The sequence below is a fragment of the Undibacterium sp. TC9W genome (genome assembly GCF_049339865.1).
Taxonomy (GTDB): Bacteria; Pseudomonadota; Gammaproteobacteria; order Burkholderiales; family Burkholderiaceae_D; genus Undibacterium.
On record NZ_JBMPPJ010000003.1, the window covers coordinates 230117 to 345459 of the forward strand.

Below are 115343 nucleotides of genomic sequence, written 5' to 3' on the forward strand. Positions count from 1 at the left end.
TAGTACAGAATTAAGCAGCATTTATTTGACCATCCCCTGAACTCAGGGACAAAACCAGGAGAATTCACATGCAAGACGTGGTAATCGTAGCTGCAGGCCGTACTGCAGTAGGCAAATTTGGTGGCTCTTTGGCAAAAACCGCTGCTTCCGACCTGGGTGCCCATGTCATCAAGGCCTTGCTGGCAAAAACCGGCCTGAGCGGCGATCTGATCAGTGAAGTCATCCTGGGTCAGGTACTGACCGCCGGCGTAGGCCAGAATGCCGCCCGCCAGGCTGTCATCCGTGCTGGTTTGCCAGACATGGTACCGGCTTTCACCATCAACAAGGTATGCGGCAGCGGCCTCAAAGCGACCCACCTGGCAGCACAAGCCATCAAGGCTGGCGATGCTGACATCATTATCGCCGGTGGCCAGGAAAACATGAGCGCTTCGCCACATGTATTGAATGGCTCACGTGATGGCTTCCGCATGGGCGACGCCAAACTGGTCGATACCATGATCGTCGATGGCCTGTGGGATGTGTATAACCAATACCACATGGGCATCACGGCAGAAAACGTCGCCAAGAAATACGGCGTGACCCGTGAAGAGCAAGACCTGTTTGCCCTGGCATCTCAAAACAAGGCAGAAGCCGCGCAAAAAGCCGGCAAGTTCAAGGATGAAATCATACCATTTGAACTGGTCAGCAAAAAAGGTACAACTGTGTTTGATACGGATGAATTCATCAAGCATGGCACCACGCTGGAATCGCTGGCATCCTTGCGTCCGGCATTTGACAAGAATGGTACCGTCACTGCCGGTAATGCATCTGGCCTCAATGATGGTGCTGCTGCAGTCATCATGATGACTGCACAAAGAGCCGAGCAACTGGGTTTGCCAGTGCTGGCCCGTATCAAGGCCTACTCTTCTGCCGGTGTCGATCCTACCATTATGGGAATGGGCCCGGTACCCGCCGCCCAGCTCTGCCTCAAAAAAGCAGGCTGGACACATCAGGACCTGGATTTGATGGAAATCAATGAAGCCTTTGCCGCACAGGCGATCGGCGTCAATAAAGAAATGGGCTGGGACACCAGCAAGATCAATGTCAATGGCGGTGCGATTGCGATTGGCCACCCTATCGGCGCATCAGGTGCCCGCATCCTGGTCAGCCTGATCCATGAAATGATACGCCGCGATGCCAAAAAAGGTCTTGCGAGTTTGTGTATAGGTGGTGGTATGGGTGTGGCGCTGGCGATAGAGCGTTAAGCCTTACTCGCATTTGCAAAAATTGATTTGCAAGATTGGGATAGAAAAAAACCGCCAGAATAATCTGGCGGTTTTTTATTGTCATCAGTGCTTACTTATTTTTTCAGGCATTTCTCCAGGAACTGATCCTGTTCCCACAGCAAATGCATGATGTTTTCCCTGGCTGCATAGCTATGGCTTTCTTTCGGTAGTATCACCATGCGTACCGGTGCGCCCAGGCCTTTCAGGGCCTGGAAATAACGCTCGGTTTGCAGGGTAAATGTACCGGGATTATTATCCGCCTCGCCATGCACCAGCAATAGCGGGGTCTTCATTTTGTCGGCACTCATGAAAGGAGACATCTTGTTATACACGTCGGAGCTTTCCCAGTAGTTGCGCTGCTCACTCTGGAAACCAAATGGCGTCAGCGTACGGTTATACGCACCACTGCGTGCAATACCGCAGGCAAACAGTTTTGAATGCGTCAGCAGGTTTGCTGTCATGAACGCACCATAAGAATGGCCGCCAACTGCAACACGCTTGCGGTCTATATAACCCAGAGCATCCACAGCATCAATCGCCGCTTCGGCATTATCGACCAGTTGCGGGATGAAGTTATCGTTCGGCTCGGTCTTGCCCTCGCCGATGATGGGGAAGGCCGCGTCATCGAGTACTGCATAGCCGCGTGCTGTCCAATAAATGAATGAGGCAGTGCTGGGGAAGGTGAACAGGTTTTCATTATGCTTGCTTTGTCCTGCAGAATTCTTGTCCTTGAATTCTGCCGGGTAAGCCCAGATCAGCAAAGGCAGTTTGTCTTTCTTGCTCTTGTCGTAATTGGCAGGCAGGTACAGGGTGCCAGACAATTCCACGCCGTCCTTGCGCTTGTATTTGATGACTTCTTTCGAGACATCCTTCAAGCCCATGAATGGGTTCTTGAATTGGGTTACGGGTGTGAGTTGATTGCCGCCCTTGATATTACGGAAGTAATAATTCGGGTATTCAGTCTTCGACTGTATTTGCACCAGCACATCGCCTTTTTTGACATCTTCTATCGAGACGATGTTTTCTACCTTGTCGGTATAAGTCGATTGATACAGGCGGTTCTTTTTCAGGCTGGCCAGATCGAGTTCATCGATGAAAGGGAACTGACCTTTTTTGGTATGACCAGCGCCCAGCAGATAGGCCTTGTTATCTTCTATCGCCAGCACACGGCGGTGATACTGGTTGTATTTGGTTTCAAAGCGGCCAGGATCAGAATAGATATCCTGCATGTTACGGTCAGAGATCAGGCGTGGTGCTTCTGCCGGATTGGACGGGTTGAACAGATAGGCCTTGGTATTGCGTGTGTCATACCAGCCGTCACTGACAACCGCCAGATTGTCATTGCCCCAGACGATGCCGTTATAACGCTGTGCGACTTTTACCAGCGAGATAGCCGGCTTGTCGAAAGGCGCATCCCAGGAAAATACTTCATCACGGAACTCTGCCTTATTGGCCGGGTCACCACCGTCAAGTGCCTGTACATAAGTCAGGCTGGCTGCCTTGTCTGCGCGCCAGTCCAGCTGCCGTTTGCCAACTGCAACAGCACTAAAACCCTTGGGGATGATTTCATGCAAAGGTGATTCATCAACGACCTTGATCTGCTTGCCAGCCAAATCGCTGACGATGGTTTTTGTAGGGAAACGATCAAGCGGAACCACGTAAGAGAAAGGTTTTTGTATGGTACTGATCTGCAGGTATTTGCCGTCAGGAGAAAAGCTGACTTCAGCGAACATATCAGCCTTCTTGAATAAACTGCTCTTGCCATTAAGGCTGACTTTATGCAGCTCAGAAGTTGTCAGGTTGACGAAATTGCTTTCGTCATTCTGGTTCTTCAACAGATCAGCATAAGTGCGGTTCTGCGATGCCGCACCGCTGGATGTGGAGATGATAGGGCCGCTTGGCAAATCCTTGCTGGCATCCAGCAAGGCTGGGCGGTTCTTGGGCAAAACCTTGATGAGCAGACTTTCACTATCCCTGTACCAGTCAAACGGCGCTCCCAGATTGGCATTCAGGTTGGCCTCTGTCAGTTTTTTTGCCGTTGCTGTTTCCACATCGATGACCCACAGCTCTACACCTTTGGCTGCTGTATTGGTGAAGGCAATCTTCTTTTCATTCGGGGACCATTTGACATGGCTGATCAGCGGGTTTTCTGGCAAGCCCTTGACCTGTATTTCTTCTGTCGCATCGACTTTACGCAATTTCAGATTATTGACATACGTTAGAGTACTGGAGATGTTGGTAACCGGGTTGATGCGCAAACCGGCCAGACGCATTTCAGTCTGGCTCAGATCATTCAGTGATTTATAAGTATTGCGATAACTGAGCAGCAGCATCTTTCTGTGACTATCCATGCTCACGACAGGGGCACGCTGGAAGTCAGCGAGCTCCAGTATCGCTTGCGGCGGTTTTTGATAGTTCAGATTTTCCTGCGCACCCGCATTGGCGCCCAGCGCAGCCAGCAAGAGCAGACTCAGTTTGCTTTTCATTAATATCCCCGGTTGAATTTATATGCACCAGCCCTGGCAATCAACCAGAGTCAGAAGCTTTATTCTAGCACCGCAATATATTTGAAATATGCTGTTTTCTTCTACACTCATAACCATATTGGTATAAATAGAAAACAGCCGGGGACAGGTCTGTCGCTAAGATGAAATCAGACGCATGTTGAAGGCGCGTTCGATGAACCACAGCAGCGCAATCAGGATGATCAGCACTGAACCCACCTGCACGATGGCACGCTGATACAGCCAGTGGCGGCGCAGCAAATAAGCCAGGGGTAAAAAGCCTGCAACGATGGTCAACTGCCCTATTTCCACACCTAGATTAAAACCGACCAGTGCCAGCACCAATGCCGATTGCGGCAAGCCCAGGTCGGCCAACACGCTGGCAAAACCAAAACCATGAATAAGCCCAAAAGTGAATGCTACCAGCCAGCGCTTTCCCTGGAATAGCGGGAACAGATTATTCAACGCCGCCAAAATCACGGATGCCGCAATCGCCGATTCCACCAGCCGTGATGGCAACGCCAGTACATTCAGCGTAGCCAGTGTCAGGGTAATTGAATGGGCAACCGTAAATGCCGTGACTATTTTCAAGACATCGATGGCGGCTGCTTTAAAGCTGCTGGCTGCTTGCCACTTACCTGCTTTCAGCACCAGTACGGCAGGCAGTAACAAGGACAATAAAAACAGGATGTGATCAAAACCTATCCAGATATGCCAGATGCCATGAAAGATGTAATCGCTGAACTGCTGCCACTTGTTGACCTCTGCCGCGACAAATTCCTGGCTGGCCTGCTCGGGGCTGAAGATGGCGGTAGTCGTCGCATTCTTCCCGTTGACCAAACGAAGCAAGCCCTTGTGCTGGGTATCCAGATCAAAAAATAACTGGTACTGCACTTTGATTTTTTCAGCAATGCAGGTGCTGTCAAACATCAATACGGTATAAGCACCATCGCTATGCTGGTCTATCAATTGTTGGCCTGCTGTCAACGGGCATTGCTGGTCACCCGCACTGATCTTCAGTCTGGCCAGCGCATAAGCAGCGATGTCGGCATGTTTGTTGCGCACTTCATCCCAGGTCAGTTCACCATTGCCATCTTCATCCAGGCCTATGGCAAAGTCCAGGTCGCGCAATGCAATATCCCATTGACCATGGATACCGGTCTGGTCTGCCCTCAGAGTCAGGTAACTGTCACTGGGTTTGTGGGCATGGGCGGATAGACTGATCAAACTAAACAAACTGAATACCAGTGCCACAATAAAACTGCGTGCCTGTAAATTTTTGGTAATGAGTATCATGATTTGGCTCCCAGTTTGGCGAGCACTGGTCTTAGCGCCAGGTCTTGCAGTTTGTTTTGATTCAGCCATGCCAGCGCTGGCGCGGCAGCTTGTGGCTCATGTGCGGCGGCCGCTTCCAGCAAGATGCGCAAGTCTGCGGTTTCTTTTTGTATGGCCCAATTCAGTTGCGCCAGTTTCAGGGCGATGGCCGGGTGGTTTTTTAAATGTAATTCATAGCGCGCCTGCTCGCGCTGGTGCACAGTGTCGCCGCGCAGCATGGCGGCTTCAAAACGCTGATCGAGCAAGCTGATTTGCCCGGCTGCAAGCGGCGATTTTTGTACTTTCAAGGCCAGCGCATAGCGCAGCAATAATGCATCGACCCTGGTTTTTTCTTTCAACAGCTTGACGACTTCAGCAGGTCTTTGTTGATCCAGTAAAAAGTCGGCATAAGAACCCAGCAGATAGCTGTCTGGTGATGCCAGTGTCAGGGCTGTCTTATACCAGGCTTCGGCTGCATTGACATCGCCCAGTCTGGCAGCCATTTCTGCCAGCAGTGTCGTGACCCAGATTTTTGTCCCTGCATCGCTATCTGCATTTTTTTCATATTTTTTGTAGGCTGTAGCAAGCGTTGCATAACTGTTGGTAGCGTCGCCATTCAGGCTGCCGACATTATGCAGGCAGGTCAGTGTGACCAGTTCAGGTGCCAGAGGATAAAGGTGCATGCAACTGGCTTTGGCCTGGGCAAACTGGCCCTGTACTTGCAAGACCGTGGCACGCGTTAGCCAGGCCTGGGCATTGTCCCTATCCTGCTTCAAGACACTGTTCAGGTCTAGCAAGGCTTCAGGAAATTGGTGTGTACTTTGCAGTATGGTGGCACGCAACACCAACACGCTGATGGGCGGATTTGGCAAACTCCACCAAGGTTTCAATACTGCCTGTGCATAGCCTAGATAACGCGGGTCACCGTCATTGCGGGCAGCATTGATATAAGTTTGTGCCAGTTCGCTTGCAACGGCGGGGTTGCTTGGGTTTGCTGCCAGACGTTTGCGCAATTCGGCAAAGGCACGTTGCGCATGGTCTGTGCGGGATGGCAATTGTTCCAGCACCTGTTTGCCATTGCTGGGAATAAATGGCGTTGCCTGCGCTTCAAAGGCAAGGCTGACAAGGCTGAACATGATCAACAGCGCAGAAAAAAATCGAGGCAGGTGCATATTTTTTTGCATCTCAAAATTCATGGGCGGGCTCAGGACATGCAGAAAATAACATGTCCTGAGCCCGCAACTTCAGTTGGCTACCACGGTCTGTCTAGTTGACACTGACAGGTTCAGTTGCTTCCGGCGCTGTGACTACCGCTGCATCGATGGATTGCGGTTCTGCCGTATCTGCTGCTCCGAACAGGTTCAGCACATATTGCGTGAAGGTATCGATGACCGTAGGTGTGGTCGTCCCTGTTCCGGTGCCAGTACCGGGCGTCGTGGTACTGGTTGCGGGGCTGGAACTGCCGCCACAGCCTGCCAGCATGAGCGTCAGTAATGTGCCGGCGATCAGATAGGTATGTCTTGCTTTCATGATTACTCCTTGAGTATGGTGTGCAAAATGAACCGAAACGTTTAGCGTTTCAGTGCGCCAGCCACAGGGGTTTTCAGGTAAGGGAAGGCATTGTCAATGAAGCTGCTATCCAGATAGGCGCCATCAGTGAAATCGATGCTGCCGGCTGGTGCATCAGCTGGTACGCAACCTATGCTGAGTGTGCACAAGCGCCCCATGACTACACGCAAGGCGATATCTACCACGTCATCGCCTGGACGGCGGCCATTAGGGAAACCAGCACTGTCACCAGCGATGACACCCAGGCGATTTTGCGTTGCACTGACAGGCGTTGTGGTATTCAGACGCAGCATTTCAGATGGTGTGACTGTTGCAGGCTGATTGACACCCTTGATACCTGTCAGGAAAGCGGCGACCAGATCATTACGCGGGAAGTTGGTTGGTGCCTTGACACCAGCGCTGCCAAACAATACTTCTACCAATGCAGGCAGGGTAGGGTTGGTCACATAGTTGATGAACTGTGCATCGCCACTAGGTTTGCTATGGTTGAATTGATCCTTGTCCTTGAGACCAATCACGACTTCATTCACCAGTGGCATGCCCAGACGTGATACCTGCGTCCATGCGCCACCTTCCTTCGATGCCGCACCTGTGCTGCTTGGGGTCGGGTTAATCGCACGGCCCTGGCGCAAGCTGGCTGTCGTCCAGCCGCCGATCACGGCTTCCTTGCCATTGGTCAGGCAACTGGTCGGCACTTCCATTTCTATCGCAGTGACGTTCTTCATGGCGAGGTCATCATGGCCAGCTTTTTCTGCATTTGGATCAAATGCAGTGGCAGGAGCCTTGATGTTGATCAAGTCAAAAGTTTCACCCAGGTTGACCACGAAGGGGTCTTTACGCTGGCCGACAAACACTTTACCCGGTGTCGTACAACCAGGAATATTGACGGCAAACACATGCTTGGCAGCATAGCTGGCGTAGTCAGGAATCGATTTATTACCGATGTAATCAACTGGTTTGTCAAAGGTGCTGGAGCCAGTGGTGGCATTGGTCACCGCCTGGCGGGTGCCAGTGCGGCGGTCGCCTGTCACCATGGTGACGGTATAGGTTTCGCGTACATTCAAACCAGCAGGGTTCACACCGTCAATGGCACCGCCATTGATGACCAGCGGGATAGAAACTTTCTTACCGCCAACAGTAAACTGCGCATCGCTATTGGTATTGGTGAAGCGGAATTGGAAAGTCAAATGTTCTTTGCCATCACCGACATTGTCGATGTGGATTTCATACAGCGCGTCCGGGTCCATGGAGAAATAGTTCGGGCCGCCATAAGAATCTTGCAAGGGGGAGTAATTGGCAATCAGGGTAGTAAAGGCTGCGCGGTTGGCCTCATAGCTGCGGAACATATAGAAGTCGGCAGCATCGACTTTGGGGTGGCGGGTAATAAACGGTGCTTCGCGGTGGCTGGAAGCCTGCGCCGGCAGCGAGGCTATGCCACCCAGGCTACCTGCCGTGACCAGGGCGAGCAGGATTTTTTGATTGAACTTCGATGTTACTTGTCTCATGACCAACTCCTGAAGTGTAGGAAAAATGACCGTCGAAATTTAAAAAACTTTACGGGCACTGTTCTTACGCAGGAGATTTGGTTTTGGATGCAATTATTTAAAAATAATGTTTATTCCAGTTTGTCACCCGGCAAAGGGCTTAGCGCTGCCTGGCTTTGCAGCCAGTGACAAAACAGGTCCAGTTTTTTATCTTGCTTACGGCTGCGCCGGGCGACATAGCGATAAGTGCTGGCACTGAAACCCAGTGGCGCGATCAGTCTGCCGCTGCGTATATCGTCTATTACCAGATGCCAGGGAGCAATGCAGACACCCAGACCGGCAATGGCGGCCTCCAGGGTAAAGTAATAGTGCTCGAATTCCCTGCCCTCTGCCGCAGGTGCCGCGCAACCAGCCGCCAGCCCCCACATTTGCCAGGCATTTGCCCTGGTGCGTGTATGCAATAGGGCTTTTCCGTTCAGGTCATTTGCTGTCGCTATCCTGATGCTGGCAGCCAGCGTGGGTGCAAGTACTGGCCCAAGCCATTCCTGAAACAGTGGCAAGATCCTGTCACTATCATCTGATTCTTCACCCGTTTCATCGACACTGATCACCAGGTCATAGCGCTCATGTTCAGTGTCTGTTGTGGCGTAGGGGCGACGGTCAGTGGAACTGAGCCTGACATCAATATCCGGATACCTGGAATTGAAATCATACAAACGTGGTATCAGCCATTTCACCGTGAAAGTGTTGAAACAGCAAACATCCAGCGTACCGCTATTGTCACTGCGCACCGCATTCACGGCAACATCGATCTGGTCAAAAGCAGCAGTCAGCGCGGGCAGCAATTGCCTGCCCATGGCACTCAGTTGCGGGCGGTTCTTGGAGCCTTCAAACAAGACCGTACCCAGGCTTTGTTCCAGTTGCTGGACCTGGCGGCTGATGGCACCGGGTGTCACCGCCAGCTCATCGGCAGCGGCAGTCATGCGCCCAAGCCTGGCGGCGGCTTCAAAGGCGCGGAGTGCATTCAAGGGTGGCAGGCGACGTTTCATTATGTGAGTTTATCGCACATATGAGCGAGTGAATATCGATTTTCTTTCAAATTGCTTTGTCTGAAAATGCTCTTTGTTGCCTTAACTTTCCATTCTATTAATTACAGGAAATATCACATGCCATTCATCCGCACCCATGTCAGCAAAAGTACCAGCCAGGAACAACGCCAGGCTATCGTCGAAGGCATACACCAGGCACTGGTCAGCAGCATAGGCATGCCGCAAGACGAATTATTCAATCTTGTCAGTAGCTATGAAGCCGAAGATTTTTTTTATAGCCGCAGCTTCAACGGCGTTACGCGTTCAGACAGATTGGTGGTCATCGACATCAGCCTCAGGCGTGGTCGTAGCGATGCCATGAAGCGTGATCTGTATGCCCACATTGCAGAAAACCTCGTTGCCAATGCGGGTGTGGCAAAGAGTGATGTTTTCATCTTCATGCATGAAAACGATTATTCCGATTGGTCCACAGGCAATGGCAAATTCGCCATGGTGCTGGTGCAGCAGGTGGCCGCTGGCTGAAAAGTTGGGAATGCTGGCAAGAGACATGCCCCTGACAAATTGTTTGCAGGTGCAGCAATTTTAGTTATACTAAAAATCTTCCTCTTGGCGCTGCTGCTAGAGGTACAAATGCCCCCGAAATGCCGGAGGCGCACCTGTACTTCAAATTTTGGTAGCAGCTATGACTTCTATTTCTCGCTTAAAAATTGCCCTGCAAAGACAGGGCATACGCGTTGACCATGCCAATGGCATTTTTCAACTTCATCATGAACATGCGCAGGCCACTGTCTTATTGCCTGATAGTCTTCCTCTGGAAGAAAAGGCAGTAAAACAGTTAATGGCGTTTGCCGCAGTCAAATCAGCGGACGGGCATCATGCGGTGTGCAAGGCCTGTGCTACGCCAGACTTCCATCCCGGCAGTATTGCGCCGGTAGGTTCCATCGTTGCCACCGATGCTGGCTTTGTGATTCCCGCAGCGATAGGCACTGACATCAATTGCGGCATGCGCTTGTTGACTACAGGCTTTAATTTGTCCCAGGCAAGCCAGCACAAACCTGCACTGATACGTCAGTTGCAACGCGTCTTGCTGGAAAATGGCCGGGATGTGCCTGCCCATGCCAAGGCCTTTGCCGCACTCAGCGATGCGGGTCCATCGGCTTTTCTCGACAGCTTGCCGGACAGCGGCATCTGGGCCACGGCAGACCGCGACCGCCTGCAACAAGAACTTGCTGCCAGCATAGGCTTGCAGGAATTTGGTGGAGCCAGCCGTTATGCACCTGAGGCCTGGTTCAATCGTGATGGCATCGTGCGCGACCCCAGCCTGGGTACGCCAGGCGGTGGTAATCACTTTGTCGAGTTGCAGATCGTCGATGCCGTCTTTGACCGCCACCTCGCTTATCGTGCAGGTCTGGCCAAGGACGATATCGTCGTCATGATACATAGTGGCTCACGCGATGTTGGTTTCTATGTAGGCCAGCGCTGGATGGACAGGGCCAGGGCAGAATGGCCTGCTGGCCTTAAGCATCCTGAGTCGGCTTTGTATGGTCTCAGTGGTGCGCTGGCTGAAGAGTACCTGCAAGCCATGGGCGTGGCAGCCCGCTATGCCTGGGCCAACCGCATGGTATTGGCAGAACTGGTCAGGCAGCAATTGCAAGCCGTGCTGGGGGATGCCAAATCGTCCCTGATTGTCGATGTGCCGCACAATGTCATCTTGCGTGAGCACGGCATGAACATCCACAGGAAAGGCGCAACTCCGGCGCGCGAGGGTGACCTCGCCCTGATCCCCGGCTCCATGGGCGATGCCAGTTACCTGGTAGAAGGGCTTGGCAATCCCGACTGGTTATGGTCATGCAGCCACGGTGCAGGTCGCCGCGTACGCAGGCAGGAAGTCCGACGCCTGCGTCATGACAATGCCGACGCCAGTTGGCAATGTGTGACCCTGCGTGAAGAACGCAAGGTAGAAGAGGCGCCGCAAGCCTATAAACCCATAGGCCCGGTCATAGAAGCGCAAGAAACCGCAGGCCTGATTAAGGCAGCAGTCAGGCTCAAGCCCTGGATTACATTCAAGGCGTAAATCTCATGTGCCATAAAAAATCCCCGCGCAATATGAATTGGGCGGGGATTTTTTTATGCAGCGAACAGCTTAGTGGATGCCGTGCATTTTCTTTTTCATCCAATTATTCAGCAACATCAGGACAATACCTGCACCTATCGGTATCAGAGTGAAGATCAGGAAGAAGACTGACAATGAATATTGTTTCGAGATTGCTCCGATATAACTGCCGCTGTAACCAGCCAGTTTATTTGCAATCGCCGTATTGAGGAACCATACACCAAACATCAGGCCCAGCAAGCGTGGCGGTGCCAGTTTACTAATGTAAGACAGGCCAACCGGGGAAATGCACAGCTCGCCCATGGTATGGAAAAAGTAAGCAGCGATCAGGAAAATCATGCTGACGCCTGCAGTTTTTGCGCCTGCGGGGATGCTGGCAGCACCATATGACAGCGCAGCAAAACCCAGGCCCAGCAAGATCAGGCCAACGCCGAATTTGATAGGGCCGCTAGGGTTCCAGTGTTTTTCCCACATTTTGGAAAACATCGGTGCCAGTATCACCAGGAAGAAAGAGTTCAATACACCGAACCAACTTGCGGGAACATCAGATTGCTCAAGCGCAAATTCACGTTGCAACATCCAGACTACCAGCACCCAGATTGCGCCTATGCAGGTGACCAACAGCGCATTTGACAGCAGATAACGCTTGGCCGTGCCAGCGAATAATTTGATTAACAGCCATGACAGAATGACGGTAGGTATGATAGTCATCAGGCTATTGATGACCTTGAACACCATGCCGCTGGTGCCGACCAGGGTGCGGTCAGTAAATTTATCCGCAAAAATGGTCATGGAACCACCAGCCTGTTCAAATGCGAACCAGAAAAAGATGGTGAAGAAAGAAAATACGCAAATCGCCAACAGACGGTCGGCTACGATATGTGGTTCTGCTTCTTCAACTGCGACGACTTCGGTCGTTTGCTGGGACTTTGCCAGGCCGATATCACCAAAGATACCCTGGCCAAAATAGAACTGGATTGCACCCAATAACATGAAGGCACCGGCCAGACCAAAGCCCATGGGCCAGGAGATTTTCTCGCCTATGTAACCGCACAGCAAAATACCGAAGAATGCACCAGAGTTCACGCCCATGTAGAACAGGGTATAGCCGCCGTCACGGCCGGCTTCATTTTCCTTGGTATACAACTGGCCTACGATGGCAGAGATATTTGGTTTGAACAAACCCGTACCTGCAACTACCAGGCCGAGACCTATGTAAAAGGTGGTTGGCGTATCAAACAGCAGACATGCATGACCAGCTGCGATGATGAAACCTCCAAGTACTACAGAACGCCTGCTGCCCAGTATCTTGTCGGCAATATAACCACCCAGGATAGGGGTCAGATAGACCAGACCGGTATACCAGCCATACAAGGACAGAGCTTCTTCGTCGCTCCATCCCCAACCGCCATCTATGAGTTTGCTGGTCAGGAACAGCACGATCAAGGCGCGCATGCCGTAATAAGAAAACCGTTCCCACATCTCTGTAAAGAACAGGACGAACAAGCTATCCGGGTGTCCCAGAATAGTGTGTGCACCTGGCGTTTGAATTTGGTTCAAAGTGCTCTCCAATAATTATTTTGTATAAAAGTTGCAGCTGGTCGCAAAATTTTTTTCAACGCGTACCTGGAAATGATATGAATTGAGTCAATTCGGCGCGTAGCTTACCACGACAAAAATATCATATAAAAAGACATATGCTGCATTGCAGCAAAAACTGCTACGCCTATTTCCCATGGGTGCTTAACAAGTACTTTAGTGGAGTTGCAGACATTTCACCTATGAAGTAGGCGCTTTTTGCAACAAAATAAGTAATAAAAAAGCAAATTTTCTGTGCAGGTGCAATAGTTAAATACTGTTAATACAAATATATTTGATGGTATTATTTTGTCGAATTAGTAATTTACAAAAAAGCATGAGCCAGCTAGGGAAGACAAAATCTGTGAACTTGCTGGCAGACGGGAATTATTCAGGTTTTGTTCAGGTTTAAAAAACCGGCATTTGATCTGGGGGCGAATGTTACGGGGTTGTTCTGTTTCCCCATCACTCAATAAATCAGGAGAATTCGATGTTCAAATCAACAACGAAAAAATTAATTGCACTTGCATTGGCAATTGGCTGCAGCGCTGCGTTTGCCTACCCTCCTCCATTCTATTTCTGCAATAAAGAATGCATCAAGCAAGGCCCACGTGGCTCTGAGGCTTGGGCTGCCTGTATGGAAGAATGCCTGAACGGGTATCCGGAATAAGGATTTTTCAGGGATAAAGCCCTGGCCACTGTGCTTATGAGCCGCTGGCCTGGCATATCTGTCCCACAGCAGTGACCAGTAACAGCCTGGTCACTGTTGTGGGAAAATCTAGTTCATCACATCTTGTTGAATGAAAGCCAGTATGAAAACAGCCAGGACGATCCTGACCTATGTCGCCATCATCGCCGTGGGCCTGCTGATAGGCTATGTCTTGCCACGCCTGAGTGTATGGATGAAACCCGCTTACCAGGAAGCCGATTATTCTGCTCATTTGAGCGAGGCAAAAACCCAGGTAGTGATGTATGGCACAGCCAGCTGTAGTTTTTGCAATATGACTCGTGCTTATTTTAAAGAAAACAAGATCAGCTACGCTGACCTGGATGTAGAAAAATCCCCAGCCGCTGCCAGCAGGCATGCAGAACTGGGTAGTGGTGGCGTCCCCGTCATCATCATAGGCAAGCGCATGATACGGGGCTATCAGCCTGAGGTATTCAATGACGCCTTGCAGGTGTTGGCAAAGACGCAGACTGCGGCGAAATAGCGACAAGTTGAAGAATGAAAAGTGGACATCAGACACGGGTCTTGATGTCCATTTGTTTTTTACCCGACGGTAGCTTGTGATTTAATGCACCTTGAACACCAGCAGTGCCTGCCACAATTTTTGCGCTTCCTCTTTCAGTGAAGCCGCCGCCGCCGCTGACTCTTCCACCAGTGCTGCATTTTGCTGGGTAGTCTGGTCCATCAAACCTATCTCATTCGTGATCTGGGCGATGCCATGACTCTGTTCGGCAGAGGCACTGGAGATTTCATTGAGTATCGTCGAGAGGCCTTCAACTGACGCCAGTATCTCGGTCATGGTCTTGCCTGCATGACCCACCACCTCGGAACCCAGATCGACTTTGGCAATCGAGGTTTCTATCAGTGATTTGATTTCTTTCGAAGCGATGGCGCTGCGCTGGGCCAGGTTGCGCACTTCTGAAGCCACCACTGCAAAGCCCCTGCCCTGTTCACCGGCCCTGGCCGCCTCGACTGCCGCATTCAGCGCAAGGATATTGGTCTGGAAGGCGATGCCTTCAATGGCGGCGATGATGTCAAACATCTTCTTCGACTCAGCCGAGATGCCCGCCATGGTATTGACCACTTTATCTACCTGGGTGCTGCCGCGTTGCGCCGTCTGCGCTGCCGAGACGGCGAGCTGGCGCGCCTGCTCGGCATTGCCGGCATTTTGCCTGACTGTCTGGTTCAGGCTTTCCACGCTATTGGCAGTTTGTGCGAGTGATGATGCCTGGTTCTCTGTCCTTTGCGACAGATCGATATTGCCCATGGCGATTTCGCCTGATGCATTCGAGACAAACTCGCTGCTGTCGCGGATATGCGTGACCATGGACGTCAGTTGTTGTTGCATGCCCTGCAGGGCGTACAGCATGCTGCTGTTGTCGCCGGTTTTTAATGTTACCACCGTGGTCAGGTCTCCTTCAGCCACACTCCTGGCTATCTTGACGGCAACATCCGGCTCGCCACCCAGCGGCGCAATGACCAGCCTGTTAATCACGAATGTCAGGATGGCCGATACGACCAGTACGCTGAATATACCGATCAGGATGGCGGTATTGCGCAGGTAATGCACGTCCGCCAGGATTTTGTTTTCTGGCACGCTGATGACGAAAGACCATGGCGTCGTGGTTGCCCCTATCTGCACGGGTACGTAAATACGTTTTACAGTGGTTTGCATGCCGCTGTGCTCCAGCGTATCGCTATAAGTCTGGCCGGCCTTGATGGCTGCCTTGGCGGCTTTTGCAGCAGCACCATCACCGATATTCTGTCCCACGTTTTTTGCATCGGCATCGCCGATATAGATACCGTTATTGGATATCAGGCTGGCATAGCCGGTTTCATAAGGGTGGATTTTGCTGACATCTTCCTGGAAACCCGCTACCGGCAAATCCACCGTCACCGCGCCTATAACCTGGCCCTTGGCCTTGACCGGAACGGTGACCGTGGTCATGAATACATCCTTGCCAGCGATCTTGTACATATAGGGTTCGAGCAAGACTTCATTACCGCTTTTTTTGGCCAGCAAATAATAGTCGCCTGCGCCTTCTTTTTCATAATCAGTCAGCGCTTCGACCTGGGTCTTGCCGCTGCCGCGGTTCCAGTAAGGCAGGTAGCGTCCAGTCGCGTCATGGCCCTCTTTGCCTGCGTATTCACTGTCTTTGCCATCGAAAGAATTGGCTTCCCATATCGTGCCTACGCCAGTAAATTCAGGGTGGCCTTCCAGCACGCTTTTCAATAACAGATCAGCATTGGCGCGGTCTGCCTTGCCGCTGGTCTGCATCGCAGCCAGTTCCAGCGCCAGGCTGCGTGCCGCATGCAGCGCGAGGTTGATGCGTTCGGCTACCTTGCCAGCGTTGTTGATGGCGAGCTGTTTCGCATATTGCTGGGCCGATTCCTGCTGCATGCTGCCAGCCTGTCTGGTCAGCAGGCTGATGGTGACGGCAAAACCAGCCAGCACCATGGCCAGCACGGCAAACAGCATTTTTGCCCGCAAACCAAAGCGGGCCGGAGAAGGAGTGGATATCATCGTTTCGAACCTTGCATTTTTCTGCGCAGGAATGCCTGCAATGTTATGAATGATATGACGGATTAAGACAATCTTGCCGCAGTGAATAACGCAGTGAATAAGTTGCATAGTGCAATCGTGATTATTTGCAACGATTTGTGCAACGATTTTGCTTGCCCTCAAGACAAGTTAAGGTATAGATTCATCTGTCTTTATATATCCATAATATTTTTGACCAGAACTAGCGACGGTATTCTCTGTCATAACTGCTGGATCAATATCTGCAATCATTAAATAGACAAATAAGCATACAAGGGAGAAAATGCAATGAAGTGGAAAACCATGGCTGCCGTCGGTGGTCTTTATCTGGGCATGATGGCGGGTACGGCCCAGGCTGTCACGGCTGAGCAGGTGAAAACCTTTACCCTGCCAAATGGCATGAAGTTCCTGGTACTGGAAAACAGCACGATACCCAATGCGAACATGTACACCTACTGGAAAGTCGGTTCGCGTAATGAAGTACCGGGTATCACCGGCCTCTCACATTTCTTTGAACACATGATGTTCAATGGCTCGAAAAAATTCGGCCCCAAGCAATTTGACCGCACCATGGAAGCCAATGGCGGCGCCAATAATGCCTATACCAGTAATGATTTGACGGTGTACCAGGACTGGTTCCCGGCCACCGCCCTGCCGACCATTTTTGATCTCGAAAGCGATCGTATCGCCAATCTCAGCATAGACCCAAAGATGGTTGAGAGCGAGCGCGGCGTGGTTTTGTCCGAACGCAGCACTGGCCTGGAGAACTCGAACCTGCGTGCCCTGTGGGGGGAAGTCTATGCTTCGGCCTTCCGCGCCCATCCTTATTCCATTCCTACTATCGGTCATGAGTCCGACATCAAGGCCTGGACGCAAGATGATTTGCAGCGTTATTTCAATGTCTATTATTCCCCGAATAATGCGGTGGCCGTCATCGTTGGTGATGTCAAGGCAGCAGAAGTAAAACGCCTGGCCGAACAGTATTTTGCCAATGTGCCACAGCGCGCCCTGCCACCTGTCGTGCGTACGGTAGAGCCTGAACAAAAAGGCGAACGCCGGGTCTTCGTGCGCAAGGAGTCTGCGACTGCGGCCAATCTCATGGTCTCTTACAAGATGCCAGCGACCAGCAACCCTGACTACTATGCCCTGAGTGTCATCGCCAGCATACTCACCGATGGCAAGACTTCACGCATGTATCAGGCCCTGGTGGATCAGCGTCTGGCAACCCAGGTTGGTGCCGATCATGGCAAGAATTTTGACCCCGGCCTGTTCAATTTCTTTGCCGTTGCTGCCAACAAGGTACCTGCCGCCAAGATTGAGGCTGCCTTGCTGGCCGAAATAGACAAGCTGGTCAAGGATGGTGTCACGGCAGATGAATTGCAAAAAGTAAAAAACCAGAAACTCCTGAATTTCTATCGCACCCAGGAAACCATCAATGGCAAGGCTGCCCAGTTGGGTGAATATGAAATGTTCTTCGGCGATTACAAAAAATTGTTTGACGCACCGGATGCCTATCGCAAATTGACTCCTGCCGATATCCAGAACGTTGCTGCCAAATACTTTAAAAAATCACAAAGAACAGTAGGCGTACTCGCCGCTGTGGAGGAATAAGAAGATGACTCAGAAAATGATCAGTAAGAAAACTCTGGCCTGCAGTTTGGTCGGGCTGGCCAGCCTGAGCTTGCTGGCTGCAAATAGCCAGGCTGCCGAATTCCGCCTGCCCGCTTTTGAGACCACCAAACTGCCTAATGGCCTGACCGTATATCTGATGGAGCGCCACGATGTGCCCCTGATTGCCGTGCGTGCCGTCCTCAAGGCTGGTGCCGTCAGTGATGCTGACAAAGCAGGTCTGGCCAACCTGACTGGCGATGCCTTGCTGTTAGGCAGCAGTAAGTTTGATAAAAAGACCCTGGACCAGACCTTTGATTTTCGCGGTGGACGCATAGCCAGCAGCACCTCGACAGAAGCCACTTCCCTGAACGCGGATTTTGCCAGCGCCGATATGGATGTACTTTTGCCCATCTTTGCTGACGCGGTATTGCACCCCTCATTTGAAGCAGAAGAATTTGGCAAGCTGCGTTCACGCACTGTAGATGGTCTGAAGCAAGCCAAAGAAAGCCCGCGCAATGTCGTGCAAACCTATTACCGCAGCATGTTGTTCGGTAATGGCGCCTATGCCAATCCAGTCACCGGCACGGTCAACAGCGTGACAGCGCTGCAGGTTCAGGATGCCAAAAAATTCCATGCAAGTTATTACAGGCCAGAAAATGCCGCTCTGGTCATCGTCGGTGATTTCAAGCCCAGCGTCATGCGCGCCCAGTTGGCCAGCTTGTTCGGTGCATGGAAATCCACCGCTGCCATGCCTGCAACTGTCGCCAACGGCAAGGTCGAGGCAGACAAGGCCCGCGTCTGGCTGGTCAACAAATCAGACGCGGTTGAAACCACCTTCCTGTTCGGTGGCAAGGGCATAGCACGCAATGACCCTGACTATGTACCGCTGCAAGTCATCAATACCATTTTGGGTGGGCGTTTTACATCCTGGCTCAATGATGAATTGCGTGTCAATTCTGGCCTGACCTATGGCGCGGGCAGTAGTTTCAGCCCGCTGGCTGAAACAGGTAGCTTTGCTGTTTCCAGCTTTACTGCCACTCCCAAGACAGAGGCCGCACTGGCACTGGCAGCCAAGACTTACCAGCGCCTGTGGGACAAGGGCATCGATGCAGCGACCCTGGAATCAGCCAAGGCCTATGTCAAAGGGCAGTTCCCGCCACGTTTTGAAACCAACCAGCAACTCTCTGGCTTGTTGGCTGACATGTTTGTTGCCAAGGTAGGGCGTGAACAAATTGATCACTTCATGCGTGATGTGGATGGCCTTAATGTTGAGAAAGCCAAACAACTGGTCGATAAACACTTCCCGCGTGACAAGCTGCAAATGGTCTTGATAGGCAAGGCAGAGAGCATACGCAGCATAGCTGCCAATTATGGCGAAGTGACCGAACTCGACATTACTGGCAACGGCTTTGCACCCGGCGCAAAATAAGTGATATGCCATCATGAGACCTTAACTAAGCTGTAAAAAGCCTGTAAAGCGCTTACAATGCAATAAAAAACTCCGCCCCTTAGTTGCAAATAAGGGGCGTTAGTTTTTTATGGGGCACAAAAAATTATCAAATTAGCCCTGAAATTATTGTCAAGTTGTACATCGGGATGCTCTGTTAATGATACGTATCAAACCCTTGTTCGCCGCCGCTGCACTCGCTCTGTCAGCGTCGGCAAGTTACCAGATCCAGGCTGGCAATGTAGCAGAATCCGGCTACCAGCTGCCACCGGCAGAATTACAGGCTGTCGTCGATGCACCGAGGGGGCCATTGTTCCGCCTGGGGCCGCAACGCAAGACAGCATTGCTGCTGACCCTGCCTGGCCTGCCCAGTATTGCCGATGTCTCGCAGCCAGAGCTGCGCCTCGCAGGTTTGCGCATCAATCCACGTACCCGCGCCGCCAGCCATTTTGATTTTGGCAATGGCATGAGTTTGCTGGATGTCGCTACCGGCAAAGCGCGTGAAGTCAAAGGCTTGCCAGCCAAGCTCAAGATAGCCGAAACCGCCTGGTCGCCTGATGAACAGTGGCTGGCTTTCAGCCTGTGGGTAGATGGCGGTGTCGAATTGTGGTTGCTGGATATCAAAAAAGGCACGGCTCGCCGCCTGATGGCCGACAAACTGAATGCCGTAACCGGCCCCGGTTTTTCATGGATAGAAGGTTCAGAAAAAATACTGGTCAGGCTGACTCCCCTGCATCAAAAGGAATTGCCACCCTTGCCTGCAGTACCCGCCGGGCCGAATATGCAAGAGACCAAGGGCGGCAAGGCGCTGCAAAACCGCATTTACCCCGACATGCTGAGGACAGCGCGTGATAGCGACACCCTGGACTGGTATCTGCAGACTCAACTCGGCATCGTCAACCTGAATGGTGAGTTGCGTCGTATCTCACGCCCCATGACGCTGATCAAATCCTTGGCTTCACCGGATGGCAAACTGATACTGACCACGCAATTGCGCCGCCCCTACTCCACCATGTTGCCGGTAGATCGTTTTGGCCAGTTGATAGAACTCTGGGATATCCAGGGCAAAAAAGTCAAGACCGTGGCTGAGCGCCCGCTACGTGAACGCATCCCTACAGGCAATGATGCCGTGCAGGCTGGCCCGCGTGATTTTGGCTGGCGCACCGACAAACCTGCGACTCTGTACTGGCTGGAAGCGCAGGCGGGTGGCGACCCTGAAATGAATAGCAAGATCCATGACGCCCTGTTCCAGCAAGCGGCCCCGTTCGATGTTCCAGCACAAAAAATCATGGATCTGGGCTGGCGTTTTGGCAATGTGCAGTGGGGCAATGATTATCTTGCTGTGGTCACCGAGAACTGGGGCAAGACCCGCGATACCCGCACCTGGCGCATACAGCCAGGCGTGCCGGACAGCAAGCCTGAGCTCATGTTTGCCCGCAAGTCAGAAGACCAGTACAGCAATCCTGGCAACCCGGTCATGACCCAGAATGCCCAGGGTCGTCTGGTCCTGCGCATCAGTCCAGACGGCAAGGCCATCTTTTTCACCGGCACCGGTGCCAGTGCCGAGGGTGACCGTCCCTTCCTCGATAAATTTGACCTGACCAATAAACAGATCACCCGTCTGTGGCGCTCACAAGCCCCGTATTATGAAGAGATACTGGCTTTGCTGAATGACAAGGGCAACAGCTTTATTACCAGCCGTGAGTCAGTCGAAGAAAGGCCAAACTTCTATTTCTATGACTTGCAGGCCAGTGCGGCACCGCGCGTGTTGACGCAATTCCCGCATCCCATGCCCCAGTTCAAGGGCATCAAGAAACAGCAAATCCGTTATGAACGTGAAGATGGGGTAGATCTGACCGCCACGCTATATTTGCCACCTGGATATGACCCCAAGCGCGATGGTCCGCGCCCTGTGCTGATGTGGGCTTACCCGCGTGAATTCAAATCGGCAGAAGCGGCTGGCCAGGTGCTCGGTTCACCCTACAAGTTCAACCGCATTTCCTATAATGGCCCGCTGCCCATGCTGGCCCGTGGCTATGTCGTGCTGGATGGCCCTACCATGCCCATCATCGGTGAAGGCAAGAAAGAACCAAACGATACCTATCTTGAGCAACTGAAGATGGATGCCGAAGCCGCTGTTGATGAAGTGGTGCGTCTGGGCGTGGGAGACCGCAACCGTATCGCTATCGGTGGTCATAGCTATGGTGCTTTCATGACGGCCAACCTGCTCGCGCACACCCGCTTTTTCCGCGCGGGGATTGCCCGTTCGGGTGCTTATAACCGCAGCCTGACGCCTTTCGGCTTTCAGTCTGAAGACAGGAATTACTGGAAAGCCAACAAGGTCTATCAGGAAATGTCGCCTTTCAATTTCGCCAACCAGTTCAAGGACCCTATCCTGTTCATCCATGGTGAACAAGACAATAATTCTGGCACCTTTCCCATGCAAAGTGAACGTATGTACCAGGCTATACAGGGACTGGGCGGCGCTACCAGGCTGTCGATGCTGCCAAATGAAAGCCATAGCTACCGCGCCCGCGAATCGATATTGCACATGCTGTGGGAACAAGACCGCTGGCTGGAGATGTATGTCAAGAATGCCAAGCCTGATAGCACGAGAGAGTAAGGCGGCAAAAAAAATGAAAAAGCGGCAGATGCGACAGATCTGCCGCTTTTTTACATGAACTTAAAGTTTTGCATTAATATGCAAATTGAATATTTTTCTACATCTAGCCATGCTAAAAGCCGTCATTCTGGATGCCAATGCTGTTGCCCGCAATTTACTGTCTTCTGTTCTGCTGAACGGCGGGCATGATGTGGTGGGGGATGCCAACCTGGCACCCGCCAGTCTGGCCCGCGTGATCAAGCTCAAGCCGCAGATCGTTTGTGTCGATATCGGCGAAACCGATGAAGAAGGCCTGGCCTTGCTCGATAAGATCAGGGCAGACTTGCCCAAGGCATTATTATTCCTGGTGTCATCAAAAATCGATGCGACTGTATTGCAGGCGGCGCAGGAGCGTGGTGTCCATGGCTTCATCGTCAAGCCTTTCAATTCTGTCGCCGTATTGACTTCCATACGCAATACCATCATACGTATTGCCAAACAGCAAAGAGCAGGTGCAGCGGAAGCGGCCCCAGAGGCTGGCGGCGAAACGGCGACGGAATAATTCGTCGCTGCAAAATCGCGTTTCATCGACTGCCAGCCAGTTTTATCGCATTCTTCCTTTCTCTTTACGACTTTCCTTAGACTAGCTACAACCATATAAGGAAACGCCATGCCAGCCACCAATCCTATGCGCACAGCTTTACATACTTCAGAACAGTTATTGCCATCCGAAGTGACGGCAAGGAGCGAGACCTGGCTGACCCGCGCCCGCAATTACCCTGTATTTTCGCGTACCTGGTTCCGTTACCGGGCGCAGGCCTGGATAGGTTTGTTCATCATTGTTGACTTGCTGGTCATCGCGACAGGTCTGGTAGCAGATACAGATCTGCGCAAACTGGCAGTGGCTTTTGTTCCCCTGACCATCGGTGGCACGGCCCTGCATCTGATTGGCCCTGCAATGGCAGTATGGGTCAGGAACCAGGCTTATGCCAGCAAGAAAGAAGCCATATTGCTGATCACGGCATTGCTGGTTGGCGCAGGTATCAGTTATGGCATTATTTCCGGGACTAACTACGCCACTAAATACCTGGCTTATGGCGCTGAAAATATGGAGTTTGCCGTCGGCGGCAGCATCACCGCCACCAGTGCGTCAACACCTAAAGCCGACAAGCCGGCGGCAGGTATTACGGTGCGCCGCGTTGAGGAGAGTGATAAGGACAAGAGCATCAGCAAGATTGAGCATTCACCTGCCTTGAAAATGTTGCTACAAGGTTTTTCCTTCATGCTGGTGTTTGGGCTCGTCACCTATACTGCAGGTGCAGTTGATCTCTGGTATTTCTTCCGCCAGAAAAAACGCCTGCTGGAAGTCATGCGCCAGCGTGAACTCAGCCTCGCCCAAGAGGCACGCCGTGAAGCTGAATTGCGCTTGTCGGTACTGGCAGCGCAGGTGGAACCGCACTTCCTGTTCAATACCCTGGCTGGTGTACGTTCTGCCATCCTCACGGAACCTGAAAGAGCCACTGCTATCGTTGATCATCTCGTCGATTATTTGCGTGCCACCATACCGCAAATGCGCAATGACGGCAGTTCTGTCCAGGCCAGGCTCAGGCAACAACTGGAAGCTGCCAGCGCTTACCTGGGTCTGATGCAGGCACGCATACCGCGCCTCAGTTATAGCGTTGATAGTGAAGTGACAGATGCCGCATTGCCTCCACTGATGCTGATTTCGCTGGTCGAGAATGCCGTCAAACATGGTGTGGAACCCAAGGTAGGTGCGGTGCATATTGCAGTCCATGCGAAGAAAATCAATCGTGATGGCGAAGACATGCTGGAACTGACAGTTGCTGACAATGGCGTTGGCTTTGCAGGCAGCAGTTCTGGCACTGGCATAGGCCTGGCAAATATCCACGAAAGGCTGGAATCCACCTATGGAATACGCGCCAGCCTGGTGTTGAAAGCAAGAGCTGAAGGCGGTGTTGCCGCGACCATATTGCTGCCTCTGGAAGCCTGATAGAAATAAAGAAAGTAAAGACATGACCACAGCCATCATCGCCGACGACGAAGATTTACCACGTAAAGAATTACGCCGCATGCTCAATAAAGTCTGGCCAGAGCTGGAGATACTGGCTGAATGCGAACACGGTGCCGAAGCGCTGGAAGCCATACACCAGGAAGAACCGGATATCGCTTTTCTGGACATACGCATGCCAGGCATGACGGGCCTCGATGTGGCCCATGCCGTAAAAGGGCGCTGCCATGCCGTCTTCACCACAGCTTATGACAGCCATGCACTGGATGCCTTTGCCGCTGGTGCCGTTGATTATCTGCTCAAGCCTGTGTCTGAAATCAGGTTGCATGAAGCAGTCACCAGATTAAAAGAGCGCATCGCCAGCAAACAACCGGTGGCAGATGTCAGCCAGCTCATGTCTGAACTCGACAAGCGTCTGAAGAATACGACCGCAGAACGTATACGCTGGATCAGTGCCAGCGTGGGTGACACCATCAAGATGTTCCCGGTAGAAAAAATCCTGTTCTTCAGTTCAGATGAAAAATACACGCGTGTAGTCTGTGCCGATGATGAAGCCCATGTGCGCAAGCCCTTGAAAGAAATCATGGATGGTCTTGACCCGGACATCTTCTGGCAAGTGCATCGCGGCACTGTGGTGCGCGCTGATGCGATTACCCGTGCACACAGGGATGAGCTGGGCAAGTACACGGTGGAGTTGCGGGGTTTGCAGGAAAAGCTCAAGGTCAGTCAGGCTTATGCATGGCGCTTCAAACCAATGTAGGTGGATAGCTATTAAAGCGAATTTGGGATTGTTGCCTTCCTTGGTTACGCAGCAGTTTGAATCAATTTCCTCAACAAAAGAAGATAGCCAAGTTCCCTCCCCTTCAAGGGGAGGGCTAGGGTGGGGATGGGTTTCGGTCAATTCACCTCAATGAATTGACGCTGGAACCCTATCTCCATCCCAACCATTCCATCGCGCAGTAAGAGCTTCTGATTTGCAAAAAACCACAATCAAAAAACGAAACGCTTGATGTTTTCATTCAAGTCGCATTAAGATGGCGCTGACGTTGAAACCAGCGTCATCTTTTTAAAAATAAGATTTGGACATATCCAGACTATTCCCTTGCAGTTTCTGCTTCTGAATACCCTCAGTTTTATCTGTATTATTTACTGAGCGGCTAGTAATCCAAATAATAAAAATAACAGGAAATTTATACCATGCTACAAAAACCTGCACTGATAGATATCGGTGCGAACCTCAGCAACCATCGTTTTCACAATGACCTTGATGCCGTAATTTCACGCGCAAAGCAGGCCGGCTTAGAACACATCATTGTCACCGGCACATCCGAGCGTGCCAGCCATGATGCACACGCGCTGACACAAACTTATCCCGGCTATTTAAGTAGCACCGCAGGCGTGCATCCGCATGAAGCAAAGAACTGGAATGCGCAATGTGCAAAAGCCATAGAAAAACTTGCGGCCAGCGACACTGTGGTGGCCGTTGGCGAATGCGGTCTCGACTATAACCGTATGTTCTCGACGGAAGTACAGCAACGCGCCTGTTTTGAAGCGCAATTGCAATTGGCCGTAGGTTTGCAAAAACCAGTGTTCCTGCATGAACGTGATGCACACGAGGATTTCTTTGCCCTGTTGAGGCAATACCGTCCACAACTCAAAGGTGCAGTAGTGCACTGCTTCACTGGCAATACTGAAGAGTTGCGTGCCTATCTTGACCTCGATTGCCACATCGGTATTACCGGCTGGATCTGTGATGAAAGGCGTGGGGATGATTTGCGCAAGGCGGTCAAATTTCTGCCCAAAGACAAGCTCATGATAGAAACAGATGCGCCGTTTCTAATGCCGCGTAATCTGCCGGTGCGCCCGCAGGATAACCGCAATGAGCCCATGCATTTACCGGTTGTGCTGGAAGCAGTCGCTGCTATCTTGCGGATATCGCCCGTGACACTGGCACAGCAAATCCGAAAAAATACTGCGCAGTTTTTTGGCTTGCCCTTAGTTGGCTAATACCAGCGTTCAACCTGTTTGATCAGTGCTTTCAATGACATCGGCAGCGATTGGCGTTGCCACTGCCGCTGGTTTTTGCAAACCATGCGACCAGCGCAACAGGCCAGCTGCATAACTGATGTAATACGCAGCCAGCATGCCAAACAGGAACAGAGTCAGCGGGCTGCTGGAAAAGTCACCAGGTGGCGCAGCGAAAGATTGCGTAGTGAAATAAATGCTGCCCATGCGCCAGGCGATGCGGCCTATCATCAACAATGACAGCGCTATGCCCAGGTGGGCATTTGGCGTATAGAATTTCCCGGCAGGGCTGTTATCAAATTTGGTCAGGCGCAAGCCATACATGCCCAGGCCACTGCCAACGATCAGGCCTGCCAGCATGAACAGCAGGTTGCCCTCATGTTTCATGGCGCCCAAAGCCACCAGCGCTATCAGGACAGGGAAAATACCCACTGTTATCATGGCACGCACACCAGAGTATTTCTGCCTGCCCACCATGCGCCGTATGCGCGAGATGATACGCCAGACGATGAAGGCACCCACAGCGGCAGCTATCATCAGGGAAGTGGGGTTTGCAGTTGCCATGGAAAACTTTCTGTATAGCGTGTAGAAAAGTTTTGCAAGCTTATCATCTGCAAAATCCCCGTCAGTACCGGAATGTATCAAGTCAGTTCAAATCACCCTGCCAAGATTTTTTGCAAGCCAGCATGAAACCCTGTATCGTTTGTTGCCATTATGTATCCCGTACTTTTATCTCTCTCATGAAAATAAAAACCACCCTCGCGCTGCTATTACCCGCATTGTCCCTGGTCGCCTGTGCCAATTACACTCCGCGCCTGAAGCCGGATGAAAAACTGACCGAAACGGACAGTTTTATCTATGGCAGTTTTCAGATCAAGACTGAAAAAATGCTGATTTCGGCAGATGGATATATCAGCATGGGGCTAAATCTCAAGTGTCAGGATGGCAGTAAGTACCTGCTGCGTTTTTATCTTGAAAATCCTGTGCATGTCATCAAGATAAAACCATCGACCTGCGATATCGATGAAATTGTGTACACAGATGCAGACGGTAATGTCAGGGACGTCAGAAGTTTCCGTAACCCGATACGCAATCTGGTATTCAAGCCTGGCAAGGCCTATTATGTTGGTGATTTTTTTGCCACTGCTCAAGTAGATATCGGCAGGAAAACTAATACTACGCAATGGTCCATGTCAAATCCTGTAGACAGGTTTGCCTATACAACAGAATTGGTACACAAGCTTTATCCGAATACCGTCGGTATCCCCAATGTGAACATGGGTCTGGCAAAGTAAAACATTAGTAAGCATGTAGCATCATTCAAAGCCAGCTATTCAGTTTCAGTACTTATTTCTCCCATGTCCGAAAGCTGCCAGCAGCTTTTTACTTAGTTTGTTAAGCTGCTGTCCTGGTCTGGATACTCATGGAGTGCTTAATGCGCAGTGCTGATTTATTACGTTTGATTTCCCTGGCAGCGATCTGGGGTGCGTCCTTCCTGTTCATGCGGGTACTGGCGCCCGTGGTCGGGGTATTGTGGAGCGCTGAGGTCAGGGTGGGGTTGGCAGGTATCGCCTTGTTGACGCTGATGTATGTGACCAATCGGGCGATGAATTTTCGTACAAACTGGAAGTCATTTTTAATCCTCGGCACGATTAATTCGGCCTTGCCGTTTGCCCTTTATTCCTATGCTGCACTGAGCATCCCTGCCGGTTACTCGGCCATCGTGAATGCCACCAGCCCGCTTTGGGGGGCGGTGATGGGTGCGGCATTCCTGGGTGAGCGGCTGACCTTGCGCAAGATGGCTGGCATGGCGATAGGCGTGCTCGGCGTGGCCTTCCTGGTGCGACTGGGGCCGGTGGAATTCAACAGCAAGCTGGTGCTGGCAGTGCTGGCCTGCGTAGGTGCAACATTGTGTTATGCGATAGTCGGTATCTATACGAAGAAAAAACTGACAGGCATCACACCCATGCAAATGGCAACGGGTTCGCAAGTAGGTGCCGCATTTGTATTGATGCCTTTCCTGCCGCTGGCACCAGTGCAGGGTGAAATCACGGCAACTATTGCAATGGTGGCCGTGGCACTTGCTTTGTTATGCAGTGCAGTGGCTTACCTGATTTACTTCCGCCTGATGGCGGACCTGGGGCCAACCAAGGCTTTGACGGTGACTTTCCTGATTCCGCTGTTTGCCTTGCTGTGGGGCTATCTGTTCCTCAATGAACATATCACCATGAATACCGTCATAGGCTGCGCAGGTGTGGTACTGGCGACCTGGCTTGTGGTGTTCCAGCCAGCTCAAAAAACAGCTTAAAGATTGACCTTAAAAAATGCCGCTGACTCTATATGGGTCAGCGGCATTTTTTTATTCATCCAGTGCTGGCAAGACCTTGACATGGAGGGCACTTGGTTGCTGGCTACCAAAATAAACTTTATGTGTAGCCTTGATGAAATCACTGTCCTTGGCTTCATAGATGTTAGGCACAAAGGATTGTGGGTTACGGTCTATGAAGGGGAACCAGCTGGATTGCACCTGCACCATGATGCGGTGGCCGCGCTGGAAGGTGTGAAAGACATCATTGATGGCAAACTTCACCTTCGTCATCTGGTTCGGTACCATAGGCTTGGCTGTTTCGAAGCCATCGCGGAAGCGGGCGCGGAAAGGTTCGCCGCGTACCAGGGTTTGCTGGTTGCCACGATTGGTTTGCGCATCAATTTCCAGGTTGGCGGGATTGACATCAATGAGCTTGACGACAAAGTCAGCATCGCTGCCAGTGACGCTCACAAACAAATCTGCACTTAGCGGGCCGGCCAGTGTCACGTCTTTTTCCAGCACTTCACTTTGCCAGCTCACTACATCCGGGCGGCTGGTGGCAAAGCGCTGGTCGGCTGCTATGTATTGCTTGCTCCAGCGCGTTTCTATCTCGGTGGTATAGGGCACAGGTTTGGCCGGGTCGCTGATGTATTCTACAAATTGCGCATCCTGATTTACCGGTGCGCTAAAACTCAGCTTGCCATTCGCCTGGAAGTACAGGGCCTTGTCCTTGCTTTCTTTCGGTGGCCAGGCATCAAAACCGCGCCAGCGGTTGGCGCCGGTTTCAAACATCCAGGCTTCGGCCAGCGTGGGCTTGTCGCCGGTTTTCAGATAATGCTTGAAGAAGGCAAATTCCACCGGCTGATAAGTTTGCACCGTCTTGTAGCCAAAGTTGGCATCGCCGACTTTGTCGCCATCACTACGGAACCAGCCGCCATGCGTCCATGGGCCAATGACGATGGTGTTTTGTATGCCAGGGTTTTGTTTTTCTATGGCCTTGTAGGTATTGAGCGGGCCATATAAATCTTCTGTGTCATACCAGCCACCCACAGTCAGGACAGCGGCCTTGATGTTCTTCAGATGCGGCAGAATATTGCGGCTTTGCCAGAAGCTGTCGTAATTTGGATGTGCCGTGATATCGTTCCAGAAAGGGATGCCGTTCTTGAAGTAACGGCTATTCGCATTGGCGACCGAACCCAGGTCCAGGAAGAACTGGTAACCATCCGGTGTGCCAAAATTAAAATTCTTCCAGCCTGCACCTGTGGTGGGTTGTGGACGTGGCTGGCCAAAACTGTGGAAAAAGCCAAAGGCCATTTGCAGATTGAAAGCGCCATTCCTGTGCATGTCATCACCACGGAACCAGTCCGCTATCGGTGCCTGTGGTGAGACCGCTTTTAATGCCGGGTGGCTGTCAATGGCACCAGCCGATGTATAAAAACCAGGGTAGGAATTACCCCACTGGCCGACCTTGCCATTATTGTGTGGCAGATGCTTGATCATCCATTCTATGCTGTCATAGGTATCGCTGCTTTCATCGACATCGGTTCTGGATTTTTTGTCGTCTATGTGCGGGCGCATGTTGACGAACTCGCCTTCCGACATGTAGGTGCCACGCACATCCTGATAGACAAAGATAAAGCCATCTTTCTCATACTCGGCAGTTGGCCCCAGCATGGTTTTATATTGATCGCTGCCATAAGGCCCGACCGAATAAGGTGTGCGGCTCATCAGGATGGGGTAGCGCTTGCTGGCGCTGGCATCGTTCGGTACATACACAGATGTGAACAGGAGCTTGCCGTCGCGCATGGGGATGCGGTATTCGAATTTGGCATAGTTTTTACGGATGTACTCGGCACGCAACCTGGCAGCGTCAGCCTTGTCGTCAGTGACCGTGCTGCTGGCGCTGGTGATGTTGCTGCTCAAGGCCAGTGCTGGTGTGGCGATGCTGGTCAGGATTGCGCCCAGCATGATGGAAAGTGCAGGCAGGGCCTGTCGCAACTGTGGTGTTCTCATGATGTTCCCCGAATATTTTTTGTGTGCTTAGGGCCAGCCAAGCTCAGACAGTTACATCGGTTTGGTGCCTGCTGGCACTACTTGGTCTGCAAAGACCTTAACAAGTTCCCTGAAAAGTTCCCTTAATCTTCAGCATTCGGGTCGTAATCAGGCAAAGGGGGCTCAATTTCCACGATGCTGTTGGCGCCCTTGCTACGGGCTGTCTGCAGGGCGCTATTAACGCGCTTGAGCATGCTGTCGGCACTGTCCTTGTGGGCATTGGTCGTCAGGCCAGTGGCAAAAGTCACTTTCAGGCCAGGGGAGATGGCTTCCCAATCTACTCCGGCGATGCGCAACTTCAGGCGGGCGATGGCCTTGAGGCTGGCTTCCAGCCACGTCGTTGGCATGACGATCGCAAACTCATTGGCAGCAACACGGCCAAAGGAATCCAGGGTGCGCAGCATGGTTAGCGCTTCTTTGGCGACTTGCTGCAAAACCTGGCGTGCCACGGCCTGGCCATGCTGCTCCAGTATTTGCTCAAGTCCATCGACGGCGATGGCTGCCAGCGTAAAGGTATGGCCGGTACGGAAGGAGCGTGCCAGTTCACTATCCAGCATCGCCGCCAGGGTGCGGCGGTTCAGGGCGCCAGTCAGGTGGTCGGTCCTGGCCATGCTGTCGAGTTGTGTCAGCACGGTTTCTAGCGTGGGCAAGAGATTGTCCTGATGGCCTTCGTTCTTGATTTGCTTGATCAATTGATCAATTTGTTGTCTTGCTTCTAATAAAGGCTGATTAAAATCTGTGGGCATGTACTCTCCGGCCAGGACTGGGACTAGCGCGAGGCGCTACAATGGCACTTTACCATTGTCTCCCGCGTTTCTGCCAAGCATGTTATTCACGAACCAGGTTTCTCCCTGCCAGCAAGTCAGCTCCCGGCTTTTTCCTGGCATGGATTTGTGGATGAAACGCGACGATATGTTGCATCCTCAGGTCTCGGGCAACAAGTTTCGCAAATTGAAATATCCTTTGCAAGCCTTGCAGGGGCAAAGTACCCATGTGGTTTCCATGGGGGGGATCTGGTCGAACCATATCCATGCACTGGCCCATGCGGCGCATGCGCTGGGCTTGCCCGCGACTGCCCTGATCCGGGGGGCGAGCGGCATGCACAGCGCCATGCTTGATGATGTCGTAGCGCTGGGCATGCAGGTTCAGTTTGTAAACCGTGAGGCCTACCGTCAATTAAGGGCAGATGACACAGCCTGGCGCAGCCATATTGTTGTGCCTGATCAGCGCACATTGTGGTTGCCGGAGGGCGGCAGTGCCCCCCAGGCCTTGCGTGGCGTGGCCGAACTGGTCGCCGAGCTGCCCTTTATCCCTGATTATCTGGTACTGGCCTGTGGCACTGGTGCGACACTGGCGGGTGTGCTGGCTGGCCTGGGCGGGCGATCCAGAGTGCTGGGTATCGCCGCCATCAGTCACGGTGATTACCTGCGTGCAGACATCAGCCGTCTGCTGGATCAGGCTGGCTACCCTGATTACCAGAACTATGAATTACTGACTGGATATCATCATGGTGGCTACGGTAAGGTTTCTGCCGGACTGACCGATTTTTGCCATGAATTCCAGCAAGAGACAGCGATTCCCCTTGAACCCGTATATACAGGCAAAATGATGTATGCCTTGCGCCAGTTGTGGCATGATGGATATCTCGCTCAAAATGCCAGGGTAGTGGCTGTTCATACCGGTGGTTTGCAGGGCGCACGCGGGTTTGCCCGCAGGTAGTCATGACGCAGGTAATCATAATGTTATGGCCGTATTAACTGGGCTGGGTGCAATGATGAAAAGGCGGCGCACAATTTTTGGCAACGCTATTTGCGGGCTGGCTGGGCTGGCTGGGCTGGCCGGGTTGACCCTATGCGGGGTTTGCCCTCAGCAAGTGCAAGCGGCAGAAACGCTGCTGCGTGTGGCTGTCTATGAAAATCTTGATTACCCCCTCAATATCTTTGACAAGAATCACGTACTGATTGGTGGCCTGCAAAAAGACTTTACTGACCAGTTGGCAAAAAAACTCTCAACACAAGTCAGTTATGCTGCCTATTCCCGCAGGCGCATAGAGAGCGTGGTCATACAGGGTGATGCTGACATCATGTGTTATTCCAGCCCCGGCTGGTTTGACTTGCCCAAGGAAGTCAGCTGGACGGTAGCTACCTTTCCCCAGGTTGAAAGAGTGGTGGTCATGGCTGACAAGACCAGCATTGAGATGGTGCCCCAGCAACTGGAAGGCAAAAAAGTCGTGTTGCAACTTGGTTACCATTATCCGCAAATCGCCAGCCAGCTTACTGAGGGAAAAATCAAGCGCGTTGACCTGACTGATGTGCCTGGCATGTTCCGTCTGCTGGCCATTGGCGGTGCCGATGCCATGGTCAGCTCGGATGGCGAGATTGAAGGATATTTCAAGAACTTCCCTGAAAAGCGCAGCCTGTACAAGGTATCCAAAACGCCTTTCTCTGTCGTCCATACCCAGTGCGCGCTGTCGCATAAATCTGCCTGGAAGCTGGAGCAGATCAATGCCGCAATACAGTTTTTGCAAGAAAGCGGTGAGATGGAAAGGATTATGCGCAAATATGGTTTGTCCATGCGTTAAACGTGAGTGTTAGTTGCTGGTGTTAACTGCAGACTTTAGCTGTTATGCTGCTGGCTTTATTCTTTTCCCTGTCCTGAGATGAAATCTTCCCTGACTGCTGTGCTGACGGCATTGCTCTGCAGCCTGAGCCTGCCTGCAATGGCGGCGGCTGATCCGAACAAGGTCTTGCATCTGTCCTTTGAAGCTGCCGATGATGGCTTTGATGCCATGCGTACCAATAGCGCCTATTCCAACTGGGTGTCTGATGCGATTTTTGAAGGTCTGGTCACTTACGATTATCTGGCGCGTCCGGCCAAACTGGTACCCAATACCATAGAGGCCATGCCCGCCATCAGTGACGACGGCAAGACCCTGACCTTCCGTCTGAAGAAGGGGATTTATTTTTCTCCTGATCCGGCATTCAAGGGGCAGCGCCGCGAATTGCAGGCCAGTGACTACGCCTATACCTTCAAGCGCCTGGTTGATCCAAATAATCGCTCGGTGCACGCCAGCATACTTGAAGGCAAGATCGTCGGTCTGGATGAACTGATTGCTGCCGCCAAAAAAACTGGCAAGTTTGACTATGACAAAGCAATTACCGGACTTGAAACACCAGACCCCTATACCTTGATTTTGCGCATGAAGGCGCAACACCCCGGCCTGATTTACTATCTCGCCAAGCCCCTGGGTGGCGCGGTAGCACGTGAAGTGGTTGAGCATTATGGCGAAGCCGTCAACCAGCACCCCGTAGGCACAGGTGCCTATATGCTCAAGCAATATGTACCACGCAGTAAAATCATACTCGAAGCCAATCCTGAATACCGGGGTTTTGTCTGGGACTTTCAAGGCACAGGCACGGACTGGGACAAGCAAATCATCAAGGACATGAAGGGCAAGCAAATGCCCCAGGTCGGGCGGGTCGAGATTGCCATCATCGAAGAAGAGCAGTCGCGCTGGCTGGCCTTTGATTCTGGCCAGCTCGACTTTGAAATGCTGGTACCGGCAGCCTCAGTCAAATTGTTGGACCGGGGCAAACTCAAGCCAGAATTTGCCGCCAAGGGTTTGCGGCTTTACCGCACTGTTGATCCCGGCGTGACCCGTACCTTCTTCAATTTCCAGGACCCGACGGTTGGTGGTTACAGCAAGGACAAAATTGCACTGCGCCGTGCGATTGCCCTGTCCTTCAATCATCAGGAAGAGATAGACCAGGTCTGGTTCGGGCAAGCCATCAAGGCCCAGTCCATGGTGCCGCCAGATGTGACCGGGCATGACACCAGCTATCGCAACAGCAATGCCTACGACCCCAAACTCGCCAACAAGCTGCTCGACAAATTTGGCTACAAGCGCGGTGAAGATGGTTTCCGTACCATGCCCGACGGTTCGCCACTGAAGCTGCGCATCCATTCTGCCCCCAAGACCAAGGACTATGCCCGCATGGAAGTCTGGAAGCGTTCTCTCGACAAGATAGGCATACGCGCAGAATTTCCGGTTGCCGGTTTTGCTGATAACCTGAAATCGGCTTACCAGTGCAAGCTCATGATGTTTGGCATGGGTTATATCGCCGACATCCCAGACGGCATGGATTTCATGGAACTATATTATGGCAAGAATGCTTACCGCGGCAATCATGGTTGCTACAAGTCTGATGCATTCGATGCGGCTTATGACAAGGTACGCCTGATGCCCAATGGGCCAGAACGCCTGAAATTATTCAACACCATGGAACGCATCCTTGAAGCCGACACCGTGCACAGCATGGAACTCTGGCGCGTGCGCAACTGGCTCATACAACCCTGGGTCAAGGGTTACAAGACTCATCCCATCTTGCGCGGTGACTGGCGCTTTCTGGATGTGGAAAAAACCAAGTGAGCATACTTCCCGGACTTGATCAGGAAAAAAAATGAACCTGGCACGCAGCGTCTACTATGTATTGACAGAGCCCAGACAAGAGTGGCAAAGAATTGCAAAGGATAGCCGCAGCAGCCAGCATGTATTCGTGCTGACTGTTGTACCCGTGACGGCTTTCTTTCTTGTGCTGGGTCTGATATCTGCTTTGCTGCTCAGGCATTTTGGTACCGCAACAGAGATTGAACCCCTGTCACGTGATTACCTGCGCATGCTCATCGTGACTACTGTTCGATCCTATGGCATGGGCCTCGTATTCATCTATATCATTGCCCGCATCATGCAAGGCCTGAGCCGTAGGCTTGGCGGCCTGTCTAGTCTGCCGCAGGCATTGAAGCTGAGCATCTTTAGCATAGTGCCGCTGCTGATCGTCAGGTCGCTGCACTTACTGCCTTTCTTTCGCAATGACAGAGTCACAGAAAATCTGATCGCGATGGCCGCGATCAATTTCCTGGCAAGTATATACAGCATTTACCTGCTGTATCTGGGCGCGCCGGTCTTGCTTGAAGTGCCTCCAGAAAAACGCGGTAAATTCACCGCGATCAGTGCTGCGGTGTTAATGCTGCTTACCTGGCTGCCCATCGTTCTGGTCGTCTTCATGGCAAACCTGATGGGAAATTTGGACTAAGCCCCAATTAGCTCATCACCGGCCTGAAAAAACTTCTCTCATAGCTGACGATGCACTTGTGTTCTTCAGCATATTTGAATGCCGCCTGGCATTCGGCATCATCCATCATCTGTATGCGGTATTGTTCATACGCCGCCAGGCTGGGGAAGGTAAACAGTGCCAGCGCCACATTATTCGCACCCTCAGAAGGCAGGAAATAACCGTGGTGCTGGCCGCCAAACTTGTTTACCAGCGGTATCCAGAGTTTGCCGTAATGTTCAAACTCTTTGAGTTTGGCAGGATCGATAATGTAACGCAGATAGCAGGTAACCATGATGTTGATCTGGGAGTGTAAGAGCCACTATCTTACCTGCATATCCGCGCAGGCATCAAACCTGGATCAGCCCGCCGTCTGCTACCAGTTCCACACCATTCACATAGCTGGCTGTTGCTGATGCAAGAAACAGTACGGCAGCCGCGATTTCTTCGGGTCTGGCCATGCGACCTGCCGGTGCGGCATCGACCAGATAAGCCGAGAAGTTGGCGATATCTGCTTCTTTCATGTTCAGGCCATTTTCCATGATTGGCGTCCTGGTGACACCGGGGCTGACGACATTCACGCGTATCTTCCTGTCCTTGAGGTCATTCGCCCAGCTACGCGCAAATGAACGCACTGCTGCTTTTGAGGCATTGTAGAGACTCAGATTGGGCATGCCCTTGCTGGCAGCGATGGAGGCATTCAGGACAATAGAAGAAGCTGGCTTCATCAAGGGCAGCAGGCTTTGCACGGTAAAGAACAGGCCTTTGACATTAGTGTCGAAGGTAGTGGCAAATTCCACTTCGGTGGTGTTGCCAAACTGGTTGTGGATGGCGATGCCGGCATTGGCAAACAGGACGTCAATCTGCTCACCGCTAGCGGCAATTTTGTCATGCAGGGCTTGCAGGTCACTGGTACTGGCAGCATCTGCCGTCACCGGGATTGCCTTGCTGCCGAGGATTTCGCGCGCTTGTTCGAGCTTGGCTGTTGAGCGGCCAGTGATATACACGCTTTTTGCACCGGCGTTGATAAAGGACTGGGCGCTAGCCAGGCCTATGCCGGAGGAGCCGCCAGTGATGACGATGACCTGGTCTTTGAATTCGTTTGTAGTTGCTGACATTTCGGTTTTCCTGTGAAAGGGGATAGGAAATGGCAGTATGGTAGATATGGATTGGTGAAACAATCCATGTTTTATTCATGAGATTAGTGATTGAATTTCAGTAATAGCGGCTTAGACGTTTTAATTGAAATGGCTTCTATTTACCCTGGCGGATTGCTCTGTGAACAAAATTTATAGTGAGGTCACTAATGGGGATGGCGTTCTATTGCAAACAGTTAGCTTTGATTAACTGAACCCTCCCCCTTTGAAGGGGGAGGGAACTATTCACCATTAAACCATGGCCTGCGGGAGCATGGATGATACTGATTTATACCAAATCAAACCTGTCCGCATTCATAACCTTAACCCACGCCCTCACAAAATCGCGCACAAAGACTTGCTGCGCGTCGCTACTTGCATAAACTTCTGCCAGTGCCCGCAACTGCGAGTTGGAGCCAAAGACGAGATCGACCACACTGGCTGTCCATTTCAATTCACCGGTTTTTCTATCTCTGCCTTCGAGCTGGCCGTCAGTGCCGGACTTTTGCCATTTGGTTCTCATGTCCAGCAGATTGACGAAGAAGTCATTGTTGAGTGTCTCGGTATGTTTGCTGAGTACAGGTTTGGCATCGAGTGCGCGAAGACCGCCGACCAGGGCTGTCATTTCTGGTGCGCTCAAATTCAGCAATTGGGCCTTGTCGATGAGCAGGGCTGCTGCTGACTCTTCGAGACCTTTGCGCAGGTAATTGCGGAAACCGTCTGCCAAGGGTTCGAGTACGGCGAAGGATTCAACGTCGGTCTGCTCCTGGCTGGCATCCGTGCGGCCTGGTGTGAATGGCACGCTAATGTCTTGCCCGGCTTTTTTGGCTGCGGCCTCAATGCCGGCGCTGCCGCCTAATACGATCAAATCAGCCAGCGAGATTTTTTTACCGCCAGATTGCGCGGCATTGAACTCCGCCTGTATGGCTTCGAGTTTAGCCAGTACCTTGGCGAGTTCTGCTGGCTGGTTGGCTTCCCAGTCTTTTTGTGGTGCCAGGCGTATGCGTGCGCCGTTGGCACCGCCGCGCTTATCACTACCACGGAAGGTGGAGGCGGATGCCCAGGCGGTGTTCACCAGCTGCGATACAGACAGGCCGGATGCCAGCAGTTTGGCCTTGAGGCTGGCGATATCTTTATCATCCACCAGCGCATGATCGACAGCCGGAACAGGGTCTTGCCAGATCAGTTCTTCTTTTGGTACCAGCGGCCCAAGGTAACGGGCAACAGGGCCCATGTCGCGGTGCGTCAGTTTGAACCAGGCGCGGGCGAAGGCGTCTGCCAGTTCTTGCGGGTTTTGCAGGAAGCGGCGGGAGATTTTTTCATACGCCGGGTCTACACGCAGGGCCAGGTCTGCCGTAGTCATCATGGGGGCGTGGCGCAGTGACGGGTCATGCGCGTCTGGCACTGTGGTCTTGGCGGCTGGGTCTGTCGGCGTCCATTGATGGGCACCGGCCGGGCTTTTGGTCAGTTGCCATTCGTAGCCGAACAGGGTTTCGAAATAGCTGTTGTCCCATTTTGTGGGCGTAGGCGTCCATGCGCCTTCTATGCCGCTGGTGGTGGTGTGCACGCCTACACCTGTACCAAAGCTGTTGGTCCAGCCCAGGCCTTGTTCTTCTATACTGCTGCCTTCTGGTTCTGCGCCGACATGGGCTGGGTCACCTGCGCCGTGAGCTTTGCCGAAGGTGTGGCCGCCTGCGACGAGGGCCACGGTTTCTTCATCGTTCATAGCCATGCGGGCAAAGGTTTCGCGGATATCGCGGGCTGATGCCAGCGGATCTGGCTTGCCATTCGGGCCTTCCGGATTGACATAGATCAGGCCCATCTGTACGGCGGCGAGGGATTTTTCCAGTTCACGGTCGCCGGTATAGCGCTGGTCATCCAGCCATTTGCCTTCTGAACCCCAGTAGATATCTTCTTGCGGTTCCCACACGTCGGGGCGGCCACCGGCAAAGCCGAAGGTCTTGAAGCCCATGGAATCAAGCGCGACGTTACCAGCCAAAATCATCAGATCAGCCCATGACAGTTTGTTGCCATATTTTTGTTTGATAGGCCAAAGCAGGCGGCGCGCCTTGTCGAGGTTGCCATTGTCTGGCCAGCTATTGAGTGGTGCAAAACGTTGTGCACCTGCACCTGCGCCACCGCGACCATCGGCAGTGCGATAGGTGCCTGCGCTATGCCAGGCCATGCGTATGAAGAAAGGGCCGTAGTGACCGTAGTCTGCCGGCCACCAGTCCTGGGAGTCTGTCATCAGAGCATGCAAGTCCTGTATCACTGCGTCGAGATCGAGAGTCTTGAAGGCTTTGGCGTAATTGAAATCCTTTTCCATGGGATTGGATGAAGGAGAGTGCTGGTGCAGAATTTTGAGATTCAGTTGATTTGGCCACCAGCCCGCATTGCCTGGCGCACTGGCCACGGCAGTTAAGCGAGCAGTAGCACCGGCGCTACCTGAGAATGGGCATTTTGCATCGTTTGACATCATTATCTCCTTTGGGTGACGTTCAAACTCATTCATCACGAAGGTGAGATGAGTTTTGCTACCTGATTGATTGTAGAGATGGAAATGCCATAGGTAAACTTAATTTAATTTATTGAATCAATTTGTTTTTACTATCAACATGCACTATCGATGAAATGAACACGGTCTGGCAAAGCAAAACTGCTGAAGTAAAGACAGCTTCGTAAAATTGCCTTTATCATATTAGCGGATGCAGGTAACAGAGTCATGCTGCCAGGCCATTGAATCCCCTGCCGTTCTAAGGGATAATTGCGGCTATGAACGATACTATACAATACCCCCCATTACCGGACCGCCTGTCGGTTGATCCCCGTAGCCCTTATCATGTCGCTGAAGTGTTTCAACACGATGTCGGCATCAAGCTCAATGGTAAAGAGCGCAACGATGTTGAAGAATATTGCATCAGCGAAGGCTGGGTCAGCGTTGCAGCGGGCAAAGCACGTGACCGCAAGGGCAATCCTTTGATGATCAAGGTCAAGGGTGTGGTTGAGGCGTTTTACCGCTGATCTCTTTCATGCAGATGTAGCAAGGTGCAGTCTTTTGGGCTTGCACCTTTTTCATTTGGCTGGCTGGTTCGCTGGCTATCAGCGCGTGTTGCGCTATCCTTTAGTATTCCAGAATACCGCCTGCCTGTTTGTCAAACACGCATGGTGCCATGCCTGCCTACCCTGATTCGCATCCCAGATGAAGCCCTCACCATTGTTACATCCGCCACATGCTGTGTCCCGTTTGCGCTCATCCCGTCTTGAGCGCAGTACCAGACCGTTTCTGGCGCGTGGCGGGCCCAAGGGAGAGCGTTGTGGTGCTTGCAGGCTGATACTCAGCCATTGCCTGTGCGAATTACGGCCCATCGTACCAACTCGTGCTGGCGTATGCCTGGTGATGGCTGAGCATGAAACCCTGAAACCCAGCAACACCGGCTGGCTGATTGCCGACGTGGTGCCCGATACCATGGCTTTTGGTTGGGCACGTACTGAAGTTGATCCGGCTTTACTGACTGTGCTGGCGGACCCGCAATGGCAGCCGTATGTAGTTTTTCCCGGTGAGTTTGTAGCGCCAGAGCGGGTGATTACAGAATTACCGCCGGTAGATACTGAGCAGAATAGACACAAACGCCCGCTGTTTATTCTGCTGGATGCAACCTGGCCAGAAGCACGCAAGATATTCAAGAAAAGCCCTTACCTGGTGCAGTTCCCGGTGCTGAGCCTGCTGCCGGAACAACTCTCACGTTACCGTTTGCGCCGTTCACGACGGGATGATCATTTGTGTACGTCTGAAGTCGCGGCTCTGTGCCTGGGGCTGGCGGGAGAGCCTGCGGCGGCGCAGGCACTGGAGATGTACCTCGATGTGTTCACCGATCATTATCTGCGGGCCAAGCAGCAGTTGAAGGTGGAGTGGGAGGATGAATTGCATGTGCAGATGCGGGAGTTGGTTGAGGGATTGTAGGTTGGGTTGGGCCTATTAACATCGTAGGTTGGGCTACGGGTTATCAGCCCAACACTCAGCCGCAAATAATGTATGCATTTATTAAACGCCGATTGTTGGGCTTGTAAATCGTAGCCCAACCTACAAACTGCTACCGTCCTTAGCATTTGCGACATGTCCAAAATTACGTTACGCTAAGCTCCTTCAAAGAAGCTTTTACCAAATGACCACCCGCAAACCACCCCTGCTCGCAGACCATCTGTGTTTCAACCTGTACTCCACGTCCTTGAAGATGACGCAGTTGTACAAGCCGCTGCTGGCTGAGTTGAATCTGACTTATCCGCAATACCTGGTCATGGTGGTGTTGTGGGAAGAAGAAGGCCTTGGGATACGCGATCTGGCTAACCGCCTGGGACAGGATTCTGGTTCTATCACGCCTGTGGTCAAACGGCTGGAGGCAGAGGGTTATCTGCGGCGTAACCGCGACCCAAAAGACGAGCGTAACCGGGTACTGACGCTGACGGACGAAGGTAATAAACTGCGCGCCGCCGGAGTACGTATCAGCCAGAAGATTGCCGCTGCCTGCGACCTGCAGTTGTCTGATTTCCAGCAACTCATGGCAGGCCTGAACAAGCTGAGTAGCCATCTCGATAGTTAAATTGAAAGCAAGCCGCAATAAAAATATTTAAAATTAACTTGCGCGCTAATTATTAGCGCGCTATTATTATCGGCATGGCAAAGCGCAAAAGACAGGAAATGCCATTCAAATACTTAGCGCGCTAACTAATTTATCTGTTTTTAAATTTTCTTTGAAAGCTCATCATGAAAAACATAAGCAAAACCGCATTGATCTTGTCTGTTGCCCTTTCCTCTGCTGCTGCCTTGCCGGGCCATGCATTGGCTGCCTCAGGCAATGACACCACGGTAGTCCTGGTCCACGGCGCCTTCGCCGATGGCTCAAGCTGGAACCAGGTTACGCCATTTCTGCAAGCGAAAGGCGTGAAAGTCGTCGCTGTGCAAAACCCCTTGTCTTCGTTGGCGGATGATGTCGCTGCCGTACAGCGTGTAGTTGATGCACAGACTGGCAAGGTAGTATTGGTAGGTCACTCTTGGGGTGGCGCGGTGATTACACAGGCTGGTGTCAGCGACAAGATCAAGGCGCTGGTGTATGTGGCCGCCTTTGCACCATCTGAAGGTGAAACACTGGGCGCGCTGGGTAAAGATTACCCTGTACCTCCAGGCATCGCGACCCTGAAACCTGATGCGAATGGTAATCTGGAATTATCACCGGAATCATTTGCGACCAACTTTGCGCAAGATGTGCCAAAAGAAAAAACGGCGGTGCTGGCCACTACCCAAGGCCTGTTGCCAGCCAAGGTGTTTGGCGAACCAGTGACATTCGCTGCATGGAAAAGCAAGCCAAATTATTACATCGTCGCCAGCAAGGACCGCATGATAGATCCAGGCTTGCAAGCGGCGTTTGCAAAAAAGATCAATGCCGTGACAACCACGCTGCCAACCAGCCATGTGCCGATGTTGTCCCAGCCTAAAGCGGTTGCAGAAGCGATTCTCGCTGCAGTCAAGAACTAGCGATTGCATAGAATTGCTGCGGGGGCCTTTGCCGTTATAAGCGGTATGGGCCTTTTTGCGTTCAGGCTGTCATGCCTGGCATTTGCCCGTTATCAGTACCAGTATTGCGGCTGATTGCGGCCAGATAGCGTTGTGCTTCTTCCCAGGTGATGGTGGTGTCGGTAGCGGCATCTGCATGAGGGCCTGCCGCTACCGCTGCCATTGCCTCTTCCTGTAAGCGCTTTTGCTCTTGCTGTTCTTTGTATTGTCTTAGCTGCTCATCTTTCTGGCGGCGTTGGGCATCTTCTATGGCATGAAGACGGTTTTGTCTCTCTATGAGGGCACGCAAGGCTGCACTGGCTTGCTCGCGCCTTTGTTTTTCCAGTTCCTTGCGTTGCCGTCTTTGCTCTGCCCGCTGGCGGGCGGCGCCTTCTATCAGTGATTCCTTGATTTCTGCCTGTGGCCTGATAGTCCCAGATACCTTGACTGGCGTTGCATTGGTGAGCGGTTTGGCCGCGGCCTGCAGAGTTTGTAGTAGCGCACGGACGCTGGCAGGGCGCTGGTCTGGCTGGATGGCAAAGCCGCTTTGCAAGACTTGCCATTGGGCGGCGTTCAGTGCGGCTGGCTGTATGGGTTGCTGCTGAGGGTGGCGATATTCGCCAAAAGGCATCGCCGCTTCCAGCATCTGGTAAATCATGACAGCAACGGCATACACATCCAGACCGGGGCTGTGCTGGTGGCTGCCAGCTTCTGGCGCGCGATAACCTGCGGTACCTGCATAGGGTGAACGCGATGGCGTCATGCTGGTAGAAATCAAGCCTGCCTGGGTATGGCTGCGCAAACGTGCCGAGATGCCGAAATCAAGTAGCTTGATATCACCTGCTGTGGTCAGCAAGAGGTTACTGGGTTTCAGATCACGGTGTACGAGTTTATGTTTGGCCCAGGCATAATCGAGTGCATCGGCCACGGGGCTGAGCATGTCCAGCACTTGCTTGAGGGTACAGCGGGTGTGCTTGATGAGGTAGTTTTCCAGATCGTGCCCGTCCAGATATTCCATGATGATGAAATAGCTGTTAGTGGCCGGGTCGCGTGCCCAGTCATATACCCTGACGATATGCTCGTGCGCGAGCCTGCGCACCAGCGAGGCTTCTTCCACCAGCAGGCGTGCATGCAGGGCACTCTGGGTTAGTTGTGACGGCAAGATCTTTAGCGCAACTGTCTCGCTGTGACCAAGCTCAGCCTGGGTTGCCAGGTCACTGGCCTGCCACACCTGGCCCATGCCACCCTGTCCCAGGAGTTTTTCCAGTCTATAGCGTTTGGAAACTCCACCGACTTCTTGCCCCGCCAGAAAACCCAGGTCAGTGCCTTGTGCAGTTTCTTGCGCGACTTTGCTGGAGTGTCTGGAAATAGCAGGGGCAAGCTCATTATCGAGAATAGCGTCTTTGCGTTGCTTGAATTCGTCTTCTGTGAGCAGGCGTTCATCCAGCAATGCGCGCAATTCACGGATTTTTTGTAGTGGCGTTTGCATTGTCAGGGGTTGCGTTCTTCAGATAGGTATAGGGCTAGGGGTATAAGGCTTAAGATCAATTTGTGCTGTGCTTGACTACATTCCTTAATGCTTATTTTCTGCCGGCCTGGCCCGACTGTGCTACACGGCTGCCGAGGTTTTGCGCCATGCTGAGATCTATCTCATGGCGTCTTTGCTGTTCAGCTTCTCTTTGCCCGCGTTCGTCCTGTATGCGCTCTTGCAACATCTTGACGGCCTGCTCCCAGCTCATGCCTTGCTGCGCACTGGCCAGGGCACTCATGGCATTGGCAGCATGTTCTGAGCTACCTGCCTGCATGGCGAGGATTTGTTCAGCCGTCAGGCTGGCTTGTGCCTGCACCTTGACGATCTCGGCCAGTGCAAGGGCATTGGCTGGATCGGCAGTGGCAATCTTGCCGGTTTCGCTGAAGTTGGCGATGGCATTCATGCGCTCTATGGCGATGCGGGCCAGCAGGGCATCATGCGCCTGTTCAGCCTGGCGCTGTTCACGCTCCAGACTGAGTCTGGCGAATTTGTCAGCGCGTTCGGCTTCTGCCTGTTGCAGTTCTTTTTTCCAGCGACGTTCATCTTCTTGCTGCCTGAGTTGCTGGCGCAGGGTTTCTACTTCTACCTCTGCCAGCCTGGCCTGATGCTGTTGCTGCTGTGTCTGCTGTTCAAACTGGGCGTGGGCTTTCAAGGTAGTCAGCAGTTTTTCATGCTGGACCATGGCATCAGCCTGACTGTCGTTGCGCTTGATGCCATTGATTTTTTCTTGTACCTGGCTGAGTTTGAATGCAGTATCCACATCGCTGATGCTGTCTTCACGTTGCAGTGCACGCGTGCGTTGCTGTTGCAGTTCCTCTTCCCAGGCCTGTATGCGCTGAAACTCTCTGGCTCTGGCTTCTGCTTCTATGCTGATCAGTATCAGGCGGCTTTTTTGTTCTTCATCTTCCAGTTCCTGCTCACGGCGCGCCAACTGGTTTTGCTTGTGGCGCAATAATTCTGTCTGGGCTTTTTGTTGTTCCTGATCTGCGGTCAGGCTGGCTTGCGCAAACTCGTGTTCGAGCTGGAATCTTTTTAACTGATGCTGGATTTTTTGCTGCATCAGTTGCGCAGCTTCCTTACCCTGCAACTGGGTGATTTCTGATTCTGAACGCATCTTGATACGTGCCATGGTGCGTATATGCAGCCACTGGTCTGCTTCGTTCTGGCGATGTTCGGATTTCTGCTTGAGACCGTGTTCCAGTTCTTTGATGGTCTCTGCGGCACCGCGTTCCAGCGCATGTTTGCGGGTTGTGGCATCGGCAATGCGGCCATACAATTCCAGCTCGCGGGCGCGTATGGTTTGCAGGCGCTCGTTTTCATCCTGGCGCAACTTGGCACGGCTCAGGCGTTTTTTTGCGTCCTCTGCCTGGCCTTGTATGTACAGCCAGCCCAGGTCTTTGCCAAATTGCTGGCGCATTTCTTCATGGCGGTAACGCAGGCGGATTTGCTCTTCCTGTCTGGCGATCTTTTGCCATTCACTATTGGTATAGAGTGCATCGATAAGTTTGCTTTGTTCCAGCTTGGCGCGCTGACCATCGATAACCAGATGCATGCTGCCTATTTTTTCACTGAGTTTTTCCCTGTCATCGGTCAGCTTGTCATGCCGCACTTCGCGGGTAACAGCTTGGGTCGCGACGAAACCATATTCCGCAATCGACAAATTCAGTGTCGAGAGCAAACGCTCATCGAGTTGCTGGCGCAGGTGGGCATTGTCTTGCAAGTCCCTTAAGGATTGTGCGCCCAGGAATTCAAGCGCAATCTGACGCACCATGGGTTCCAGCAATTGTTGCAATTGCTGGCAGGTGATGATGCCAGGCGCAGTCATGAAATGCTTGGCAAACGCAGATACGTCAGCAATCTTGACGCTGATGACAAATTTGGCCGCAATTGGTAGAAACTCTGCGGTATGCAGATCTTCAAAACTGAACAGCAGGGCAAAAGGGTTGAGGCGTGTCAGCAAGATTTCTGCTGCTTTGTCGGTCTGCAAACCCATGAGCTGGCTGCTGATGTCTTGCCCAATATAGTCGCCCGCCAGCAATTCGACAAGCTGGCCCTCTTGCAATATATAGGCACGCGCGCTGACCGGAATATGCAATTCTTGTTTTGTGATGCTGCTGAGTGGACGCACGCCAAAATACATGGCGACCTCATTCTCTTTTGGCAGCCAGCGATTGTGGCGCAATATCGTCTCGTGCCGTGGGCTGCTCAGCATGAAGCCACAATGCGTGCAATAAATTGCATCTTGTATATTGTGATGGTCGCACTGGGGACACTTGAGTTTGGAACTGGCAAAGATGCTGAACATGAGAACTCCTTCAATCGCTGCGCGGTGCTTGGGCGAGGGAACATCATGCACCTGAGCAAAAATGGTAGCACCGGGGGTAGATTTGAAAGACGGGAACAGAAGGGGGTTTTAGGGCCAGATCGTGATTTGTATGGAAAAAGCATGCTGTTTCCACACAGCCCCACTAAGTAAATGCCGCCAAGTCAACCTTCCTGCAAATTGGCCGGATTAACAAAAATTTTCAATGATATTGTCATTCAGGCCAGTTTCACTCAGTAGCACTATCGGGCATTTACCCTTCCCGGATAGGAATTTGACAATGGCACTGGAGGAAGCAACTTTAAGTCTGCATTAGTATCAAGCCTGTTTTCGAGCCTGTTTTCCTCGCCAGTAAGCATATCCCTGATCCAGAACCCATCCTGAAAATGAAATATCCTTGGCAATCCTTCAGGCATATTTGGTGGCGATGTCATCGGTCTTGTTTCAGGTTTGAGCAGGTATAGCAGGCCGCTCCCTGTCTTGACATCCAGGTCGCTGAGAATAATGGCATGCGGCAGTACTGCCATGACCTGCAGTTTGACTATACCCCTGACACTGGCACAAAACTCGATCTGCATGCCTGCGCGCAAAGCATAGGCCTGGTCTTTTTCCATCGCCATGCCATCCAGCAAAGTGCCATATCGAGATACGTCAGTGATTTCTGCGCCCATCCCTTTTCTGCGGATGATGGCATGGCTGGCGCTGATGCGGCGTGTCAGTCTGGCATTTTCTGCCGGGTTATTGGCATTGTGGCTAAGCTGGATATCGGCCTGTGCTTCTTCTTCCATGCGGCCAAGCACGTATTCTTCGAGGGCGAAGAGCCGGATATTATTGTATGGCTGATGATGACTGGTAGTCAGAATTGCGCACTTTGTTGCTGACTTGCTAGTTACCGGCTTGACTGCTGCTCCCCGGTCCGATGCTGACGTCGGCGCCGGTATTTGTTCAGGCCTGGGTGTGGCGGTTGATGCACCTGCATCTGCCGCAACTTCAATGAGCTCCTCATCCCAGGCTATTGTCCCCATGGCGATTTCATATTTGCCTGCAGGTGGCAGCATGTCTAGCTTCGCCACCGAGGCGTCCCTGGCATTGATTTCTATATTCATATTGCCCTGCGCGTAGCCGTGAGACTGGCCCAGCCCGCTGAGTGTGGCAATCGCCCCATCTTCTGCAATGACCCTGACATTTTTTTGCGCAGCCAGAAAAACGCTGTGTATTTCTGTCAGGCTGGCATCTGCACGCGGCACGAAGATGACGCTGGTGCACAGCCATTTGCGTCTGGCCATGGGTTCTTGCTCGTGCGACAAGCTGATTTCAATCGGGTATTGCCCGTGCTCCTTGTTTTTCGATGAAAAACTGATCAGCAAGGGTTGCCATAGTCCAGAGGCAGTACGCAATAGGCGTTGCCTGGTTGCGTCTGCGGCAATAAGCTCGCAACGTAATTGCACTTCGATGATGGTGACATTTGCCGGCAAGATGCCGCGTAATTCCAGCCTGAGGGTCTGGCGGCCACCGGCGGCACGCGGGTCATAGCCGCTAAAATGCACATGCATGCTGGCTGGTGCATGCGCATCTGTTTTTTTTGTCAGCTTGCCAGCAGATGCATGCAGTAATTCACGCCGCAAGGGATTAGCAGCTTGTGCATGACCCGCCGCACATGCAGACTCACCCTCTGCCACCCAGTGTGTGCAATAAGGATGATCAGGGCTGTGGCATTTTTTCATGATGTCTGGCAAGGGGGCAAATAGTGCATGAGTGCACGGGCGCAAGTGGGGTACAGGATTCGACATGCGCAGTCACGGCGATGATGCGACTATAAGGGCAGCAGTGCCAGATCAAATGCTGGAATACTGCTGCTTTTTACTGCCTGCTTGCTGGATGAAGATGGATGCCGCGTTGACCTGCACGGCCTGCTGCATTACCCTTGTTGTTTCGATATATGCCATTTCGCACTTTGCGGGATGACTGTGATCAACACGCTATCCCTGTCCTGGAAATTGCAATGAAAAAAATCGTCGTTAAATTTGGTGGCTCCAATCTGCGCCAGCCTGAAGATATCAACCGCGTTGTCAATGTCGTGCAAACTTACCAACAGCCGCTGGTGCTGGTGGTATCTGCCTTTTATGGCATTACCAATGCCCTCATCGCTTGCGTGCAAGCCGCAAGGGAAGGGGCAGGAACCGCAGCCGCCCTGGCCGAAAGCCGGGATTACACACAAAACCTGCGCGCCCTGAAAAAGCAGATACTGGAAGCCAATATCAGCGATGCCACCAACCGCGCACGTATAGAAAAAGCCTTGTCAGCACGCCTTGATCAGCTTGACCGTTATCTGACCGGCATACACTGCATAGGTGATGTGCCCACCTTCGTCAATGATGCCATTCTCAGCTACGGTGAACGTCTGTCCAGCCTGTTGCTGACCGAAGTCTTGCTCAGCCATGGCATACGCGCACGCGAAGCCTTGCCAGAAGACATAGGTCTGGTCACCGATGGCGTATTTGGCAATGCCGCCTGTGATTTTGATGCGAGCGCCCCGACTGTCTCGAAAGCCTTGCAAGGCAATGAAGTCATCGTCGTGCCGGGCTTTTATGGGGTAAATCGTGATGGCAAGGCGACCCTGTTTGGCCGCGGCGGCTCAGATTACTCAGCCGCATCCATCGCGTGCTGCATAGGTGCAGAATCACTGGATGTATGGAAGGACGTGGATGGTTTTCTCAGTGCCGACCCAGGTACAGTGAGCGCACCGCATACAATAACGCAATTGAATTATCTGGAAGCGGCAGAGCTGTCTTACTTCGGTGCCAAGATATTGCATCCGCGCACGGTAGAGCCTTTGTTCGACCAGAATATCCCTATCCGTATCTTGAACATCACTCGCCCTGAACGTGGTCTCTTGCCCTATACCGTCATCAATGCACAACGCAAGGTGACGCGTGATGTGGTGAAGAGCGTCACCTCGACAGAAGACGTGGCGATACTGAAACTGCATGGCCCTGGTGTAGGCTTCAAGCCCGGCATCCTGGCGCAGGTGACCAATACCCTGGATGCAAACGGCATCAATATCAAGAGCGTGCTGACGGCGCAGACTGCCATCAATATCCTGGTATCCCGTGATCATCTGGATGCTGGCTATGCGGCACTGGTAGAGCATCACCTGGCCGGTGTAGTGGAAGTGTCACGCAACGCGGATGTGGCGATTGTCGCAGTGGTTGGCGATGGCGTACTTGAAGCGTCTGACGTGGGCGGCGCAATCGCCAGCCGTGCCTTGTCGGCAGCGATTGCGGCTGGCGTACATGTCTGCCTCGCGGCTGCGGGTGCCAGCGAGGTGGCCGCATATATGCTGGTACAGCAAGAGGACAGGAAGCTGGCTTTGCAGGCGATACATGCGGAGTTTTTTGGCGGGTGATAGGTTGAGGCTCAGCAACTTCTGTTTTAATGAACGTCTGGTGTTTACCAGAAAAAATTTATGGTAATCAACAAAAGCCACTAGGCTCCAGCTTACGCTGGAGCGATGTGGCAGGGGCTAGTTGCTTTGCATGGGCCTTGAACTCTTGCTCTCAAAACGAGGACGATTTTGGTATTCCCCTAACTCTCAAAATCGTCGCTCCAACGCAGGCTGGAGCCCAGCGGCGCTTGTTGTCAAATAATTAAGTAACTCAATATGTGTGGCTTATGACATCCACGTTCAAAAATTGACTAATCTCATTTACCTGCTCTCGTCGCCTTCTCGACACATTTTGCTACAAAAAATCACTAGACGACTGGTCTAATTTGTTTTAGAATTCAAGCTATGAACACTCCGCGCACCGATGTCAGGCAACACATCCTGGATACAGCCAAGCCCATTATCCTGGGCAAGGGCTTTTCTGTGGTCGGCCTGAATGAGGTGTTGAAGGCGGCGGCAGTACCCAAGGGCTCGTTTTATCATTATTTCAAGTCCAAGGAATTATTTGGCGAAGCCTTGCTCGAAGATTATTTTGCCGGCTACCTGGCAGCAGTTGATGTGGTGTTGAAAAATCAGGATATACCGGCAGCCAAACGCCTCATGCGTTACTGGCAGGGTTGGTTACCGGAGCGCCCGGGTGAGGGCGTGCAGTGCCAGTGCCTGGCGACCAAACTCGGTGGCGAGGTGTCTGACTTGTCTGAAGCCATGCGAGTCACCTTGCAGCGTGGTACGGACAGTATCATTGCCAAGCTGGCCGATTGCATGCGTGAAGGTATCATCGACGGTTCGCTACCTGCAGACCTGGATGCTGATGCATGCGCACTGACCCTGTACCAGATGTGGCTGGGTGCAGGCTTGCTGACCAAGATGCGGCGTGACATGAGTGCGCTGGAGAGTGCCATGTTAGCCACCCGCAAGATGCTCAAGCTGTAAAGTTTTGAGCCTGAAACAAGAAACATATTCCTCTTAGCAAACAATAGTAATAAAACATTTATTCTTATAAGTTTTTTCTAGACGACCAGTCTAATTTTTATCTTGAAGTACCCTGGGTTGGCTACACATAGAGTTCTGGATTTGCTTACCCAATAAGTTTTTTCATAAGTTCGCCCTCAAGTTTTTTTGCTGCCCCAACACGCCCAATAAAGGAATTAAGAAATGTTATTCAATCCTCTGCAAACCGGTTCTGTATCCCTCGCTAACCGCATCCTGATGGCCCCGCTGACACGTGCACGTGCTGATGCTGGTCATATGCCCAACGCTCTGATGGCGGAATACTATAGTCAACGCGCCACCGCAGGCCTGATCGTGACTGAGTGCACGATGGTGGCTGAAAATACCTCCGCTTTTTATGCTGAACCAGGCATCTACAATGCAGAACAAATCGCTGCATGGAAAGTCGTGACTGACGCCGTGCACGCAAAGGGCGGCAAGATTTTCATGCAGATCTGGCACGCTGGCCGTGCTGCTGTTCCGGCATTCAACAATGGTGTTGAAAACGTCGGCCCTAGCGCTATCGCGATTGACAGCGAAGTGCATACACCAGACGGTAAAATCCCAAATGCAGTGCCACGCGAATTGCGTCTGGATGAAATTCCGGCCTTGGTTGCCGCTTATGCACAAGGCGCAAAAAATGCGATTGCTGCCGGCTTTGATGGCGTAGAAGTGCATGGTGCGAATGGCTACCTGATTGATCAGTTCCTGCGTGACAGTGCCAACAAGCGCACAGACAGCTATGGTGGCTCGATAGAAAACCGCGCACGCTTTTTGTTTGAAGTATTGACTGCAGTCAGTGCTGCAATTGGCGCTGATAAAGTTGGCCTGCGTCTGTCCCCAATTAACAGCTATAACAGCATGAAGGACAGCGACCCACTGGCCCTGATTTCTTATCTGACGACACGTCTGAATGAATTCAATCTGGCATATTTGCACCTGATGCGTTCTGACTTCTTCCAGGCACAGACTGGTGATGTAATGACCGTTGCACGCGCCAACTACAAAGGTGTGTTGATCGGCAATATGGGTTACAACGCTGAAGAAGCAGCGCAAGCGATCAGTAACGCCACACTGGATGCGGTAGCTTTTGGTACCAGTTTCCTGGCCAACCCTGACCTGCCTGCACGTATCAAGCAAGGTGCGGCTTTGAATGCACCTGATGCAGCGACTTTCTATACACCGGGTGCAAAAGGCTATACGGATTATCCTAGCCTGCAAGCTGCGTAATATGTAGCACATGCAAGTCCAGCACAAGTAATATGCGTGAAAGGCCAGCCAGTTCGGGCTGGCTTTTTTTTGTCTTGCCCTCAACAAGCAGAGGTGAAACAGTTTGTAAGAAGTTTCTTCAAGTCATCATATCGTAACTCTTTAGCCTTACATTTCTGCCAACGCCAACATGGTGGTGGCGCGGCATATCTGGTCAATCGTACTGGCCGAATTTTGAAATGAATACCGAGGACTACTTTGATGAAACATTTATCCCGATATACAGCTCGCTTGCTATGCGCGGCATTTGCAGGCATGAGCCTGAGCGCCTGCGGTGGTAGCAATGAAACTGATTTTCTGAATCCCGGCCTGTCCTGGCCACCATTGCCAACAGTTACCGGCCACCGTGGTGCATCTGCACTGCGCCCTGAACATACGCTGGCCTCTTATCAAAGAGCGATAGATGACGGTGCCGATATTGTTGAGCCTGACCTCGTAGCCACCAAGGATGGTGTATTGGTGGCCCGTCATGAAAATGACATCACCGGCACGACCAATGTATCGACTCTGCCGCAATTCGCTACCCGCAAAACTACCAAGACCATAGACGGTATACCTGTCACTGGCTGGTTCACGGAAGATTTTACGCTGGCGGAACTGAAGACCATACGCGCCAAGGAACGCATACCGGCAAACCGCCCTGCCAATACGACTTATGATGGTCAGTTTGAAATACCGACACTGCAAGAAGTGATAGACCTGGTCAAGCAGCAGGCAAAAGAAAAAAATCGCGTCATTGGCATTTACCCTGAAACCAAACACCCGACCTATTTCAAATCCATAGGCCTGCCGCTGGAAAAGCGCCTGGTTGATGTTTTGGTGGCGAATGGCTACAAGGGCAAAAATGCCGCGGTCTTCATCCAGTCTTTTGAAGTGGCGAACCTGAAAGAATTGCGTGGCATGACAGACATACGTCTGGTGCAATTGGTCGATAATCCACTGAACCCGCCAGTCAATGGCGTACCGCGCAATGCACCGTATGACTTCATCGCTGCTGGCAGCAACCGCACTTATGCCGACCTCGTCACACCAGCAGGTTTGAAAGAAATCGCGCAATATGCCGATGCAGTATCACCGTACAAGGAAGTCATCATCCCGCGTGATGCGAAAAATGAACTGGGCGCGGCGACCAGCTTTGTTGCTGATGCGCATGCTGCTGGCTTGAAAGTACATACCTGGACATTGCGCCCGGAAAATCCTTTCCTGCCACCTAGCATGCGTCTCGGTGACCCTGCCTCACTGACGCAGCGTGGTGACTCTATCGCTGAGATCACGGCTTATTTGAAAGCCGGTATCGATGGCTTCTTCACAGATGATCCAGCCGTTGGCCGTGCTGCGGTGACCGCGTTCAAGAAGTAAACTCCTTTAAAGTGTTAATGCCAATGCCTGGATATTGATCCAGGCATTTTTTTTTGCACATTCTTTCTTAGGCTTGCTTCAAGCGATGGGCAAAGAAAGCCAGCATTTCATTCCGCGCAGCGATGGTTGGCTGACCTGTCTCATCGATCAGGTGCGCGGTCACCACGCTATGCGGCGTTGTTACGTATCGTTTGAAGAAGGGAGCAGTATCCTGATTGGCAGCGCTGTCAGGCAATACCTTGCTGACGAAGCGCTCACCCAAGGCTTCTGAAAATGCCGCAAAGCGCTGGGCACGGCAAAATGCGTCGCCCGCAAAGCGATAAGCCATGACAGTCAGGCCTTCTGCTTCAAGACGCTGGCGTACAGCTTGCAAGTCGGCAGCATCTATACCTGTACCTGCCGGATCATCCATAGGCAAGGATGGCTGCGATACCACTGGCGCAAGTACGGCAGGCTCCAGCATCATCGATAAAGCAAAATTACCGGTAAAGCACATACCTATCGCCCCCACACCAGGGCCACCAGAATTTTCATGTGCAAGTCTTGCCAGCGCCCTCAGCCATAGCGTTACCGGGCTGGAGCCTTTACCTGCAAAGGCGCGGAACTCTGCACTGACGCAGGCTTTCTGAAATACAGCCGCTCCCTCTTCTGCTGATACCACGACGCCATCTCGCCCGAACAAAGAGGGCATATACACCGTAAAACCAGCATCACGCACCCAGCGCGCAAAGCGTGCCACATGCGGGCTGATGCCCGGCATCTCTGTCATGACGATAACGGCAGGCCCAGATCCTGCAACATAGACACGCTTGCTGACTTCATTAAGCGTGATCTCGCGTGCGCTGAAATCACTAAGTGGGTCATCGGCATGCATATCCTGTTTAGTGCTAAATGTGCTTACTGCAATTGGTATGTGCGTAGTTCCTGCGCTTGACATGGCGACTCCTGATTTATCTGGAGCTTGCAGTGTAGGTCTGAGTCAGACACAGGAATAGCGGCAGTTCCGCCAGAATCAAGGCGGAATTGGACATTTGCAAACGGCATGTAGAATACGGTACCGTCAATCGCAGTTTCGATCACAATTTAGCGGAGCACAAACCCATGCTGATCTGGTGCAGGCTGCAATACCTTTTGTCTTTAGCCTTGAAACTGTTATTACTAAGCAGTTTTGCAGTACAGGCACAAGCCGCCGATACACTCAAAGTTGGCTCCAAGCGCTTTACTGAATCCTATGTGCTGGGAGAAATCCTGACGCAAACTGCGGCAGCACATAATCCTGCCCTACATCAGCAAGGGCTGGGCAATACTGCCATTGTCTTCAATGCACTCAAGAATGGCAGCATTGATGTCTATCCAGAGTATATGGGTACCATCAATACCGAGATACTCAAGCATGAAAACGCAATCAGCATGCAGGAGATGCAGACAGAACTGGCTAAACAGGGCCTGGGCGTATCTGTGCCTTTGGGCTTTAATAATACCTACGCATTGGCGATGCGGCCTGATGCTCCTGACATAAAATCACTGACTGATCTGGCGGCAAAAACTGATTTACGCTTTGGACTATCGCATGAATTTCTGGGCCGCGCCGATGGCTGGCCGGGCTTGGTCAAACGTTATCGCTTGCCGCAACAAGCCAGTGGGCTGGATCATGGCATCGCTTATGAAGCCCTGACTGCAAAACAGGTAGATGTCATCGATATTTATTCCACCGATGCCAAGATCAAACAACTGGGCTTGCGCGTATTGGTGGATGATACAAATTACTTCCCGCGTTATGACGCCGTTTTGCTGTACAGACTGGATGTCCCCGCCCGCTTCCCGCAAGCCTGGGCAGCCATACAGAAACTGGAGGGCAAGATAGACAATGCGCAAATGATAGCGATGAATGCGGCAGTGGAAATTGATGGCCTGAGCTTTGCGCAGGCGGCGCAGCAATTTGTGGCAAAGTCACCGGCAAATGTTGAACGCGCAGGCTTCATGTCCAAATTATTTGGTGAAGATTTTTTGAAGCTGACCTGGCAGCATCTGACGCTGGTATTGCTGTCAGTTGCGTTAGCCTGTTTAGTGGGTATCCCGTTGGGCATCATCGCCGCCTTTGCCCCACGCTTGCGTGCAGTTGTCATGGCGACTGTCGGCATTTTACAAACCATCCCCTCACTGGCCTTGCTGGCGATGTTGATCCCACTGCTGGGCCGGATAGGTTTTGTCCCAGCCCTGATTACCCTGTCGCTATATGCCCTGCTGCCCATAGTCCGCAATACCTGTGTAGGTCTGGTGCAAGTGCCAACCGGTTTACGCCTGGCAGCGCAAGCCTTGGGGCTGTCATCGCGAGACCGCTTGTTGAATATAGACTTGCCTCTGGCCTTGCCGATGATACTGGCAGGCGTTAAAACCGCAGCAGTCATGAGCGTAGGTACGGCAACCATCGCCGCCTTCATCGGTGCCGGTGGTTACGGTGAACGCATCACCATAGGCCTGGCCTTGAATGATAATCAGATGCTGCTGGCAGGTGCCTTGCCTGCCGCGGCTCTGGCTTTGTTGACGCAATGGGGGTTTGATTTGCTGGAGAGGGTGGTCGTGAGGAAAAGGGATTGATCAAAATACGATGCTGGTCACTCTTAAAGAAATATAGAAGGCCTACGACTAGTGTAGGTTGGGCTGATACCCCGTAGCCTAGCGAGGCCCGGCCTAACCTACAATTTCCATTGTTTTATCTCTTGAAAACAACGACTCTACAGGGCACTGAGTACACAAAGAAAGGGCTTACGCAAAATTGTCCCAGTTCGTAGGTTGGGCTACGGTTTACCAGCCCAACACTCAACGTTTAAATGACGTATACGTTTGTTTATGCCCAGTGTTGGGCTGATAAAGCGTAGCCCAACCTACAATTTCTACTTGAACACAAAAGAACAATGCCTACCAGAAAGCAGCCCCCTTTGGTAATATGCATCCGGTTCGATCTTCCTGATCAAGCCTGAAAACCTGATTTCCCTGCTGCAATAACCTGCCCAGAAAAGCTCTTTTGATTTCGCCCGTCCATCATCTCGCTGCATCACCACCAGCCTGGCGCTTTGCCAGGGCGGCGGCGCTTGGGGTTTTGTGCGTGGCGTTTTGCACAGTCAAAGTTCATGCAGCCTCACCACAATCCGACAGCACGCTGCAAGTCTTGCACTGGTGGACTTCTGCCAGCGAACGCAAGGCAGCCAGCCTGCTGGTGGCGCGCATGGCGGATGAAGGCATCACCTGGCGCGATGCTGGCATACCCGGCGGTGCAGGCATAGGGGCGGGCAAAGTATTGAAGAGCCGCGTGTTGGCGAATGATGCGCCCGAGGTCACGCAAATTATTGGTGTCTCGATACGCGAATGGGCAGACCTGGGCTTCTTGCTGGAGCTGGACAAGGTTGCGGCGGCCAATAAATGGAATACCAGTTTCTTCCCGACCATACAAAACCTGATACAGCACCGCAAGCATGTGGTGGCGGCGCCGCTAGGCATACATCGCATCAACACCCTGTTTTATAACAAGAAAATATTCAGCACGCTGAAGCTGTCACCACCAGATAACTGGGATGAGCTGGTCACGGTTGCAGCCAGGCTGAAAGCTGCAGGCCTGATACCACTGGCACAAAGTAGCGAACCTTGGCAAGTCGCCACTTTGTTTGAAAACCTGATACTGGCCGAGGGCGGGCCTGAATACCATCGCGAATTATTCGTCAAACAAAATGCCCAGGCTGTCATGGACAAACGCTTCAGCCATGCACTGGAACGTTTGCGCCAGATGAAAAGCTGGATGAATAATCCTGTCGATGAACGTCCGTGGACAGAAGTGGTGAAGCAGTTTTCAAAAAATGAAGCGGCAATGATGATCACCGGCGACTGGGTCAAGGGTGAGCTCAATGACGGCGGTTTTGTCACCGACGAGGCCTTCTCCTGCACAGCCATGCCGGGTACAGGCAAATACCATATGTATAGCGTCGATACCTTTTCGATGTTCACCAATGATTATTCACGCATCACGGCGCAGGAAAAACTGGCCCGCCTGGTCGCCACGCCAGCGGTGCAGGCTGACTACAATGCCGTCAAGGGCTCGGTATCGGTAAGGCGTGATGCTGATCCGGCGCGTATGGACAGCTGTGCGCGTGCATCCTGGAATGTCTTTGCCCAGGGCGCAGCGACGCAAGCGCCCAGCCTGGTACACCGCATGGCTACCGATGAAACCAGCAAGGATGCCATCATCGCAGTGATACACCGCTACTTTATCGATACCACAGTCAGCACTGCAGACACCCAGGCCAGGCTGGTGGCGATGTACAAGACATTTGGCAATAACAAAAAATAAACTCCATAAGATGTGAGGCAGACAAAGATGACGCGCAAAATACTGATCGTTGATGATGACCAGAAAACCCGGGTATTACTGAAAACCTATCTGGAGAAAAATCAGTATGAAGTCATCCTCTCGCACAATGGCGAGAGCTTCGTCGCTGAATTCAATAGCCAGATGAATCAGTTGTCACTGGTGATACTTGATGTCATGTTGCCCGATACCGATGGCTTTGCCCTGTGCAAGGTGGTGCGGCAAAAATCAAATATCCCCATCATCATGCTGACTGCAAGTTCAGATGACACTGACCGCATCGTCGGGCTGGAGCTGGGTGCCGACGACTACATCGCCAAGCCCTATAATCCCCGCGAACTGCTGGCACGTATCAAGGCCATACTACGCCGTACGGCAATTGCCGATGTGGCGTCAGCGCCGCGCTATTACCGCTTCCTGGGCTTCACGCTGGACCTGATAGAACGTAAGGTCACCGACAACACCGGTGAACTGGTGGCACTGACGGGGCTCGATTATCAATTGCTGAAGTATTTTGTCGAACACCCGGGCGATGTACTCGACCGCAATGTGCTGTCAGAAGAAACCCGTGGCCGCGATGCTGGCCCACTGGATCGCTCACTCGACGTACAGATCAGCCGCCTGCGCCTGCTACTCAAGGATGACAGTAAACAGCCTACCCTGATCAAGACCGTGCGCGGGGCCGGTTATGTATTCTCTGCTGACGTGAGCGCGGCCAGTGCCTGAACCTGCCATCGTGCTGAGGCGCTGGCTGCCACAATCGCTACTGGGCCGTCTATCGCTGGTCATGGTGTGCGGCGTGCTGCTGACGCAACTGGTAGGCAGTGCCATCTGGACCACTCAACAACGTGCGAAGGCCGAGATAGAAGCCACCACGGCAGCACAATACCTGGCGCACAGTGCGTCAAGTGCGATACGATTTTTTCGCAGCCTGCCGCCTAATTACCGTACCGTGCTGATACAGCAATTCCGCGAGATGGGGGGCACGCGTTTTTTTGTACAGGCAAATAATGCCTATGTACCGATCACAGAAATAGAATCACAGGCGCTGGCCCATACAGTGCTTGGCAAGGTTGGCAATACCCTCAAGTCTGACTTGCCGCAATATCCCGAATTCAAACTGGCTTTCGCCTGGCCAGATCAACTGACGACCTCTGTCGACGGCACGCGTATCACCGACCTGCCTGAGAGCTGGGTGCAGCATATCCTGCTGATCAAACCTGAACCTGCGCCAGTATTGGTAATACAGACCGAGCTGGAACCAGGCAACTGGTTATATCTGGCGGCCCTCATGCCCAACCCTTATTTCTTGAAGGGCAATGATCCTCTGTCTTTTGACCGCCTGGTCTTGCAGGGCCTGTCACTGGCTTCGGTATTGCTGCTCTCCATCATGGTGGTACGCTGGATCACGCGGCCACTGGCGGCCTTGTCAGATGCGGCAGCAGCCTTTGGCAAGGGTGAGCAGGTGCCAGACTTGCCAGAAACAGGCAGCAAGGAATTCATCAACACCGCACGCGCCTTCAGCGCCATGCGCCAGCGCATACAAAGCTATATCGAAGACCGCGAACGCCTGTTCATCTCCATCTCACACGATCTGCGCACGCCTATCACACGCCTCAAGCTGCGCTCAGAATTACTCGACGATGATGTCTTGCGTGGTGAATTTGAAGAAGACCTGGATGACCTCGACATGATGGTCAAGGGAGCTTTGCAATGCGTGAAAGATAGCGACATTCATGAAAACCCTACTGAAGTCAGGCTGGACCCGCTGATACGCAGACTGGTGCGCAGTGCGCATCTGGCCAAACATAATGTGGCATTCACCGATTCAGGTGTGACAGTACATGGCAAACCACTGGCGCTGAAACGTGCAATAGGCAATCTGCTCGACAATGCCCTCTACTATGGCGAGCGTGCAGAAATCAGCGTGCGTGCTGTTGCTGATAGCGTCATCATAGAAGTACGCGACCACGGCCCAGGCGTACCAGAAGATGCTCTGCCCAGCCTGTTTGATCCCTATGTACGTCTGGTGCATGGCCGCAGCCAGAATGAAAGCGGCATGGGTCTGGGGCTGGGTATAGCCCGTAGCGTCATCGAAGCCCATGGCGGTACACTGGTGCTCGAAAACCATACTGATGGCGGTTTGAAGGCCATCATTACCCTGCCCAGCGAGGGTAATGCCTGACCTGGCATTTCACTCGCATTTCAAGATCTCTTTCTCTCCTGCTTGCTTTTGCTTTTCGTTCGACGACAAGCTGACCTCCCTCTGCGCGAATCGCAACACCTGCATCTGGACTTTTGTAAAGTTTTGTAAGGAATTCTTAAGTTAAGTTTTACCAACTTAGGAATTCACACATCTGTAAATCATCCACACCCTAGCGAACGGCAATGCCAGCGCAAAAACCGGGTAAGGATTTGTAAGCTGTTCACCTGACCAGTTCACACAAACTCCCAATAAATCAATCACTTATGGAAAGACGCACTAAACAGATATGCAAGTGGCATTACATTCATCGCATTGCTAGTATCGGTTTCAAGTAATTTATTTATATCGATTGATTTGTTAGCGACGCAATGAATCAACCGGAATTGTTTTAACCCCTTCCCCTTCAAGGGGAGATTTGTGGGAATTCGCAAAGCATGCTTTGCGCCACAAATTTCCAAGCCGCCTCCAAGCGGCGCGGTGGAGTGGTTGGGACTGTTGGAGCTCCTTCCCCTTCAAGGGGAAGGTTGGGATGGGGATGGGTTTCTAACGCAATTTGACTTCAGGTCAATCAACCGAAACCCATCCCCACCCTAACCCTCTCCCTTGAAGGGGAGGGGATTTAAAAGTGTATTACCGAATAAATATTCTTAACAGGATCTCTTTTGAACCGCATCCCCCACATCGCCATGTTATGCGCCACCGCCATGATGAGCACTGCCAATGCTGGCACGCTTGTCCTGGAAAGCTGGCGCGTGGATGACAAGGCCTTGTGGGAAACAGTCCTGATACCGGCATTCGCCAAACGTCACCCCGGCATAGACATACGCTTTGCACCAACTACGCCGACAGAATACGACAGCAGCCTGCAAGCACATTTTGCCAATGGCACAGCGGGTGACCTGGTAGCCTGCCGTCCGTTTGATGTATCGCAGTCTTTGTATAACAAAGGCTATCTCGAAAAACTGGATGGCAAACCGGGCATGGAACATTTTGAAGCGACCGCCTTGCTGGCATGGCAAACCGATGATGCGAAAGCGACTTTTTGCATGCCGGTGGCTTCTGTCATCCACGGCTTCTTGTACAACAAAAAAATCTTCAAGAAACTCAATCTGCAGGCACCAAAAACCCAGGCTGAATTTTTGACAGTACTGGATGCGGTAAAAAAGAATGGCAGCTATGTTCCACTCGCCTTGGGCACAGCAGAAAAATGGGAAGCCACACAAACCCTGTTCACCAGCATAGGCCCCAACTACTGGCATGGTGAAGCAGGCCGCAAGGCGCTTATCGCTGGCAAGGCAAAATTTACTGATGCTCAGTATGTCGCCGCCTTTGATTATGCGGCCAAACTGGGCTCGTATCTGCCCAGTACGGCCAGCACGCAAACCTATAGCGACAGTCAGCATCAATTCGCTTCTGGCAAGGCGGCGGTTTATCCAGTTGGTTCATGGGATATCTCTTATTTCAATCAGGTGCAGGGTCTGGATTTTGGCGTGTTTGCGCCCCCCGTGCGTGCAACTGGTGACAAGTGCTACATCCTCGATCATATGGATATAGGCATAGGCATCAATAAAAAATCCCGCAATAAAGAAGATGCCTACAAGTTTCTCGAATGGCTGGGCTCACAAGAATTTGCTGACCTGTATACCAATCGCGTCACCGGATTTTTCTCTTTGTCGAATCATCTGATCGCCGTGCGCGACCCCATAGGAAAACAGATGATGGAATGGCGGACAGTGTGTGAATCGAGCATACGCGTCAATGCACAGATATTGAACCGTGGCCAACCGAGCATGGAGCAGGAATTATGGAATGTGAATGCCGATCTATTGAATGGCACGGTCACCGGCAAGGAAGCAGCCGCAAGAATACAAAACAGTGTTGCAAGTGCAAGTAAGTTTAAACGATGAGAGTTTAAGCAGTTCAAGCGTTAAGATCATACCTCCCCCAAGTCGTATGATTGATTTGCCGACGCCCAGCGCGGCGTCGGCTTTTTTTAGCGCTTGATGCGCAAGTGAAAATTACGAGAATAAAGAAAATAGTAAAGATTTTTTGCCTTGATTAAAGCAATTCAGAACGAGGTCAAAATTGCTGCGCCAAAAGAAGAAGATGTGATACCAACGAGTAAAACCAACTGAAGGAGATTTGCATGAACACCCCCGTATTCAAGAAGAAGCTGTTACCGCAACTGATTGCCCTGATCGTCAGCACCACCGCGTTTAATATCGTCTATGCTGCTGATGAAACAGCAGAAGCTGCACCAGGCTCACAAGTCGTAGAAGTGCGCGGCATACGCGATACACTGAAAAAAAATCTGGCTGGCAAACGCGATTCGCAAAATATTGTGGATACAGTCAATTCAGAAGACCTCGGCAAATTCCCTGACAAAAACGTCGCTGATTCGTTGCAGCGCGTGCCTGGCATTTCTGTTGACCGTACCTGGGGTGAAGGCCGCGACATTTTTGTACGCGGTACCGACAAAAGCCTGAACATGACGCAGTTGAATGGTCAGTCAGTCGCTTCTGCTTACTGGTGGAAAAACGATTCACAAAGCCGTGGCTTCAACTATGACATCCTGCCTTCTGAACTGGTAGGCAGTCTTGATGTTTACAAAAGCCCATCTGCTGATCTGGATGAGGGCAGCATAGGCGGTTTGGTCAATGTCAAGACGCGCAAGCCTTTGCAATTCAAAACACCTTTGACAGCACAATTCTCGCTGGAGGCAACTTATTCTGATCTGCCCAAGAAAACCGACCCGCAAATCTCTGGCCTGGTGAACTGGAAGAATGATGAAAACACGCTGGGTGTCTTGCTGTCCCTGAGCAAGCAAAAGCGCACGATGCGTCGCGATGGTCTGGAGAATTTTACTGATTCCACCAAGTACACCATCGTCGATCAAAATAATGTAGTCACACCAAATGCTTATGCATCCTGGGGCGGTGGTTCTGCGATTTTCCGCCAGGACCGTGAACGCACGACTGGCAATGTGACCTTGCAGATCAAGCCTAACCGTGACAGCGATATCTCCCTGAATTACATCAATTCAGACATGAACATGGATAATAATAACCAGAACTACCTGTGGCAAATAGGTGGCCTGGCAGATGGCAATAATGTTATCCGTATCACCAACCCGCGTTTCATCACGACCTCTGACGGCACCAAGGCAGTAGTCGGCGGCACAGTCGGTCCGACAACTGGCGTTTCGTTTGAGCCTATCTACCGCGAAGCCTATATCAAATCCAAGATACTTGATCTGGAAGGCAATTATGAAGGCGATGGCTGGAAACTGCATGGCCAGTTAGGTTCCACCTCTGCCGAAGGCGGCAGCAAGCATGACCGCAATTTCTGGTTTACTGGCAATACCCGTGCAACTGTGAATATCGCGCCAGATACTTATGAAGTGTCTTACCTCGACATGAGCCCACTCGACCCAACCAAGCTCACGCTGCAAAATGCACGTGACTGGATACGCAAGATGGAAAGCAAAGAAAACTATGTACAGGGTGACCTGACATGGGATCTGACTGGCTCTTTCATCAAGGACATCAAGCTGGGCCTGAAATACCGCGACAACACCGTGCAAAATCACCGCACCATAGGCACGGTAGGCCCTGGCAGCACCGGCTGGCAATCTTTGAGTCTGGCTGATCTGTCCACTGGCCCATCACCACTGCTGAGCCAGGCTGCAGCAACCTCTGGTTCATTGACCCAATATGCATGGGTTAACGATGCACTGGCCGCCAGCAAGGGCTTTGCCATGTACGACAAAGGCATGGTCTATAACGAAGCCAAGGGCGAGTACTACAAGATACAAGAGAAGATTACGGCAGCTTATGTCAAGGCTGATTTTGCTGCAGACAAATGGCGCGGTGACTTCGGTGTACGCCTGGTCAAGACTGAACAGACATCTGAAGCCTACCAGGACCTGACCGGCAAAGGCAATTATGTCATCGGCAGCACGACACGTACTTACAACGATGCTTTGCCCAGCCTGAACGTCGTATATGACTTGCGCAAAGACCTGATCATACGCGGTGCCATAGCCCGCGTCATGGCACGTAACACCTACAGCGACCTCAGCGCCAGTACCGAAGTCAGCGGCACCACCAATGCAGCCACCGCAGGTAATCCTTTGCTCAAGCCTTACCATGCTGACCAGGCAGAGATAGGTGCAGAATGGTATTTTGCTGATGCATCGATGTTGTCTGCAACATTGTTCACCAAACGCCTGGATACCTTCATTTACACCTCGACCGCACAAGAAAATGTCGGTGGCGTAACGCGCCCGGTAACACGTCCGCATAATGCCGACAATGGCGCGGTCATCAATGGTCTGGAACTGCAATGGCAACAAGCTTTTGGTAATGGTTTTGGTGCCATCGTGAACTACACCTTCACTGATGCAAAAGCTGGCTCCATTGCTGGTGGACAAAAACTGAATGTCATCGGCAACTCACGCAATCAGTTGAATGCCAGCGGTTATTACGAGAAGAACGGCATCAGTCTCCGCCTGTCGTATAACTACCGTTCCAAATCTTACGGTGGCCTGGATGAAGGCGGCCAGGATGTTACCAGCGCCTATGGCCAGTGGGACGCTACAGCCAACTGGGACATCACACCAAAGATCAGCCTGTTTGCGACAGCCGTCAACCTGACCAATTCTGTGATACGCACCAACACCACGGATGGCCTGCCAGTTGGCGTGTATGAAAACGGCGCACGTTACAGCGTAGGTGTCAGGGCCAAGTTCTGATCTGCACGATGATGGCCAGGAGCAATTCAGGCCAGTAGCACAAAGCCTCCCCTGATTACTCTGTGGGGGAGGCTTTTTTGCCCGATGTCCCGGCAAGAACGATGATAGTTCGTCAGCTCAAGTGACCATTTAAAATATGTCTGGAACACCTCATGAACAACAATGATCAAGCAACGGGATCAACAAAGGATGTGGTCGTTGCCATGTTCTTTATCAGCCTCTTGTTTTTTATCCTGGGCTTTGCCACCTGGCTCAATGGCTCGCTGATCCCGTTTTTAAAAATAGTCTGCGACCTCAATAACTTCCAGGCGCTATGGGTGACATTTGCATTTTATATCGCCTACACCGTCATGGCCCTGCCATCTGCCGCCATACTCAGCCGTACCGGCTACAAGAACGGCATGACACTGGGCCTGGGCATCATGGCAGTGGGTGCATTACTGTTTATCCCCGCCGCAAAGACCAGCTACTACGCCTTCTTTTTGCTGGCCCTGTTCACACTGGCAACCGGCATGACGCTGATGCAAACCGCCATCAACCCTTACATCGTCTGTATAGGTTCACGCGAGAGCGCTGCCATGCGTATCAGTATCATGGGCCTGTTCAACAAGGGCGCGGGTATCGTTGTGCCACTGGTGTTTTCTGCATTGATCTTGTCCGGTATAGAAAAATATTCTGACACTGCACTGGCCGCACTTGATCATGCTGGCCGTCTGGCCTTGCGCTCTGAACTGTCATCGCGCCTGGTCTATCCCTATGCCATCATGGCGGCTGGCTTGCTGGTGGTCATGCTTATTGTGCATTTTTCTTCACTGCCGGAATTGCGGGCAGAAGAAGAAAAAAACCAGCCCGAAGTCACCAGATGGGGCGTGCTGCAATACCCGCAACTGGTACTGGGCGCATTGTCGCTGTTTGCCTATGTCGGTGTTGAAGTCATCGCCGGTGACACCATAGGCCTGTATGGCCGCAACCTCGGTGTGCACAACTACACCGTACTGACCTCATACACCATGAGCTTCATGGTCATAGGCTATATCCTCGGTGCCACCACCATCCCCAAACTGATGACACAAAAAACTGCCCTGCTGTTCTCGGCAGTGAGCGGCCTGCTGTTCACCGTTGGCGTCGCCACCAGCTCCGCCACCGACACCAGTATTGCCCAGGCAATAGTCGGCTGGGCAGGCGTGCCAGTGGTACCGAATACCGTCATGTTCCTCGCCATGCTGGGCCTGGCCAACGCCCTGGTCTGGCCATCCATCTGGCCACTGGCCCTGCAAGGCCTGGGCAAATACACCGCAGCCGGTTCCGCCCTGCTCATCATGGGCATCGCCGGCGGCGCACTGCTGCCCATGCTGTACGGTAAATTCTCAGACGCAGGCAACTCCCAAACCGCCTACTGGGTCATGCTGCCTTGTTATCTGATGATTTTCTTTTATGCAGTGAAGGGACATAAGTTGAGGAGCTGGGGTACATGTGAGAGGAGATTAGAGAGGGTGGATCAGGCAGGGTAAGTTAACTCCCAGAATCCCATGCTACAAATACCCTCATTCTTGTCATAACGAGGATGGGGGTTAATAAAAAAGCAACATTTTAAATGGCAATCTGCTCAAAAAATAAGCCTATATCAAGATCATAACCAGTATAATTCTATTGGAAAGTTAGATTATCTAAGCCTAATCTGTATAAAATCAATGGATTTCTCCTTACTCTTGCCTGATGAGATTTGCCTCAAGCTCGGCGTACGTGCACGCGAACGGCGCTTGCTGTTGAATATCAGTGTAGAAGAATTGGCGCAACGCACAGGCATCTCTGCCCAAACTGTCAGCAGCTTTGAACGCACTGGCAAATGCACTCTGGCCAATTTTGTCCGCATACTTGAATCACTGAATGCCACGCCAGATTTGCAGACAGTTCTGGTGCCGCAAACCAATACCATAGAAGAGATGCGGGCAAAGTCTGCAGTGCAAGCCAGGCAACGCGCGTATCGCAAACCGAAGAGCCCATCATGAAAGAGCTCAAGGTCAATTACAAGGCGCAAGGCGAGTCGCTTTGGCTGGGCACACTGGCCGATGATGGCCGCGATATCTTGTTCCAGTATTCGCCAGCAGCACTCGCAAGTGGTCTGGAACTATCTCCCATACGCTTGCCACTGCGGTCATCTGCCTACCCCGACAAACAGACAGATTACCTGCCCATCATGCGTGTGCCAGGATTAATCTACGACTCCTTGCCTGACAGTTGGGGCTTGCAGTTGATGAGCCGCCGCATGAAAGCCAAAGGCATAGATACCGACACTGTCTCCGTGCTGGACATGCTCTCCTATCTTGGCGACAACACCATGGGAGCATTGACCTATGAACCCGGCAGCGAAACCCATCTGGCAGTCAGCGATCTTGCCCTGATCGATCTGGCGAAAGAGGTTCAGGCAATACTCACAGATGACAGCTATGAAGTATTGGACGAGCTTGCCAAGGCAGGTGGCTCACCCGGCGGTGCACGACCGAAGGCACTGGTTTACTACCAGCCTGCGACAGGGAAAATGAGCACTGAATACATGCCAGATGCAGAATCCTGGCTCATTAAATTTCCGGCAAAAGACGATGCCAGCGATAGCTGTGCACTGGAAGAACTGTATGCCCGGCTGGCGCGCAAATGCGGCCTCGGCATGGGTGAAACGCAATTCTTTGAATTACCAGACGGTATGACAGCATTCGGCACTAAACGTTTTGACCGCGATAATGAGCAGCGCGTTCACGTACACTCACTGGCAGGCATGTTGCACGTTCACTTCCAGATACCCTCTTTAGGTTATAGCGAATTCATGCGAGCAACCCGCAGGCTGACTAGGGATGCGCGAGAATTAAAAAAAGCCTTACAACGTTGCGTTTTTAACGTATTGATGAACAACCGCGACGACCACGCAAAAAACCAGTCCTACCTGCTCAACAGGAATAATGAATGGGAACTCGCACCACCCTATGATTTGACTTATTGTGCCGGTTATCGCGGCGAACATTTTATGGATGTCGCTGGCGAAGGAAAGTCACCAACGCGGGCACATATCTTGAAAGTTGCGCAAGACGGTGGAATGAAAGAAAAAGAAGCGCAGAATATTATTGATGAGATGTTGGAGTTAATTACTGCTGCTGATTTCAAGAATACTGCACGGGATTTGCCTGTCTCAAAAAAGACCTTGGCGGCGGTGGGCAAAATTGTTGAGGCGAATAGATCACAATTACATAAATAAAACTTAAATGGTCTCTCTAGGTTAGCTTATTGTTTTCCAAACGTAAAATAAAGTCATCTATAGAACTTAATATGACCAATTCTGAATTACCTTGGACATAATCCAATAATTCAAACTCATGCCAGTCATGATCAAGCTCATCGTCATAGTCTTCAAAAAATAACTCTGGCAATCCGACCATATAAGCATCGAAGTACGTCTCATCAAGCAACGCCAATTTGATTCTGGCACTTAAATTCTCCAACGAAAACTCATTTGGATTAGTGAAGTTGGCTTCACCGAAATTTTTGAAATTTCCGGCATCGCGATATAAATAAGAAAAGCAGATATTCATTTTCACACCAAAAATTTCTTTGTTCACTCAGTTATGCTGAAAGACATGCTTGTTATGCCAAACAAGAAATTCCATTGAAGGACTGAATTTTTCGGGCATAGCGATTTGCTTTCCATCCAAACCTAATATCCATTCTGAAGCAAATGGGTTATCTGCAAGCTTGTTTGCGGCTGGTGAAATCTTTATTTTGTATTCTGTATCTACCGTAAGCAAACCTTTGTCAAAAGCCTTGTCATGCAGCATAGACAGACATAGCCCATTACTTGGATTGAGTCGATTAGCCCTATCTGAACGCCAGGGAATGATATGACTCGCGACCAATAGACTTGGATGAGCCAAGCCAGTAATACAGCAGCGGCTAGCATAAGCGCTTAAAACGGCGCGACGAAAAAAGTGCTGCCCTATGCGTACCTCACTCTCTATTCGTTTGCTATCACTTGAATAATCAATTTGCACATCTGAAATTGCTGCCTCGTCCTCAATATCGGCGTCCTCAACGTTTACTCTATTTAGGGCCAGCAACGCATCAACTGCAGTTTGACTAGTGACAGCAAAGCGATTCCAATCAGCTTGCATTTCCTCCCACATGGCACGATCCAACTTAGACGCGCCAGTCAAGCCACTACGTCCCGAATCTGTGATGACAGGATCAAGACTTGCTATATTGACCAGCTTCATGGCGAGTGCTGAAGGAGTTCTGCCTATCAAGCTGGCAAAGGCGATTATTTCTGGATGTCGGCTATGAAATTTGCCGAAAGGAAGCTGGCAATATAAATTGAAGGCAATCAGAAGTTGTTCACGAGTCCAATTGTTGGATTTCTCTGTCATTGCCAATACTTTCTACATTCACCAAAAGGGGAAAATATACCAATATCCTCATCATATCCTGGTCAAAATGATATGTCTTGCGATCATTTTGTGAAATGTTTCATGCATGCATTTCAAACAACTAACATTTACAAATGCTTACATCACAATTTCCCTTCCCTACCCTTGTGATAATGTACCAATTCAGCAATACTTCGCCTACGCCGGATATACTGGTATCCGCCGAATAGCTGTTGGCCGCTATCAATAGAATTGCCTGCCAGCATCCTGCAAGAATTTTGTTTTTTGGAGAACACTATGGGTCTGTGGAATAAGCTCAGCAATGAATTTATCGATATTGTCGAATGGCTGGATGACAGTCCCGATGTGATGGTGCATCGCTTTGAGCGCTATCAGAATGAGATCAAGATGGGTGCCAAGCTGACGGTGCGCGAAGGGCAGATTGCTATCATGGTCAATGAGGGCCAGATGGGCAAGGGGCAGGTGGCGGATGTATTCACGCCGGGCATGTATGAACTATCGACCGAGAACATGCCTTTGCTGAGTACGCTCAAGGGCTGGAAGTATGGCTTTAACAGCCCTTTCAAGGCGGAAGTCTATTTCTTCAAGACTACCCGCTTTACCAATATGAAGTGGGGTACGGCCGGGCCTGCCACCATGCGTGACCCTGAATTTGGCGTAGTGCGTGTGACTGCCTTTGGTATCTATGGCATACGCATCGTGGATGCCAAGGCCATGCTGTCTGAGCTGGTCGGCACCAAGGCTGATTTTACGACAGCGGATATAGAAGAAAACCTGCGCGGCAAGATAGGCATGCGCATCAAGGAAGTGATGCCTGAAATTGGCGTGCCTGTCATCGACCTGGAAGCCAAAGTCACTGAAGTGGGCAAGCGCATACAGGAAAAAATTGCTGCTGACTTTGTGCAATATGGTCTGGAACTGTGCGAAGTACAGGTGCAGGACATAGGCTTGCCGGAAGAAGTGGAAAAAGCCATCGACCAGCAGGGTGCGATGCGCGTGATCGGCAATATGAACCAGTTCGCCCAGTACCAGGGTGCGCAGGCCTTGCGTGATGCGGCGCAAAACCCGGGCATGGCTGGTGCCATGATGGGTGTAGGCGTTGGTGGCATGCTGAGCCAGAGCATGGGCACGATGTTTGGGAATAATCCACAACCGGCAGCAGCGCCTGCTGCCGCTCCTGCATCTGCACCAGCGGCAGGCGGCGGTATGCCACCACCTTTGCCGACAGCGGTATCTTATTTTGTTGCGCAAAACGGTGCACAGACCGGGCCGTTTGATCTGGGCATATTGCAATCGCACGTGGGCAATGGCAGTTTAACGCGTGACAGCCTGGTATGGCGTCAGGGCATGGCGGCCTGGGGCAAGGCGGGTGAACAGGCTGATTTGTCTGGCTTGTTTGCGGCCATGCCTCCACCGCTGCCACCGCAATAAATCCTCCTCTGATGTGGCGTCGCGCCTGATGGTGGCGACGCCTTCTATTTTGTTCTGGAATCATCACCTGTGACGACAAAAAACTATCCCTGCAAATCTTGCGGTGCCAAGCTTGAATACGCGCCTGGTCAGCACGCCCTGCAATGCCCGTATTGCGGCGCCAAGAATGAAATCCCTGAAGACAAGGAAGCCACGGTCGCAGCAGTGGAAGAGCTGGATTATCAGGCTTACCTGGCAGAACAGGCAGGCAATGAACCCATGCTCGCCAGCCAGCATGTGAAATGCACAGGCTGCGGGGCAGAGTCGCAACTGGCAGCCAATCTGGTGTCTGACCGTTGCCCGTTTTGCGCAGTACCGCTGATCGCAGCCAATGCTTATTCTGCACGCAAGATCAGGCCCAAGGCGATTGCCCCGTTTGATATCAAGGAATCAGAGGCGCGCAGCAAGTTTGCCAACTGGATTACCGGCTTGTGGTTCGCGCCAAATGCGCTGAAGCAGGCTTACAGGGCAGAACGTGGCCTCAAGGGCATCTATACCCCTTACTGGACGTATGATGCAGATAGCGACACTACCTATCAGGGCCAGCGTGGCGTCGATTACACGGTAACAGAAAACTATACTGAAAACGGTGAGACCAAGAGCCGCCAGGTGACGCGTACCAACTGGTACCCGGCAGTGGGCGCAGTGCAAGTGTCGTTTGATGATGTGCTGGTCGTAGGTTCAAAGACACTGCCAACTTCGTATGCAGAAAATCTCGCGCCTTGGCGTCTGGAAAAATTGCAGGGTTACCGTGACGATTATGTATCAGGCTTTACGGTAGAGGCTTATCAGGTGGGCCTGGAGCCGGGCTTTGTCGATGCCCAGGGCAAGATGGAAGGCGAAATCCGCAATGCCATCTGCCGTGATATCGGTGGCGACCACCAGCGCATCATCGCGATGCAGCCACGCTATTCGAATATCAGTTTCAAACACATCCTGCTGCCTATCTGGCTGTCGTCTTATAAATATGGCGACAAAACTTACCGCTTTCTGGTGAACGGCCAGACTGGCCAGGTGCAGGGTGAGCGTCCGTATTCAGCGTGGAAGATTGCAGGGGCGGTGTTGCTGGCCATCGCAGTCGTCGTTGTGATTGCCATGCTTAATCACAAGTAATCGAATCAAGGGCAATATCTATCAAACCAGAGACACTGGGGCTGTACAGAGAGTTCATCAAAGAATTTTCTCTGTGTATCCTCTGTGGTGTAGCAGGGAAATCGAACGGCATGCCGTTCGCCTGCGTAACGAAGGCTGCTTGCCAGCAGCCTTTCTTCCCTCGGTGCCCCTGTGGTGAGTTTTTTGGTCTTTCAGAAATCCACCTGATTCAAAGCTTAACGCTCCATTAACATATCCATCATACGCTTGGGATTCGCCAGAAAATCCCGCGTGACCTTGTAGTGCTCGGTTTCTTCATACGCAATTTCAGAGATACCGTCTTTACTGCATTGGTAGATGAAGGCATCAGGATAAGCCATGAGTATCGGTGAATGGGTAGCGATGATGAATTGGGAATTATCCTCTATCAGATCATGGATGCGAGACAAGACCGCGAGTTGCCTTTGTGGTGACAGCGCAGCCTCAGGTTCATCGAGTATGTACAGGCCCTGACCGCCAAAGCGTTCTGTCATCAGCTTCAGAAAGGATTCGCCATGCGACTGTTCGTGCAAAGAAATCCCCCCATAGGAATTGATAATAGGAGGACCAAAGCTAGGTTCCTCATCCAGTTTTTCAATTTCAGTAGCCACATTGAAGAAGCTCTCAGCCCGCAAAAAGAAACCATCACGCGGCTTGCGTATGCCTTTGGCAATACGCAAATACTCATCCAATACTGAATGCGAACGCCTTGTACCAAAGCTGAAGTTCTTGGTACCACCCTCGGCATTAAAGCCCAAAGAAACCGCGATCGCTTCGAGCAAGGTAGATTTACCGGAGCCATTTTCGCCGACAAAGTAAGTGATCTTGGGATGCAGATCGACATATTCGAAGTTTTTTATCGCGGGCAAAGAGAAGGGGTAACGATCAAAAGATTCGACGATATCCCTGCGCAGGCTGACGCGGCTGACATACTGTTTTGAAATCATGTTGCCTCGGGTAATTCAGAGTTCATACCGCCTCTTGCTACTCAAACTGATCATCAGAGAAAATTCATTCAACAGAAAATTTTTCCTCTGTGCCCCTCTGTGGTGTAGCAGGGAGTTGGAACGACATGTCGTTCGCCTGCGTAACGAAGGCTGCTTGCAAGCAGCCTTTCCTTGCTCCGTGTCTCTGTGGTGAGCTTTTTGGTCTTATAACTACCTATTCAAACTGCTTCTTGAACTCTGCAAACTGCGCACTCAAATCGCTGACTTGCTGCTTCAGTTGCGCGACTTCTGCCTCCAGTTGGCTGACCCTGTCATTTTTTGAAGCACCACCACCGCTGGCAAGATTGGAAGCTTCGGCCTGATCCAGGCTGGCTTCATCACAGGACAGCAGATGCGCGTAACGCGGCTCCTTGGTGCCTGGTGTCAGGTTCAAACGGGCGACCAGTGGCGGGTATTTGTCCATCAGGTAGTCCAGGCATTTCTCTACATCGGCGACACTGGCAAATTCATGCAGGCGGCCAGCGCGGGCGCGGATTTCGCCTGCGGTCTGGAAGCCGCGCAGCATGAGTATGGTCAATACCGCTACTTTGGGCTGATCCAGCATCCATTTGATGCGCATGCGGTGCTCATACTTGGCGACGCGGGCACCGGCCTGGTGGATGGCATTGACCAGTTTCTTGGTGGCCAGCCTGTCTATGGCTTCCAGCACTTCAGACTCGGTGACCGACATGACGGGGTCGCGGCTCGTAAGCTGGTTACAGGCATTCACCAGGGTATTGAGTGACAGGGGGTAATTGTCGGGGGTGGCGGCTTCTTTTTCTGCCAGTACGCCAAGGACGCGCACTTCTACTGCATCGAGATACTGTGCATCTGCTGTAGGGCTGTCAGGTGTGCTGGCTGACTCGCTGGTGTTTTCTGTGTTCATGGTTTTTCCTGGGATGATTGCTGCGAGCAACTCAAATGACTTAGGCCACTTAAGCTCGCGATAGCTTCATATTATCCCTAAAAATTGAAAATGTGACACTGGATCATAAGAACGCAGCCATCTATTCAATTATTTTTTAAAAATCTTAACCCCTTTTGTTTTGCTGCTCCGTTTAATGAGTATGAACGCGCTTTTTATGGAGAACAAAATGAATAAATGGACATCTTTACTGACAGCCCTGGCAATAGGAGCGATGGCCACGTTGGGCACATTCGCACATGCGGGGCAGCTTGCTGGCGTCAGCATCATCAACCAGAGCACGGGTGAAAGGCTGCCCATATGGCGTCATCAGGGCAATAATTATGTAGCGGGCAAGCCCGGTGAGCGTTATGCGGTAGAAATCACCAACAAGACTGGCGGGCGTATTTTGTCGGTCTTGTCTGTCGATGGTGTCAATGTATTGACGGGTGCCACAGCATCGCCACAGCAATCGGGCTATGTATTGGCGAGCAGGCAGCCAGTAGAAATCAAGGGCTGGCGCAAGAATATGGATGAAGTGGCAGCTTTCTATTTCGCCCAGTTGCCTGATTCGTATGCGGCACGCACAGGCAGACCTGACAATGTCGGCGTCATCGGCGTTGCCCTGTTCAGGGAGCTCAGAGAGTATAGGGAGCCTCTCCCTGTGGAACCCTGGTATTCACGCCGGAGTGAATCTGCCGCACCTGCACCAGCACCCGTTGCCCCCGCTGCTTCTGCCTTGCCTCCTGTTGAAGCAACCGGCAACCTGGCAAAAAGCAAGTCTGACATGGCTGAAAAATCCATGGATGCGAGGATAGGTACAGGCCATGGCGAACGTATAGACAGCAGCGTGCGGAACACCGATTTTCGCCGTGCCAGCCAGCAGCCTGACGAAATCATCAGTATTCAGTATGACACCTACGCGCATCTGGTAGCACGCGGCATTATCCCGCGCAACCGCTATCAGGATGCCAATCCCTTCCCTGGCGGTTTCGTACCTGACCCGAATTAAAAGCGCCGCAAATATAGCGCACCACAAATACCTGATGTCATGCCGCACTTCCATGGGGGTTCCCCAGGCCCCCTTTCACACTAAAAATACAGGAAATTGTCAATAATGAAAAAATCTGGCCACTACTTTAAAGCACCTATTTTGTGCCCCTTGCTCTTACTGATGCTGGGCGGTTGTCAGTTTGGCGATGTCGCAGAGACCGTGGCTGCCACCGGCGATGTGATGATAAGCCCGCAGTCTGACACAACAGCTTCCCGACAAACTGGCAACAAGAAGAACAAAACGATTGCCTCTCAGGATGGGCAAAAACCAGTGCTTGGCCCGGTTGCGGCTGAGCCTGCCCCAGCTGCATCGACCAGGATCAAACAAGTGCGCGCTGAGGAATTGCCAGCCCTGATCAATAGTTATTTCGACACCCATGAGAGCCGCAACCTGTATATACAGGTAGATAAGCCACTCTACAAACCCGGTGAAACTATCTGGTTCAAGAGCTGGGACTTGAAAGCCCGCAATTTGACTGGCAGCGAAATGCAAGCGGCAACGGTGGAACTGATCTCGCCCAAAGGCACCAGCGTGAGCAAGAAACGCTTGCGTGTCGAGGCGGGTAGTGCAGCCAATGATTTTGAATTGCCACCCGAGGCGCAAGGTGGTGAATACAAGATACGTATCACCAGCAGTGACGGAAAAACCCTGGAACGCGCCATCATCGTCTCTGCATTTGAAGCTCCACGCATGAAGAAAACCCTGGAATTCGTCAAGAAATCCTATGGTGCGGGTGAACAGGTCAGTGCCACGATCGCCGTCAAACGCCCTACTGGCGAGATAATGTCGGGCAAGCGCCTGGTCGCAGTTGCGACTGTCGATGGCGTGGAATTACCCCGCGTGAATGTCACGACAGATGCCACGGGTGAGGCACTGGTGAAATTTGATTTACCGAAGAACATCAGCACTGGCGATGGCTTGTTGACGATACTGGTAGAAGATGGCGGCGTCACTGAATCGATTTCAAAATCCATACCCATCCTGCAAAACAAGCTGGCACTGTCTTTCTTCCCTGAAGGTGGCAAGATGGTGGCGGGTTTGCCTGCCCGTCTCTATTTTGAAGCCAAAACCAGGTTGGGAAAACCGGCAGATGCCGAGGGCAAGCTGGTGGATGATCTGGGTAATACGGTTGCCAGATTCAATACCTATAAAAATGGCCTGGGCCGTGTCGCGTTTACGCCAGCTACGGGTCGCCGTTATCATGCAGAAATAAGCAAACCCAGCAGCGTGACTGAGCATTATGCTTTGCCATTGGCAGAAGAAGCGGGCTGTGTCATGCGCAGCTATGATGATCTGGATGGTCAGGAAAAAGCCTTGCGTATAGCCGTGCAATGCAGCACCACGCAAAAGGTCGTGGTCGCGGCCACCGTGCGCGATAAATTATTTGATGCAGGCAGCATGGAAGCTGGCCCGGCCAAACCGGCTGTCATGTATTTACAAGCCAAAGACCCGGCCACGACTGCTACTGCAGGCATCGCCCGCGTTACCTTGTTTAACCAGAATCTGGACCCGCTGGCAGAACGCCTGGTGTTCCGCAATCGCCGTAACCGGCTTGAGATCAAGGTAGAGCAAGACAAGAAAGCCTATGTACCGCGCGGCGAAGTCGCCCTGAACATCACAACCAAAGATGCCAGCGGCAAAGCCGTGCCAGCAGAACTGGCCCTGTCGGTTGTCGATGACACGGTGTTGTCGTTTGCCGATGACAAGAGCGCTAATATGCTGTCGCGTCTTTTGCTGGAAAGTGAATTACCCGGCAAGATAGAAGAGCCTAATTTTTATACCGACCTGGGTGAAGACAAAAGTGCGCTGGCACTGGATATGCTGATGGGTACGCGCGGCTACAGACGCTTTGACTGGGTACAGGTGCTGACCCCCTTGGAAAGGGTGACAGTCACTGGCAGCAATATCCGGCGGCGGGAGATGAATGCGGCAGCACCATTGGTTCTGCCAATGGCAGCACCCATGCCTGTGCCTGCTCCAGTAGCAGCACCAGAATTGAAAAAACTGGCTGCCGCCGTAGCACCTGCAGCAGCTATGGCACCGCAAAAACCTGCCATCGCAAAAATGAAAGAAGAATTGGCTGTGGGCCGCATTGTGGCCGCGGCTCCGGTACAGATGGAAGCCAGATATTTTCCGGCAGAACCCATGGCTGACAAGGACTTTGCCCGTGCCGATGCAAAAATGGCAGCGCCTATGGCAGAGCTGGCGCCAAGTTGGGCAGCGGTGCGGGTCTTTCCGGTTCCTGCCTATACACCTGATTATGCCGGGCCGCGTGATGATTACCGCGATACCGTGATGTGGGCTCCATCAGTAAAAACCGACAAGCAGGGCAAGGCCACCTTGAAGCTGGCCTTGTCGGATGCCGTCACGTCTTTCCGCGTCACCGCAGAAGGTGTCGGTGGCGGGCAGGCAGGGCATAGTGAAAATATCCTTAAATCTTCCTTGCCATTTTCTTTGTCGGCCAAACTGCCACTCGAAATTTCTGCCGGTGACAAACCGCTGATTCCCGTCACCCTGAGCAATGAAGGCGAGCAGGCTGTCAATGTCACGCTCAACAGCAATTTTGGCAAACTCCTGAAAGCCAGTGACAGTAATAACAAAGTGGGTGCTATCGCTGCTGGCCAGCGCAAGAGCATGTTCATCCCGCTTGAGATCACAGGCACACAGGGTTTGTCTCAGGTGCAGTTGTCAGCGACTGCATCGGGTTTGAAAGATGAAGTCTTGCGCAGCATACCAGTGGTAGCCCCTGGCTTTCCGCAATTGCTGGAGAAGTCAGGACAGATCAAGGGGCAGGTCACGCATGACATCGATCTCAGCAAAGCCAACAAGGGTAGCGTGCAGACTTCGATCAAGGTATATACGTCGCCACTCGCTACCATGGTATCTGGCCTGGAAGGCATGTTGCGTGAACCGTCTGGCTGTTTTGAACAAACCTCATCGACCAATTACCCTAACGTAATGATCATGCAATACCTGAAGCAGCATGATGTGGCCGACAGCGCCTTGCTGGAACGTACCGGCAAATTACTCGATAGCGGCTACAAGAAACTGGCTGGCTTTGAATCACCGAAAAAAGGCTATGAATGGTTTGGTGGTGACCCCGGCCATGAAGCGCTGACTGCCTATGGCTTGCTGGAATTTGCGGATATGAAAAATATCTATGGTTCCGTCGATACCACCATGCTGGCGCGTACTGCAAACTGGCTCAAAGCCAGACGTGATGGCAATGGTGGTTACCAGCGTGATGCCAAGGCGCTCGACAGCTTTGGCCGTGCTGCACCAGAAGTGACTGACGCCTATATCACCTGGGCCCTGGTCAGCGCTGGTGAAACCGGGCTGGATAAAGAAATAGGCAAATCCGTCAAGCTGGCGGAAACCACGCAAGATGCGTATCAACTGGCACTTGCCAGCGGCACCATGCTGGCACCATCCGCAAAAACGGCGGTATCAGACAAGGCAAGGCGCGCAGCAGTGGATAAATTGGTGGGCATGCAAAATGCCAATGGTTCCTGGACAAATGCAGATCATTCCATCACCCGCAGCGGCGGCAGCAATCTGCATATAGAAACCACCTCGCTGGCGATACTGGCCATGCTCAAAGCAGATGGCCACCTGGAACAGGCACGCAAAGGTATCACCTGGTTGCAGGCTAACCGCAGCGGCTTTGGTCAATGGGGTGCGACGCAGGCCACTGTGCTGGCTTTGAAGGCAATGATCGCTTTTGATGAGGCGACCAGGGTTGCACCCACGGCTGGCAAAGTCAGCCTGCTGGTTGATGGTGTCGTGGTCAGCGAGAAGAGCTATGAAGCTGGCAGGCGTGAACCTTTGTTGTTTAATGATTTTGAAAACTTGCTGATACCTGGCAAGCACAATATCACGCTCAAAACCAGCAGCGGATCTGCCTTGCCGTATTCGATGGCGATTGAATACCGCAGCAATGAACCAGCATCATCCAATACCGCCGTCATTAACCTGAACACCAGCCTTGCTAAAGCAGATCTGAAAATGGGTGAGACCGTCAGGTTGAATGCGGTCATCAGCAACAAGACGCAAACCGGCCAGCCCATGAGCCTGGTACGCCTGGGCTTGCCGGGAGGGCTGACTTTCCAGAACTGGCAGTTGAAAGAAATGCGCGAGAAAGGACAGATAGACTTCTATGAAACCCGTGCCCGTGAAGTGATACTGTATTTCCGTGACATGAAACCGGGCGAAGTGAAAAAACTGGCGGTAGATCTGGTGGCAACAGTGCCAGGCAGCTATACCGGGCCTGCCTCATCTGCCTATCTGTACTATAACGATACTGACAAGACGTGGACAACTCCGCTGGCAATACGCATCGCGCCTTAGCATCAGCTAAAGCACTATCAGGGCGTTTTTTTGGCAATTTGCTGATTGTCAGAAAAGCGCCGGAAGTGGCCTGGATGCATGACAGTTTTACCCTGACAGTGCATGGAAATTATGCTGGTGAGACGGGATTTTCCGTTAAACTAGCGGCCATGATAACCGAACCACAAACAGACGAGGCACTGATGTTGCTCTATTGCGATGGCGACCTGCTCGCCTTCAAAGAGTTGTATCAGCGTCATCGCCTGGGTTTGTACCGCTTTATAGACTGGCGTTCGCCACGTCAGGAATGGGTAGATGAAATCGTGCAGGACAGCTGGGCTGCGCTGCATGCGGCACGGTCGCAATACACAGCGCTTGCCAGTTTCAAAACCTATTTGTACCAGATCGCCCGCAACCGTTTGATCGACATACTGCGCCAGCGAGAAAGCCTGCTTGACGCCGACCCTGACCAGTATGAACACACGCTGGAAAGCACACAGGAATCGACGCCGCTGACCAGGTCGCCAGAAACCCGGCTGGAAAAAAAACAGCAGACCGAGCGTTTGCATGAAGCCATCAGGAGTTTACCCAGCGAACAGAAAGAAGCGCTGGTCTTGCAGCAATTCAATGGCCTGAGCCTGGAAGAAATTGCCACCATTACCGCCGTATCTACGGAGACCGTCAAAAGCAGATTACGTTATGCCATGCAAAAATTGCGTGCCGAATTGCATACCCAGACACAGGGGGAGCCAGCATGACATCCAGGAATGACGATATGCACGAAGCTGAATTTGAGGATTTCCTGCAAGGCAAGGGCGAACTCGCCAGCCTGCTGCAAGATTTGCCGCAAGCACAACCGTCGGCAGAGCTGGATGCGGCGATCATCGCTGAGGCAGAACGTGCTCTTGCGGTCTCATTAGCAACAAGGACAGCACCAGCCATGGTGCCACCCGCAGCCAATGATGCCATAGGCCCTGAAGGCAGCGGGAAACCGCCATCATTTTTATGGCGCTGGAAACTGCCACTGAGTCTGGCTGCCAGCATACTGTTTGCCATACCCGTGGTCATGCAGCAGCATCAGGAATCCTATCCAACAGAACCTGTGACTGCGTCTGCATCGAATGCACGGGCGCTACCTACGGCACCTGCCGCACCTGCGACACAAGAAAACGACAAGTCAGCATTGCCACAACTGGCACAAGCAGACTTGACGAAAAGGGCAAAGGTCGCCGCAGAAGTTGCCGCACCAGCGGCACCGGTAGCAAGCACGAGCAATGCAGCGTCACCTGTCATGGAAGCCAGCAAAGCCAAAGAAAGCCAAGTGGCCGATGACGCCAGACGCGCCAGTGCCGCAAAACCGCGCAGTGAATTCAAGCCAGCTGAGCAGCAAGCCGAATCGCCGCCTGCTCCAATATCTGCTTCAAAATCCGCTCCGGCTCCAGCCCCCATGGTGGCCGCAGCACCTGAACCGGCGAGGGTGACAATCACAGGGTCGGCAATACGCAGGCAAGACATGTCTGCTGCGGCACCCGCGCAAGTGGTCAGCGCTGAAGAAAAAGTGGTAGCAGATAGCCAATATACCGGTAACGCAAAAATGCGTGCACCAGCGGCGAATGCCAGTGCCGCCAAAGCAGAGGCTACAGGCATGCTGGAGAAAACCAGTGAAACAGAATCCCGGTCATCAGCAGCCATGGCAGAAAAGCCAGTAATGACAGCATCGGCAGATAAAAAAGCTGATATGCCTGCGGCAGTACCATTCCCTGCCGCACCGTCAGCGCCACGCATAGTCATGGCGCCACCGCCGGTGGCAGCTGCACCGCCGCTGTCAGCCGCACTGGCACCTGAAGCACATCCAGGTGTCTATGACTGGCTGGAGAAAATTGAACAGCTATTGAAGAACCACCGTAACAAGGAAGCACTGGAAGAGTGGCGTAAATTCCGCGCCAGCTATCCGGGGTTCACTGTTGATCAATCCCTGCAAAAGCAGATAGACGCGCTGCAAAAATAATACGATCAATGACAAGCATTTGTCATTGATCCTCATACTCACCTTGGTCCAGGTTCTTTTCTACCGGACAAAATTGCTACCTGATATAACTTACTGGCGAAAAGTGCTGGCCGGTACAGTCACTGGCGCGCTGCCGCAGGCAGGTACATTAATGACACGGTTTGCCCCCACTTCCCATGCCAGAGGTTTGACGCCCTGGGTCAGGTATTTGTATTCATAAGTCGTACTGGCATTCAGGTTGCGCGACACTGTCCACAAGGGCCAGAGATTGCCTGACAATTTGGTGGCGCTTGCGGTATTCCAGTTCCCCAGTTCTGCTCCGCTGCCGGTGAGGTATACGTCCTGCCCGACCACGGTAGTGTTATTGGTCACCTGGAAATTCACCTGTACCTGACAAGCGCCCGCCAGCGTTTTTGCACTGGCCGTAATGCTATTGGCTGACACATTATTAGCATTATCGACCGCTGCAACGGTGTAGCTATACGTGGTGGCTGGCGACAAACCGCCATCAACAAAGCTGGTGCTGGCACTGAACACAGGGCTGCCGCCATTGCGTGCAATGTTATAGCCCTTCACGCCGCTGCCACTAGCATTGTCGGTAGCAGCATTCCAGCACAGACTGATGCTGCTACTGTTGGCGGCAGTTGCCGTCAGGCCAGTTGGTACTGAGGGGGCGGTTGTGTCATTCGATGCGCCACCGAGTTTCTGGTTGATGTGCAAAGCCACTGCCGGTACCGTGTTGCCTCCATTTGCGGGTATGCTGAGCGTGACCGTGCCATTCGCAGCCACCACCACTGCATCCGCCGTACAAGCGGTTTTGCCAGCGTTGGCGATACCATGCACGACATTGCAGTAAGTACCGGCAGGCAGCAAGGTCTGGAAGCTCTGGTTCCATGCACTGAACTCATTATTGATAGCGACAAAGCCTTTGCTTCCACGGTTAAAGGCGATCTGGTTGGCACTGCCGCTGGTAAAGTTATCGACACCCTGGCCCGAAGTCACCGCACGAAAAGCCACCATATTGGCGATGTCAGCCCAGCGATGGATGAAATCCCATTGCTGGTTGATCAGTGGATTGCCATTCGCATCAAAGGGACTGGCGGCTGGTGCGTCGGCATTGGTGTCCGTGAAGATAAAACCGGAATGCACTTGCGCCTCACCATAAGGCCAGGCCAGCATGAAGATATTCGCCAGGTCATAGCGTTTGCTGCCCTGTGTATCATTGGTCGCACCGCTGCGGTTACTGGCGTTCATGGAATCACCATTGCGCTCAGTGTCCCAGTTATTGATAAACACAGTAGCCTTGCTGCTGTCTGTGAAAAAGCCCCAGGTACCACCCCAGTTACCGGGCGTGCCCATGATGCTGCGCATTTGCGAAATGCTGGCACCATTGAGATTGCGGAAAGTTTCTTTCATCGCCGTTGCATACTTGAATTCATTGATGGTGCCTATGCTCAAGTAAGAATTGCGATCTACCGTGCCATCGGTAATGATTTCTTGCGTGATCCACAGAGGTTCACCTGATGTCGTGGTATGCGTCACACCATTCACGATGGTCTGCAAATCTGCCTGGCGTATGTGCTTGGCTGCATCAAAGCGAAAGCCATCTATACCCATGCCTATCAGGCTGCTCAGATAATTCCTGATCTGCCCTTGCACATAGCTGGCCCCCGTATCCAGATCAGGCAGGCCGACCAGGCGACACTGCGTGACCGCATTGCGGTTATTGCTGTAATCACTGCCCTGGATATCGCAGGCAGGATGAAAATCAGCAGCGCTGAAGCGCGGGTAACTGCTCGCGGCTACCCAGTTTGCACCAGCGGTAGAAGTGCCACTGCCTGCTGCCAGGTGATTGACAACGATATCGGCATACACACGCACGCCTGCAGCGTGACAGGTATTGATCATGGCCTGCAGTTCGGCGGCCGTGCCCATCTTGCTGGTCAGATTCGTGTAATCGACAGGCTGGTAAATATCCCACCAGTTACTGCCACGATTGGCTGAACTGGGTGGAGATATCTGCACACCACCATAGCCTTGCGGGCCGAGGAAATTGCTGCATTCCTTGGCGATATCGGTCCACTTCCAGTGAAACATCTGCACCGAAGTGTCACGCGGATTAAAGGCATGAGCAGGTGCACTTGCAGCCATCATCGTCATGCCAGCCACACTACAAAAGAATGCTTTTTGTAATGCGCCCCTGATACCGTCCTTGATACCGCCTCTGCTATCGCATTTACTACTTTCCTTGCTTGTATTTTGATTCATATTGTCCCCTCACTATTTGCCTTGGCAAACTCAAACCCTGAGGATTTGAATTGCCCCCAATTTCATGCAGCTTGATTTATGTCCTGCCTCAACAGCCCCAAACTCACCGCCCGTCTTGCCTGACGGCACCATTGATAGCAAGCCAAGGTGAAAAATCCACCTCAGCTGCAAGGCTTACCTACCTCTGCCGCAATTGATTTGCCACATGAGATTTTGATAAGCTTAAAAATTGTGCAGTAGTTTTAATACAAAAACTATCAATATATAAATATATTAATGCTGTTATGCAGCAAGGATTTAGCATATAAATTTGAAATTCATTCTAAAATTTGTTGAAATCAAGCTTATTCCCGGTTGTTGGCGCACAACAGTGATATTAAGTAATTTGACTACATTATCTTTTGTAGTTGAATACTTTATGCAAATATAGGTGCCTGACAGCCCGCATTTATAGATGAGGTCGAAAAACTCTGTTCAAAACATTTTGCGAAAATCAGACGCATCAGAATCACCATACCAAATGATGGTCAAAGCAATAAATGAGACGCGATTTGGGCCAGCTTTTCATAGTGCGGCGAGGGACAGCAAGCGCTTTTGTAGATAGAGAGCAACAAGCCTCACATTTGCATCAGTCGCACAAAAACATCATTAATTTGAATAAATTCTTCATGCCATGCTTGTTTTTATAAAAAAGCTGTGGCAAGATACGTACATCAACCAAGCAACACCACACTATTTAGGAATGATCGTGAAAACAACTTTGACACAACAACTGATACAAAACTTGCGCAAGACAGCGCGGGCTTTGGCGTCGGTTGCCAAAGTTGGCAGTGCAGCAGGCGGCACATGGAGTACTTATGAAGCCTCGTATCGTACGGATACAGATACACGCACAACTAAAGATACAGATAGTGAGATGTTCAATGATGTCAGCCCAATTAATTTTGCGGCCACATGGTTTAGCAACACAAGCATTCGAGGGGAAACCCTGAAGGTCACAGGCGGCAGTTAAAGCCAGCCAAGACCCTAGCGCTGAAAAGCCCGGATGCCCTGAAAAGCTCCGGGCTTTTTGATTTTTTGGTTTGCATGTTTTATTACAAGGCAAACCACAGTAGTTAAACCCGCCACCGCGGTCGTGACCGGACAACACCGGATCATGGAAGCTCTTTAACAATTTGGGAAGTTCAACAGTTTTATCCCAAGGGCAGGAAAGTCTGCTTTTGGGGTAAGGCTGAATACAAAAACTCGTTTCATCATTGAAGATGAAACACGTTTATATGCGGGTGTAGCTCAAAGGTAGAGCTGAAGCCTTCCAAGCTTACGGTAAGAGTTCGATTCTCTTCTCCCGCTCCATCATGAAAATGACTTTATTAGTGCCTACTATTGCCGAGGTTTTTTTCATGATGTCTTTGTCGTCCAGTGGACTGTCATAGTAAAAGCTGAAGTGAAGGACATGTGCCCGGCGAACCAGGGCAAGGCGCAAAACACAGCGATAGCGGGGCTATCGCGAGTATTTGCCACGCCGCCATGGTCGGCGCGCACATGGCAGGCACTTCTGCTTTTCACTGTGGCAGTTCGCTTAGGTTAGGACAGCTGACTTTCTATCAGCGAATGGCGGTTCGATTCCGCTCAAGGACTCCAGTATCAACAGTTTTAAGGATGGTTGCCCGAACGGTAAGGGGTGCGGCTGTAACCCGCAAGCACGCTAGACGTAGGTGGTTCAATTCCATCACCATCCACCATTTTTTTGTGTCTCAAGCTAACCAGGTGAAAGCGCCGTTTTGAAAAATCGGAGAGCGTGGATCGTTACCACGGGGACGCACCATATTATTCGCAGTAAATAACATGGCATTTTCAATGTCACGTGCAATTGCCTTACAGATTATGGGGGTGTAGCTCAGTTGGTAGAGCGCCTGCTTTGCATGCAGTATGTCGTCGGTTCGATTCCGTCCACCTCCACCATTTTTTTCATTTCAATAACAGGAGTAAATCATGAAGCGAAAGACCAGGCATCGTCAGATGCCACACTTAATCATCTCACGGGATGTAGCTCAAAGGTAGAGCATCCGGCTTTTAACCGGACGGCGAGAGTTCGATTCTCTCTATCCCGACCAACAAGAATACCGATTAAAGCGTAGTCGTTTTAACCGATGTTTTTGAACGTATTTCTTCAACAGCGAGAGCTGTATTTCAGTTTAATTCCCCGATAGCTCAGCTGGCAGAGCGATGCACTGTTAATGCATCTGTCCCTGGTTCGAATCCAGGTCGAGGAGCCATAAAGTCCCTTTAGCTCAGTGGGAGAGCAACCGGCTCATAACCGGTGGGTCGCTGGTTCAAAACCAGCAAGGGGCACCATTTTATCTTTACTTGCATAGCTCAATTGGTCAGAGCGTTGCCTTGATAAGGCAGAGGCTGGTGGTTCAACTCCATCTGCAAGTACCAGTTTTTGTATGCATTTCATCAGCATGAAATGCATGGCCATTATCTCAGTAGCTCAATTGGCAGAGTCGCGGTCTCCAAAACCGAAGGTTGCAGGTTCAAGTCCTGCCTGGGATGCCAAACATTTTTCTCGCCTTAGCTCAGTTGGAAGAGCGCAACAATACGAATGTTGAGGCCGCAGGTTCGACCCCTGCAGGCGGGTCCAGTTTTACCGTGTGATCATGTGATCCTCACTACCTCACCAGTGAGATGTGCTGACGCACATGCGCGGTATTTTTTAAAAGGAAGATTCGCATAATGGTATTGCACCGGATTGCTAATCCGGAGGGTTTTCACGAGCCTGTGTGCGTTCGAGTCGCACATCTTCCGCCAGTTTTCGCCGGTTTAGCTCAGTCTGGTAGAGCAACTGATTTGTAATCAGTGGGTCGCGGGTTCAAATCCTGCAGCCGGCACCAGTTTTGTCCTATTAACTCAATGGTAGAGTGTTCGCCTGTCTAGCGAAATGCCAGCGGTTCGATTCCGCTATAGGGCGCCATCTTTGGAAGCGTGGCAGAGTGGTCTATTGCAACTGTCTTGAAAACAGTAGGCCCGATGGGGCCCGTGAGTTCGAATCTCACCGCTTCCTCCATTTCAATTCGTGTCAGTAGCTCAAAGGATAGAGCCCCGGTCTTCTACACCGACTGTTGTGGGTTGTAGTGGACTGTAATAGTGAAAAGCGAAGTGCCTGCCATGCGCGCGCCGACCATGGCGGCGTTGCAAATACTCGCGATAGCCCCGCTATCGCTGTGTTTTGCGCCTTGCCCTGGTTCGCCGGGCGCATGTCCTTCACTTTCGCTTTCACTATTACAGTCCACTGATCCCGCCTGACGTACCATCTTTGATCGCCACACACAGACCCGTTTCGGCCTTGCCGATTCGTGGCGGTCATTCCTCCATCCCTTGACCATACGAGATTTAGCTCAGTTGGCAGAGCATTCGCTTCATATGCGAGCGGTCGTTGGTTCAAATCCAGCAATCTCGACCACTATTTCCTGTTTTCATCCCCCACTTAATTCCATTCGCTTACAATTGCCGTCAATCAAAAATACATAAAAATAAAAAGGAATCTCTATGAGAAAATTAGTCACTATCAGAACCGTCAGCAATATCAGGCCTATCCCTGATGCAGATGCCATAGAATGCGCCAGCGTGGATGGCTGGTCTGTGGTCGTCAAGAAAAATGAATTCCAGGTTGGTGATGCCTGTGTCTATTTTGAGATCGATTCCTTCCTGCCCTTGAGCGATACACGTTTTACTTTTCTTGAAAAAAACAAAATCATCTGGAATGAAAAAACCGGAATAAGGCTGCGCACCATTAAACTGCGTGGTCAGATTTCACAGGGCATGATACTGCCGCTGAAAAATTTCCCGGAACTGGCTGAGCACAGCAATGCCAAAGATATGGATTTCAGTGAAATGCTGGGTATAGAAAAATGGGAGCCAGTCATTCCAGCCTCACTGTCTGGTGAAGTGGAAGGCGCTTTTCCTGAATACATACGCAAGACCGATCAGGAGCGTATACAAAACCTGACTGAAATCCTGAGCACTCAGGCGCAAGAAGAATTTGAAGTCACCATCAAGCTCGATGGTTCCAGCATGACGGTCTTTCACAATGCAGGTGTCTCTGGTGTGTGCGGCAGAAACTGGCGGATCAGGGAATCTGAAGCCAATAGTCTGTGGCGCGTGGCAAAGCAAAATCAAATGCTGACTGCACTGACTACCTATGGCCGCAATCTGGCACTGCAAGGTGAGATCATAGGTGAAGGCATACAGAGTAATCCTGAAAAGATGCGCGGCCAGGATTTTTATCTGTTCGATATTTTTGATATTGATGCTAGTAGATATCTGGGCAGGGCAGAACGTCAGGAGGTACTGGCCGGACTGCGTGCCCTGGGTGCTATTGTGCATGAGGTGCCGTGGCTGGAAAACATGACATTGGAACGCTTTGGCGGCGATGTGAGTAAAGTGCTTGATTATGCTGAGGGCGGTTCACTGAATCCGGCGACAGCCAGGGAAGGTGTAGTCTTCAAGCGTCTTGATGGCAGCATGTCATTCAAGGCGATTTCAAATACATATTTGTTGAAGCACGGAGACAGGTAGGAAGATCATGGGTGGTAATGCATTAAAAGCTGAGTCAGTTCGTTTGCCTGCTGCACGCTATCGCGAAGTGGAACATGAAGCTGTCGCTATATTGCAGCGGAATTTTCCACAACGCCGTATCGAGGCAATCATCGCTTATGCTGACAAGGCAGACTTTGGTGATCTCGATATTTTGATCGAAGCTGGTGATGACCACGATTCCGCGCAATTTTCTACAGTATTGCAGGCGACCGAAATCGTCTTGAATGGTGACGTCACCAGCATAGGCCTGGCGGTAGCAGAAGGCGTGTTCCAGCTTGATCTGATCAGAACAGAATCTGACTCATTTGATTTTGCTTCACGCTATTTTGGCTACAATGATTTTGGTAATCTGATAGGCCGCATATCGCATAAATTTGGTGCCAAGTTTGGTCATCTTGGCTTGCTGTATCCATTACGTGCACCAGATGACAAAGATCATTTGCTTGCAGAATTGTGCATCACCAGGGACTTTGGTGAAGCGCTTGATTTGCTGGGTTATGATGCCGCTCTGTATGAGAACATGCGGGTGAACGGGCAGTTCAAAAACCTGCAAGATATTTTTCGCTATGTTGTGTCTTCGCCATACGTCAATCGCGAGATTTATCTGCTGGATAACCGTAATCACAAGGCCAGGATACGTGACGCCAAGCGCGCGACTTATAACTCCTTTTTGTTGTGGCTGGATGAGCAGGATGAAATCACACTGCCAGCCTACCCTTGGGCAGAAGCAGGCACGGCTGCACGTGATGAGCAAAAACAGGAATTTCTGGAAACGACTTTTTTGCGCTTTCCTGACTTCAAGCAGGTTTATGATCAGGCGCTGGAAAAATACGCCCGCAAGAAACGATTGAAACAACAATTCAATGGTGAGCTTGCGGCTGACATTACCGGACTGTCTGGCAAACGGCTAGGTGAATTGATGGCGCAAGTGCGTCATTCATTTATTGATGAAGCCAGTTTTGAAAACTTCTTTCTTGAAGCTTACCCTGACACTGTCAAGGCCAGGTTTTTAAAGGAAGCGGCGTTACTGCTGCCGTCATGAACTTCCCAAATAAGGCTGTCTGTGCAATCAGGGGGTAACCAGACCATCCATGCGGATTACTTCAAAACTGCTGCCTTTGACACTGCCCAGTTCTGACAACAGTTTATCGTTATTCCAGCGCGCATCTGGTGCGCCGCTGATGTACCAGTTGGAACCATTATCTGCCACCAGCATGCCATAGGTTTTCATGGCTTGCAGGATGGCTTTGCTTTCATTGGAAAAATTCGCAGGTATCTGGTAACTGGCTTTCAGGCGCACGCGCATGCCCATTGGCGGCAGGGTATTGCTGGTGTTTGATGAAGCATAGTGAGTCGCTGGTGGCACATAGGCGCGACGGGTGCGGCTGACGGTAAAGCGGAAGGCATGGCGTATAACGCCGCTGGCAGCTTCTTCATAGCGTACCAGGCCAGGGAAGATGGGCAAGCCCGCGGCGTCGGCGCTGGTCCAGCCTGGTTTGCCACCGGGTCTGACTATATTGGATGTCAGGTCGAATATCGCACCCCCACTGACTTTCCAGCTACCGCCTGTTTGTGGGTAGGCATTGCCAACTTCATACAGACGATTGGCATCACGGTCTATGACGAGGATGTGGCGGTCGCCATCAAAGCTGCTGCCGTTGGCTTTTTGCCCTTCTATCGGTGCATTGGCTGGCAGGGGATAAGGGCCGGGGTCGCTCTCATCGCCATAGTCGGTAAATTGCACACTGACCTTGGGCTGGCTGCCAGCGACAACGACATAGGGTATGCCTATCGGTGAGCCGTCATACAGGCCAGCACCAAAATCAGGGTGCAAGCCTGTACCAAGGCCTATACTGGCAATCAGTGCGTCGGATGCAGGATCGACAGGCGCAGTCGAGATATCCGTATTCCAGGCATTATTGGCAGGGAAAGGCAGGCTGCCATTCAGATTGGCACCAGCACCCAGGTCAGCCTTGCGCAAATCGCCATACACTGCATTACCTGCCGTGTCACCTGTACCTGCGCTGTTCACAGTCACTGTGACAGTAGCGCTGGTATTGCAGGCTGTGCTGCAGGCAGAATTACTGGCTGTCAGCGTATAAGTCGTGGTCGTAGCCGGATTGATTGCGAGGCTGTTGCCAGTAAGCGTAGTACCATTCAGCGTCAGGCTGGTGGCACCAGTGACTGTCCAGCTTAGTTGCGTACTTGACCCGGTATTGATGCTGGCAGGATTGGCGCTGAAGCCATTGATCACTGGCGCAGTGGCAGTCGTGGTTCCTGTTGTGCCTGTAGTGCCACCAGTACCCGTTGTTCCTGTGCCAGTCGTGCCCGTATTAGCAGGCGCAGAACCGCCACCACCGCCACCGCAAGCGGCGAGAGTCAATATCAATGCGAGAGCGGACAGTTTTGCTGGGTAATTTGGTAGCATGATTTTATTCTTGGCATACGGCAGGGGAAAATCAGACTAGTCTTGAAATCCTGAGCCGACAATACGAATTGCATTTCCTTACAAATTGTCAGACTGAAAACATGTATCATTTTTTGCAAAACCATTCTCAAAGATCATCATGAACACGACTACCCTGCCACTGGAAGAACAAGAACATCCTATAGACCCGGCGATACGTGCAGAGATCAATGCGACCCTGCAACGCATAGAACAGACGCATGATGTTAAAGTTTTGTTTGCCTGCGAATCAGGCAGCCGTGGCTGGGGCTTTGCTTCGCCAGACAGCGACTATGATGTGCGCTTTATCTATGCCAACAAGCTGGACTGGTATCTGACAGTCTTCCCTGGGCGCGATGTCATCGAATTGCCTGTCAATGAAATCTATGATGTCAGCGGCTGGGACTTGCGCAAGGCCCTGGGCTTGCTGCGCAATGGCAATGCGACCTTGATAGAGTGGTTGTCTTCACCGGTAGTGTATGCCGCTGATCCGGATTTCCTGCAAGCCTTGCAGGGAGCCGCAAGAGAAGTGCACAGGCCGGAAAGGGCTTACTACCATTACCTGCATATGGCCAGCAAAAACTATCGCGAGCATTTGCAGGGTGAAATGGTCAAGCTGAAAAAATACCTGTATGTATTGCGTCCCTTGCTGGCTTGTCTGTGGATAGAACAAGACCTGGGTCCTGTGCCCATGCGTTTTCAGGACATGGTGGATGCGACTGTTGAAGACCAGGAATTGCTGGCAGCCATCGCCGAATTGCTCGTCATCAAACGGCGCGCCAAGGAATCAGAATTATCAGTCCCCATGCCTGTCATTAACCGTTTTATTGAAAGCCAGCTGGAAAGGTTGGACAATGTCAGGACCAGCAGTACTGGCGATATGGATTTCTCGGTGCTTGACCGTCTGTTGCTGGATACGGTGATGAAGAAGACTGCGTAAATTGGTAGGGTGCGCCGTGTGCACCGTTGTCCTTGCCGATGAAAAAGTGATGTGCACGGCGCACTCTACCAGACGCAGGCCGGCGTTAAAATAACTGGCACAAGCAGCTAAATTAATTTTGCAACAATCGTAAGAAAATTGAGCCTGCCAACAGAGAATCGCGATTTCACCCATAATGGTTTTCTCTCCATTTGAAATTGCAGGCTATGTCTTCTCCATATCCCTTATCCATACTCGATCTGTCACCTATTGCCGAAGGCAGTGATGCTGCGCAATCTTTCCGCAATTCCCTCAGCCTTGCCCAACATGGCGAGAGCTGGGGCTATCAGCGTTACTGGCTGGCAGAACACCACGGCATGCCCGGCATTGCCAGTGCTGCAACCTCAGTACTGATAGGCCATATCGCTGGTGGTACCAAAAGCATACGCGTGGGGGCTGGCGGTATCATGTTGCCAAATCATTCGCCACTCGTTATCGCGGAGCAATTTGGCACATTGGAATCGCTCTACCCTGGCCGCATAGACCTGGGTCTGGGGCGTGCACCGGGCTCAGACCAGCGCACTGCCCGCGCCTTGCGCCGCAACCTATCCAGTGATGCTGACGAGTTCCCGCAGGATGTGGCTGAACTCATGGATTATCTCAGTGAAGATTCGCAGCAGGCGGTGCGCGCCGTACCCGGGCATGGTCTGAAAGTGCCTATCTGGATTTTGGGTTCCAGCCTGTTTGGTGCACAACTTGCGGCAGCCATGGGCTTGCCGTATGCCTTTGCTTCGCATTTCGCGCCTCAGCAAATGATGCAGGCGATAGAAATTTACCGCGCCACCTTCCGCCCCTCAGCCCAACTGGACAAACCCTACGTCATGCTGGGCTTTAATGTGTTTGCGGCTGATACGGATGATGAAGCCTATTACCTGGCCAGCTCTGCCCAGCAGGCATTTATCAATTTGCGTAGTGGCCGCCCGGCAAAGCTGCCTTTGCCTGTGCATGGTTTTCTGCAAAAAATCGGCCCGCAAGAGCATGCCTTGCTGGAGCAGGTTTTGTCCTGCTCCGCACTCGGCGCGCCGGATACCATTGCTGAAAAAATGCAGGCCTTCATCAACTATACAGGCGCAGATGAATTGATGATCACCGCGCAAATCCACAATCACACTGCGCGTCTGCATTCTTATGAGATTGCGGCGCAAGTCAGTAAAAATCTGCGCCCCAAAACAGCCGCAATATAAATTGGAATAAAAAAAAGCCTGCGCACACCTCGTTGCGCAGGCTGTTAAATTGCTGACCAGAGAACAATGATCTATCAGCAAGAGGGAAGCGTTACTACTTCAATTTTTTACTACTGCAATTTTTTACTACTGCAAATTTTTACTACTACAATTCTTTACTGCTGCAATGCTTCACACTTTCAAGTTTCCCTGAGATGTGCCTCAGGCATTTTCTGCCTTGATATCCATACCTGCATTTGCTTTACGGTTTCGACCAGTGACGAGACCAAAAAGTTTCATCAACATGCGATATATAAAGCGTACCAACAGCAAAGTGAACAATGCTTCCAGCATGGTCATGCAAAATCCCAGCAATGGGTTGCGTTCTTCCATGCGCCTGTGCATTTTTGCCATCATGCGGTCACGTGAAATTTCTATGCTGTCATAGAAAGTTGGCACGACCAGCAAGGTCAAAATCGTCGAAGTGATGGTGCCACCGATAATCGCAATCGCCAGCGGACGGTAGAACTCACCACCTTCACCCAGGCCCAAGGCCACTGGCAACATCCCTGCAATCAGCGCAAAGGTTGTCATCAGGATAGGGCGCAGACGCACACGGCCTGCATGCATCAATGCCTCTTCACGGTCATAGCCTTCGGCCTCTTGTTTGCGGGCAGCATCAAGCAAGAGAATCGCATTCTTTGCGACAAGACCCATGAGCATGATGATGCCGATAAAGCTCATCAAATTCAGGGTACTGCCCGTGACCAGCAAGGACAGAACTACGCCTATCAGTGACAGCGGCAAGGACAACATGACGCCCAGCGGTGCCGTGAAGGAGCCGAACTGTATCACAAGTATCAGATACATCAAACCTATGCCAGACAACAGGGCGATCAGCATGGCACCAAATACTTCTTGCTGATCCTGGCCAGAACCACCGAGTGAAAGACCATAGCCAGGCGGATAATCAAAAGACTTGGCCAGCTTCATGGCATCATCAATCACTTCGCCGTTGGAGCGGCCCTGCGCATTGGCAGACACGGTAATCGTGCGTTTGCCATTCGCATGCTCGATACCTGATGGTCCTTTGCCCATGGTGATGGTGGCGATCTGGTCAAGCGGAACCATCTGGCTTGTGCCTGATACAGCGATAGGCAGGCGTTCTATGTTTTCCTTGCTAACGCGGTCGTCAGGATGCAGGCGTACTGCCACGTCGCGGGTCTCACCAGTCGGATCTACCCAATCACCGACCTCGATACCGGCAAAGGCAACCCGCAAAGCCTGTGCTGCATCATTGGAAGAAATACCCATGGAATTGGCAAGGCCACGGTTCAGTTCTATCTTCAGTTCTTTCTTCGGGTCTTGCTCAGACAAGCCGACATCGACGGCACCTGGCACCTGGCGCAATTTATCCATGTAGGCACTGGTAATTTCCAGCAGCTTGCGTGAATCGGGGCCAGTGAATTCTATCTGCACCGGTTTTTGTGCGCCATTGTTGAGATCATCCAGCACCACATATTCTGCGCCAACCAGGACACGTACTTTCTCGCGCAGTTCAGCCGCGATTTCTTTGGCACCGCGTTTGCGTTCTGTACGTTTGCCGATATCGACATAGATGCGGCCACCGGCAGGCGTGATATTGCTATTGGTTTCTTTAGTCTCTGGCAGGGTACGGGCGATTTCTGCGGCCCTTTCCATTTTCAGGCGTGCATACTCCAGTGAAGATGAAGCAGGAGTGCGCACGGTGATCATCAGGTTGCCGGAGTCAGAGGCTGGCAGAAAACTGGTGCCACCCCATTTGACTTGCACTGCCAGCGCAGCTACCAGCGTCAACAGGGCAATCGCACCCATGGAACGACGGTGATGCAGGGCCCAGGCAATCACATTACCGTAACGGTCAGACTGATGATCAAACCAGTCATTGAAACGTGCCAGTACCTTGCTGATGCCTTTTTTCGGCGCAGTATGATGATCCGGTGGATCACCCCAGTATGCCGACAGCATAGGATCAAGCGTGAACGAGATACCCAGGCTGACCAGCACAGAACAAGCCACAGTCAAGGCAAACGGACGGAACCATTCACCCGGCATGCCAGGCATGAAAGCGACAGGAATAAATACTGCGATGATCGAGAAAGTCGTTGCAGCCACGGCCAGGCCTATCTCTGCCGTGCCTTCAAGTGCGGCAGTGCGGCGGTCTGAACCATTTTGCATGTGACGCACGATATTTTCCCGCACCACAATCGCATCATCAATCAGCACACCAATCGCCAGTGACAGGCCCAGCAAAGTCATGAAGTTCAGTGTAAAGCCACAAAGCCAGACGGCGATGAAAGCAGCGATGACGGAGGTAGGCAAACTCAGTGCCGTGATCAGGGTAGAACGCCATGAATTCAGGAAGGCATACACCACGAATATGGTCAGGCCAGCGCCGAGTACCAGGGATTCGATAACGTTGTTCAGACTGCGTTGTGCATCCTTGCCACCATCACGGGTGATTTCCAGCTTGGTACCCGGTTGTGTTTTCTCAAGTTCCTTGTTGATCTCTTCAACTTTATCATTGACAGCTTTTGCGACGCTGACGGTACTCGCATCACGTGCACGGGTCACAAAGATACCAACATTCGGTTTGCCACTGCGTATGCTAAGGCCATCCTTGTCAGCAAAACTGTCTTCTATGGTCGCTACCTGTGACAGGCGCACGACCTGGTCGCCAGTACGTTTGATGACGATGCCCTGGAATTCTTCCGGTGTTTCTATACGGCCCACCAGACGTATGCTTTCTTCATCCAGCGTGCCGCGTATCTTGCCTACCGGAGCATTGGTATTCTGGTTGCGCAGCGCATTGACGACTTCGCCAACGGATACATTGAATTCACGCAGTTTTTCTGCACGCAGGAGCACGGACAATTCACGTTTCAGCGAGCCACTGACTTCGACAGTTGCCACACCATTGATACTACGCAGTTTGTCGGCCAGTGTATCTTCAGCCAGACGGGAAATCTCTGCATGGGTCTGCTTGTTCGACGACAGAGCCATATTGACGATAGGCTGTGAACCCGGGTCCCAGCGCCGTATCATGGGTTCGCGCATCTCTGTCGGCATTTTATAGCGCAGGCCAGAGATGACGTTACGGACTTCATCCGAAGCCTCGATCATGTTTTTCTTGAAGCTGAAACGCATGTCGAAGCGGCCATTGTTTTCTGATGCCGTGGCCCAGACTTCTTCGACACCGGCTACTGCTTGCAGGGATTTCTCGAGGCGGTTGATGACTTCGCGCTCTACCGTATCCGGTGATGCACCAGGATAGGCAATCACGACTGACAAGCCCGGTACTTCGACGTCAGGGTTCTGGTTCACCCTGAGCTTGCTGAGAGCCAGCAAACCCAAAGCCATGAGGGCGACGATCAGGACGATGGTCGCCGTCGGCTTTTTGATACTGAAGTCAGATAAGAACATGATTATTTCCCTTGTGCTGGGGTCGCGTCAGCCACTGCCACTTTGGCAGCAGCCAGCTCTATGTTCTGGCCATCCTTGAAACTGGAGCTGGGGCTGCGCATGACGACATCGCCTGCGGCAAGGCCACTGCGGACTTCATAATTGCCGGTGCGCTGGTCGCGCTTGCCAATTTGCAGATCAACCTTGCTGAGGGTCTTGCCTGCCACTTTCCAGGCGTAGGCCTTGTCGCCAGATTTGACGACGGCAGCTTCAGGCAACATCAGGGCGCTGACGGTTGCTGCTTCTATGTTGCCTTCGGCATACAGGCCAGACAAACTGGGTTGCTTGCTGTCGGCAAAGGCCACCAGCACTTCAACCTGGCGGGTAACATCGTTCGCTGCCGGATCAACCCGGGTGACCTTGCCACGGAACTCTTGCCCGGCATAGCCATTGATACGGAAACCTACCGGCTGACCGACCTTGACCATGGCAATCTTGTCGGTCGATACGCGACCGGCAAAGCGCATGCTGGTCGGGTCGATGACCTTGACCAGTTCCTTGCCTATGGCTGCAGTATCGCCAGCCGATACCTTGCGTTCGCTGACAACGCCATCAAATGGTGCTCGCACGACAGTGCGCTGCAATTGCTGGCGTGCCGTCACGGCGCGGGCTTTGGCTGCCGACAGCTCACTCTGGGCGCTGTTACGGCGTACTTCTGCATCATCAAGTGCCTGCAGGGATGTCATGCCGGACGCACGCAGGGTTTTGAGCCTTTGCAGGGCACGGTCGGACTGATCCAGTGCCAGCGCAGCATTGCGGGCTGCATCTTCTGCGGAATTGAGGTTGTCGCGGATAGAGGTTTCGTCAAGCTTGACGAGGATATCGCCACGTTTTACGACATCACCGTTTTCTTTCAGTACCTGCAAGACCACCGCCCCCACCTCAGCGCGCAGGTCAGCCTTGCGCTCTGGCTGTATTGAGCCTGTCACTACCGGGCCAGACGCCATCGCATTGCTTTGTACGGTCATCACGTCTTCCGGCGCAATGACGAGTTTGACGGGGGCTTTGTCTTTTTTATCATTTGCACCACCTTTGCCTGCCACGGCACTTGCGCTAGAGCTGGCACTGGCGTCTGCTTTTTCCGCAGCTTTGTCTTTGCTGCAAGCTGCCAGCGCTGAGGCTATGGCAAGAACAAGTAGAGTTTTACGTAACATGATGGTCCCTGTCGCTATTAGTGTGGGGAAATTGGATGAGAGAGTATTCCCTGTTGTCTTGTCTAGTTCAATCGCCTTGGTTTTGAAGTGCACTTTTTTATGGATGAAATGCTGATTTGGCGTACTGAAATGCAAACAGACTGGCTTGAATTACAGGGAATCAGACCCAAGAGGACGGGATAAGTTCAGGAGCGTGCTGAAATTCGGGGCAGGGCCGGCTCCAGCATGAGCTGGCGCAGGGCATCAATATAATTCTTGCTGACGGCGACTTCGCTACCGCTACGCAAGCTGAGTTGGTAGCCGCCGTTTCCCATTACCTGCAAATGGACGGGCTGGTCAGTCCTGACGATGGCACCGCGGTGTACCCGGATGAACTGGCGGGGGTCGAGATATTCTTCCAGCTTGCTTAGCGCCACTCTGTGCAGGACTACGCGCTGGCCCAGGTGCAGCTCTACATAATTACCCGCCGCCCCTATCCAGTGCACATCAGCGAGCTGTATGCATTCCATCTCGCCCACCGACCTGACCGTCACTTGCTGCAGATAAGCTGGCTGCAGCTCACCTGACCCCGCTGATTCAGCAGCTTTATGCTGGCCGGCAACCAGGCAGGCTGCCAAAGCCTGAGCATACGCGGGCTGCTGGGTCAGGCTCAGCATTTCCATGGCGCGCGCCAGGGTTTTGGCAAATCTGTCCTGGCTGAAAGGCTTGAGTAGGTAATCCAGTGCATGCAGCTCAAAGGCATCTATTGCATGTACATTGTAAGCAGTCACAAAGATGATCAGCGGCGGTCTTGACTGCGCAGCCAGACGGCGGGCCAATTCCAGCCCTGATTCCCTGGGCATTTGTATATCCAGGAACACCACATCAACCGTATTTTGTGCGAGGAACTCACGTGCTGCTGCCGCATTTTTAAGCACGGCCAACACCTGCCATTCAGCATATTTACTCAGGGCATAACCCAGGGTGATGCGGGCATGCTCTTCATCATCGACGATGATGCTGCGGATAGCCATAGTCATACCAGGCTGCCAGCGGCGTTAACAGGCAGGCTGATCGTGACCTGGAAACGGCCTGCGTCTATCCCTGTCTGCAAGGAAGCAGCATCACCATAGGCCAGTTGCAGGCGCGCCATGGTATTGCGCAAACCCAGGCCGACGCCGGGGTTGGCTGCAGCCTCGGCATGGACGGGGTTGCTGATGCGTATCAGCAGATTACCTTCCCTGCATTCAAAGATGCACAGGATGTCACTGGCTTCTTCATGGCAATCCAGGTCATGCCTGAGTGCATTTTCTATCAACGGCTGCAATAACAAGGGTGGACAATCACAGGCTAGTACCTGTTCATCTACCCCGACGATGGCGACATGCAGGCGTTCACCATAGCGCAGGGCCTGCAGGGCCAGGTAATCCTGCACAAAAGCCAGTTCTTCTGCAAACCTGACCCAGTTTTTATCGCCCGCAGCCAGTGCATAGCGCAACAGTTCACTGAGGCCCTGTATACCGCTCAGGGCAACATCCTTGTTGTCAGAAATCACCAAAGCACTGATCGCATTCAAGGCATTGAACATGAAATGTGGTTCCAGTTGCGCCCGCAGGGCCAGGGATTTTTGCTGTTCCAGCTCCAGCCGCAGTGCCAGGGTATCTTCCCGCTCCTGCGCCCAGGCCCGGTTTCTTTGCTGGCTTTGTTGCCAGATCTTGATGGCCGCCACGGCAAAATACACCGCGCTGATGGATGACAGCCGCAACAGCGCTGCCAGCTTGTCAAACACCTGTAACTCGGCCTGTATCTGCCCCCAGTTCACGTCATGCGGACCATCGAGGGTAAACAGCTTGCCTACATACATGAGCTGTCCCGGCAAGACCACCAGCAACAGCAGGCCATAACCCATGGCGATATGCCGGGCGCTGCCATACAACCAGGGCCAGCGCCTGAAACAATAGATGAGGATGTAGCCAAGTACGGCCAGCGCTATTGCGCTCCTGCCCCAGCTTTGAAATATCAGCCAGAAATCACCCTGATTGCCCTCACGCAAATCATCATTAAGAGAAGTCAGCGCACCGATCAGGCTCAGGGTGCTCCAGAGAATTATATTGAGCAGCAATACCTTCCCAGCCGCCTGCCAGGTCTGTGGCGCAGGTGGCGGCAAAGCATTTGTAGATGTATGAAGGCTGCTGGTGTCCATGTCTTGCAGTATAGCAGCGTGATCAGATGGAAATTTCCTGCCAGAGGTGTTCTGTCACTACAGACATTATTTTCATCACACTGCCCTGTTCAGGAACTCGATAAACAGCGTATCGCCAGATCATTCAGTACTTTACCGGCAGGCAAACACTCACGTGCCGTTTTCTTGGCTTTAGCCTTGCCGGTATTGAGGGATGGGGTATCCGGTATCAACCAGCTTTGATAACGTGGTGTGAAGATGCCGTCGTGAGAATTAATGAAGTGAAAGGGCAGCGATATGACGGTGCCATTCTGGTTTACCTGCACATGAAAATGCAAATGCGGTGTAGAAGAATAACCGCTATTGCCGGACAGAGCGAGTACCTGCCCGGCTGCGACACGCATGCCGGGTTGTACCTGGGCAGAGTGTTGCATTAGATGGAAATAGTCTGCCCAACTGCCATCGTCATGCAGGATGCGCACATAATTGGCTCTGTCGATATAAGCTTGCTCCACCCTGCCGTCATCGGCGAACTGGCTGACCACTTCCACCACTTGCCCGGCACGCGCCGCCACGACGGTCGTGCCCATGGGCATATCGATATCAACCGCATAGCGGGTAGCAACCGTATGATGTGTAAACTGCGGGCCGTCGGCTGCCTGCAAAACCTGAAAGCCTTGTGGAGCAACAAAAGGAATCTGGTAACTGATGCTGGCATCATGTTTGGCCCTGGGGTCACCCTGCACTATATGGCTACTGTAATCCATGGTGTAGCCAAATTGCCTGTTGGCGGCGGCGATCTCTACCAGTTCCATGGTCTGGCCGCCCGCCATTTGTGCCTGTATCGGCCAGGGTTTACTCGACGTCAGGTTGCTGAAATTGTTGAGTTGCAGCGTTACCGTCACCGGCATGCGGCTGGTATTGGTCGCCAGCAAGATGTTCGATGAGACACCTTTGACAGTTTCGATTTTTACGGGATCATTGCGTGCCTGTGTTGGCTCAGCCAGGCAGAGGGGAGTGACCAGGAAAACTGGCAGAAGAAAGAGTAGTTTGTGCGCTGACATCAACATTTGCTTCAGCGCGCAGCACGCCAGATGGTACGGCCACCGACATTGACACTTTCGACTTCACCGGCATCGCGCATGCCTTCCAGTACTGTCAATACCAGGGACAAAGGCGGGGTCGCATCTGGCCACCGTATCCAGAACTGATGTATGCCTTCAGCTGTATCGGCACTGCTGGGTCGTGCCTGCAGGTAACTGCGTATGGCATTCCTGGCAAATTCCAGTTCTTGTTCCGGCATCATGCGTCCTTCCTGTCAGCTTTTTGTTGTATGGCGCGTATGAGGCCAGCGCTGGCATCCTCGATATAGTCGAGCACCAGGTCAAAACCATCCGGCCCGCCATAATAGGGGTCGGGCACGATCTCGCTGTCACTGTGGTTCGCATAATCCATCATGAGTTTGAGCTTGTGCAGATGTTGTGGTGGGCAGGCAGCTTTCATGCGTGCCAGATTGTCCTTGTCCATGGCCAGCAACAGGTCGAATTTCTCAAAATCATCTGCAGTGAGTTTGCGCGCCCTTTGCTGCGACAAGTCTATGCCACGGCGCGCCGCAAATTGTTGAGAGCGCGGATCAGGTGCCTCGCCTATGTGATAGGCATGGGTACCGGCAGAATCTATATGCAAATCTAGCCCTGCTGCCCCGGCGTGGGCGCGGAATACACCCTCGGCACTGGGTGAACGGCAAATATTGCCCATGCAGACAAACAGGACAGCCTTGGTAGCAGAAGTTTTCATTGCCAGATCAGGGATTTAATGCAGGAATTTAACAAAACGATAAATTTTTCTATTGCTATTGACATGTTAACACGCTGTCTGGCGCACGCAAAGCCAGATTCCGGGGCAAGAAACACATGTTATTATTTCGGCCCATCGCCAGCCAGAATTCATCTTACATAGACAGTCATGACAGAAAACATCGCAGACATCCATTTTCGCCCCGCCGTAGATGCCGACGCCGACACTATCGCGGCATTGGTGAACAGTGCCTACCGTGGGGACAGTAGTCGTGCGGGCTGGACTACAGAAGCCGATTTGTTACAGGGCTCACGCATATTTCCGCCTGAAGTGCGCGAACTGATTGCCAAACCCGATTCCGTGATCCTGCTATGTTTACAAGGTGAAGACATCATCGGTTGCGTGAATCTGGAAAGAACTGAAGGTGCCGCCTACCTGGGCATGTTTGTGGTACGTCCTGTGCTACAGGGAAATGGCATAGGCAAGCATTTCATGCAGACTGCTGAAAAACATGCGCAAAAATTATGGGGCATCAACAAGATATGGATGACTGTCATCAGTGTCAGGAAAGAACTGATTGCTTACTATGAACGCCGTGGCTATGTACGTACAGGTCGCTTCAAACCCTTCCCATCTGATAATGGCAAGGAACAGATGCTGGTAGAAAACCTGCAGTTTGAAGAGCTGGAAAAAAACCTGGACTAGGTTTTAGGCTCCTGGGGATAATAAATACTGACGGCGATGGCGATAAAAAAAGCAATGCCTACGCCGTATAGCAAGCGTATGTCGCTACCAATGACGTAAGGATAAAACATCAGGCCTACGGACAGCCATGTGACACGTTTGTTGGCTTTTTTCCTGCCGTAGTAAAACGCCGCCATACCGAGCAAGCCAAAAACAAAGGCGGCAATCAGGTAGGCACGGGAAGGCAACAGGCTCCATAACAGCGCCAACAATTCCTGTTCATCCATAGCATTAATCCTTGATAAGATAGTCCAGATAGTACAGGAAATTGAACAGTAGAATGAGCAAACAGATCAGCGCAATATTGCAACAGGCAGTCGCACAGCACCAGCAAGGCAAGCTGGATGCAGCAGAAGCACTCTACCTGCAGGTTTTACAAAACCAGCCTGAGCATTTTGATGCCTTGCAACTGCTGGGCGTCATAGCAAAACAACGTGGCGATGCCGGGCTGGCAGTAACACGCCTGCGCGAGGCGATTGCTATCGATGCTCAGCAGGCCATTGCGCATGGCAACCTGGGGGCTGCCTTGCAAGACCTGGGTTTGCCAGAAGAGGCTTTGCTCAGTTATGACCGGGCGCTGCAATTGAAGCCCGACTATGCCATGGCCTGGAATAACCGTGGCAATACGCTACGCAGTATGGGCAAGCTGGTAGCAGCCCTGCATAATTACGACAAGGCCCTGCGCCTGAATCCCCGCTATACAGAAGCTTTATTAAACCGTGGTATCGCCCTGCAGCAAATGGAAGAACACCAGCAAGCCTTGCAGGACTTTGATGAGGCGCTGACATTAAAACCGCAAGATGCCGCCATCCATTTTGCCCGCGCCTTCAGCCTGCAATGTTTGCGGCTGGAAGAAGATGCCATCGCCGGGTATGAAGATGTGCTGCATTTACAGCCTGGGCATATACAAGCTTTGTGCAACCGGGGTATCTGCCTGCAAAAAATACAGCAGTTACCGACCGCTGCGGATAGCTTTGAACAGGCAGTAAAAATCAGACCAGACTACATCAAGGCGCATCTGCAATACGGCAATACTTTACGCCAGATGGGGCAAGTCGCCGCTGCCATCGCGGCCTACCAGACTGCAGCAAAACACTGCAAAGATGACACAGAGCTGGCACACATCAATTATGCGCTGGCAGCATTGGGAGTGATGGATGCACCCGCAATGTCACCACCTACCTACATCGCAGATTTGTTTGATCAGTACGCTACGCATTTTGATGAACATTTGCTGGAAGTCTTGCATTATCAAATCCCCGCTTTGCTCGCTAAGGCAGTCAGCAAACATGTTAAAGCCGGGCCTGGTAATTATCTGGACCTGGGTTGCGGTACAGGCTTGTGTGGCACTTATCTGCGGCCAACAGCCAGCAAACTGACAGGCATAGACTTGTCAGAAAAAATGCTGACCCAGGCCAGAAAGACAGGCTTGTACGATGAACTGCACTGTGCAGAAATCAGCGACTGGCTGCAAGTACAAGACCAGGATTTTGACCTCATCATGGCAGCCGATGTGTTTGTCTATATTGGCGCACTTGATACCGTATTTGCTGCAGTCAGCCGCGTCATGCAGGCTGGTGCAGTGCTGGGATTTTCAGTGGAAGCCTCAGTTGAAAAAACAGACGAAAACACAGACTACATTTTGCGCTCATCCCAGCGCTATGCCCATAGCTATGCCTACCTGCAACGGCTGGCGCATACACATGGATTCAAGATCGTCGAATCCAGACAGGAAATTGCACGTCAGGACAAGGGCGAAGATGTACCCGCCCATATCCTGGTTATGATCAAAACTTAGGCCTAAGCCATCAACAAGATGGCGATGCTGGTTGCCACGCCACCTGCCCAGACCAGGGTGCGCAAAGTTCCCTGGTTCATCAGATAGACGATGATGTAAACAATACGGATGGCAATGAACAACACAGCCAGTTGATCTATACGCGTCTGGTCAGCATGGGCTTGCTGTGCAAGAACAACCGCAGCAATAAACAAGGGCAGGGCTTCAAAGCCATTTTGCTGCGCCGCATTGGCACGTTGCCGCCAGCCACTCAGTCCATTAGCCCATATTCTGGGATTATCATTGTCATACCTGCCTGCTTCACGCGGCACTTTGGCTGAGCCGCCCTTGGCCAGGCCAACTGTCACTACCGGTAACAGGCAGGCTGCCAATACGCACCAATTTGCTATCGTCATTTTTATCTCCTGGAATAGTGTAAATTCAGATTTGAGAATTGCACGATACCAGCAGTCACAGCAAGCTGCAGTAAATATTTTTACACCACCAGCGTCCATCCAGCCTGCGTCAAAGGCAAGCGTGTGATTCGTTTGCCACTGGCTGCCAGCAAGGCATTGGCAATGGCCGGGCCTATCGATGGGGGGCCTTCTTCACCCACGCCTTCCGGTCTGTCACCAGTACTCATGACCATGACGTCCAGTACTGGTGTCTGCGCCAGCGTGACCAGGCGATAGCTATCAAAATTGCCCTGCTCTACCTGGCCATCCTTGAAACTGATTTCGCCAAACAACGCAGCAGACAAACCAAACAAGGTACCACCCATCATCTGCGCCTCAACTGCTTTGGGATTGGCAACGATTCCCGGATTGATGCCAGCGGTAATTTTTACCAGACGGAATTGCCCCGGTTTGCTGACCGCAATTTCAACAATATGCGCACTGAACAGGGCGCTATTGCCGTTCATGGCAAAACCACGGTAATGGCCCTTGGGCAAGGGCTTGCTCCAACCTGCGCGTTCTGCCAGCGCATTCACAAAGGCAATTGCCTTGGGATTGTGCTGCAACAGACGACGACGGTATTCCAGACTATCCATGCCCGCCTTGCGTGCGGCCTGTTCCAGCGTATGCTCAAGAAAAAAACAGTTTTGCGAATTGCCTACCGAGCGCCAGTAAGAGCAGGGAACGCCAAAATCAATGCGTGTCCAGCGCGTATCGAATAAAGGGAAATTATAACTGTTACCGAACCAGCCCATGATATAGGTCCAGTCAAGTCCATCCCTGGCCGGACTATTCGTGACCCGCGTATATTCGAGTAGCGAGGGGCCCGCAGTATCGAGCCGCAAAACCATGGGCAGATTATCTTTATCCAACGCCAGTTGCACACGGGCAGCGGTGATGGGACGGTAATAGCCAGAGCGCATATCGTTCTCACGTGACCAGATGGTTTTTACTATGGCATCGGCAGCTTTGGCGATCAAGGCGGCCTCGATAGCAAAATCATGTTCCAGCCTGCGACCAAAACCGCCTCCTACGTGCTGGGTATGTATCTGTACTTGCTCAGACTGCAAACCTAGGGCTTTAGCGACGCCATTTTGTGTATCAGTCTGGCTTTGGGTGGAGAGCCAGACTTGTGCGCCTGTAGCAGTCACTTCAACAGTGGCATTCAGGGGTTCCATCGCTGCATGGGCCAGGAAGGGTACATCAAAGCTGGTGTCGATAATGCAGCTTGCCTCGCGCATTGCGGTCTCTGCAGCACCTTCTTTTTGTTTTTTTGGACGAGGGAAGAGCTTGCCGTCGCCAGCAGCAACTGCCTTCAGCAAGCTGGTGCGCATTTCAGCGGTGTTGATGCTGGCATGCGCACCATCCTGCCATACAGGCTTCAACAATTGCACTGCCTTGTGGGCTATCCAGTAACGCTCAGCCACCACTGCCACAGCATTCGGCAGATGCACGACCTTGCGTACGCCTTTCACAGCCAGTGCAGGGCTATCATCCACGCTTTGCAAGCTGCTGCCAAAACGCGGCGCATGCAGGACAGCTGCCATCAGCATGCCCGGCCTTTGCACATCGATACCAAACACGGCACTGCCATCTACCCGCGCCGGGATGTCGGGGCGTGGTGCTGACTGCCCCAGCACCTTCCAGTCTTTGGGTGATCTGATCACCGGTTTTTCTGGCGGTGTCAGCGCTGCCGCTGCCTTGATCAAGGCGGTATAGGGCAAGCTGCGGCCTGTGGCAGCATGAGCCACCTGCGCATTGCCTGCGGTACAATCTTTCACCTCGACTTGCCATTGCAAGGCTGCTGCCTGCAACAACATTTGCCTTGCTGCTGCGCAGGCTGGTGCTATCGTCGCCATTGCAGTGTTAAAACCAGCGCTGCCAAAAGTCGTGATGCCGGGCGGCCATTCCCGATGGAATTGCTTGATGACAGGCGCATGTTCTATGCGTACGTTTGCAAGGGACATTTCCAGTTCTTCGGCCACGATCTGGGCAATCGCCGCATGTGTGCCCTGCCCCAGATTGGTGACCGTCGTGTAAGCAGTCACCACACCTGTGCCATCCATGCTGAGCCAGAAATCAAAGGGGGAATCAGAGGGTGAGACTGCTTTGTTTGCGCCATCTGCCGCCAGGCTATCAAGCATGGGTATGGTGCTGCTGCCCAATACCCAAGCACCAGCCACCAGAGAAGATTTAAGGAAATTCCTGCGTGCAGGCGAAACCAGGGTAGTCATGCTTTTATCCCTTTCTTGCCTGCCAATGGCTTGAGCTTCGCAGCAGCAGTATGTATGGCCGCCCTGACACGCGGATAAGTACCGCAACGGCACAAATTGGTCATGACAGCATCGATTTGCTTGTCGCTGGGATGTGGTGTGGTTTTCAGCAAGGCAGCCGCCGCCATCAGCATGCCTGACTGGCAATACCCACATTGCGGCACTTGATGCTCTATCCAGGCTTGTTGCAGGACATGGCTGCGGTCGGGCGACAGGCCTTCTATCGTGGTGATGTTGCGCCCATTCAGGCCTTCTACTGGCACGAGGCAACTGCGTAGAGCCTGACCATCCAGATGTACAGTACAGGCACCGCACAGACCGGCACCGCAGCCAAACTTGGTACCAGTCAGGCCCAGGTCTTCACGCAGTATCCAGAGCAGGGGAGTATCGCCATCTGCCTGGCATGTGCGTACCTGTCCATTTACTTTGAGTTTCACATCCATGTGCTTCCCTTTGCCTTGACAATTTAATTGCAGAAATTGATTATCTGGCAGCGATAAACTGTCATGGCAAAGCTTGTGACGAAACCCCGAAACCCTGTCTCTGCTACCTCCCTGCACAAGCAAAAATGGTCATGCAGACTGCTATACTGCTGCCATGGAAAATGCCCGCCCAGATACTCCCGCCCTGAACCAGGCTTACCCTCTCACGGCGATCAGCTTGCTCAAGCTTTTGCTCAGCAATATCCTGGTATGGACCAGCCTGTGCGCCATTGGTGCGCTTGGCAATTATGGTGACCTGGTCAAGTACGGGACCACCCAGCGCAGCTTTAGCGAGATACTTTGGTTCTGGGTCAGTAGCCATCTGCTGATGATGGTTTTCAGTACTTGCCTCTACCTGATCTTCATGCGGTACGAACGATTTCTCAGCAAGGCGAGGGGCATAGCGCTGGCCTATGCAATCATGTTGCTGGGCTTTCTGCCGCTGGAAGTGATGTATATCGCCATTCTTGATCTGCTCAAGGACAAGCCCGGTTTTGGTTTGCAAGACATCGTCAGTACGGCTTTCAATATGCGTAACTTTACGATTTTCCTCGAATTTGCCTGGTCCACCGGCACCTTCATTGCCGTACTGGCTATCTGTACCTGGCGGCAGGCACGTGTGCGTGAACACGCTCTGCAGCAATCCATGAACGATGTTTTGCATCTCAAACTGGACCTGGAGCAGCAAAGGCTGGATGCCTTGCGCGGGCAACTGGAACCACACTTCATCTTCAATTGCCTCAATGCCATCAGCGCCCTGGTCAGGAGTGATGACAAGCGCATCGCCCTGACTGGCCTGAACCGCCTCAGCGATTTGCTGCGCTATGCACTGACGGCGAGCAGCAGGGACTGGGTAAGCCTTGAAGATGAAATGACATTCATACGCGATTACCTGGAATTGCAAAGACTGCGCTATGGTGTACGCCTGCAAATCAGCATCACCGGTGATACAGCAGATGTGCTGACAGGTGACTGCCCACCCCTGCTGCTACAACCCCTGCTGGAAAACGCCTTGCGCCATGATCTCGATTGCCACGAAGGCAGCAGCGATATCCGCATGCAATTCAAGCTGGATGGTGAAGAACTCAGCATCAAAGTCAGTAATTCCGTTACCGATGGCACTGCTGCCAACCCCGGTCTTGGGCTGGGCTTGCCACAAACCCGCGCCAGGCTGGAACTAATGTATGCCGGACGTGCCAGCATGCATAGTGGCCGCATACAAGATGAGGGTCAACAGCGCTACGAGGTAGAAATTCGCATGCCTTTACTGATGCCTGAGAGCGCCACAACATGAATGCCATACGTGCACTGATCGTCGATGATGAAGAGCCCGGTCGGGCCAACTTGCGCTATGCCTTGCAGGATCACCCGGCCTGGAACATCGTCGCTGAATGCGCAAATGTCGCCATGGCGCGTGAAGCACTGGATGCCTGTGCTGTCGATGTCATTTTTCTCGACATACAAATGCCGCGCGAAACCGGCCTGATACTGGCACGTGAACTGAGTACCCAGGCAACACCACCGCTGGTGATTTTTGTCACCGCCTTCAACGCCCATGCGATAGAAGCCTTTGACCTGCACGCACTCGATTACCTGCTGAAACCTTTTGACGATGAGCGTCTGGCACTATCGCTGGAACGTGCTGCGGCCATGCTCACGCAGCGCCAGCAAGCCAGTTATGCGCAAGCCATGAGCCAGTATGTCAAAGCTGAGGATGAAGCAAAAAAAGAACAGCCAGCTTACTGGCAGCAAGTCAGTGTGCGCTCGGTAGGGCGTATAGAGTGCATACAACTGGCAGATGTCTTATGGATAGAAGCGGCAGGAAATTACATGCAATTGCACCTGGACGAGCGTCAAATGCGTCGTGCAGTACTGCACAGGGTAGCACTAAGCCAGCTCGAAAAACATCTTGATCCGACACACTTCATGCGTGTGCACCGCAGCGCCATTGTGCGCCGTGACCAGCTCAGTCAGCTTGAGGTACTGGGAGATGGGGTGTATCAACTCAAATTGATTGACGGTAATACGGTGCCAGTCAGTGAACGCTATGTAATAGAGATCAGGAAGCGCATGCGGGATGGCTGAAGCTTATTATTTAGTGGATGCACAGGAAAAATCAGTTTATTCTCTTGTATGTCATTTTAAACATTTCCGGACAAGACAATTGCTTAGTTTGATAAAAAATAATTTTCCCAATTTTCTAAAGCCAATCATTGTCATGATTTGTTTTTCTTTACTGGGAAGCTGTAGTGCAGAACAGCGTCCACAGGAGGCCGCTATTACGGTAGTAAATAGCTTTTACGACACGCAGGAAGTCAGCTTCTCAAATCCCGTAGCAAAAATAAAACTTGCAGGCAGCCTGACTTTACCTAAAGGGCAAGGTCCATTTCCTGCTGTCATTCTCATCGCTGGGTCAGGTTCCATGAATCGTGACGAAGAGACTCTTAAGCATAAGCCCTTCATGGTCCTCGCGGATCACCTCAGCAGACACGGGATCGTCGTCTTACGATTTGATAAGCGTGGCGTTGGTAAGTCAGAAGGCAATTTTCCAATTGCATCGACATTTGATTTTGCATCAGATGTCGATGCTGCCATTCATTATTTGCGCACCAGAGTAGAAGTCGATACTCGAAATCTGGGTTTGATTGGTCATTCTGAAGGCGGCACTATTGCCCCCATGGTTGCCATAGAAAATAATTCTGTGCAGTTTATCGTGATGATGGCTGGATCAGGATTGCGTGGGGATCAATTAATGCTATCCCAAACCAAAGCACGCGATACTTTTTTGCATGTGACCAGTGCCGATTCAATTAAGAAACTGGCACTTTTGGAAAAGTGTTTATATGCAGTCCGTAACTCAGGGAACCCGGCCGAAGCCAAGCTGGCGCTACTCCCTATACTTGATTCTGCTGTCGCAGACAATCTCATATCCCAGCCTGAAGCCAAGGATTTTCTGGTTTCTTATACGACGGCATGGTTCCACGAATTTGTCCTCTATGACCCCTTACCTGCCTTGAGGAAATTAAATATTCCAATTCTGGTATTAAATGGTAGCCTGGATATGAGTATCCCATCCAAACAACATCTACCCGCTATCAAAGATGCATTAAGCAATAACCAACAAGCCATGGTGCAGGAAATTCCAAAACTGAATCACATGTTTCAAACAGCTGTCACTGGAGATTTTTCTGAGTTTGGAAAAATAGAAGAAACCTTATCACCAAGTGCCATGCAAATTATCAATGAGTGGATTAAACGACATTTGAAATAAGTCTGAAAAAAACGGCAGCATTGCTCAAATGCTGCCGTCAATTTCACATTACCAGACCTTGACTCTGTCCTTTGGTGCCAGATAAAGTTTCTGACCAGGCTGTACGGCAAAGGCATCATACCAGGCATCCAGATTGCGCACGGTCAGCACGCGGTATTGTCCCGGCGCGTGTTCATTGGTAATGATGGCAGTGCGCAAGGTTTCATCACGCATCTTGCCGCGCCAGCTGCGGGCATAGGCGAGGAAAAATTCCTGTTCATCACCCTTGGTAATCGCCTGGCCTTTTTGCTTCATTGATGCACGATAGGCATCGTAGGCTGCCATCAAGCCAGCCAGATCGGCAATGTTTTCACCGAGAGTCTGTGCACCATTCACGGACAGGTCGGGGAAGGCCTTGTATTGATTAAACTGGGCGATCAGGGCTTTGGAAGACGTCTTGAAATGCGCGAGGTCAGCCTTGCTCCACCAGTTGCGCAATTCGCCTTTTGCATCAAACATGGCACCGGAATTATCAAAGCTGTGGCTGATTTCATGACCTATGGTAGCACCCAGAGCGCCGTAATTGGTGGCGTCGCTGGCAGCCAGGTCAAAGTTCGGGGATTGCAAATACGCCGCCGGGAAATTGATGGCATTTTGCAGCGGCATGTTGACGGCATTCACCAGTTGCGCATTCATGCACCATTCAGTGACATCTACAGGCTGGCCAAATTTTGCCAGGGCGCGCTTGTATTCAAATTCCTGCGAACGTTCACGGTTGCCATAGGCATCATTTGCATCGACCACCAGGCCAGAATAATCGCGCCACTTATCCGGGTAACCAACACCAACATAGGTCGATTTGATTTTTGCCAATGCCTCTTGTTTGGTGGCTGGCGTCATCCATTTCAAGGCTTGTACGCGTTCGCCAAAGGCAGCAAGAATATTGCTGACCATGCCATTGATGCGGGTTTTGGATTCAGGTGAGAAATTCTCGGCCACATACAATTTACCGACTTCTTCACCGATCACATTATTGGTTGCTGCCACTGCATATTTCCAGCGTGGTTGCGGTGCTTTGGCACCGCTGAGTGCGCTGTAAAACTTGAAACGCTGGTCAAAGAAAGCCTGCGGTAATACCGTAGAACGCGTATTGATGGCATGGAAGCGCAAATAATCCTGCCAGCTTGCCAGCGGCGTTTTTGCTACCAGTGCTGACGATGCTTTCAGTGCAGTGGGATGCCAGATGATGAATTTGCTTTGTCCATCCAGACCTGCCGCTTTGAAATAGGCTGCCCAATCGAGACCGGCAGCTTTTTTGTTGAAATCAGCCAGGGTCCAGGTATTGTCCGCCTTTAAAACATCCGAAGTATCTTCACGATTCGCATGGCCTTTGGCGATCAGCATTTCCAGATCAAAGACACGCTTGGCTGCTTGCTCGGCATCCGGCACATTTGCCAGCTTGAATGTCGCGGCGATGTGGGCCAGATAGTTTTTCCTGATCTCTGCCATCCTCGGGCTGGCCGACAGATAGTATTCGCGGTCAGGCAAACCCAGGCCACCTTGCAGCAGGTAAGGCATGTATTTCGTATGATCATGGAAGCCTTGCGACACCCACAGGCCAAACAGGTTTTCAGTAAACACATTGGTGGCGTTGATAGGATCAACGTCGGCACGCAAATGCTTGCCCAGGTAAGTCGCCAAGGCGGCCTTGTCCTTCAGGTCAGCGATGCTTTGCATCTCGCCTTGCAGCGGTGCCAGGCCACGTTTGTTGATGACATCGGTATTGAGGTAAGAAGTGTAGAAGTCACCGATCTTGCGCACGGCACTGCCCGCTTCTGCCTTGGTCGATTGCTCTATGATTTTCAAGACCTTGGCATCAGACTCTTCTTTCAGGACATCAAAAATGCCAACTGCGACTTTGTCGTCAGGGATGACGGCAGTTTTTTCCCAGCCGCCGTTGGCATAGCGGTTAAAGTCGTCACCGGGGGCAACTGCGGTATCCATGCCACTATCTTTTTTTGCCGGTGCTACGTTTTTTGAGACAGGAGCATCAGCGGCATGCGCCATACTATGCAACAAAGGCATGCTCAGCATGACTTGCAGGCAGACGCTGGCGATGGGCTTTAATTTAAATATTGTCTGGTTCATTATTTTCTTTCTTATTGAGATGAAACTTTAGGTCATTATTTACTCATATTTGAAATAATTTTCTGAAGAATATCCCCTCCCCTTCAAGGGGAGGGTTAGGGAGGGGATGGGATTCGGTTGATTTGAGATAGATTCGATTTGCTACGGAAACCCATCCCCATCCCAACCTTCCCCTTGAAGGGGAAGGAGTGAAATTCAGCATGTCAATAACATTGCCGAATCAAATCACGATTAAACGCCAATCTTGGAATGCATTTTCCAAGACAAGTTCCACCATCTTTTCTATTTTTTTATTTTCTTACTTTCGCAAAAGCATCATTTTCCTTCCAGACCGGCATTTTTGCGGCATCAGCAATTTCGCGCCCCAGGTTCAGGGTGAACTGCGCCTGCTCGGTCATGCCGGACAGATCCCAGCTCGGGTCATACTCGTCTGTGACCTGATGATAACGCTTGCCATAGCCACGCGCCTTTTCCTGCGAGGCTTGCGGATCATTGATATAGTCACGGCCACTGCCTATGGAAAATGCCGGTACACCGGCCTTGGCAAAGCTGAAATGGTCGCTGCGGAAATAACCACCGGCCACATCCACACGCGGCGGCGCAACTGCCATGTTTATTCCTTGCGCGACCTTGTTGGCAGCAACGATGAGATCACTGCGGTCAGCACCAAAGGCGCTGATATCCCTGGTTCGGCCTACAAAATTCAGGGTATCAAGATTCAGGGCTGCCGCCGTCTTGTTCAGGGCCCAGAGCGGGTGCGCCGCATACCAGGCGCTGCCCAGCAGGCCCTGTTCTTCTGCCGCCACCCACAAGAACATCTGGCTGCGTTTGGCTGGTTGTGCAACGGCTGCTTTTGCCATCGCCAGCAAGGCTGCCGTGCCTGAACCATTATCGACGGCACCGTTATAAATGACGTCACCAGCACCTTCCTGCTTGCCTAGGTGATCCCAGTGGGCGCTGTAGATCACCAGTTCGTTTTTCAATTGCGGATCAGTGCCAGGTACGATTCCTGCGATATTGAATTGTTCCAACTGGCGTATTTGCGATTTTGCCTCACCCTTGAGCCTGGCCTTGATCGCGACTGGCTTGAAATCCTTGCCTTCAGCAGCCTGGCGCAAGGCATTCAGATCCAGCCCTGATGCACTGAACAATGTCTTTGCCGCAGCATCGGTGATCCAGCCTTGTATCGCCAGGCCTTTGACATCTTTATTGGCCAGCTGGAATTGCTCGCCCATGCCGCCATTTTTCAAGACATCCCAGCCTATATTTGCTGACGCATCGGTATGTATCAGCAAAACCCCGGCAGCACCCCGGCGCAGGGCTTCTTCAGTCTTGTAAGTACGGCGGCCATAATAGGTCAGGGCCTTGCCGCCAAAGCGGTCTGGCTGTTCTGCGGTAGGTTGCGGATCATTGACCATGACGACCAGTATCTTGCCTTTGCAATCGACACCCTTGAAATCATCCCATTGCTCTTCTGGCGCGTTGATGCCGTAACCGACGAACAGCAATTCATGATCAAACTGGTGCGAACTCACGGCATCACCCGCACTCCAGATCCAGTCTTCACCAAAAGTCAGGTTGAGTGACCTGGCAAGACGTATATTGATAGAGCTTTCCAATGGCAAGGATTTGATGCCATTGATGCTGACCGCCTGCCTGTAGCTCTTGCCGTTGGCGGGCAACAGACCAGCTACAGCGGCCTGGGTTTCGAGATAAGCTACCGTCAGGTCACCACCACGCTGGCCTGTTCCACGGCCTTCAAACAGGTCAGAAGAAATAAGAGCCAGGTGGGCGCGCAAGGCTGTTTCATCTACCTTGCCTGGCTGCGTTTGTGCAAAGCCATATGCCGGCAATCCCAGTGCCAAGGCCAGTAAAGCAGAAGATAAATAGTATGTGGAATGTTTTTTCATTATTATTCGAAACCAGATGAAAGAATAAAACAGTCTGTTTAGAGCAAGAAAATCAGAATACGTTCAACATCTGCGCATAAAATTCCCTATAAATTATAGTCCCGCCCCTTAATTAAACATGTCACTCAACATCACCGCCTTCGTCATGACACTAAGCTGCATCCTGGCAACGCAAGTACACGCTGCCAGTTGCAGGCTGGAAAATATTCCGGTCACCCCACTCAAGCCAGGACAGTATGAGACATTCCACGCAAAAGCCAAATCTCTGGAACTACGCTTTCATAGCGACGCTAATGATCCTGAAGTCGATGCCTTTCCCGAGCCACCTTTGCAGGTCTTGCAACTCGCCAGCAATACTCAATGTGAAGTCGACGGCGGCATCTGGGTCAGGAAAGATATTTACCTGACCCAGGATGAACAAGTATTGGTCACTCACGAATACAGTGGTTCTAATGATTTTTTGATGTTTTACAAAACAGTCGACTGTACCAAGCTGCATGAGCTGGATGTAACTGCTTCAAGATGGAAAATCGCAGGCAACACAATCAGTGTACAAAGCATGGAGAAACAAAAGAAAGGCCAACAAACAAAGCAGTATGTGCTGGATGCAAGCTGTAAACCAGTCGTCAAATCCGGCCAGCAATAAATGCTTGTAAAAAAACCGGCCCGTTGAAAACAACAGGCCGGTTCAATCTGGCATTAGTTCAAAGCTTAATACAAATTAATACAAGCTTAAATCAGATTACGCCTCAAGCCAGGTGACGCAACTCGCGCAAAGCGACAGATACCGGTGCCAGGTCCGGTCCCTGTGCACTGATGGTGGTCAGCAAGGCAGTCAGCCTTTCTATGGCTGGCGCATGCTGCGCATGCCAGTTGCTGACTTCTTCCTGGCGTGATAACAGACCACGGGTGATCTGACTGGCGATGGAATACACATCATCCCTCGCGCTGCCACGCGCCTGGGTCTGCCACAAAGTGTCTGTGGGCAGGCGGTTGATCTGATTACGCCAGCCAGTCAGCCCCAGTTCATCATCAATGCCAAAATAAGCGCGCGCTGCCAGTTCCAGCGTGCTGCTGGTGCTTTGCGCCAGATCAACCAGATCAAGCGCCGGGAAGATATATTCCAGCGCCGTCAGGTTTTGTGCCAGCGTGGCCTCTACCCCGGCCTGTGTCAGTGCCTCGGCTTCTTTTTGCCAGCTGGCGTGGGCATTGCCTGGCAGCCAGTCATCGAGTTGCCAGCGCAGTTCGCGGGCGGCTGGCTGGTAACGCTGGATCAGCGTTGGCAGATCAGTGCTTTGCGAACGTATGCGTAACATCCAGCGCGAGGCTCTTTGGGCAATCGCGATCAGCTTGGACAAGAGGTCGAGTTGCAGTTTTGAATCAACCTTGTAATCCAGTGCATCGATCTGATCCCACAATACTTCCAGGTCGAAAATCTCGCGGGCCAGAGTGAAGGCACGGATCACGTCAGCCGCGGTCGCCCCTGCTTCAGAAGCAATGAAGTTGACGAAGGTGGCACCGGCACGATTCACCACGGTATTGGTGATGAAGGTGGCGATGATTTCGCGTTTCAAAGGATGATTCGAGATTGCTTCAGCAAAACGTTCAGACAAGACTTGCGGGAAGTAAGCTTTCAATGCACGGCTGAAGAAAGGATCATCCGGCAGGTTGCTGGCG

At 51.9% G+C, this 115343-nt stretch carries 91 protein-coding genes and 14 tRNA genes (1 of these 105 cut by a window edge); 66 read left to right on the forward strand and 39 right to left on the reverse strand.

Annotated features, from left to right (window positions below; genetic code table 11):
* Positions 1-68: 68 nt before the first annotated feature.
* Entirely contained in the window at positions 69-1244 is a 1176-nt protein-coding gene (locus tag ACO0LN_RS05165) for an acetyl-CoA C-acetyltransferase (protein ID WP_110254571.1), read from the forward strand.
* 95 nt (positions 1245-1339) lie between these two features.
* On the opposite strand, the gene ACO0LN_RS05170 is transcribed toward ACO0LN_RS05165, so the two are convergent.
* From ACO0LN_RS05170 to ACO0LN_RS05195, 6 genes are all read right to left on the reverse strand, one after another.
* Positions 1340-3751 carry a prolyl oligopeptidase family serine peptidase gene (locus tag ACO0LN_RS05170; RefSeq protein ID WP_422971621.1) on the reverse strand — a complete coding sequence of 804 codons (2412 nt, stop codon included), beginning with the start codon at positions 3749-3751 and terminating at the stop codon, positions 1340-1342.
* 156 nt (positions 3752-3907) lie between these two features.
* Positions 3908-5065 (reverse strand): HupE/UreJ family protein, encoded by a 1158-nt coding sequence (locus tag ACO0LN_RS05175; RefSeq protein WP_422971623.1) that lies wholly within the window; start codon positions 5063-5065, stop codon positions 3908-3910.
* The gene (locus tag ACO0LN_RS05180) at positions 5062-6219 is read right to left on the reverse strand and encodes a tetratricopeptide repeat protein (protein ID WP_422971625.1); all 1158 of its coding nucleotides are present in this window, start codon (positions 6217-6219) and stop codon (positions 5062-5064) included. The genes ACO0LN_RS05175 and ACO0LN_RS05180 overlap by 4 nt, the downstream gene beginning before the upstream one ends.
* A gap of 130 nt (positions 6220-6349) precedes the next feature.
* Entirely contained in the window at positions 6350-6613 is a 264-nt protein-coding gene (locus ACO0LN_RS05185; RefSeq protein WP_162044238.1) for a hypothetical protein, read from the reverse strand.
* A gap of 41 nt (positions 6614-6654) precedes the next feature.
* Positions 6655-8157: a DUF4331 domain-containing protein gene (locus tag ACO0LN_RS05190; protein ID WP_422971627.1), complete on the reverse strand. Its 1503-nt coding sequence runs from the start codon at positions 8155-8157 to the stop codon at positions 6655-6657.
* 110 nt (positions 8158-8267) lie between these two features.
* The gene (locus tag ACO0LN_RS05195; protein ID WP_422971629.1) at positions 8268-9185 is read right to left on the reverse strand and encodes a LysR substrate-binding domain-containing protein; all 918 of its coding nucleotides are present in this window, start codon (positions 9183-9185) and stop codon (positions 8268-8270) included.
* Between the two features lie 117 nt (positions 9186-9302).
* Here ACO0LN_RS05195 and ACO0LN_RS05200 point away from each other — a divergent pair, with 117 nt between their 5' ends.
* Positions 9303-9707: a tautomerase family protein gene (locus ACO0LN_RS05200; protein WP_422971631.1), complete on the forward strand. Its 405-nt coding sequence runs from the start codon at positions 9303-9305 to the stop codon at positions 9705-9707.
* A gap of 160 nt (positions 9708-9867) precedes the next feature.
* A complete protein-coding gene (locus tag ACO0LN_RS05205; RefSeq protein ID WP_422971633.1) occupies positions 9868-11259 on the forward strand; it encodes an RtcB family protein in 1392 nt (463 codons plus the stop codon).
* A 69-nt stretch (positions 11260-11328) separates the two neighbouring features.
* On the opposite strand, the gene ACO0LN_RS05210 is transcribed toward ACO0LN_RS05205, so the two are convergent.
* Positions 11329-12858, reverse strand: a complete 1530-nt coding sequence (locus ACO0LN_RS05210; RefSeq protein WP_422971635.1) for a peptide MFS transporter — start codon at positions 12856-12858, stop codon at positions 11329-11331.
* Positions 12859-13366: 508 nt separating this feature from the next.
* Here ACO0LN_RS05210 and ACO0LN_RS05215 point away from each other — a divergent pair.
* A complete protein-coding gene (locus tag ACO0LN_RS05215; protein ID WP_422971637.1) occupies positions 13367-13546 on the forward strand; it encodes a hypothetical protein in 180 nt (59 codons plus the stop codon).
* Positions 13547-13688: 142 nt separating this feature from the next.
* Positions 13689-14087 carry a glutaredoxin family protein gene (locus tag ACO0LN_RS05220; RefSeq protein WP_162061588.1) on the forward strand — a complete coding sequence of 133 codons (399 nt, stop codon included), beginning with the start codon at positions 13689-13691 and terminating at the stop codon, positions 14085-14087.
* 81 nt (positions 14088-14168) lie between these two features.
* Here ACO0LN_RS05220 and ACO0LN_RS05225 read toward each other — a convergent pair whose 3' ends face one another.
* On the reverse strand, positions 14169-16127 hold the full coding sequence (locus ACO0LN_RS05225; protein WP_422971640.1) for a methyl-accepting chemotaxis protein: 1959 nt from the start codon (positions 16125-16127) through the stop codon (positions 14169-14171).
* A 306-nt stretch (positions 16128-16433) separates the two neighbouring features.
* On the opposite strand from ACO0LN_RS05225, the gene ACO0LN_RS05230 reads away from it, so the two are divergent.
* The 7 genes from ACO0LN_RS05230 (at position 16434) to ACO0LN_RS05260 (ending at position 25841) form a co-directional block, all read left to right on the forward strand.
* Positions 16434-17756, forward strand: coding sequence for a M16 family metallopeptidase (locus tag ACO0LN_RS05230; protein ID WP_422971642.1), 1323 nt, complete (start codon positions 16434-16436; stop codon positions 17754-17756).
* A gap of 4 nt (positions 17757-17760) precedes the next feature.
* Positions 17761-19185: a M16 family metallopeptidase gene (locus ACO0LN_RS05235; protein WP_422971644.1), complete on the forward strand. Its 1425-nt coding sequence runs from the start codon at positions 17761-17763 to the stop codon at positions 19183-19185.
* A gap of 178 nt (positions 19186-19363) precedes the next feature.
* A complete protein-coding gene (locus ACO0LN_RS05240; protein ID WP_422971646.1) occupies positions 19364-21826 on the forward strand; it encodes a prolyl oligopeptidase family serine peptidase in 2463 nt (820 codons plus the stop codon).
* A gap of 109 nt (positions 21827-21935) precedes the next feature.
* A complete protein-coding gene (locus ACO0LN_RS05245) occupies positions 21936-22367 on the forward strand; it encodes an ANTAR domain-containing response regulator (RefSeq protein ID WP_422971648.1) in 432 nt (143 codons plus the stop codon).
* Positions 22368-22475: 108 nt separating this feature from the next.
* Positions 22476-23816, forward strand: a complete 1341-nt coding sequence (locus ACO0LN_RS05250) for a sensor histidine kinase (RefSeq protein ID WP_422971650.1) — start codon at positions 22476-22478, stop codon at positions 23814-23816.
* 22 nt (positions 23817-23838) lie between these two features.
* Positions 23839-24594, forward strand: coding sequence for a LytR/AlgR family response regulator transcription factor (locus ACO0LN_RS05255; protein ID WP_422971652.1), 756 nt, complete (start codon positions 23839-23841; stop codon positions 24592-24594).
* A 437-nt stretch (positions 24595-25031) separates the two neighbouring features.
* Positions 25032-25841: a TatD family hydrolase gene (locus ACO0LN_RS05260; protein ID WP_422971654.1), complete on the forward strand. Its 810-nt coding sequence runs from the start codon at positions 25032-25034 to the stop codon at positions 25839-25841.
* A 9-nt stretch (positions 25842-25850) separates the two neighbouring features.
* Here the strand turns inward: ACO0LN_RS05260 and ACO0LN_RS05265 are convergent, their stop codons facing one another.
* On the reverse strand, positions 25851-26423 hold the full coding sequence (locus tag ACO0LN_RS05265; RefSeq protein WP_422971656.1) for a hypothetical protein: 573 nt from the start codon (positions 26421-26423) through the stop codon (positions 25851-25853).
* A gap of 176 nt (positions 26424-26599) precedes the next feature.
* Between ACO0LN_RS05265 and ACO0LN_RS05270 the strand changes: the two genes are divergently transcribed.
* Complete coding sequence (locus tag ACO0LN_RS05270; RefSeq protein ID WP_422971658.1) at positions 26600-27154, forward strand: hypothetical protein; 555 nt, start codon at positions 26600-26602, stop codon at positions 27152-27154.
* Positions 27155-27294: 140 nt separating this feature from the next.
* Positions 27295-28167 (forward strand): DMT family transporter, encoded by an 873-nt coding sequence (locus ACO0LN_RS05275; RefSeq protein ID WP_422971660.1) that lies wholly within the window; start codon positions 27295-27297, stop codon positions 28165-28167.
* A 51-nt stretch (positions 28168-28218) separates the two neighbouring features.
* On the opposite strand, the gene ACO0LN_RS05280 is transcribed toward ACO0LN_RS05275, so the two are convergent.
* Both ACO0LN_RS05280 and ACO0LN_RS05285 read right to left on the reverse strand, forming a co-directional pair.
* Positions 28219-30180, reverse strand: a complete 1962-nt coding sequence (locus ACO0LN_RS05280) for a CocE/NonD family hydrolase (RefSeq protein ID WP_422971662.1) — start codon at positions 30178-30180, stop codon at positions 28219-28221.
* A 122-nt stretch (positions 30181-30302) separates the two neighbouring features.
* The gene (locus ACO0LN_RS05285) at positions 30303-30965 is read right to left on the reverse strand and encodes a GGDEF domain-containing protein (protein ID WP_422971664.1); all 663 of its coding nucleotides are present in this window, start codon (positions 30963-30965) and stop codon (positions 30303-30305) included.
* A gap of 79 nt (positions 30966-31044) precedes the next feature.
* Here ACO0LN_RS05285 and ACO0LN_RS05290 point away from each other — a divergent pair, with 79 nt between their 5' ends.
* From ACO0LN_RS05290 to ACO0LN_RS05305, 4 genes are all read left to right on the forward strand, one after another.
* The gene (locus ACO0LN_RS05290; RefSeq protein WP_422971666.1) at positions 31045-31938 is read left to right on the forward strand and encodes a 1-aminocyclopropane-1-carboxylate deaminase/D-cysteine desulfhydrase; all 894 of its coding nucleotides are present in this window, start codon (positions 31045-31047) and stop codon (positions 31936-31938) included.
* A 25-nt stretch (positions 31939-31963) separates the two neighbouring features.
* Positions 31964-32800 (forward strand): substrate-binding periplasmic protein, encoded by an 837-nt coding sequence (locus ACO0LN_RS05295; protein WP_422971668.1) that lies wholly within the window; start codon positions 31964-31966, stop codon positions 32798-32800.
* A 78-nt stretch (positions 32801-32878) separates the two neighbouring features.
* Positions 32879-34648: an ABC transporter substrate-binding protein gene (locus ACO0LN_RS05300; protein WP_422971670.1), complete on the forward strand. Its 1770-nt coding sequence runs from the start codon at positions 32879-32881 to the stop codon at positions 34646-34648.
* 31 nt (positions 34649-34679) lie between these two features.
* On the forward strand, positions 34680-35312 hold the full coding sequence (locus ACO0LN_RS05305; protein ID WP_422971672.1) for a Yip1 family protein: 633 nt from the start codon (positions 34680-34682) through the stop codon (positions 35310-35312).
* Positions 35313-35319: 7 nt separating this feature from the next.
* Here the strand turns inward: ACO0LN_RS05305 and ACO0LN_RS05310 are convergent, their stop codons facing one another.
* The 3 genes from ACO0LN_RS05310 to katG form a co-directional block, all read right to left on the reverse strand.
* Positions 35320-35625, reverse strand: a complete 306-nt coding sequence (locus ACO0LN_RS05310; protein WP_422971674.1) for an NIPSNAP family protein — start codon at positions 35623-35625, stop codon at positions 35320-35322.
* Between the two features lie 55 nt (positions 35626-35680).
* Entirely contained in the window at positions 35681-36448 is a 768-nt protein-coding gene (locus ACO0LN_RS05315; protein WP_422971676.1) for an SDR family oxidoreductase, read from the reverse strand.
* 307 nt (positions 36449-36755) lie between these two features.
* A complete protein-coding gene (katG, locus tag ACO0LN_RS05320) occupies positions 36756-38942 on the reverse strand; it encodes a catalase/peroxidase HPI (RefSeq protein WP_422971678.1) in 2187 nt (728 codons plus the stop codon).
* 296 nt (positions 38943-39238) lie between these two features.
* Here katG and ACO0LN_RS05325 point away from each other — a divergent pair, with 296 nt between their 5' ends.
* The 4 genes from ACO0LN_RS05325 (at position 39239) to ACO0LN_RS05340 (ending at position 41996) form a co-directional block, all read left to right on the forward strand.
* Positions 39239-39487, forward strand: coding sequence for a DUF3297 family protein (locus tag ACO0LN_RS05325; protein ID WP_422971680.1), 249 nt, complete (start codon positions 39239-39241; stop codon positions 39485-39487).
* Positions 39488-39665: 178 nt separating this feature from the next.
* On the forward strand, positions 39666-40427 hold the full coding sequence (locus tag ACO0LN_RS05330) for a tRNA-uridine aminocarboxypropyltransferase (protein ID WP_422971682.1): 762 nt from the start codon (positions 39666-39668) through the stop codon (positions 40425-40427).
* A 202-nt stretch (positions 40428-40629) separates the two neighbouring features.
* Positions 40630-41064, forward strand: a complete 435-nt coding sequence (locus tag ACO0LN_RS05335) for a MarR family winged helix-turn-helix transcriptional regulator (protein WP_422971684.1) — start codon at positions 40630-40632, stop codon at positions 41062-41064.
* A gap of 164 nt (positions 41065-41228) precedes the next feature.
* Positions 41229-41996 carry an alpha/beta fold hydrolase gene (locus ACO0LN_RS05340; protein ID WP_422971686.1) on the forward strand — a complete coding sequence of 256 codons (768 nt, stop codon included), beginning with the start codon at positions 41229-41231 and terminating at the stop codon, positions 41994-41996.
* A gap of 61 nt (positions 41997-42057) precedes the next feature.
* On the opposite strand, the gene ACO0LN_RS05345 is transcribed toward ACO0LN_RS05340, so the two are convergent.
* The 3 genes from ACO0LN_RS05345 to ACO0LN_RS05355 all read right to left on the reverse strand — a co-directional run bounded on the left by ACO0LN_RS05345 (position 42058) and on the right by ACO0LN_RS05355 (position 47592).
* A complete protein-coding gene (locus tag ACO0LN_RS05345) occupies positions 42058-43503 on the reverse strand; it encodes a serine/threonine-protein kinase (RefSeq protein WP_422971688.1) in 1446 nt (481 codons plus the stop codon).
* 91 nt (positions 43504-43594) lie between these two features.
* Positions 43595-45850, reverse strand: a complete 2256-nt coding sequence (locus tag ACO0LN_RS05350) for a hypothetical protein (protein ID WP_422971690.1) — start codon at positions 45848-45850, stop codon at positions 43595-43597.
* Positions 45851-46110: 260 nt separating this feature from the next.
* Positions 46111-47592 carry an FHA domain-containing protein gene (locus ACO0LN_RS05355; protein WP_422971693.1) on the reverse strand — a complete coding sequence of 494 codons (1482 nt, stop codon included), beginning with the start codon at positions 47590-47592 and terminating at the stop codon, positions 46111-46113.
* A 278-nt stretch (positions 47593-47870) separates the two neighbouring features.
* Here ACO0LN_RS05355 and ACO0LN_RS05360 point away from each other — a divergent pair, with 278 nt between their 5' ends.
* The 4 genes from ACO0LN_RS05360 (at position 47871) to ACO0LN_RS05375 (ending at position 52931) form a co-directional block, all read left to right on the forward strand.
* A complete protein-coding gene (locus ACO0LN_RS05360; RefSeq protein ID WP_422971694.1) occupies positions 47871-49274 on the forward strand; it encodes an aspartate kinase in 1404 nt (467 codons plus the stop codon).
* A gap of 384 nt (positions 49275-49658) precedes the next feature.
* Positions 49659-50246, forward strand: a complete 588-nt coding sequence (locus tag ACO0LN_RS05365; protein WP_422952413.1) for a TetR/AcrR family transcriptional regulator — start codon at positions 49659-49661, stop codon at positions 50244-50246.
* 222 nt (positions 50247-50468) lie between these two features.
* Positions 50469-51533, forward strand: a complete 1065-nt coding sequence (locus ACO0LN_RS05370; protein WP_422971696.1) for an alkene reductase — start codon at positions 50469-50471, stop codon at positions 51531-51533.
* Positions 51534-51773: 240 nt separating this feature from the next.
* Positions 51774-52931, forward strand: coding sequence for a glycerophosphodiester phosphodiesterase (locus ACO0LN_RS05375; protein WP_422971698.1), 1158 nt, complete (start codon positions 51774-51776; stop codon positions 52929-52931).
* Between the two features lie 67 nt (positions 52932-52998).
* Here the strand turns inward: ACO0LN_RS05375 and ACO0LN_RS05380 are convergent, their stop codons facing one another.
* Positions 52999-53805: a dienelactone hydrolase family protein gene (locus ACO0LN_RS05380; RefSeq protein WP_422971881.1), complete on the reverse strand. Its 807-nt coding sequence runs from the start codon at positions 53803-53805 to the stop codon at positions 52999-53001.
* 227 nt (positions 53806-54032) lie between these two features.
* Between ACO0LN_RS05380 and ACO0LN_RS05385 the strand changes: the two genes are divergently transcribed.
* The 9 genes from ACO0LN_RS05385 to ACO0LN_RS05425 all read left to right on the forward strand — a co-directional run bounded on the left by ACO0LN_RS05385 (position 54033) and on the right by ACO0LN_RS05425 (position 67497).
* Positions 54033-55529, forward strand: coding sequence for a glycine betaine ABC transporter substrate-binding protein (locus tag ACO0LN_RS05385; protein WP_422971700.1), 1497 nt, complete (start codon positions 54033-54035; stop codon positions 55527-55529).
* 427 nt (positions 55530-55956) lie between these two features.
* A complete protein-coding gene (locus tag ACO0LN_RS05390) occupies positions 55957-57273 on the forward strand; it encodes an ABC transporter substrate-binding protein (RefSeq protein WP_422971702.1) in 1317 nt (438 codons plus the stop codon).
* Positions 57274-57300: 27 nt separating this feature from the next.
* Positions 57301-58017 (forward strand): response regulator, encoded by a 717-nt coding sequence (locus ACO0LN_RS05395; RefSeq protein WP_422971704.1) that lies wholly within the window; start codon positions 57301-57303, stop codon positions 58015-58017.
* A gap of 61 nt (positions 58018-58078) precedes the next feature.
* A complete protein-coding gene (locus ACO0LN_RS05400; protein ID WP_422971882.1) occupies positions 58079-59476 on the forward strand; it encodes an ATP-binding protein in 1398 nt (465 codons plus the stop codon).
* 707 nt (positions 59477-60183) lie between these two features.
* Entirely contained in the window at positions 60184-61404 is a 1221-nt protein-coding gene (locus ACO0LN_RS05405; protein ID WP_422971884.1) for an extracellular solute-binding protein, read from the forward strand.
* Between the two features lie 239 nt (positions 61405-61643).
* Positions 61644-64250, forward strand: a complete 2607-nt coding sequence (locus ACO0LN_RS05410) for a TonB-dependent receptor (protein ID WP_422971706.1) — start codon at positions 61644-61646, stop codon at positions 64248-64250.
* A gap of 152 nt (positions 64251-64402) precedes the next feature.
* Positions 64403-65761 (forward strand): sugar MFS transporter, encoded by a 1359-nt coding sequence (locus ACO0LN_RS05415; protein ID WP_422971708.1) that lies wholly within the window; start codon positions 64403-64405, stop codon positions 65759-65761.
* Between the two features lie 180 nt (positions 65762-65941).
* A complete protein-coding gene (locus ACO0LN_RS05420; protein WP_422971710.1) occupies positions 65942-66259 on the forward strand; it encodes a helix-turn-helix domain-containing protein in 318 nt (105 codons plus the stop codon).
* Positions 66256-67497 (forward strand): type II toxin-antitoxin system HipA family toxin, encoded by a 1242-nt coding sequence (locus ACO0LN_RS05425; protein ID WP_422971712.1) that lies wholly within the window; start codon positions 66256-66258, stop codon positions 67495-67497. The genes ACO0LN_RS05420 and ACO0LN_RS05425 overlap by 4 nt, the downstream gene beginning before the upstream one ends.
* A 16-nt stretch (positions 67498-67513) precedes the next feature.
* Here the strand turns inward: ACO0LN_RS05425 and ACO0LN_RS05430 are convergent, their stop codons facing one another.
* On the reverse strand, positions 67514-67858 hold the full coding sequence (locus ACO0LN_RS05430) for a hypothetical protein (protein WP_422971714.1): 345 nt from the start codon (positions 67856-67858) through the stop codon (positions 67514-67516).
* Positions 67859-68659, reverse strand: a complete 801-nt coding sequence (locus tag ACO0LN_RS05435; RefSeq protein ID WP_422971716.1) for an HNH endonuclease — start codon at positions 68657-68659, stop codon at positions 67859-67861.
* Between the two features lie 297 nt (positions 68660-68956).
* On the opposite strand from ACO0LN_RS05435, the gene ACO0LN_RS05440 reads away from it, so the two are divergent.
* Together ACO0LN_RS05440 and ACO0LN_RS05445 are read left to right on the forward strand one after the other, a co-directional pair.
* Positions 68957-70111 carry an SPFH domain-containing protein gene (locus tag ACO0LN_RS05440; protein ID WP_422971718.1) on the forward strand — a complete coding sequence of 385 codons (1155 nt, stop codon included), beginning with the start codon at positions 68957-68959 and terminating at the stop codon, positions 70109-70111.
* A 69-nt stretch (positions 70112-70180) separates the two neighbouring features.
* Positions 70181-71263, forward strand: coding sequence for a hypothetical protein (locus ACO0LN_RS05445; RefSeq protein WP_162044284.1), 1083 nt, complete (start codon positions 70181-70183; stop codon positions 71261-71263).
* A 215-nt stretch (positions 71264-71478) separates the two neighbouring features.
* Here the strand turns inward: ACO0LN_RS05445 and ACO0LN_RS05450 are convergent, their stop codons facing one another.
* Together ACO0LN_RS05450 and ACO0LN_RS05455 are read right to left on the reverse strand one after the other, a co-directional pair.
* Complete coding sequence (locus ACO0LN_RS05450) at positions 71479-72228, reverse strand: AAA family ATPase (RefSeq protein WP_422971720.1); 750 nt, start codon at positions 72226-72228, stop codon at positions 71479-71481.
* 214 nt (positions 72229-72442) lie between these two features.
* The gene (locus ACO0LN_RS05455; RefSeq protein ID WP_422971722.1) at positions 72443-73153 is read right to left on the reverse strand and encodes a YceH family protein; all 711 of its coding nucleotides are present in this window, start codon (positions 73151-73153) and stop codon (positions 72443-72445) included.
* A gap of 208 nt (positions 73154-73361) precedes the next feature.
* Between ACO0LN_RS05455 and ACO0LN_RS05460 the strand changes: the two genes are divergently transcribed.
* From ACO0LN_RS05460 to ACO0LN_RS05475, 4 genes are all read left to right on the forward strand, one after another.
* On the forward strand, positions 73362-74183 hold the full coding sequence (locus tag ACO0LN_RS05460) for a hypothetical protein (RefSeq protein ID WP_422971724.1): 822 nt from the start codon (positions 73362-73364) through the stop codon (positions 74181-74183).
* A gap of 105 nt (positions 74184-74288) precedes the next feature.
* Positions 74289-78572, forward strand: a complete 4284-nt coding sequence (locus tag ACO0LN_RS05465; protein ID WP_422971726.1) for an MG2 domain-containing protein — start codon at positions 74289-74291, stop codon at positions 78570-78572.
* Positions 78536-79309 (forward strand): sigma-70 family RNA polymerase sigma factor, encoded by a 774-nt coding sequence (locus tag ACO0LN_RS05470; protein ID WP_422971728.1) that lies wholly within the window; start codon positions 78536-78538, stop codon positions 79307-79309. Before ACO0LN_RS05465 ends, ACO0LN_RS05470 begins: the two co-directional genes overlap by 37 nt.
* Complete coding sequence (locus ACO0LN_RS05475) at positions 79306-80559, forward strand: hypothetical protein (protein ID WP_422971730.1); 1254 nt, start codon at positions 79306-79308, stop codon at positions 80557-80559. Before ACO0LN_RS05470 ends, ACO0LN_RS05475 begins: the two co-directional genes overlap by 4 nt.
* A gap of 90 nt (positions 80560-80649) precedes the next feature.
* Here ACO0LN_RS05475 and ACO0LN_RS05480 read toward each other — a convergent pair whose 3' ends face one another.
* Positions 80650-82827 (reverse strand): carbohydrate-binding module family 20 domain-containing protein, encoded by a 2178-nt coding sequence (locus ACO0LN_RS05480; protein WP_422971732.1) that lies wholly within the window; start codon positions 82825-82827, stop codon positions 80650-80652.
* A 673-nt stretch (positions 82828-83500) separates the two neighbouring features.
* Between ACO0LN_RS05480 and ACO0LN_RS05485 the strand changes: the two genes are divergently transcribed.
* Positions 83501-83839 (forward strand): hypothetical protein, encoded by a 339-nt coding sequence (locus ACO0LN_RS05485; protein WP_422971734.1) that lies wholly within the window; start codon positions 83501-83503, stop codon positions 83837-83839.
* A 267-nt stretch (positions 83840-84106) separates the two neighbouring features.
* Positions 84107-84180, forward strand: a tRNA-Gly gene (locus ACO0LN_RS05490).
* A 45-nt stretch (positions 84181-84225) separates the two neighbouring features.
* Here the strand turns inward: ACO0LN_RS05490 and ACO0LN_RS05495 are convergent.
* Positions 84226-84393, reverse strand: a complete 168-nt coding sequence (locus ACO0LN_RS05495; RefSeq protein ID WP_422971736.1) for a hypothetical protein — start codon at positions 84391-84393, stop codon at positions 84226-84228.
* Between the two features lie 91 nt (positions 84394-84484).
* Here ACO0LN_RS05495 and ACO0LN_RS05500 point away from each other — a divergent pair.
* The 15 genes from ACO0LN_RS05500 to ACO0LN_RS05570 all read left to right on the forward strand — a co-directional run bounded on the left by ACO0LN_RS05500 (position 84485) and on the right by ACO0LN_RS05570 (position 88468).
* A tRNA-Tyr gene (locus tag ACO0LN_RS05500) sits at positions 84485-84569 on the forward strand.
* A 144-nt stretch (positions 84570-84713) separates the two neighbouring features.
* A tRNA-Ala gene (locus ACO0LN_RS05505) sits at positions 84714-84789 on the forward strand.
* Between the two features lie 78 nt (positions 84790-84867).
* A tRNA-Lys gene (locus ACO0LN_RS05510) sits at positions 84868-84941 on the forward strand.
* 86 nt (positions 84942-85027) lie between these two features.
* Positions 85028-85103 (forward strand) — tRNA-Asn (locus ACO0LN_RS05515).
* Positions 85104-85107: 4 nt separating this feature from the next.
* Positions 85108-85182, forward strand: a tRNA-Ile gene (locus ACO0LN_RS05520).
* A gap of 10 nt (positions 85183-85192) precedes the next feature.
* Positions 85193-85269 (forward strand) — tRNA-Ile (locus ACO0LN_RS05525).
* A gap of 41 nt (positions 85270-85310) precedes the next feature.
* A tRNA-Trp gene (locus ACO0LN_RS05530) sits at positions 85311-85386 on the forward strand.
* 9 nt (positions 85387-85395) lie between these two features.
* Positions 85396-85471, forward strand: a tRNA-Arg gene (locus ACO0LN_RS05535).
* A 78-nt stretch (positions 85472-85549) separates the two neighbouring features.
* Positions 85550-85638, forward strand: a tRNA-Ser gene (locus ACO0LN_RS05540).
* A 6-nt stretch (positions 85639-85644) separates the two neighbouring features.
* Positions 85645-85721 (forward strand) — tRNA-Thr (locus ACO0LN_RS05545).
* 5 nt (positions 85722-85726) lie between these two features.
* Positions 85727-85801 (forward strand) — tRNA-Asp (locus ACO0LN_RS05550).
* Between the two features lie 5 nt (positions 85802-85806).
* Positions 85807-85894, forward strand: a tRNA-Ser gene (locus tag ACO0LN_RS05555).
* Positions 85895-86214: 320 nt separating this feature from the next.
* A tRNA-Met gene (locus tag ACO0LN_RS05560) sits at positions 86215-86290 on the forward strand.
* An 86-nt stretch (positions 86291-86376) separates the two neighbouring features.
* Positions 86377-87405, forward strand: coding sequence for an RNA ligase (ATP) (locus ACO0LN_RS05565; RefSeq protein WP_422971738.1), 1029 nt, complete (start codon positions 86377-86379; stop codon positions 87403-87405).
* Positions 87406-87412: 7 nt separating this feature from the next.
* Positions 87413-88468 carry a hypothetical protein gene (locus ACO0LN_RS05570; protein WP_422971740.1) on the forward strand — a complete coding sequence of 352 codons (1056 nt, stop codon included), beginning with the start codon at positions 87413-87415 and terminating at the stop codon, positions 88466-88468.
* Between the two features lie 27 nt (positions 88469-88495).
* On the opposite strand, the gene ACO0LN_RS05575 is transcribed toward ACO0LN_RS05570, so the two are convergent.
* The gene (locus ACO0LN_RS05575) at positions 88496-89854 is read right to left on the reverse strand and encodes a hypothetical protein (protein WP_422971742.1); all 1359 of its coding nucleotides are present in this window, start codon (positions 89852-89854) and stop codon (positions 88496-88498) included.
* A gap of 139 nt (positions 89855-89993) precedes the next feature.
* Here ACO0LN_RS05575 and ACO0LN_RS05580 point away from each other — a divergent pair, with 139 nt between their 5' ends.
* Both ACO0LN_RS05580 and ACO0LN_RS05585 read left to right on the forward strand, forming a co-directional pair.
* Positions 89994-90812: a nucleotidyltransferase domain-containing protein gene (locus ACO0LN_RS05580; protein WP_422971744.1), complete on the forward strand. Its 819-nt coding sequence runs from the start codon at positions 89994-89996 to the stop codon at positions 90810-90812.
* Positions 90813-91018: 206 nt separating this feature from the next.
* Positions 91019-92035 carry an LLM class flavin-dependent oxidoreductase gene (locus ACO0LN_RS05585; RefSeq protein ID WP_422971746.1) on the forward strand — a complete coding sequence of 339 codons (1017 nt, stop codon included), beginning with the start codon at positions 91019-91021 and terminating at the stop codon, positions 92033-92035.
* Between the two features lie 201 nt (positions 92036-92236).
* Here ACO0LN_RS05585 and ACO0LN_RS05590 read toward each other — a convergent pair whose 3' ends face one another.
* The 7 genes from ACO0LN_RS05590 to ACO0LN_RS05620 all read right to left on the reverse strand — a co-directional run bounded on the left by ACO0LN_RS05590 (position 92237) and on the right by ACO0LN_RS05620 (position 100627).
* Positions 92237-95476, reverse strand: coding sequence for an efflux RND transporter permease subunit (locus ACO0LN_RS05590; protein WP_422971748.1), 3240 nt, complete (start codon positions 95474-95476; stop codon positions 92237-92239).
* 2 nt (positions 95477-95478) lie between these two features.
* Positions 95479-96669, reverse strand: a complete 1191-nt coding sequence (locus ACO0LN_RS05595) for an efflux RND transporter periplasmic adaptor subunit (protein ID WP_422971750.1) — start codon at positions 96667-96669, stop codon at positions 95479-95481.
* Positions 96670-96854: 185 nt separating this feature from the next.
* On the reverse strand, positions 96855-97688 hold the full coding sequence (locus tag ACO0LN_RS05600) for a LytR/AlgR family response regulator transcription factor (protein WP_422971752.1): 834 nt from the start codon (positions 97686-97688) through the stop codon (positions 96855-96857).
* Entirely contained in the window at positions 97685-98851 is a 1167-nt protein-coding gene (locus tag ACO0LN_RS05605) for a sensor histidine kinase (protein WP_422971754.1), read from the reverse strand. Before ACO0LN_RS05605 ends, ACO0LN_RS05600 begins: the two co-directional genes overlap by 4 nt.
* Before the next feature lie 89 nt (positions 98852-98940).
* Positions 98941-99894 carry a M23 family metallopeptidase gene (locus ACO0LN_RS05610; RefSeq protein WP_422971756.1) on the reverse strand — a complete coding sequence of 318 codons (954 nt, stop codon included), beginning with the start codon at positions 99892-99894 and terminating at the stop codon, positions 98941-98943.
* Positions 99895-99905: 11 nt separating this feature from the next.
* Entirely contained in the window at positions 99906-100136 is a 231-nt protein-coding gene (locus ACO0LN_RS05615) for a hypothetical protein (RefSeq protein WP_422971758.1), read from the reverse strand.
* On the reverse strand, positions 100133-100627 hold the full coding sequence (locus tag ACO0LN_RS05620) for a low molecular weight protein-tyrosine-phosphatase (RefSeq protein WP_422971760.1): 495 nt from the start codon (positions 100625-100627) through the stop codon (positions 100133-100135). Before ACO0LN_RS05620 ends, ACO0LN_RS05615 begins: the two co-directional genes overlap by 4 nt.
* A 168-nt stretch (positions 100628-100795) precedes the next feature.
* Here ACO0LN_RS05620 and ACO0LN_RS05625 point away from each other — a divergent pair, with 168 nt between their 5' ends.
* The gene (locus tag ACO0LN_RS05625) at positions 100796-101332 is read left to right on the forward strand and encodes a GNAT family N-acetyltransferase (RefSeq protein WP_422971762.1); all 537 of its coding nucleotides are present in this window, start codon (positions 100796-100798) and stop codon (positions 101330-101332) included.
* On the opposite strand, the gene ACO0LN_RS05630 is transcribed toward ACO0LN_RS05625, so the two are convergent.
* Complete coding sequence (locus ACO0LN_RS05630) at positions 101329-101598, reverse strand: hypothetical protein (RefSeq protein WP_422971764.1); 270 nt, start codon at positions 101596-101598, stop codon at positions 101329-101331. The genes ACO0LN_RS05625 and ACO0LN_RS05630 overlap by 4 nt on opposite strands.
* A 53-nt stretch (positions 101599-101651) precedes the next feature.
* Between ACO0LN_RS05630 and ACO0LN_RS05635 the strand changes: the two genes are divergently transcribed.
* Positions 101652-103169: a tetratricopeptide repeat protein gene (locus tag ACO0LN_RS05635; RefSeq protein WP_422971766.1), complete on the forward strand. Its 1518-nt coding sequence runs from the start codon at positions 101652-101654 to the stop codon at positions 103167-103169.
* Between the two features lie 2 nt (positions 103170-103171).
* Here ACO0LN_RS05635 and ACO0LN_RS05640 read toward each other — a convergent pair whose 3' ends face one another.
* The 3 genes from ACO0LN_RS05640 to ACO0LN_RS05650 form a co-directional block, all read right to left on the reverse strand.
* A complete protein-coding gene (locus ACO0LN_RS05640; RefSeq protein WP_422971768.1) occupies positions 103172-103564 on the reverse strand; it encodes an MAPEG family protein in 393 nt (130 codons plus the stop codon).
* Between the two features lie 80 nt (positions 103565-103644).
* On the reverse strand, positions 103645-105837 hold the full coding sequence (locus ACO0LN_RS05645) for a molybdopterin cofactor-binding domain-containing protein (protein WP_422971770.1): 2193 nt from the start codon (positions 105835-105837) through the stop codon (positions 103645-103647).
* Complete coding sequence (locus ACO0LN_RS05650; RefSeq protein ID WP_422971886.1) at positions 105834-106313, reverse strand: (2Fe-2S)-binding protein; 480 nt, start codon at positions 106311-106313, stop codon at positions 105834-105836. Before ACO0LN_RS05650 ends, ACO0LN_RS05645 begins: the two co-directional genes overlap by 4 nt.
* Positions 106314-106473: 160 nt before the next feature.
* On the opposite strand from ACO0LN_RS05650, the gene ACO0LN_RS05655 reads away from it, so the two are divergent.
* From ACO0LN_RS05655 to ACO0LN_RS05665, 3 genes are read left to right on the forward strand one after another with little or no spacing between them, the layout of a single operon-like run.
* The gene (locus ACO0LN_RS05655) at positions 106474-107652 is read left to right on the forward strand and encodes a sensor histidine kinase (protein ID WP_422971772.1); all 1179 of its coding nucleotides are present in this window, start codon (positions 106474-106476) and stop codon (positions 107650-107652) included.
* The gene (locus ACO0LN_RS05660) at positions 107649-108443 is read left to right on the forward strand and encodes a LytR/AlgR family response regulator transcription factor (RefSeq protein WP_422971774.1); all 795 of its coding nucleotides are present in this window, start codon (positions 107649-107651) and stop codon (positions 108441-108443) included. Before ACO0LN_RS05655 ends, ACO0LN_RS05660 begins: the two co-directional genes overlap by 4 nt.
* Positions 108436-109629, forward strand: coding sequence for an alpha/beta hydrolase family protein (locus ACO0LN_RS05665; protein WP_422971776.1), 1194 nt, complete (start codon positions 108436-108438; stop codon positions 109627-109629). Before ACO0LN_RS05660 ends, ACO0LN_RS05665 begins: the two co-directional genes overlap by 8 nt.
* Before the next feature lie 48 nt (positions 109630-109677).
* On the opposite strand, the gene ACO0LN_RS05670 is transcribed toward ACO0LN_RS05665, so the two are convergent.
* Both ACO0LN_RS05670 and ACO0LN_RS05675 read right to left on the reverse strand, forming a co-directional pair.
* Complete coding sequence (locus tag ACO0LN_RS05670; RefSeq protein ID WP_422971778.1) at positions 109678-111756, reverse strand: M13 family metallopeptidase; 2079 nt, start codon at positions 111754-111756, stop codon at positions 109678-109680.
* Between the two features lie 290 nt (positions 111757-112046).
* Complete coding sequence (locus ACO0LN_RS05675; RefSeq protein ID WP_422971780.1) at positions 112047-113666, reverse strand: M28 family peptidase; 1620 nt, start codon at positions 113664-113666, stop codon at positions 112047-112049.
* A 118-nt stretch (positions 113667-113784) separates the two neighbouring features.
* Between ACO0LN_RS05675 and ACO0LN_RS05680 the strand changes: the two genes are divergently transcribed.
* Positions 113785-114312 carry a hypothetical protein gene (locus ACO0LN_RS05680; protein WP_422971782.1) on the forward strand — a complete coding sequence of 176 codons (528 nt, stop codon included), beginning with the start codon at positions 113785-113787 and terminating at the stop codon, positions 114310-114312.
* Positions 114313-114415: 103 nt separating this feature from the next.
* On the opposite strand, the gene ACO0LN_RS05685 is transcribed toward ACO0LN_RS05680, so the two are convergent.
* Positions 114416-115343 carry the 3' portion of an NAD-glutamate dehydrogenase gene (locus ACO0LN_RS05685; RefSeq protein WP_422971784.1) on the reverse strand. The gene runs 3833 nt beyond the window's last position, so 928 of the gene's 4761 nt are visible here — the last part of the coding sequence; the start codon falls outside the window, past its right edge; it ends in the stop codon at positions 114416-114418.

What these genes read in the sequence shown, in the direction of transcription:
- ACO0LN_RS05630 (WP_422971764.1), bottom strand. Translation starts at nt 101,598, where the DNA reads ATGGATGAACAGGAATTGTTGGCGCTGTTATGGAGCCTGTTGCCTTCC.
- ACO0LN_RS05475 (WP_422971730.1), top strand. Translation starts at nt 79,306, where the DNA reads ATGACATCCAGGAATGACGATATGCACGAAGCTGAATTTGAGGATTTC.
- ACO0LN_RS05665 (WP_422971776.1), top strand. Translation starts at nt 108,436, where the DNA reads ATGGCTGAAGCTTATTATTTAGTGGATGCACAGGAAAAATCAGTTTAT.
- ACO0LN_RS05660 (WP_422971774.1), top strand. Translation starts at nt 107,649, where the DNA reads ATGAATGCCATACGTGCACTGATCGTCGATGATGAAGAGCCCGGTCGG.
- ACO0LN_RS05480 (WP_422971732.1), bottom strand. Translation starts at nt 82,827, where the DNA reads ATGAATCAAAATACAAGCAAGGAAAGTAGTAAATGCGATAGCAGAGGC.
- ACO0LN_RS05610 (WP_422971756.1), bottom strand. Translation starts at nt 99,894, where the DNA reads ATGTCAGCGCACAAACTACTCTTTCTTCTGCCAGTTTTCCTGGTCACT.
- katG (WP_422971678.1), bottom strand. Translation starts at nt 38,942, where the DNA reads ATGTCAAACGATGCAAAATGCCCATTCTCAGGTAGCGCCGGTGCTACT.
- ACO0LN_RS05255 (WP_422971652.1), top strand. Translation starts at nt 23,839, where the DNA reads ATGACCACAGCCATCATCGCCGACGACGAAGATTTACCACGTAAAGAA.
- ACO0LN_RS05235 (WP_422971644.1), top strand. Translation starts at nt 17,761, where the DNA reads ATGACTCAGAAAATGATCAGTAAGAAAACTCTGGCCTGCAGTTTGGTC.
- ACO0LN_RS05655 (WP_422971772.1), top strand. Translation starts at nt 106,474, where the DNA reads ATGGAAAATGCCCGCCCAGATACTCCCGCCCTGAACCAGGCTTACCCT.
- ACO0LN_RS05680 (WP_422971782.1), top strand. Translation starts at nt 113,785, where the DNA reads ATGTCACTCAACATCACCGCCTTCGTCATGACACTAAGCTGCATCCTG.
- ACO0LN_RS05205 (WP_422971633.1), top strand. Translation starts at nt 9,868, where the DNA reads ATGACTTCTATTTCTCGCTTAAAAATTGCCCTGCAAAGACAGGGCATA.
- ACO0LN_RS05195 (WP_422971629.1), bottom strand. Translation starts at nt 9,185, where the DNA reads ATGAAACGTCGCCTGCCACCCTTGAATGCACTCCGCGCCTTTGAAGCC.
- ACO0LN_RS05595 (WP_422971750.1), bottom strand. Translation starts at nt 96,669, where the DNA reads ATGTTACGTAAAACTCTACTTGTTCTTGCCATAGCCTCAGCGCTGGCA.
- ACO0LN_RS05435 (WP_422971716.1), bottom strand. Translation starts at nt 68,659, where the DNA reads ATGACAGAGAAATCCAACAATTGGACTCGTGAACAACTTCTGATTGCC.
- ACO0LN_RS05440 (WP_422971718.1), top strand. Translation starts at nt 68,957, where the DNA reads ATGGGTCTGTGGAATAAGCTCAGCAATGAATTTATCGATATTGTCGAA.
- ACO0LN_RS05230 (WP_422971642.1), top strand. Translation starts at nt 16,434, where the DNA reads ATGAAGTGGAAAACCATGGCTGCCGTCGGTGGTCTTTATCTGGGCATG.
- ACO0LN_RS05640 (WP_422971768.1), bottom strand. Translation starts at nt 103,564, where the DNA reads ATGACGATAGCAAATTGGTGCGTATTGGCAGCCTGCCTGTTACCGGTA.
- ACO0LN_RS05590 (WP_422971748.1), bottom strand. Translation starts at nt 95,476, where the DNA reads ATGTTCTTATCTGACTTCAGTATCAAAAAGCCGACGGCGACCATCGTC.
- ACO0LN_RS05675 (WP_422971780.1), bottom strand. Translation starts at nt 113,666, where the DNA reads ATGAAAAAACATTCCACATACTATTTATCTTCTGCTTTACTGGCCTTG.
- ACO0LN_RS05405 (WP_422971884.1), top strand. Translation starts at nt 60,184, where the DNA reads ATGTTATGCGCCACCGCCATGATGAGCACTGCCAATGCTGGCACGCTT.
- ACO0LN_RS05400 (WP_422971882.1), top strand. Translation starts at nt 58,079, where the DNA reads ATGGTGTGCGGCGTGCTGCTGACGCAACTGGTAGGCAGTGCCATCTGG.
- ACO0LN_RS05185 (WP_162044238.1), bottom strand. Translation starts at nt 6,613, where the DNA reads ATGAAAGCAAGACATACCTATCTGATCGCCGGCACATTACTGACGCTC.
- ACO0LN_RS05350 (WP_422971690.1), bottom strand. Translation starts at nt 45,850, where the DNA reads ATGTTCAGCATCTTTGCCAGTTCCAAACTCAAGTGTCCCCAGTGCGAC.
- ACO0LN_RS05315 (WP_422971676.1), bottom strand. Translation starts at nt 36,448, where the DNA reads ATGTCAGCAACTACAAACGAATTCAAAGACCAGGTCATCGTCATCACT.
- ACO0LN_RS05310 (WP_422971674.1), bottom strand. Translation starts at nt 35,625, where the DNA reads ATGGTTACCTGCTATCTGCGTTACATTATCGATCCTGCCAAACTCAAA.
- ACO0LN_RS05670 (WP_422971778.1), bottom strand. Translation starts at nt 111,756, where the DNA reads ATGAACCAGACAATATTTAAATTAAAGCCCATCGCCAGCGTCTGCCTG.
- ACO0LN_RS05645 (WP_422971770.1), bottom strand. Translation starts at nt 105,837, where the DNA reads ATGACTACCCTGGTTTCGCCTGCACGCAGGAATTTCCTTAAATCTTCT.
- ACO0LN_RS05420 (WP_422971710.1), top strand. Translation starts at nt 65,942, where the DNA reads ATGGATTTCTCCTTACTCTTGCCTGATGAGATTTGCCTCAAGCTCGGC.
- ACO0LN_RS05380 (WP_422971881.1), bottom strand. Translation starts at nt 53,805, where the DNA reads ATGCATGCCGATGACCCACTTAGTGATTTCAGCGCACGCGAGATCACG.
- ACO0LN_RS05485 (WP_422971734.1), top strand. Translation starts at nt 83,501, where the DNA reads ATGCTTGTTTTTATAAAAAAGCTGTGGCAAGATACGTACATCAACCAA.
- ACO0LN_RS05465 (WP_422971726.1), top strand. Translation starts at nt 74,289, where the DNA reads ATGAAAAAATCTGGCCACTACTTTAAAGCACCTATTTTGTGCCCCTTG.
- ACO0LN_RS05415 (WP_422971708.1), top strand. Translation starts at nt 64,403, where the DNA reads ATGAACAACAATGATCAAGCAACGGGATCAACAAAGGATGTGGTCGTT.
- ACO0LN_RS05580 (WP_422971744.1), top strand. Translation starts at nt 89,994, where the DNA reads ATGAACACGACTACCCTGCCACTGGAAGAACAAGAACATCCTATAGAC.
- ACO0LN_RS05460 (WP_422971724.1), top strand. Translation starts at nt 73,362, where the DNA reads ATGAATAAATGGACATCTTTACTGACAGCCCTGGCAATAGGAGCGATG.
- ACO0LN_RS05220 (WP_162061588.1), top strand. Translation starts at nt 13,689, where the DNA reads ATGAAAACAGCCAGGACGATCCTGACCTATGTCGCCATCATCGCCGTG.
- ACO0LN_RS05280 (WP_422971662.1), bottom strand. Translation starts at nt 30,180, where the DNA reads ATGAGAACACCACAGTTGCGACAGGCCCTGCCTGCACTTTCCATCATG.
- ACO0LN_RS05395 (WP_422971704.1), top strand. Translation starts at nt 57,301, where the DNA reads ATGACGCGCAAAATACTGATCGTTGATGATGACCAGAAAACCCGGGTA.
- ACO0LN_RS05300 (WP_422971670.1), top strand. Translation starts at nt 32,879, where the DNA reads ATGAAATCTTCCCTGACTGCTGTGCTGACGGCATTGCTCTGCAGCCTG.
- ACO0LN_RS05625 (WP_422971762.1), top strand. Translation starts at nt 100,796, where the DNA reads ATGACAGAAAACATCGCAGACATCCATTTTCGCCCCGCCGTAGATGCC.
- ACO0LN_RS05305 (WP_422971672.1), top strand. Translation starts at nt 34,680, where the DNA reads ATGAACCTGGCACGCAGCGTCTACTATGTATTGACAGAGCCCAGACAA.
- ACO0LN_RS05275 (WP_422971660.1), top strand. Translation starts at nt 27,295, where the DNA reads ATGCGCAGTGCTGATTTATTACGTTTGATTTCCCTGGCAGCGATCTGG.
- ACO0LN_RS05620 (WP_422971760.1), bottom strand. Translation starts at nt 100,627, where the DNA reads ATGAAAACTTCTGCTACCAAGGCTGTCCTGTTTGTCTGCATGGGCAAT.
- ACO0LN_RS05360 (WP_422971694.1), top strand. Translation starts at nt 47,871, where the DNA reads ATGAAAAAAATCGTCGTTAAATTTGGTGGCTCCAATCTGCGCCAGCCT.
- ACO0LN_RS05175 (WP_422971623.1), bottom strand. Translation starts at nt 5,065, where the DNA reads ATGATACTCATTACCAAAAATTTACAGGCACGCAGTTTTATTGTGGCA.
- ACO0LN_RS05605 (WP_422971754.1), bottom strand. Translation starts at nt 98,851, where the DNA reads ATGGACACCAGCAGCCTTCATACATCTACAAATGCTTTGCCGCCACCT.
- ACO0LN_RS05245 (WP_422971648.1), top strand. Translation starts at nt 21,936, where the DNA reads ATGCTAAAAGCCGTCATTCTGGATGCCAATGCTGTTGCCCGCAATTTA.
- ACO0LN_RS05410 (WP_422971706.1), top strand. Translation starts at nt 61,644, where the DNA reads ATGAACACCCCCGTATTCAAGAAGAAGCTGTTACCGCAACTGATTGCC.
- ACO0LN_RS05240 (WP_422971646.1), top strand. Translation starts at nt 19,364, where the DNA reads ATGATACGTATCAAACCCTTGTTCGCCGCCGCTGCACTCGCTCTGTCA.
- ACO0LN_RS05335 (WP_422971684.1), top strand. Translation starts at nt 40,630, where the DNA reads ATGACCACCCGCAAACCACCCCTGCTCGCAGACCATCTGTGTTTCAAC.
- ACO0LN_RS05355 (WP_422971693.1), bottom strand. Translation starts at nt 47,592, where the DNA reads ATGAAAAAATGCCACAGCCCTGATCATCCTTATTGCACACACTGGGTG.
- ACO0LN_RS05370 (WP_422971696.1), top strand. Translation starts at nt 50,469, where the DNA reads ATGTTATTCAATCCTCTGCAAACCGGTTCTGTATCCCTCGCTAACCGC.
- ACO0LN_RS05270 (WP_422971658.1), top strand. Translation starts at nt 26,600, where the DNA reads ATGAAAATAAAAACCACCCTCGCGCTGCTATTACCCGCATTGTCCCTG.
- ACO0LN_RS05250 (WP_422971650.1), top strand. Translation starts at nt 22,476, where the DNA reads ATGCCAGCCACCAATCCTATGCGCACAGCTTTACATACTTCAGAACAG.
- ACO0LN_RS05385 (WP_422971700.1), top strand. Translation starts at nt 54,033, where the DNA reads ATGCTGATCTGGTGCAGGCTGCAATACCTTTTGTCTTTAGCCTTGAAA.
- ACO0LN_RS05325 (WP_422971680.1), top strand. Translation starts at nt 39,239, where the DNA reads ATGAACGATACTATACAATACCCCCCATTACCGGACCGCCTGTCGGTT.
- ACO0LN_RS05215 (WP_422971637.1), top strand. Translation starts at nt 13,367, where the DNA reads ATGTTCAAATCAACAACGAAAAAATTAATTGCACTTGCATTGGCAATT.
- ACO0LN_RS05365 (WP_422952413.1), top strand. Translation starts at nt 49,659, where the DNA reads ATGAACACTCCGCGCACCGATGTCAGGCAACACATCCTGGATACAGCC.
- ACO0LN_RS05425 (WP_422971712.1), top strand. Translation starts at nt 66,256, where the DNA reads ATGAAAGAGCTCAAGGTCAATTACAAGGCGCAAGGCGAGTCGCTTTGG.
- ACO0LN_RS05295 (WP_422971668.1), top strand. Translation starts at nt 31,964, where the DNA reads ATGGCCGTATTAACTGGGCTGGGTGCAATGATGAAAAGGCGGCGCACA.
- ACO0LN_RS05165 (WP_110254571.1), top strand. Translation starts at nt 69, where the DNA reads ATGCAAGACGTGGTAATCGTAGCTGCAGGCCGTACTGCAGTAGGCAAA.
- ACO0LN_RS05190 (WP_422971627.1), bottom strand. Translation starts at nt 8,157, where the DNA reads ATGAGACAAGTAACATCGAAGTTCAATCAAAAAATCCTGCTCGCCCTG.
- ACO0LN_RS05615 (WP_422971758.1), bottom strand. Translation starts at nt 100,136, where the DNA reads ATGATGCCGGAACAAGAACTGGAATTTGCCAGGAATGCCATACGCAGT.
- ACO0LN_RS05260 (WP_422971654.1), top strand. Translation starts at nt 25,032, where the DNA reads ATGCTACAAAAACCTGCACTGATAGATATCGGTGCGAACCTCAGCAAC.
- ACO0LN_RS05330 (WP_422971682.1), top strand. Translation starts at nt 39,666, where the DNA reads ATGAAGCCCTCACCATTGTTACATCCGCCACATGCTGTGTCCCGTTTG.
- ACO0LN_RS05200 (WP_422971631.1), top strand. Translation starts at nt 9,303, where the DNA reads ATGCCATTCATCCGCACCCATGTCAGCAAAAGTACCAGCCAGGAACAA.
- ACO0LN_RS05375 (WP_422971698.1), top strand. Translation starts at nt 51,774, where the DNA reads ATGAAACATTTATCCCGATATACAGCTCGCTTGCTATGCGCGGCATTT.
- ACO0LN_RS05575 (WP_422971742.1), bottom strand. Translation starts at nt 89,854, where the DNA reads ATGCTACCAAATTACCCAGCAAAACTGTCCGCTCTCGCATTGATATTG.
- ACO0LN_RS05265 (WP_422971656.1), bottom strand. Translation starts at nt 26,423, where the DNA reads ATGGCAACTGCAAACCCCACTTCCCTGATGATAGCTGCCGCTGTGGGT.
- ACO0LN_RS05285 (WP_422971664.1), bottom strand. Translation starts at nt 30,965, where the DNA reads ATGCCCACAGATTTTAATCAGCCTTTATTAGAAGCAAGACAACAAATT.
- ACO0LN_RS05450 (WP_422971720.1), bottom strand. Translation starts at nt 72,228, where the DNA reads ATGATTTCAAAACAGTATGTCAGCCGCGTCAGCCTGCGCAGGGATATC.
- ACO0LN_RS05635 (WP_422971766.1), top strand. Translation starts at nt 101,652, where the DNA reads ATGAGCAAACAGATCAGCGCAATATTGCAACAGGCAGTCGCACAGCAC.
- ACO0LN_RS05455 (WP_422971722.1), bottom strand. Translation starts at nt 73,153, where the DNA reads ATGAACACAGAAAACACCAGCGAGTCAGCCAGCACACCTGACAGCCCT.
- ACO0LN_RS05565 (WP_422971738.1), top strand. Translation starts at nt 86,377, where the DNA reads ATGAGAAAATTAGTCACTATCAGAACCGTCAGCAATATCAGGCCTATC.
- ACO0LN_RS05180 (WP_422971625.1), bottom strand. Translation starts at nt 6,219, where the DNA reads ATGTTCAGCCTTGTCAGCCTTGCCTTTGAAGCGCAGGCAACGCCATTT.
- ACO0LN_RS05170 (WP_422971621.1), bottom strand. Translation starts at nt 3,751, where the DNA reads ATGAAAAGCAAACTGAGTCTGCTCTTGCTGGCTGCGCTGGGCGCCAAT.
- ACO0LN_RS05290 (WP_422971666.1), top strand. Translation starts at nt 31,045, where the DNA reads ATGTTATTCACGAACCAGGTTTCTCCCTGCCAGCAAGTCAGCTCCCGG.
- ACO0LN_RS05600 (WP_422971752.1), bottom strand. Translation starts at nt 97,688, where the DNA reads ATGACTATGGCTATCCGCAGCATCATCGTCGATGATGAAGAGCATGCC.
- ACO0LN_RS05225 (WP_422971640.1), bottom strand. Translation starts at nt 16,127, where the DNA reads ATGATATCCACTCCTTCTCCGGCCCGCTTTGGTTTGCGGGCAAAAATG.
- ACO0LN_RS05345 (WP_422971688.1), bottom strand. Translation starts at nt 43,503, where the DNA reads ATGCAAACGCCACTACAAAAAATCCGTGAATTGCGCGCATTGCTGGAT.
- ACO0LN_RS05340 (WP_422971686.1), top strand. Translation starts at nt 41,229, where the DNA reads ATGAAAAACATAAGCAAAACCGCATTGATCTTGTCTGTTGCCCTTTCC.
- ACO0LN_RS05570 (WP_422971740.1), top strand. Translation starts at nt 87,413, where the DNA reads ATGGGTGGTAATGCATTAAAAGCTGAGTCAGTTCGTTTGCCTGCTGCA.
- ACO0LN_RS05585 (WP_422971746.1), top strand. Translation starts at nt 91,019, where the DNA reads ATGTCTTCTCCATATCCCTTATCCATACTCGATCTGTCACCTATTGCC.